Origin of the sequence: Nonomuraea montanisoli (assembly GCF_013363975.1) — a bacterium.
GTDB lineage: Bacteria > Actinomycetota > Actinomycetes > Streptosporangiales > Streptosporangiaceae > Nonomuraea > Nonomuraea montanisoli.
This window is the reverse complement of record NZ_JABWGN010000021.1, coordinates 1-113,662: the sequence shown is the minus strand read 5'-3', so window position 1 is coordinate 113,662 and position 113,662 is coordinate 1. Positions and strand designations below refer to the sequence as shown.

Annotated in this window: 103 protein-coding genes (1 of these 103 cut by a window edge); 54 read left to right on the top strand and 49 right to left on the bottom strand. The window is 73.3% G+C overall.

The window, feature by feature from the left end; all coding sequences use genetic code 11:
• Positions 1-1,179, top strand: partial view of a sensor histidine kinase gene (locus tag HTZ77_RS40110; protein ID WP_175595003.1) — the 3' portion only. Its footprint begins 159 nt before the window's first position; only the last 1,179 of its 1,338 coding nucleotides appear in the window; the start codon falls outside the window, past its left edge; its stop codon occupies positions 1,177-1,179.
• Positions 1,180-1,183: 4 nt separating this feature from the next.
• Here the strand turns inward: HTZ77_RS40110 and HTZ77_RS40105 are convergent, their stop codons facing one another.
• Positions 1,184-2,083, bottom strand: coding sequence for a TAXI family TRAP transporter solute-binding subunit (locus HTZ77_RS40105; RefSeq protein ID WP_175595051.1), 900 nt, complete (start codon positions 2,081-2,083; stop codon positions 1,184-1,186).
• A gap of 41 nt (positions 2,084-2,124) precedes the next feature.
• Here HTZ77_RS40105 and HTZ77_RS40100 point away from each other — a divergent pair, with 41 nt between their 5' ends.
• Positions 2,125-2,850 carry a Mut7-C RNAse domain-containing protein gene (locus tag HTZ77_RS40100; protein ID WP_407940643.1) on the top strand — a complete coding sequence of 242 codons (726 nt, stop codon included), beginning with the start codon at positions 2,125-2,127 and terminating at the stop codon, positions 2,848-2,850.
• Between the two features lie 59 nt (positions 2,851-2,909).
• Entirely contained in the window at positions 2,910-3,446 is a 537-nt protein-coding gene (locus HTZ77_RS40095; protein WP_175595001.1) for a hypothetical protein, read from the top strand.
• Positions 3,447-3,523: 77 nt separating this feature from the next.
• On the opposite strand, the gene era is transcribed toward HTZ77_RS40095, so the two are convergent.
• The 8 genes from era to HTZ77_RS40055 all read right to left on the bottom strand — a co-directional run bounded on the left by era (position 3,524) and on the right by HTZ77_RS40055 (position 9,540).
• Positions 3,524-4,450: a GTPase Era gene (era, locus tag HTZ77_RS40090; protein ID WP_175595000.1), complete on the bottom strand. Its 927-nt coding sequence runs from the start codon at positions 4,448-4,450 to the stop codon at positions 3,524-3,526.
• Positions 4,432-4,926 carry an NUDIX domain-containing protein gene (locus tag HTZ77_RS40085; RefSeq protein ID WP_175594999.1) on the bottom strand — a complete coding sequence of 165 codons (495 nt, stop codon included), beginning with the start codon at positions 4,924-4,926 and terminating at the stop codon, positions 4,432-4,434. Before HTZ77_RS40085 ends, era begins: the two co-directional genes overlap by 19 nt.
• Before the next feature lies 1 nt (position 4,927).
• Positions 4,928-5,248, bottom strand: coding sequence for a cytidine deaminase (locus tag HTZ77_RS40080; RefSeq protein WP_328809053.1), 321 nt, complete (start codon positions 5,246-5,248; stop codon positions 4,928-4,930).
• Between the two features lie 10 nt (positions 5,249-5,258).
• Complete coding sequence (locus HTZ77_RS40075) at positions 5,259-5,927, bottom strand: hypothetical protein (RefSeq protein WP_175594998.1); 669 nt, start codon at positions 5,925-5,927, stop codon at positions 5,259-5,261.
• 354 nt (positions 5,928-6,281) lie between these two features.
• Complete coding sequence (locus HTZ77_RS40070; RefSeq protein ID WP_175594997.1) at positions 6,282-7,580, bottom strand: hemolysin family protein; 1,299 nt, start codon at positions 7,578-7,580, stop codon at positions 6,282-6,284.
• Positions 7,577-8,053 carry an rRNA maturation RNase YbeY gene (gene ybeY, locus HTZ77_RS40065; RefSeq protein ID WP_175594996.1) on the bottom strand — a complete coding sequence of 159 codons (477 nt, stop codon included), beginning with the start codon at positions 8,051-8,053 and terminating at the stop codon, positions 7,577-7,579. Before ybeY ends, HTZ77_RS40070 begins: the two co-directional genes overlap by 4 nt.
• Positions 8,050-9,090: a PhoH family protein gene (locus HTZ77_RS40060; RefSeq protein ID WP_175594995.1), complete on the bottom strand. Its 1,041-nt coding sequence runs from the start codon at positions 9,088-9,090 to the stop codon at positions 8,050-8,052. The genes ybeY and HTZ77_RS40060 overlap by 4 nt, the downstream gene beginning before the upstream one ends.
• Positions 9,091-9,195: 105 nt before the next feature.
• Positions 9,196-9,540: a histidine triad nucleotide-binding protein gene (locus tag HTZ77_RS40055; RefSeq protein WP_175594994.1), complete on the bottom strand. Its 345-nt coding sequence runs from the start codon at positions 9,538-9,540 to the stop codon at positions 9,196-9,198.
• A 324-nt stretch (positions 9,541-9,864) separates the two neighbouring features.
• Between HTZ77_RS40055 and HTZ77_RS40050 the strand changes: the two genes are divergently transcribed.
• Both HTZ77_RS40050 and HTZ77_RS40045 read left to right on the top strand, forming a co-directional pair.
• Positions 9,865-10,344, top strand: coding sequence for a SigE family RNA polymerase sigma factor (locus HTZ77_RS40050; RefSeq protein ID WP_175595049.1), 480 nt, complete (start codon positions 9,865-9,867; stop codon positions 10,342-10,344).
• Complete coding sequence (locus tag HTZ77_RS40045) at positions 10,341-10,982, top strand: hypothetical protein (RefSeq protein WP_175594993.1); 642 nt, start codon at positions 10,341-10,343, stop codon at positions 10,980-10,982. The genes HTZ77_RS40050 and HTZ77_RS40045 overlap by 4 nt, the downstream gene beginning before the upstream one ends.
• Before the next feature lie 54 nt (positions 10,983-11,036).
• On the opposite strand, the gene HTZ77_RS40040 is transcribed toward HTZ77_RS40045, so the two are convergent.
• The 3 genes from HTZ77_RS40040 to hrcA all read right to left on the bottom strand — a co-directional run bounded on the left by HTZ77_RS40040 (position 11,037) and on the right by hrcA (position 14,030).
• The gene (locus HTZ77_RS40040; protein ID WP_175594992.1) at positions 11,037-11,762 is read right to left on the bottom strand and encodes a 16S rRNA (uracil(1498)-N(3))-methyltransferase; all 726 of its coding nucleotides are present in this window, start codon (positions 11,760-11,762) and stop codon (positions 11,037-11,039) included.
• A 103-nt stretch (positions 11,763-11,865) separates the two neighbouring features.
• The gene (gene dnaJ / locus HTZ77_RS40035; RefSeq protein ID WP_175594991.1) at positions 11,866-13,005 is read right to left on the bottom strand and encodes a molecular chaperone DnaJ; all 1,140 of its coding nucleotides are present in this window, start codon (positions 13,003-13,005) and stop codon (positions 11,866-11,868) included.
• An 11-nt stretch (positions 13,006-13,016) separates the two neighbouring features.
• Entirely contained in the window at positions 13,017-14,030 is a 1,014-nt protein-coding gene (gene hrcA / locus HTZ77_RS40030; protein WP_175594990.1) for a heat-inducible transcriptional repressor HrcA, read from the bottom strand.
• 152 nt (positions 14,031-14,182) lie between these two features.
• On the opposite strand from hrcA, the gene HTZ77_RS47035 reads away from it, so the two are divergent.
• The 3 genes from HTZ77_RS47035 to HTZ77_RS40015 are packed head-to-tail and all read left to right on the top strand — an operon-like array spanning position 14,183 to position 16,935.
• Complete coding sequence (locus tag HTZ77_RS47035) at positions 14,183-15,301, top strand: hypothetical protein (RefSeq protein WP_235995866.1); 1,119 nt, start codon at positions 14,183-14,185, stop codon at positions 15,299-15,301.
• Positions 15,302-15,319: 18 nt separating this feature from the next.
• Positions 15,320-16,126, top strand: a complete 807-nt coding sequence (locus HTZ77_RS40020) for a DUF3097 domain-containing protein (protein ID WP_175594989.1) — start codon at positions 15,320-15,322, stop codon at positions 16,124-16,126.
• Positions 16,123-16,935: a DUF4870 domain-containing protein gene (locus tag HTZ77_RS40015; protein ID WP_175594988.1), complete on the top strand. Its 813-nt coding sequence runs from the start codon at positions 16,123-16,125 to the stop codon at positions 16,933-16,935. Before HTZ77_RS40020 ends, HTZ77_RS40015 begins: the two co-directional genes overlap by 4 nt.
• Here HTZ77_RS40015 and hemW read toward each other — a convergent pair.
• The 4 genes from hemW to HTZ77_RS39995 all read right to left on the bottom strand — a co-directional run bounded on the left by hemW (position 16,928) and on the right by HTZ77_RS39995 (position 21,009).
• Positions 16,928-18,148: a radical SAM family heme chaperone HemW gene (gene hemW, locus HTZ77_RS40010; RefSeq protein ID WP_175594987.1), complete on the bottom strand. Its 1,221-nt coding sequence runs from the start codon at positions 18,146-18,148 to the stop codon at positions 16,928-16,930. The genes HTZ77_RS40015 and hemW overlap by 8 nt on opposite strands.
• 172 nt (positions 18,149-18,320) lie before the next feature.
• Complete coding sequence (locus HTZ77_RS40005) at positions 18,321-18,926, bottom strand: MOSC domain-containing protein (RefSeq protein WP_328809052.1); 606 nt, start codon at positions 18,924-18,926, stop codon at positions 18,321-18,323.
• Between the two features lie 146 nt (positions 18,927-19,072).
• Entirely contained in the window at positions 19,073-19,525 is a 453-nt protein-coding gene (locus HTZ77_RS40000; RefSeq protein WP_175594985.1) for a hemerythrin domain-containing protein, read from the bottom strand.
• A gap of 110 nt (positions 19,526-19,635) precedes the next feature.
• Positions 19,636-21,009, bottom strand: a complete 1,374-nt coding sequence (locus tag HTZ77_RS39995; protein ID WP_175594984.1) for an MFS transporter — start codon at positions 21,007-21,009, stop codon at positions 19,636-19,638.
• 22 nt (positions 21,010-21,031) lie between these two features.
• Between HTZ77_RS39995 and HTZ77_RS39990 the strand changes: the two genes are divergently transcribed.
• Positions 21,032-21,682: a TetR/AcrR family transcriptional regulator gene (locus HTZ77_RS39990; protein WP_175594983.1), complete on the top strand. Its 651-nt coding sequence runs from the start codon at positions 21,032-21,034 to the stop codon at positions 21,680-21,682.
• A 105-nt stretch (positions 21,683-21,787) separates the two neighbouring features.
• Here the strand turns inward: HTZ77_RS39990 and HTZ77_RS39985 are convergent, their stop codons facing one another.
• The gene (locus HTZ77_RS39985) at positions 21,788-22,114 is read right to left on the bottom strand and encodes a hypothetical protein (protein WP_175594982.1); all 327 of its coding nucleotides are present in this window, start codon (positions 22,112-22,114) and stop codon (positions 21,788-21,790) included.
• 123 nt (positions 22,115-22,237) lie between these two features.
• Between HTZ77_RS39985 and ccmA the strand changes: the two genes are divergently transcribed.
• Together ccmA and HTZ77_RS39975 are read left to right on the top strand one after the other, a co-directional pair.
• Positions 22,238-22,864, top strand: a complete 627-nt coding sequence (gene ccmA, locus HTZ77_RS39980; protein ID WP_175594981.1) for a heme ABC exporter ATP-binding protein CcmA — start codon at positions 22,238-22,240, stop codon at positions 22,862-22,864.
• A 55-nt stretch (positions 22,865-22,919) separates the two neighbouring features.
• Positions 22,920-24,662: a DUF6297 family protein gene (locus tag HTZ77_RS39975; RefSeq protein ID WP_175594980.1), complete on the top strand. Its 1,743-nt coding sequence runs from the start codon at positions 22,920-22,922 to the stop codon at positions 24,660-24,662.
• Between the two features lie 135 nt (positions 24,663-24,797).
• Here the strand turns inward: HTZ77_RS39975 and lepA are convergent, their stop codons facing one another.
• Positions 24,798-26,627 (bottom strand): translation elongation factor 4, encoded by a 1,830-nt coding sequence (lepA, locus tag HTZ77_RS39970; protein ID WP_175594979.1) that lies wholly within the window; start codon positions 26,625-26,627, stop codon positions 24,798-24,800.
• Between the two features lie 55 nt (positions 26,628-26,682).
• On the opposite strand from lepA, the gene HTZ77_RS39965 reads away from it, so the two are divergent.
• The 6 genes from HTZ77_RS39965 to HTZ77_RS39940 all read left to right on the top strand — a co-directional run bounded on the left by HTZ77_RS39965 (position 26,683) and on the right by HTZ77_RS39940 (position 35,755).
• Positions 26,683-27,693, top strand: coding sequence for a glycoside hydrolase family 18 protein (locus HTZ77_RS39965; protein WP_175594978.1), 1,011 nt, complete (start codon positions 26,683-26,685; stop codon positions 27,691-27,693).
• 108 nt (positions 27,694-27,801) lie between these two features.
• The gene (rpsT, locus tag HTZ77_RS39960; protein WP_175594977.1) at positions 27,802-28,071 is read left to right on the top strand and encodes a 30S ribosomal protein S20; all 270 of its coding nucleotides are present in this window, start codon (positions 27,802-27,804) and stop codon (positions 28,069-28,071) included.
• Positions 28,072-28,292: 221 nt separating this feature from the next.
• Positions 28,293-31,379: an ABC transporter permease gene (locus HTZ77_RS48550; protein WP_175594976.1), complete on the top strand. Its 3,087-nt coding sequence runs from the start codon at positions 28,293-28,295 to the stop codon at positions 31,377-31,379.
• Positions 31,380-31,419: 40 nt separating this feature from the next.
• A complete protein-coding gene (locus tag HTZ77_RS39950) occupies positions 31,420-34,032 on the top strand; it encodes an FtsX-like permease family protein (RefSeq protein ID WP_175594975.1) in 2,613 nt (870 codons plus the stop codon).
• A gap of 111 nt (positions 34,033-34,143) precedes the next feature.
• Positions 34,144-35,067, top strand: coding sequence for an ABC transporter ATP-binding protein (locus HTZ77_RS39945; RefSeq protein WP_175594974.1), 924 nt, complete (start codon positions 34,144-34,146; stop codon positions 35,065-35,067).
• Complete coding sequence (locus tag HTZ77_RS39940; RefSeq protein WP_328809051.1) at positions 35,057-35,755, top strand: ABC transporter ATP-binding protein; 699 nt, start codon at positions 35,057-35,059, stop codon at positions 35,753-35,755. The genes HTZ77_RS39945 and HTZ77_RS39940 overlap by 11 nt, the downstream gene beginning before the upstream one ends.
• Here the strand turns inward: HTZ77_RS39940 and HTZ77_RS39935 are convergent.
• Positions 35,685-37,052 carry an MFS transporter gene (locus tag HTZ77_RS39935; protein WP_175594973.1) on the bottom strand — a complete coding sequence of 456 codons (1,368 nt, stop codon included), beginning with the start codon at positions 37,050-37,052 and terminating at the stop codon, positions 35,685-35,687. The genes HTZ77_RS39940 and HTZ77_RS39935 overlap by 71 nt on opposite strands.
• A gap of 139 nt (positions 37,053-37,191) precedes the next feature.
• Here HTZ77_RS39935 and HTZ77_RS39930 point away from each other — a divergent pair, with 139 nt between their 5' ends.
• Positions 37,192-37,677 (top strand): MarR family winged helix-turn-helix transcriptional regulator, encoded by a 486-nt coding sequence (locus HTZ77_RS39930; RefSeq protein WP_205304547.1) that lies wholly within the window; start codon positions 37,192-37,194, stop codon positions 37,675-37,677.
• 370 nt (positions 37,678-38,047) lie between these two features.
• Positions 38,048-38,242 (top strand): hypothetical protein, encoded by a 195-nt coding sequence (locus tag HTZ77_RS39925; protein ID WP_175594971.1) that lies wholly within the window; start codon positions 38,048-38,050, stop codon positions 38,240-38,242.
• Positions 38,243-38,286: 44 nt separating this feature from the next.
• On the opposite strand, the gene holA is transcribed toward HTZ77_RS39925, so the two are convergent.
• Positions 38,287-39,270: a DNA polymerase III subunit delta gene (gene holA / locus HTZ77_RS39920; RefSeq protein WP_235995864.1), complete on the bottom strand. Its 984-nt coding sequence runs from the start codon at positions 39,268-39,270 to the stop codon at positions 38,287-38,289.
• A gap of 501 nt (positions 39,271-39,771) precedes the next feature.
• Positions 39,772-42,195 carry a ComEC/Rec2 family competence protein gene (locus tag HTZ77_RS39915; RefSeq protein ID WP_328809050.1) on the bottom strand — a complete coding sequence of 808 codons (2,424 nt, stop codon included), beginning with the start codon at positions 42,193-42,195 and terminating at the stop codon, positions 39,772-39,774.
• 66 nt (positions 42,196-42,261) lie between these two features.
• Between HTZ77_RS39915 and HTZ77_RS47025 the strand changes: the two genes are divergently transcribed.
• Positions 42,262-42,696: a hypothetical protein gene (locus HTZ77_RS47025; RefSeq protein WP_235995862.1), complete on the top strand. Its 435-nt coding sequence runs from the start codon at positions 42,262-42,264 to the stop codon at positions 42,694-42,696.
• Between the two features lie 313 nt (positions 42,697-43,009).
• Here HTZ77_RS47025 and HTZ77_RS47860 read toward each other — a convergent pair whose 3' ends face one another.
• Complete coding sequence (locus HTZ77_RS47860; RefSeq protein WP_328809049.1) at positions 43,010-43,468, bottom strand: ComEA family DNA-binding protein; 459 nt, start codon at positions 43,466-43,468, stop codon at positions 43,010-43,012.
• Positions 43,469-43,622: 154 nt separating this feature from the next.
• Between HTZ77_RS47860 and HTZ77_RS39905 the strand changes: the two genes are divergently transcribed.
• Positions 43,623-43,763: a hypothetical protein gene (locus HTZ77_RS39905; RefSeq protein ID WP_175594968.1), complete on the top strand. Its 141-nt coding sequence runs from the start codon at positions 43,623-43,625 to the stop codon at positions 43,761-43,763.
• 621 nt (positions 43,764-44,384) lie between these two features.
• On the opposite strand, the gene HTZ77_RS39900 is transcribed toward HTZ77_RS39905, so the two are convergent.
• From HTZ77_RS39900 to HTZ77_RS39885, 4 genes are all read right to left on the bottom strand, one after another.
• Entirely contained in the window at positions 44,385-45,200 is an 816-nt protein-coding gene (locus tag HTZ77_RS39900) for a DegV family protein (RefSeq protein ID WP_175594967.1), read from the bottom strand.
• A 110-nt stretch (positions 45,201-45,310) separates the two neighbouring features.
• Positions 45,311-46,519, bottom strand: coding sequence for an imidazolonepropionase (hutI, locus tag HTZ77_RS39895; RefSeq protein WP_175594966.1), 1,209 nt, complete (start codon positions 46,517-46,519; stop codon positions 45,311-45,313).
• Positions 46,520-46,923: 404 nt separating this feature from the next.
• Positions 46,924-48,348 (bottom strand): GTPase HflX, encoded by a 1,425-nt coding sequence (hflX, locus tag HTZ77_RS39890; protein WP_407940642.1) that lies wholly within the window; start codon positions 48,346-48,348, stop codon positions 46,924-46,926.
• A gap of 93 nt (positions 48,349-48,441) precedes the next feature.
• Positions 48,442-49,140: a DUF4097 family beta strand repeat-containing protein gene (locus tag HTZ77_RS39885; protein WP_175594964.1), complete on the bottom strand. Its 699-nt coding sequence runs from the start codon at positions 49,138-49,140 to the stop codon at positions 48,442-48,444.
• 156 nt (positions 49,141-49,296) lie between these two features.
• On the opposite strand from HTZ77_RS39885, the gene aceB reads away from it, so the two are divergent.
• The 8 genes from aceB (at position 49,297) to HTZ77_RS39845 (ending at position 59,038) form a co-directional block, all read left to right on the top strand.
• Positions 49,297-50,874 carry a malate synthase A gene (gene aceB / locus HTZ77_RS39880; RefSeq protein WP_175594963.1) on the top strand — a complete coding sequence of 526 codons (1,578 nt, stop codon included), beginning with the start codon at positions 49,297-49,299 and terminating at the stop codon, positions 50,872-50,874.
• Between the two features lie 10 nt (positions 50,875-50,884).
• The gene (locus tag HTZ77_RS39875) at positions 50,885-52,345 is read left to right on the top strand and encodes an FAD-linked oxidase C-terminal domain-containing protein (RefSeq protein ID WP_235995858.1); all 1,461 of its coding nucleotides are present in this window, start codon (positions 50,885-50,887) and stop codon (positions 52,343-52,345) included.
• Positions 52,345-53,520 carry an FAD-binding oxidoreductase gene (locus tag HTZ77_RS39870; RefSeq protein ID WP_175594962.1) on the top strand — a complete coding sequence of 392 codons (1,176 nt, stop codon included), beginning with the start codon at positions 52,345-52,347 and terminating at the stop codon, positions 53,518-53,520. The genes HTZ77_RS39875 and HTZ77_RS39870 overlap by 1 nt, the downstream gene beginning before the upstream one ends.
• 1 nt (position 53,521) lies before the next feature.
• Positions 53,522-54,724: a (Fe-S)-binding protein gene (locus HTZ77_RS39865; RefSeq protein WP_175594961.1), complete on the top strand. Its 1,203-nt coding sequence runs from the start codon at positions 53,522-53,524 to the stop codon at positions 54,722-54,724.
• A 43-nt stretch (positions 54,725-54,767) separates the two neighbouring features.
• Positions 54,768-55,520, top strand: a complete 753-nt coding sequence (locus HTZ77_RS39860) for an IclR family transcriptional regulator (RefSeq protein ID WP_175594960.1) — start codon at positions 54,768-54,770, stop codon at positions 55,518-55,520.
• A gap of 50 nt (positions 55,521-55,570) precedes the next feature.
• Positions 55,571-55,783: a DUF2277 domain-containing protein gene (locus HTZ77_RS39855; protein WP_175594959.1), complete on the top strand. Its 213-nt coding sequence runs from the start codon at positions 55,571-55,573 to the stop codon at positions 55,781-55,783.
• Positions 55,784-55,884: 101 nt separating this feature from the next.
• The gene (locus tag HTZ77_RS39850) at positions 55,885-57,810 is read left to right on the top strand and encodes a zinc metalloprotease (protein WP_175594958.1); all 1,926 of its coding nucleotides are present in this window, start codon (positions 55,885-55,887) and stop codon (positions 57,808-57,810) included.
• Between the two features lie 202 nt (positions 57,811-58,012).
• Positions 58,013-59,038: a M23 family metallopeptidase gene (locus HTZ77_RS39845; RefSeq protein ID WP_175594957.1), complete on the top strand. Its 1,026-nt coding sequence runs from the start codon at positions 58,013-58,015 to the stop codon at positions 59,036-59,038.
• Between the two features lie 153 nt (positions 59,039-59,191).
• On the opposite strand, the gene HTZ77_RS39840 is transcribed toward HTZ77_RS39845, so the two are convergent.
• Positions 59,192-59,659 carry a septum formation initiator gene (locus tag HTZ77_RS39840; RefSeq protein ID WP_175594956.1) on the bottom strand — a complete coding sequence of 156 codons (468 nt, stop codon included), beginning with the start codon at positions 59,657-59,659 and terminating at the stop codon, positions 59,192-59,194.
• 92 nt (positions 59,660-59,751) lie between these two features.
• On the opposite strand from HTZ77_RS39840, the gene HTZ77_RS39835 reads away from it, so the two are divergent.
• The 4 genes from HTZ77_RS39835 (at position 59,752) to HTZ77_RS39820 (ending at position 62,473) form a co-directional block, all read left to right on the top strand.
• Entirely contained in the window at positions 59,752-60,429 is a 678-nt protein-coding gene (locus HTZ77_RS39835) for a response regulator transcription factor (RefSeq protein ID WP_175594955.1), read from the top strand.
• Complete coding sequence (locus HTZ77_RS39830) at positions 60,426-61,664, top strand: sensor histidine kinase (RefSeq protein ID WP_175594954.1); 1,239 nt, start codon at positions 60,426-60,428, stop codon at positions 61,662-61,664. Before HTZ77_RS39835 ends, HTZ77_RS39830 begins: the two co-directional genes overlap by 4 nt.
• 69 nt (positions 61,665-61,733) lie before the next feature.
• Positions 61,734-61,979, top strand: coding sequence for a hypothetical protein (locus tag HTZ77_RS39825; RefSeq protein WP_175594953.1), 246 nt, complete (start codon positions 61,734-61,736; stop codon positions 61,977-61,979).
• Between the two features lie 113 nt (positions 61,980-62,092).
• A complete protein-coding gene (locus HTZ77_RS39820) occupies positions 62,093-62,473 on the top strand; it encodes a PepSY domain-containing protein (protein ID WP_175594952.1) in 381 nt (126 codons plus the stop codon).
• Positions 62,474-62,595: 122 nt separating this feature from the next.
• On the opposite strand, the gene HTZ77_RS39815 is transcribed toward HTZ77_RS39820, so the two are convergent.
• From HTZ77_RS39815 to HTZ77_RS39780, 8 genes are all read right to left on the bottom strand, one after another.
• Positions 62,596-63,282 carry an HNH endonuclease family protein gene (locus HTZ77_RS39815; RefSeq protein WP_328809048.1) on the bottom strand — a complete coding sequence of 229 codons (687 nt, stop codon included), beginning with the start codon at positions 63,280-63,282 and terminating at the stop codon, positions 62,596-62,598.
• 969 nt (positions 63,283-64,251) lie between these two features.
• On the bottom strand, positions 64,252-64,614 hold the full coding sequence (locus HTZ77_RS39810; protein WP_175594951.1) for a hypothetical protein: 363 nt from the start codon (positions 64,612-64,614) through the stop codon (positions 64,252-64,254).
• A gap of 334 nt (positions 64,615-64,948) precedes the next feature.
• Complete coding sequence (locus HTZ77_RS39805) at positions 64,949-65,311, bottom strand: phosphomannose isomerase type II C-terminal cupin domain (protein ID WP_175594950.1); 363 nt, start codon at positions 65,309-65,311, stop codon at positions 64,949-64,951.
• Positions 65,312-65,758: 447 nt separating this feature from the next.
• On the bottom strand, positions 65,759-68,035 hold the full coding sequence (locus HTZ77_RS39800) for a tetratricopeptide repeat protein (RefSeq protein ID WP_175594949.1): 2,277 nt from the start codon (positions 68,033-68,035) through the stop codon (positions 65,759-65,761).
• A 19-nt stretch (positions 68,036-68,054) separates the two neighbouring features.
• On the bottom strand, positions 68,055-68,810 hold the full coding sequence (locus HTZ77_RS39795) for an SCO6745 family protein (protein ID WP_235995857.1): 756 nt from the start codon (positions 68,808-68,810) through the stop codon (positions 68,055-68,057).
• Between the two features lie 52 nt (positions 68,811-68,862).
• Entirely contained in the window at positions 68,863-69,675 is an 813-nt protein-coding gene (gene dapF / locus HTZ77_RS39790; RefSeq protein ID WP_175594948.1) for a diaminopimelate epimerase, read from the bottom strand.
• 47 nt (positions 69,676-69,722) lie between these two features.
• Complete coding sequence (locus HTZ77_RS39785) at positions 69,723-70,394, bottom strand: response regulator (protein WP_175594947.1); 672 nt, start codon at positions 70,392-70,394, stop codon at positions 69,723-69,725.
• Between the two features lie 47 nt (positions 70,395-70,441).
• Entirely contained in the window at positions 70,442-71,632 is a 1,191-nt protein-coding gene (locus tag HTZ77_RS39780; protein WP_175594946.1) for a sensor histidine kinase, read from the bottom strand.
• Positions 71,633-71,927: 295 nt separating this feature from the next.
• Between HTZ77_RS39780 and HTZ77_RS39775 the strand changes: the two genes are divergently transcribed.
• From HTZ77_RS39775 to HTZ77_RS39760, 4 genes are all read left to right on the top strand, one after another.
• Positions 71,928-72,353: a hypothetical protein gene (locus HTZ77_RS39775; RefSeq protein ID WP_175594945.1), complete on the top strand. Its 426-nt coding sequence runs from the start codon at positions 71,928-71,930 to the stop codon at positions 72,351-72,353.
• Between the two features lie 104 nt (positions 72,354-72,457).
• Entirely contained in the window at positions 72,458-73,153 is a 696-nt protein-coding gene (locus tag HTZ77_RS39770; protein WP_175594944.1) for an ATP-binding cassette domain-containing protein, read from the top strand.
• A gap of 3 nt (positions 73,154-73,156) precedes the next feature.
• Positions 73,157-74,413 (top strand): DUF7224 domain-containing protein, encoded by a 1,257-nt coding sequence (locus tag HTZ77_RS39765; RefSeq protein WP_175594943.1) that lies wholly within the window; start codon positions 73,157-73,159, stop codon positions 74,411-74,413.
• Entirely contained in the window at positions 74,410-75,006 is a 597-nt protein-coding gene (locus HTZ77_RS39760) for a hypothetical protein (RefSeq protein ID WP_175594942.1), read from the top strand. The genes HTZ77_RS39765 and HTZ77_RS39760 overlap by 4 nt, the downstream gene beginning before the upstream one ends.
• Here HTZ77_RS39760 and miaA read toward each other — a convergent pair.
• Positions 74,972-75,880 carry a tRNA (adenosine(37)-N6)-dimethylallyltransferase MiaA gene (gene miaA, locus HTZ77_RS39755; RefSeq protein WP_175594941.1) on the bottom strand — a complete coding sequence of 303 codons (909 nt, stop codon included), beginning with the start codon at positions 75,878-75,880 and terminating at the stop codon, positions 74,972-74,974. The genes HTZ77_RS39760 and miaA overlap by 35 nt on opposite strands.
• 88 nt (positions 75,881-75,968) lie before the next feature.
• On the opposite strand from miaA, the gene HTZ77_RS39750 reads away from it, so the two are divergent.
• Positions 75,969-76,361 (top strand): hypothetical protein, encoded by a 393-nt coding sequence (locus tag HTZ77_RS39750; protein ID WP_175594940.1) that lies wholly within the window; start codon positions 75,969-75,971, stop codon positions 76,359-76,361.
• Between the two features lie 53 nt (positions 76,362-76,414).
• Here HTZ77_RS39750 and HTZ77_RS39745 read toward each other — a convergent pair whose 3' ends face one another.
• Positions 76,415-76,936 (bottom strand): methylated-DNA--[protein]-cysteine S-methyltransferase, encoded by a 522-nt coding sequence (locus tag HTZ77_RS39745; RefSeq protein ID WP_175594939.1) that lies wholly within the window; start codon positions 76,934-76,936, stop codon positions 76,415-76,417.
• A gap of 221 nt (positions 76,937-77,157) precedes the next feature.
• Between HTZ77_RS39745 and HTZ77_RS39740 the strand changes: the two genes are divergently transcribed.
• Complete coding sequence (locus tag HTZ77_RS39740; RefSeq protein ID WP_175595042.1) at positions 77,158-78,072, top strand: ribonuclease Z; 915 nt, start codon at positions 77,158-77,160, stop codon at positions 78,070-78,072.
• Positions 78,073-78,084: 12 nt separating this feature from the next.
• Here HTZ77_RS39740 and HTZ77_RS39735 read toward each other — a convergent pair whose 3' ends face one another.
• Both HTZ77_RS39735 and HTZ77_RS39730 read right to left on the bottom strand, forming a co-directional pair.
• Positions 78,085-78,438 (bottom strand): hypothetical protein, encoded by a 354-nt coding sequence (locus HTZ77_RS39735; RefSeq protein WP_175594938.1) that lies wholly within the window; start codon positions 78,436-78,438, stop codon positions 78,085-78,087.
• Positions 78,439-78,484: 46 nt separating this feature from the next.
• Positions 78,485-79,165, bottom strand: coding sequence for a class III extradiol ring-cleavage dioxygenase family protein (locus tag HTZ77_RS39730; RefSeq protein ID WP_175594937.1), 681 nt, complete (start codon positions 79,163-79,165; stop codon positions 78,485-78,487).
• Positions 79,166-79,358: 193 nt separating this feature from the next.
• Between HTZ77_RS39730 and HTZ77_RS39725 the strand changes: the two genes are divergently transcribed.
• A complete protein-coding gene (locus tag HTZ77_RS39725; protein WP_175594936.1) occupies positions 79,359-79,772 on the top strand; it encodes a VOC family protein in 414 nt (137 codons plus the stop codon).
• Here the strand turns inward: HTZ77_RS39725 and HTZ77_RS39720 are convergent.
• Positions 79,760-80,629, bottom strand: coding sequence for an isocitrate lyase/PEP mutase family protein (locus HTZ77_RS39720; protein WP_175594935.1), 870 nt, complete (start codon positions 80,627-80,629; stop codon positions 79,760-79,762). The genes HTZ77_RS39725 and HTZ77_RS39720 overlap by 13 nt on opposite strands.
• A 77-nt stretch (positions 80,630-80,706) precedes the next feature.
• A complete protein-coding gene (locus tag HTZ77_RS39715) occupies positions 80,707-81,357 on the bottom strand; it encodes a hypothetical protein (protein WP_175594934.1) in 651 nt (216 codons plus the stop codon).
• Positions 81,358-81,565: 208 nt separating this feature from the next.
• Here HTZ77_RS39715 and HTZ77_RS39710 point away from each other — a divergent pair, with 208 nt between their 5' ends.
• Positions 81,566-82,273, top strand: coding sequence for a hypothetical protein (locus tag HTZ77_RS39710; RefSeq protein ID WP_175594933.1), 708 nt, complete (start codon positions 81,566-81,568; stop codon positions 82,271-82,273).
• A gap of 19 nt (positions 82,274-82,292) precedes the next feature.
• Here the strand turns inward: HTZ77_RS39710 and miaB are convergent, their stop codons facing one another.
• Positions 82,293-83,789, bottom strand: a complete 1,497-nt coding sequence (miaB, locus tag HTZ77_RS39705; protein ID WP_175594932.1) for a tRNA (N6-isopentenyl adenosine(37)-C2)-methylthiotransferase MiaB — start codon at positions 83,787-83,789, stop codon at positions 82,293-82,295.
• Between the two features lie 136 nt (positions 83,790-83,925).
• Here miaB and HTZ77_RS39700 point away from each other — a divergent pair, with 136 nt between their 5' ends.
• From HTZ77_RS39700 to HTZ77_RS39680, 5 genes are all read left to right on the top strand, one after another.
• A complete protein-coding gene (locus tag HTZ77_RS39700) occupies positions 83,926-84,681 on the top strand; it encodes an amino acid ABC transporter ATP-binding protein (protein WP_281387389.1) in 756 nt (251 codons plus the stop codon).
• A 17-nt stretch (positions 84,682-84,698) separates the two neighbouring features.
• Positions 84,699-85,562, top strand: coding sequence for a glutamate ABC transporter substrate-binding protein (locus HTZ77_RS39695; protein ID WP_175594931.1), 864 nt, complete (start codon positions 84,699-84,701; stop codon positions 85,560-85,562).
• Between the two features lie 58 nt (positions 85,563-85,620).
• Entirely contained in the window at positions 85,621-86,289 is a 669-nt protein-coding gene (locus HTZ77_RS39690; protein ID WP_175594930.1) for an amino acid ABC transporter permease, read from the top strand.
• Entirely contained in the window at positions 86,286-87,191 is a 906-nt protein-coding gene (locus HTZ77_RS39685) for an amino acid ABC transporter permease (protein ID WP_175594929.1), read from the top strand. Before HTZ77_RS39690 ends, HTZ77_RS39685 begins: the two co-directional genes overlap by 4 nt.
• A 118-nt stretch (positions 87,192-87,309) precedes the next feature.
• Positions 87,310-89,136 carry a S9 family peptidase gene (locus HTZ77_RS39680; RefSeq protein WP_175594928.1) on the top strand — a complete coding sequence of 609 codons (1,827 nt, stop codon included), beginning with the start codon at positions 87,310-87,312 and terminating at the stop codon, positions 89,134-89,136.
• 6 nt (positions 89,137-89,142) lie between these two features.
• Here HTZ77_RS39680 and HTZ77_RS39675 read toward each other — a convergent pair whose 3' ends face one another.
• A complete protein-coding gene (locus tag HTZ77_RS39675) occupies positions 89,143-89,943 on the bottom strand; it encodes an SDR family oxidoreductase (protein WP_235995855.1) in 801 nt (266 codons plus the stop codon).
• A gap of 151 nt (positions 89,944-90,094) precedes the next feature.
• Between HTZ77_RS39675 and HTZ77_RS39670 the strand changes: the two genes are divergently transcribed.
• The 3 genes from HTZ77_RS39670 to HTZ77_RS39660 are packed head-to-tail and all read left to right on the top strand — an operon-like array spanning position 90,095 to position 93,347.
• The gene (locus HTZ77_RS39670; RefSeq protein ID WP_175594926.1) at positions 90,095-91,006 is read left to right on the top strand and encodes an ATP-binding cassette domain-containing protein; all 912 of its coding nucleotides are present in this window, start codon (positions 90,095-90,097) and stop codon (positions 91,004-91,006) included.
• The gene (locus HTZ77_RS39665) at positions 91,003-91,764 is read left to right on the top strand and encodes an ABC transporter permease (protein WP_175594925.1); all 762 of its coding nucleotides are present in this window, start codon (positions 91,003-91,005) and stop codon (positions 91,762-91,764) included. The genes HTZ77_RS39670 and HTZ77_RS39665 overlap by 4 nt, the downstream gene beginning before the upstream one ends.
• Complete coding sequence (locus tag HTZ77_RS39660; protein ID WP_175594924.1) at positions 91,761-93,347, top strand: CocE/NonD family hydrolase; 1,587 nt, start codon at positions 91,761-91,763, stop codon at positions 93,345-93,347. Before HTZ77_RS39665 ends, HTZ77_RS39660 begins: the two co-directional genes overlap by 4 nt.
• Here the strand turns inward: HTZ77_RS39660 and HTZ77_RS39655 are convergent.
• The 3 genes from HTZ77_RS39655 to HTZ77_RS39645 all read right to left on the bottom strand — a co-directional run bounded on the left by HTZ77_RS39655 (position 93,320) and on the right by HTZ77_RS39645 (position 103,659).
• Positions 93,320-96,367: a BTAD domain-containing putative transcriptional regulator gene (locus tag HTZ77_RS39655; protein ID WP_175594923.1), complete on the bottom strand. Its 3,048-nt coding sequence runs from the start codon at positions 96,365-96,367 to the stop codon at positions 93,320-93,322. The two genes, HTZ77_RS39660 and HTZ77_RS39655, sit on opposite strands and share 28 nt — an antisense overlap.
• A gap of 60 nt (positions 96,368-96,427) precedes the next feature.
• Positions 96,428-98,044, bottom strand: a complete 1,617-nt coding sequence (gene rny, locus HTZ77_RS39650) for a ribonuclease Y (RefSeq protein ID WP_175594922.1) — start codon at positions 98,042-98,044, stop codon at positions 96,428-96,430.
• 743 nt (positions 98,045-98,787) lie between these two features.
• Positions 98,788-103,659, bottom strand: a complete 4,872-nt coding sequence (locus tag HTZ77_RS39645; protein ID WP_328809047.1) for an Lhr family helicase — start codon at positions 103,657-103,659, stop codon at positions 98,788-98,790.
• Positions 103,660-103,747: 88 nt separating this feature from the next.
• Here HTZ77_RS39645 and HTZ77_RS39640 point away from each other — a divergent pair, with 88 nt between their 5' ends.
• Positions 103,748-104,236 carry a VOC family protein gene (locus HTZ77_RS39640; protein WP_328809046.1) on the top strand — a complete coding sequence of 163 codons (489 nt, stop codon included), beginning with the start codon at positions 103,748-103,750 and terminating at the stop codon, positions 104,234-104,236.
• Positions 104,237-104,352: 116 nt separating this feature from the next.
• On the opposite strand, the gene HTZ77_RS39635 is transcribed toward HTZ77_RS39640, so the two are convergent.
• Positions 104,353-104,547, bottom strand: a complete 195-nt coding sequence (locus HTZ77_RS39635; RefSeq protein WP_175594921.1) for a hypothetical protein — start codon at positions 104,545-104,547, stop codon at positions 104,353-104,355.
• A 40-nt stretch (positions 104,548-104,587) separates the two neighbouring features.
• On the opposite strand from HTZ77_RS39635, the gene HTZ77_RS39630 reads away from it, so the two are divergent.
• Positions 104,588-104,785, top strand: coding sequence for a DUF3046 domain-containing protein (locus HTZ77_RS39630; protein ID WP_407940641.1), 198 nt, complete (start codon positions 104,588-104,590; stop codon positions 104,783-104,785).
• Positions 104,786-104,819: 34 nt separating this feature from the next.
• Here HTZ77_RS39630 and HTZ77_RS39625 read toward each other — a convergent pair whose 3' ends face one another.
• The gene (locus tag HTZ77_RS39625) at positions 104,820-105,104 is read right to left on the bottom strand and encodes a hypothetical protein (RefSeq protein WP_175594920.1); all 285 of its coding nucleotides are present in this window, start codon (positions 105,102-105,104) and stop codon (positions 104,820-104,822) included.
• Positions 105,105-105,459: 355 nt separating this feature from the next.
• Between HTZ77_RS39625 and recA the strand changes: the two genes are divergently transcribed.
• Both recA and recX read left to right on the top strand, forming a co-directional pair.
• Complete coding sequence (gene recA / locus HTZ77_RS39620; protein ID WP_175594919.1) at positions 105,460-106,557, top strand: recombinase RecA; 1,098 nt, start codon at positions 105,460-105,462, stop codon at positions 106,555-106,557.
• Between the two features lie 2,569 nt (positions 106,558-109,126).
• Complete coding sequence (gene recX, locus HTZ77_RS39615) at positions 109,127-109,666, top strand: recombination regulator RecX (RefSeq protein ID WP_235995853.1); 540 nt, start codon at positions 109,127-109,129, stop codon at positions 109,664-109,666.
• Positions 109,667-109,888: 222 nt separating this feature from the next.
• Here recX and HTZ77_RS39610 read toward each other — a convergent pair whose 3' ends face one another.
• Positions 109,889-110,974 (bottom strand): carboxylate-amine ligase, encoded by a 1,086-nt coding sequence (locus HTZ77_RS39610; protein ID WP_175594918.1) that lies wholly within the window; start codon positions 110,972-110,974, stop codon positions 109,889-109,891.
• Positions 110,975-111,457: 483 nt separating this feature from the next.
• Here HTZ77_RS39610 and HTZ77_RS39605 point away from each other — a divergent pair, with 483 nt between their 5' ends.
• Positions 111,458-113,539, top strand: coding sequence for a N,N-dimethylformamidase beta subunit family domain-containing protein (locus HTZ77_RS39605; RefSeq protein ID WP_175594917.1), 2,082 nt, complete (start codon positions 111,458-111,460; stop codon positions 113,537-113,539).
• Positions 113,540-113,662 lie beyond the last annotated feature (123 nt).

Genomic DNA, 113,662 nt, shown 5'->3' with positions numbered 1-113,662 from the left:
GCGGCCCGCGAGGGCGACCACACGAGCCTGACCTCCGAGGTGGTCCGCTACGCCGAGCTGTACGGCGCGGCCGTGCGGGTGCGCGACCGGGGCGGTCGCGTGCTCGTCACGGCCGGCCGGTTCGAGGCCGACGACACCGAGCCCACCCGGCTCGCGCTGTCCGGCCGCACCACCGAGGACCTGCCCACGGTCGATCCGTTCGGCCCGGCCAGCGTGCTGCTGGCCGAGCCGGCGGGCCGCGACGCCCAGCTCTCGGGCGCGGTGCTGCTCCAGGCCCGCACCGACCAGGCCCGGCTGGACGTCGGGATGGTGTGGGGCGCGCTGGCGCTCGGGTCCCTGATCGCGCTGGCCTACGGCGTGCTGGCGGCGCGGCGGCTGGCGCGCTGGATCCTGCGTCCGGTCACGGAGCTGGACCGCACGACGCGGGCCATCGCCGAGGGCCATCTGGACGCCCGCGCCCACCCGGGTGTCGGCCCCACGGAGCTGCGGCGGCTGGAGGAGCGGTTCAACGCGATGGCCGACGCCCTGTCGGGGGCGATGGAGCGGCAACGGGCCTTCGTCGCCGACGCCTCCCACGAGCTGCGCACGCCGCTGACCGTGCTCGGGCTGCGGCTGGAGAACCTGGAGCCGCACCTGCGTGACGAGGGCTCGGCCGAGTTCGAGGAGGCCATGGCCGAGCTGGACCGGCTGGCCGTGCTGGTCGAGGACCTGCTGGCGCTGGCCCGGGTGGAGGCGGGCGCGATCGCCGACGACAAGGAGGTCGAGCTGCGGCCCCGGCTCGGGGTGTGGCGCGAGGTGTACGCGGCCAAGGACATCACCCTCGACATGGACGTGCCGGAGATGTCGGTCGTGCCGGAGGCGGCGGCCAGGATCGCCGACATCGCCCTGGACAACGCCCAGAAGTTCGTGCCGCCGGGCGGCAAGGTGACGGTCACGCTGCACGACGGGGTGCTGCGCGTCGCCGACGACGGGCCGGGGCTCGCCGAGGAGGAGCGGGCCGACGCGCTCGGCCGTTTCTGGCGCTCGGTCAGCCACGCCAACGTGCCGGGCAGCGGGCTCGGGCTGGCGATCGCCGCCGAGCTGGCCAAGGCGTGCGGGGCGACGCTGTCGCTGCTGTCCGCCGACCCCCACGGCCTGGTGGTGGAGCTGCGCCTGCCCGAGCAGTACGGGAGCGACTGAGGTCTCAGCCGTAGACGGAGCGGTAGTAGCGGGCCGCGCCCGGGTGGAGCGGGACGATGCCGGTCCCGATGGCGTACCTCTTGTCCAGCCGGCCGCCGGGCGCCGAGGGGGCCTGGAGCCGGTCGCGGGCGCGGAAGAGCGTCTCCGTGATGGTGTAGGCGGCGTCCTCGGGCAGGTCGCGGCGGCACATCAGGTAGCTGGGGGTGCCGACGGTCGGCACGGGCAGCGATCCCGCGTACACGCCGGCCGGGACGTCCGCCGGCTCGTAGACCGGCCCGTACGTGCGGCGCAGCACCGGCACCAGCGACTCCAGCGGGACGAGCCTGATGCCCTCGGTCGCGGCGAGCGCCGGGGTCGGGACGCCGCCCGACCAGAAGAACGCGTCGACGTCCCCCTCGCGCAGCGCCAGGATGGAGGCGTCCAGCCCGAGCCGGAGCGTCCCCGCGCTCGGCAGGCCCGCGGCCGACAGCACCCGCGCGGCCGTCACCGCGGTGCCCGACCCCTCGGCGCCGATGGACACCACCCGCCCGGCCAGGTCCTTCGGCTCGAAGACCGCCGAGTCGTGGCGGACGACCAGGTGAACGTAGTTCATGTACATCCGGGCCAGCGCCGCGACGGGCTGGTGGCGTACCCGCACCGCGTCGTCGGCGCTGTCGGCCAGCGAGAAGCCGACGTCGGCGCGGCCGTCGGCGAGCATCTGGAGGTTCTGCACGCTGGCCGCCGTCTTGATCACCTGCACCGCGACGCCGTCGCGCCGCAGCTCGACCGCGAACCGGTCGCCCAGCACCTCGTACGGACCGCCCGCGAGCCCGGTGGCCAGCCGGATCGCGTGCTCCTCGTCCTCGGCCGGCGCGCAGCCGGTGGCCGCGAGCGCGGTGAGCGCGAGGAAGGCGCGGCGGGACATCGGCACGATCTCACGCTATCGAATCACGCAGAATGAGAGATATGACCCAACGGGACGCACTTCTCCGGATCGCTCCGGAGCTGAGGATGTTCCTGCCCGTGAGCCGCCGCCAGGAGTGGCAGCGGGTGGCTCCGGACGGCAGCTCCACCCTCGGGCACCACGTCGAGTCGGCCGGCATCCCCCTGACCGAGGTCGGCCCCATGACCGTCGACGGCCGCGGAGTCGGCCCCTCCCACCAGCTCGCCGCCGGCGACGTCGTGGAGGTCGGCCCGGTGCCGCGCCCCCAGCAGCTCCCCCGCGAGCCGCGGTTCCTGCTGGACGTCCACCTCGGCACGCTGGCGCGGCGGCTGCGGCTGCTCGGCATCGACGCGGCCTACCACAACGACATGGACGACCCGGCGCTCGTCGTCCAGGCCAACGAGGAACGGCGGGTGCTGCTCACCCAGGACCGCGGCCTGCTGCGCCGCCGCGCCCTGTGGCTGGGCGCGTACGTGCGCGGCTCGCGGCCCCAGGACCAGCTCCGCGACCTCATGGAGCGCTTCGCGCCGCCCCTGCGTCCGTGGACGCGCTGCACCGCCTGCAACGGCGAGCTGACCCCCGCCGACAAGGAGACGGTCGCCGCGCGCCTGGAGGCGGGGACGCGGCGCAGCTACGACGCGTACGGGCAGTGCCGGGCATGCGGCCAGGTGTACTGGCACGGCGCCCACAGCGGCCACCTGGAGGAGATCGTCCGCACGGCCCGCGCGTGGGCGGGCAGCCTCTCCTGACCCCGAGCGCTCAGCACGGCGCCCTGGCCGGGACGGCGTCGCCGTCCTATGGTGGCCGTGTGGCCGATCCCCTTCAGCCGGGCCGGACGGGCCCCCATCGGACGGGCCCTCATCGGACGGGCCCCCATCAGCCAGGCACCGTCAGACGCGGCAGGCGCGGGTACGCGCTGGCCGCCAGCGTTGCCGCGGCGCTGCTCGTGGTCTGCGCCGTCCTGCCGTGGGCGGGCATCGAGGCCAGGAGCGACGTCATCGGCGGCGGTCTCACCAGCGACGTCCGGGGCGTCGACGCCGGGCTCGGCGTCTCGACCCTCGTCGCGGGGCTGGCGGCGCTGGCGCTCGGGGTGGCGGGGCTGCTGGGCCGCCGCCCGTGGGTGGCCGCGCTCGCGGCACTGCCGGGAGCGTTCGCGACCGTGCTGCTGGTGATGTTCGCGGCCGACCCGGGCGGCGTGACCGGCCGGGTCTCGCTCGACCTGGGCGGGATGCTGTCGGTGGGGCCGGTCATCAGGTACGGGTGGTTCGCGGCGCTGGCCAGCTCGCTGGCGCTGGTCCTCTTCGCCGTGCTGACCGCCGCGCGCCGCTCCTCCGCGACCGACTGACGGCGGCGCGAGGCACGCCGGCTGGTCGTGAAGGCCCGAGGCTCGCCGGCCGGTCGTGAATGCCCGAGGCTCGACGATCAGTCGTAGAAGCCGAGCCGGCGCAGCTGCTTGGGGTCGCGCTGCCAGTCCTTGGCGACGCTGATGCGCAGGTCGAGGTAGACGCGGGTGCCGAGCAGCGCCTCGATCTGCTGGCGGGCCCGCGTGCCCACGTCGCGCAGCCGCTCGCCCTTGTGGCCGATGACGATGGCCTTCTGCGACGGCCGTTCGACGAACATGTGGGCGTAGATGTCGAGCAGGTCGTCGCGGCCCTCGCGTGGCAGCATCTCGTCGACCACCACGGCGATCGAGTGCGGCAGCTCGTCGCGGACGCCCTCCAGCGCCGCCTCCCTGATCAGCTCGCCCACCAGCACCTGCTCGGGCTCGTCGGTGAGCTGCCCGCCCTCGTAGAGCGGCGGGGACTCGGGCAGGTGCTCGATCAGCACGTCGCCCAGCACGTCGAGCTGGTCGCCGCGCTCGGCCGAGACCGGCACGATCGCGGCGAACTCCGCGACCTGCGACACCGCCAGGAGCTGCTCGGCGATCTGCTCCTTGGTGGCCAGGTCGCACTTGGTGACCACGGCGACCACCGGGGTGCGCTTGACGGCGGCGAGCTTGTCGGCGATGAACCGGTCGCCCTTGCCGATCGGCTCGTTGGCCGGCACGCAGAACCCGATGACGTCGACCTCGGTCAGCGTGGACAGCACCAGGCTGTCGAGCCGCTCGCCGAGCAGGGTGCGCGGCCGGTGCAGGCCGGGTGTGTCGACGATGACGATCTGCGCGTCGGGCCGGTGGACGATGCCGCGGATGACCCGGCGGGTGGTCTGCGGCTTGGAGGAGGTGATCGCGACCTTCGTGCCCACCAGGGCGTTCATCAACGTGGACTTGCCGACGTTGGGCCTTCCCACGAAGCAGGCGAATCCGGCGCGATGGTTGTCTGGCGAGGTCACTAGTGCATTGTCGCCCATCGGCGGGTCTGCCCGCGCCACCAGGCGAACACCTCGGGCAGCACGCGGGGCGACCACGGCGTCATCCGCAGCCCCGCCAGCTCCTCCTCGGTGACCCACCGGTAGTCGGTGATCTCGTCGCCGTCGGGCTGCGGGACGCCCGACGCCAGCGTGCAGCCGAACACGGCGATCATGTACTGGCACTGATGCCCGTTGGGATAGACGGCACGGAACTCGGGGCCGCCGTACACGCCGATCACGCCGCGTACCTCGACCTCGACCGCCAGCTCCTCGCGCAGCTCCCTGACCACGGCGTCCTCGGGCCGCTCGTCCGGGTCGAGCCCGCCGCCGGGCGCGGCCCACAGCCCGACGTCGCCGTGGCGGGCCACCAGCAGCCGCCCCGACTCGTCGAACACGCACCCGCACACCGACGGCAGCAGCAGCAGCTCGGATCCGACCTTCGCGCGCAGCCCGGCGAGGTACGGCGACATCGGCATGTCAGCCCCGCAGGGCGCCGTCGGGACCGGCCACGAGCAGCGCCTTGACGCCCAGCTCGCGCGCGACCTCCTCGTCGGCGGGGCTCGGGCCGTCGCCGGCGGTGACGAGCGCGACGGCCTCCAGGGACTGAGCGCCGCTGGAGACGGCCATCGCGACGGCCACCTGCACGGCCGACAGCCGCAGGGAGGAGAGCGCGACGTCGGTCGCGGAGTAGGTGCGGCCGGTCTCGTCGCGCACGGCGGCGCCCTCGGCGGAGCCGTTGCGCGCACGGGCGGCGCGGGCCAGCGTGATGATCTTGCTGTCTTCGGGATCGAGAGTCACGGGCACCAGACTAGGCGCTGGCCATCTTCAGGACGGCGCCGACCAGCCGTTCGGTGCTCGCCCGCTCCACACGGGCCATGCCGGTGTGCACGATCGAGACGAGCGTGTCGCCCGAGCGGGCGAGCACCACGTCCATCGTGTACGGGTATCCGCGCAGCTTCCCGCGCAGCCGGGCGCTCACGGCCTGCTCGCCGGACGCCTCGACCGGCAGCGAGCGCAGCCGGAGCCGCGTGCCGCCGGGCGCCCGGACGGTCTGGCACTGGGCCAGCGAGCCGGCGAGCGCGTCGAGGTGGCTGCCGGCCTCGGAGCCCGAGTAGCGGGCCAGGCCCACGGCGACCTGCTCGCCCAGCTCGTCCCCCTGGTAGCTGACCGCCGCCTGCCCGGTGAGCGCCCGCAGGGGCGCCCGGCCGCCCGCGGGCTCCAGGACGGCGCGGCAGTCACGGTCGGCCACCTTGAACGGCATCCGCCACGCCGCGCCGGGCCGGGGCGAGAACCCGTCGGGCAGCGCCTCCGGCCGTTCGAGCAGCGCGTGCAGCCTGACCGACGCCCGGGCGCTGGAACCCGAGGTGGTGTACGTGGCGGCGTTCCCGCCGCCTCTCCGCGCCTCGCAGGCCGCCAGGCATCCGGCCAGGAGCGCGGCGGCCGTGGTGAGCCCGATGATCCGCAGTCCGCGTCGCATGATTACCTCCGCTCGCGGATCTCCCCGGGGGTCGAACAGGACAACCCACCACAGTCACCAATAAAGGCCCAAACGCTGAAAGGGTGCCCTCGTCCGGCTTTACGGACGAGAGCACCCTTACGCCAAGCAACGCCGCGATCGTGATGATCGAGACGTTGCCGCCCCCCGGGAGCGTCCTCCGGCCGCGAACCCCACCCGGCGTTCGGACGCTTCCCTCGTTCGACGCCCTCCGCACTGGGCGTCGAGACAAGACTGGGGCACCCGGCTTGCAGATGACTTGTAGAACACTTGCCACAACTGCCAACAAATGCCGCATTGCTGCAATCACCTGCGGCGTCGGCGGTGGGGCGGGGGTCAGTCCTGCTGTTCGGCGGAGGCCGGGACGGTCTCGTCCTCCGGCCGCGTGATCCGGCGGACCACGACCGTGCTGATGCGGTTGCGGCGGCCCGCCAGGCTCTCGGCCGTGAGCTGGAGCCCGGCGACGTCCGCCTGCGAGCCGGCGATCGGCACCCGGCCGAGCGCGTGGGCCAGCAGCCCGCCGACCGTCTCCACGTCGTCGACCTCGATCTCCGTGTCGAACAGCTCGCCCAGCTCGTCCACCGGCATGCGGGCGGTGACCCGCAGCCCCCCGTCGGGCATGGGCTCGACCCGGGGCGCCTCCTGGTCGTACTCGTCGGCGATCTCCCCGACGATCTCCTCCAGGACGTCCTCGATCGTCACCAGCCCGGCCGTGCCGCCGTACTCGTCGATGACGATCGCGAGGTGGGTCTGCCGCGCCTGCATCTCGCGCAGGAGCTGGTCGATCGGCTTGCTCTCGGGCACGTACGTGGCCGGCCGCATGATCGAGTCGACCCGCTCGCCGCCGCCGTCCTGACCCGACTCGTGCACCCGGCGGATGATGTCCTTGAGGTAGGCGATGCCGACGACGTCGTCCTCGTTCTCCCCGACGACGGGGATGCGGGAGAAGCCGCTGCGCAACGCCAGCGACAGGGCCTGGCTGAGCGTCTTGCCGCGCTCGATGAAGACCATGTCGGTACGGGGCACCATGACCTCGCGCACCAGCGTGTCGCCCAGCTCGAACACCGAGTGGATCATCTCGCGCTCGTCCGGCTCGATGACCCGGCGCTCCTCGGCCAGGTCGACCAGGTCGCGCAGCTCGGCCTCGGAGGTGAACGGGCCCTCGCGGAACCCCTTGCCGGGGGTCAGCGCGTTGCCCAGCAGGATGAGCAGCTTGGGCAGCGGGCCGAAGATCCGGGTCAGCCCGTAGACGATCGGCGCCCCGGCCAGCGCGATGGGCTCGGCGTGCTGGCGGCCCAGGGTGCGCGGCGAGACGCCGACGATCACGTAGCTGACCACGATCATCACGGCGGCGGCCGTCACGTACGCCCACCCCTGGTCGCCCAGCCGGTCGATGCTCAGCAGGGTGACGATCACCGTGGCGACCAGCTCGCAGCTCAGCCTGAGCAGCAGGAGCAGGTTGAGGTAGCGCGGCGGGTCGGTGACGATGGCCTGCAGCCGCACGGCGCCGCGCCTGCCCTCGCGGACGAACTCCTCCGCCCGCACCCGTGAGATGCGGGTCAGAGCCGTCTCCGCGCTGGCGATCAGGCCACCGATCACCACGAGCGCGATGGCCAGGGGCAACCAGGCGTTCACCGCGGGTCGCGCTCCTCCTGCCAAGCCTCCAGCAGCCGCGCCTGCAGGCCGAACATCTCCTTGTGCTCCTCAGGCTCGGCGTGGTCGTAGCCGAGCAGGTGCAGGATGCCGTGCGTGCACAGCAGCTCCAGCTCGTCACGGGTGGAGTGGCCGGCCTCCTCGGCCTGCCGGGCCGCGACCTGCGGGCAGAGCACCACGTCGCCGAGCAGCGCCGGGTCGGCGGGCGCGTCGCCGTCGCCCCGCGCCCCGCCGCCGGGGCGCAGCTCGTCCATGGGGAAGGCGAGGACGTCCGTGGGACCGGGCTCGCCCATCCACTTCTCGTGCAGCTCGGCCATGGCGTTCTCGTCGACCACCATGATGGACATCTCGGCGAGCGGGTTGACGCCCATCTCGCCGAGCACGTGGGCGGCGAGGCGGACGATGTTCTCCTCGTCGACCTCGACGCCCGACTCGTTGTTGATCTCGATGCTCATCGCCGCTTACCCCGGTGCTGGATCGGCTTGGCGGGCCCGGCCGCCTCCTGAAGGGCGTCGTAGCGCCCGTAGGCGTCGACGATCTCGCTGACCAGCTTGTGGCGCACCACGTCGGAGCTGGTCAGGCGGGCGAAGTGGATGTCGTCGATGCCGTCGAGGATCTCCTGCACGACGCGCAGCCCGCTGGTGGTGCCCGCCGGCAGGTCCACCTGGGTCACGTCGCCGGTCACCACGATCTTGGAGTTGAAGCCGAGCCTGGTCAGGAACATCTTCATCTGCTCGGCCGAGGAGTTCTGGGCCTCGTCGAGGATGATGAAGGCGTCGTTGAGGGTGCGGCCCCGCATGTACGCCAGCGGCGCGACCTCGATCGTGCCCGCCGCCATCAGCTTGGGGATGGAGTCGGGGTCGACCATGTCGTGCAGCGCGTCGTACAGCGGCCGGAGGTAGGGGTCGATCTTCTCGTACAGCGTGCCCGGCAGGAAGCCGAGCCGCTCGCCCGCCTCGACGGCGGGACGGGTGAGGATGATCCGGTTGATCCGCTTCTCCTGGAGCGCCCGCACGGCCTTGGCCATGGCGAGATAGGTCTTGCCGGTGCCGGCCGGACCGATCCCGAACACGACCGTGTGGTTGTCGATCGCGTCGACGTAGCGCTTCTGGTTGACGGTCTTGGGCCGGATCGTCCGGCCGCGCGAGGAGAGGATGTCGAGGGAGAGCACCTCGGCCGGCCGGTCGGAGGTCATGCGCAGCATGGCGATGCTCCGCTCGACCGCGTCGGGCGTGAGCTCGCCGCCGCTCCTGAGCACTTCGACGAGCTCTTCGAACAGCCGCACCACGGCCCCGCTCTCGTCGGGGCTGCCGGTGACGGTGATCTCGTTTCCTCGGACGTGGATGTCGGCCCGGAAGGCGCTCTCGATGACACGCAGCAGCTCGTCACGGGAGCCCAGGAGGCTGACCATCGGGTATTCGTCCGGAATCAGCACCTTGGCCTGTGTGCGCGTCGGAGGTGCGGTCCGGCGGGTTTCGTGTAGTTCGGACATGGGCAGGCCAGCGGCCTGATGCCTCCCGGTCTGTTCGTGTGTGCTTCTTCGCCCATGGTAGCCGGGCCCACGCGAACCGTTCTCGCTAATATCGGCCGGGCGCCGTCAGCCGGGGGGCCAGGTCAGGTCGCGGCCACCGAGCACGTGCGCGTGGACGTGGAAGACCGTCTGGCCCGCGCCGGGACCGGTGTTGAAGACCACGCGGTAGCCGGTGCCGGCCACGCCGTCCTGGACGGCCACGGCGTGGGCGGCCTTGAGGACGTCGTCGGCCAGCCCGTCGTCGGCCGCGGCCAGCGCCGCCGCGTCGGCGTGGTGCTCCTTGGGGATGACCAGGACGTGGGTCGGGGCCTGCGGGTTGATGTCGCGGAACGCGAGCGCCCGGTCGGTCTCCAGGACGACCTCGGCCGGGATCTCCTTGGCCACGATCTTGCAGAAGAGGCAGTCGGTCACCCGCCCACCCTATCGAGGCGCCCCGCTCCCCTCGGGGCGACAGGGCCGCCTGGAACGTTCCCGACATCCAGGAACCCGTTGTGAATCGGTGACCGAGCGCGCCGTGCAAGGGAAGATCCTCGCGGTTAGGGTGGGTGTGCGAGACTTCAAGCACAACTGGACACATCAGGGTCGGGCACGGCCACCTGGCGAGGACACGACTGGGTAATGCCCTTCAAGGAACGTAAACCCTCTCGGAAGGCCGCGCGTCCTCATGAGGTGACCACCGAGACCCTTCTGGCCGACAGGTCGTTAGGGGCGGTGCCGGTCGGGTGGGACGCCGACATGGCCGTGACGGCGCTGTACAGCGCGCACTTCCGGTCATTGGTGCGTCTCGCTGTGTTGCTGGTACGCGACATGGCGACCGCCGAGGAGGTCGTGCAGGACGCGTTCGTCGCCATCCACGGCGCCTGGCGCAGGCTGCGCGACCCCGACAAGGCACTCGCCTACCTGCGTCAATCCGTCGTCAACCGTTCCCGATCGGTGCTGCGTCATCGCGCGGTCGTCGAGAAGTATGCTCCCAAAGGTCTGCCCGACGCCCCGAGCGCCGAGAACGGCGCGATCGGCGAGCTCGAACGCTCGGCCGTGATCGAGGCGCTGCGGGCCCTGCCGGCACGTCAGAGAGAGGCGCTCGTCCTTCGCTACTACGGTGACCTGTCCGAGGCTGAGATCGCCCACGCCATGGGCATCAGCAAGGGAGCGGTCAAGAGCCACACCGCACGTGGCATGGCCGCTTTGCGTTCCGTCCTGGAGAAGATGTCATGACCCAGCCCCCCGACGAGTACGGCGACGTGCTGCGCCGTGTGCTGCGCGCGGAGGCGGACACGGTCGTGCCCTCGCCGGACGGACTGGAGGTCATCCGCGCCCGCATCGAGCGGCGCGGCGTCCGCAACCTGTTCTGGTGGCGCGCCGGCGCCGCGGCCGCCAGCGCCGTGCTGGTGGCCGGCACGATCGTCATGGTGATCCCCGACCTGCGCCAGCAGGTGCTGCGCGAGACCGTGCAGGACGTGCGCAGCACTTCCACGCCGCCCTCCGGTTCCTCCACCACCCGCGCCGTGTCGCCCGAGCCGCCGCAGCGCAGCGAGCCGCGCGAGGTCGTGGTGGTGCCCGACCCCACGACCCGGCCGCCCCGGCACGTCCCCGAGACCGCGCGGTCCACCAGCAAGCCGGCGCGTCCCAGCCCGTCCCCCACCCCGTGCGCCTCGACGGCCGACGCGCGGGCCGACGACTGCCCCAGTGTGACGCCGTCCCCGACGCCCACCCCGTCCGCCACGGCGACGGACGCGACGCCGACGGTCGTCCCGTGCCCGGCCGACGACTGCCCGCCCGACGACCCGCAGCCGACGCAGCCGACCCAGGCCGTCACCACGATCCTGAACACCGAGCCGATCGCCCCGCAGTAGACGCGTCAGGCGTCCCCGGGCGTCAGAGGCGTCAGGCGTCCTCGGCTGTGGGGATCACCAGCGGCCGGTGCGGGCCATGAGCACCGAGGCCGCCGCGATCCCGGCCGTCGAGGTGCGCAGCACCGTCGGCCCGAGCAGCACCGGCACGGCGCCGGCTGCCCTGAACCGGGCCACCTCCTCGTCCGCGATCCCGCCCTCCGGGCCCACGACCATGACGATGTCGCCGTCGGCCGGGACCTCCAGGCGCGACAGCGGCTCGGCGGCCTCCTCGTGGAGCACCAGGGCCAGGGCCGCGTCGTGCAGCAGCTTCTCCACCTGGGCCGTGGACGCCGGCTCGGTCACCTCGGGCAGGTGGAAGCGGCGGGCCTGCTTGCCCGCCTCGCGGGCCGTGGAGCGCCAGCGGGCCAGCGCCTTGACCGCCCGGTCGCCCTTCCACTGGGTGATGCTGCGGGAGGCGGACCACGGGACGATCACGTCCACGCCCGCCTCGGTCATCATCTCGACGGCCAGCTCGCCCCGGTCGCCCTTCGGCAGGCCCTGCACGGCCACGATCCGGGGGCGGGGGGCCGGCACGTCGTACCGTCGGACGACGTCGAGCCGCAGGGAGTCCTTCAGCGCCTCGCGCACGACGCACTCGGCGACCGCGCCGGAGCCGTCGGTCAGGTCCACCCGCTCACCGGCGCGCAGCCGGCGCACGGCGGCGGCATGGCGCCCCTCGGGGCCGTCGAGCAGCAGCTCGGAGCCGTCCAGGCGGTCGGCCAGGAAGACGGGAACGCTCACGCCCGCCCGCCCGCGCCGGACTCACCGAAGCGGCGGCGCAGCCCGTCCGGGCCGGGCTCACCGGAGCGGCCACGTAGCCCGTCCCGCCCGGCCTGCGTCCGGGTCATCGGCCGTTGAAGGCGTCGCGCAGCCGCGAGAAGAACCCCTGCTGCCCCGGCGCGAACTTGCCGGGAGGCCGCTCCTCGCCGCGCAGCTTGGCCAGCTCGCGCAACAGCTCCTCCTGCGCCGGGTCGAGCCGCGACGGCGTCTCGACGTTGACGTGGATCAGCAGGTCGCCGCGGCCGCTCTCGTTGAGCCGCTGCACGCCCCGGCCGAACATCGTGATGACCTGCCCCGACTGGGTGCCCGGCCGCACGTCGATCTCCTCGGCGCCGTCGAGCGTCTCCACGCTGAGCACGGTGCCGAGCGCCGCGGCCGTCATCGGGATCTGCATCGTGCAGTGCAGGTCGTCGCCGCGCCGCTCGAAGATCTCGTGCGGGCGCTCGACGATCTCCAGGAACAGGTCGCCGGGCGGGCCGCCGCCGGGGCCGACCTCGCCCTCGCCGGCGAGCTGGATGTGGGTGCCGTCCTCGACGCCCGCCGGGATGCGCACCTTGATCGTACGGCGGGTGCGCACGCGGCCGTCGCCGGAGCACTCCTGGCAGGGGTGGCGGATGATCGACCCGAAGCCGCCGCACTGGGGACACGGCCGGGACGTCATGACCTGGCCCAGGAACGACCGGGTGACCTGGGAGATCTCGCCGCGGCCGTTGCACATGTCGCAGGTGTCGGGGTGGGTGCCGGGAGCGGCGCCGGCGCCGTGGCAGACCTCGCACAGCACGGCCGTGTCGACGACCAGCTCCCTCGTGGTGCCGAACGCGGTCTCGCGCAGGTCGAGCTCGACGCGGATGGTCGCGTTGCGGCCCCTGCGGGCGCGCGAACGGGGGCCGCGGGCGCCGCCGGCCGAACCGAAGAACGCGTCCATGATGTCGCTGAACGGGAAGCCCGCGCCGAAGCCGCCGGCTCCCGCGCCCGCCGCGGCGCCGCCGAACGGGTCGGCGCCCAGGTCGTACATCTGGCGCTTGTTCGTGTCGGACAGCACCTCGTAGGCCTGCGTGATCTCCTTGAACCGCTCCTGGGTCTCAGGGTCGGGGTTCACGTCAGGGTGGAGCTCACGGGCCAGCCTGCGGTAGGCCTTCTTGATCTCGTCCTGACTGGCGTCACGGCGCACCCCGAGGGTGGCGTAGTAGTCGCTGTTTGCCACTTATCGACCTCTTATGATGCAGCCAGGATCTGGCTGACGTAGCGTGCTACCGCGCGTACGGCGCCCATCGTCACGGGGTAGTCCATCCTCGTGGGACCCAGCACGCCGAGGCGTGCCAGTTGGTTGTCGCCAGAACCGTATCCGGTGGCGACGATGGACGTGCCGTGCAGATAGGGGTTTTCGGAGCCGATGCGCACGGTGAGCGCGGACGGGGTGTCGCCGGACGTCTCGCCGAGCAACCGCATGAGCACGACCTGCTCTTCCAGGGCCTCCAGCACGGCGCGCAGACCGGTGGTGAAGTCGGCGCCGGCGAGGTTGGCCGCCCCGGCGAAGACGATCTTCTCGTCGTGCCGTTCGACCAGGGTCTCGAGCAGCACCGACAGGATCGTGGCCACGGCCGGCCGGTCCTCGGCGGGCAGCCGCTCGGGAAGGTCGGCGACCAGGTCGGGCACGGCGCTCAGGCCGCACCCGTCGAGACAGGCGTTGAGCACCGCCCGCAGGTGCGCGATGCGGGTCTCCTCCACGACCTCGGGCAGCTCGACGACCCGCTGCTCGACGCGGCCGGTGTTGGTGATGAGGACCAGCATGACCCGCCGGTCCGTCAGCGGCACCAGCTCGACGTGGCGCACGGTCGAGCGGGTCAGCGTCGGGTACTGCACGACCGCCACCTGCCGGGTGAGCTGCGCGAGCAGCCGCACGGTGCGGGTGACCACGTCGTCGAGGTCGACCGCGCCCGCCAGGAACGTCTCGATCGCCCGCCGCTCCGCCCCCGACAGCGGCTTGACCTGGGACAGCCGGTCGACGAACAACCGGTAGCCCTTGTCGGTCGGCACGCGGCCGGCGCTGGTGTGCGGCTGGGTGATGTAGCCATCCTCCTCCAGCGCGGCCATGTCGTTGCGGACCGTGGCGGGGGAGACCTTGAGATTGTGGCGCTCTGCCAGCGCCTTGGAGCCCACCGGTTCGTTGGTGGACACGTAGTCTTCGACAATGGCGCGGAGCACCGCCAGCTTACGATCGTCGAGCACGTGCTCACCTCCTGCCTCTGCCTCGCGGGAACGACCGTCTAGCACTCTGTGTTCCCGAGTGCCAAGTGTACGGCTCTCACCCACAAGGTGCGATAACACCTGACCATCATGCTGCTGGCGCGGGCCCGCGGTCAGGGATCACACTGGCCGACATGACCGACGATTCCCCGTCCCAGCCGCCGGAGTCCGAGCCGTCCGGCCCGGCGCCCGGATCCGGCCCGCACCCCGGTCAGTCCAGCCCACCCCCGTACGGCCCACCGCCGGGCGGCCAGGCCCCGTACCCGCCGTACGGGCGGCAGCCGTACGGGACGGGCCCCCACGGCGCGCCGCCGCAGCAGGCCCCGTACCCGCCTCCGCCCCACGGCGGGCCGCCGGGTGAGCAGCGAGCCTACCCGCCGCCGCCCTACGGGCCGGGACCTTCGACGGGCGAGCACGCCCCCTTCCCGCAGGCACCTCCTCCCCCGCAGGGTCCGTACGGCCCGCCGTCGGGTCCCCAGGGTCCTTACGGCCCGCCGTCGGGTCCCCAAGGTCCTTACGGCCCGCCGTCCGGTGCGCAGGGGCCGTACTACGGGCCTCCGTCGGAGCCGCAGGGTCCGTACGCCGGGTCGGGCCCCCAGGGCCCGTACGGCGGCGGGCCGGGCGGGCAGGGGGCGTACGGCGGGCAGCCTTTCGGCGCGGCCGGCCCGTACGGCGGCGGCCCGTTGTCCACGCCGTGGGTGAGCCCCAAGCTGCTGCGTCCCCCGCTGTGGTGGGTGTGGGCGGCCTGGGGGGTCGCGCTGGTGTGCGTGGTGGCCGGGGTGCTGCTGTTCGCCAACGGCGTGACGGACACGGTGAACGGCGCGCTGCCGACGAAGACGTTCGCGGCGGGCGAGATCGTCTCGGTGACCGTGGACCCCGCCGACGACCCGGTCGTGTACCTGGCCAGCGCCACCCCCGTCGAGTACACCTGCTCGGTCACCGGCGGCGACGGCAGGGGCCTGCTGGCCAGGATGCCCGGCAGCATGACGGTCACCCAGGGCTCGACCCGGTGGCAGGCCATCCTGGCCCTGAACGTGTCCAAGGCCGGCGGCTACGTGCTCAAGTGCGGCACCCCGCAGTCGGCGGGCGCGCGCTTCGCGGTGGGGCCGTCCGTGGGCGCCGGCGGGCTGGCGGGCGGCGTGGCGGCGCTGTTCCTGCTGCCCGGCGCCGGAATCCTGCTGGCGCTCGTCGTGACGGTCGTCGTCCTGGTACGGCGCAGCTCTCACCGCAAGCGCCTCGCCGCGGGCGGGTGATTTGCTACGGTCCCCGGTGTGTACGACGGTGATGTTCTCGCGGGAAACTGGCGGCGTCCGGGCAAGGGCACGATCCCGAAGGTGCCCGCCGAACTCGACCTCGTCGTGGAGGACGCCGAGAGCGGCTTCTGCGGCGCGGTCGTGGCCTGTGACAAGGAGGCCGTCACGCTGGAGGACCGCTTCGGCAAGCGACGGCTGTTCCCGCTGGCGCCCGCCGCGTTCCTGCTGGAGGGGAAGGTCGTGACACTGGTGCGGCCGGCCGTGGAGCCGCGTGGGCCGAGGCGCAGCGCGTCCGGGTCGATCGCGGTGGAGGGGCTGCGCGCCAAGGTCGCCAAGGAGAGCCGCATCTACGTCGAGGGCGTCCACGACGCCGCCCTCGTCGAGAAGATCTGGGGCCACGACCTGCGCGTGGAAGGCGTGGTGGTCGAGTACCTGGAGGGCGTGGACGACCTGCCCGCGATCGTCGCCGAGTTCGGCCCCGGCCCGGGACGCCGGCTGGGGGTGCTGGTCGACCACCTGGTGCCCGGCTCCAAGGAGAGCCGCATCGCCGCCCAGGTGACCTCGCCGGACGTGCTCGTGGTGGGACACCCGTTCGTGGACGTCTGGCAGGCGGTCAAGCCGTCCGTGCTGCGCATCCCCGCCTGGCCGGAGGTGCCGCGCGGGGTGCCGTGGAAGGAGGGCGTGATCGCCGCCCTGGGCTGGCGGGTGGAGCCGGCCGAGGCGTGGCGGCGCATCCTCGGATCCGTCTCCTCGTTCGCGGACCTGGAGCCCGAATTGCTCGGCCGGGTGGAAGAACTGATCGACTTTGTCACGGAGGCACGATGAGTCAGGACCCGCCGCACCACCAGCCCGACGACGACGCCACCCGGCGCGTCCCCCGCCCGGATCCCGAGCCCGGTCCGGCGTACGGGTCGGGCCCGCAGCCCGGTCCGGCATACGGGTCGGGCCCGCAGCCCGGTCCGGCATACGGGTCGGGCCCGCAGCCGGGGCCGCCGTACGGGTCGGGACCCGGCTACGGCGCCGGGCCCCAGTCCGGCGGCCAGGGCTACGGCGCGGGGCCGCAGTCCGGCGGCCAGAGCTACGGTTACGGCCAGCAGCCGCCCCCGCCACCCGGCTACCAGCCACCCGGACACCAACAGCCCGGACACCAACAGCCCGGTCACCAGCAATCCGGTTACCAGCAGCCCGGCTACGGCCACCAGCAGCCGAGCGCGCCCGGCTACCCGGGCAACCCGGGATACCAGCAGCCCGGTCCCGGATACTCGAACCCGTACCAGCGCCCGCCGCACCGGCCCGGCGTGTACGGCCCCCGTCCCGGCACGGACGACACCACGATGGCGATGCTCTCCCACCTGCTGGGACTGCTGGTCTCCTGGGTCGGCCCGCTGATCATCTACCTGATGAAGAAGGACGAGGCCCCCTACGTCCGGGACCAGGCGGCCGAGGCCCTGAACTTCCAGATCACGATGTTCATCGGCTACGTGGTCGCCGGCATCCTGTCGATCTTCCTGATCGGGCTGTTCCTGTTCCCGATCGTGTGGGTCGTGTCGCTGGTCTTCCACATCCAGGCGGCCCTGGCCACGAACCGGGGCGAGAACTACCGCTACCCGCTCTCCGTCCGCCTGATCAGCTGACCATGTCGCGGACCAGCGCGTCCGCGAGCAGCCGGCCCTTCAGGGTGAGCACCATGAGACCGGCCTTGAACTCCTCGGGCCGCAGCAGCCCGCCCGCGAGCGCGGCGGCGACGGCCGTCCGCGCGCGGGGGGCGACGTCGGCGAGCGGGTAGCCGGACACCAGCCGGAGCTCCAGCATGAGGCGTTCGGTCTCGCGGTCCTCCGTGGAGAGCACCTCGCGCGCGTGCGCGGGCGAGGTGCCGGCGGCCAGGCGCTGGGCGTAGGCGGCCGGGTGCTTGACGTTCCACCAGCGGGCGCCGCCCACGTGGCTGTGGGCGCCGGGGCCGGCGGCCCACCAGTCGCCGCCGGTCCAGTACAGCAGGTTGTGCCGGCAGCGGGCGGCCTCGGACGTGGCCCAGTTCGACACCTCGTACCAGTGGAACCCGGCCTCGCCGAGCATCGCGTCGGCGATCTGGTAGCGGTCGGCGGCCACGTCGTCGTCGGGCATGGGCAGCTCGCCGCGCCGGATGCGGGCCGCCAGGCGGGTGCCGTCCTCGACGATGAGGGAGTACGCGGAGACGTGGTCGGGCTCGGCCTCGATGGCGGCGGCGAGCGAGGCCCGCCAGTCGTCGTCGGACTCGCCGGGCGTGCTGTAGATGAGGTCGAGGTTGACGTGCTCGAACCCGGCCTTGCGCGCCTCCTGGACGGCCTGGGCGGCCCGGCCGGGGGTGTGGTGGCGGTCGAGGACCTTGAGCACGTGCTCGCGGGCGCTCTGCATGCCGAAGCTGACGCGGGTGAAGCCGCCCTCGCGCAGGCTCTCCAGGTAGGCCGGGTCGACGGACTCGGGGTTGGCCTCGGTGGTGACCTCCGCCCCCGGCGCGAGGCCGAACTCCGCGTCGATGGCCGCGAGGATCCGGGTGAGGTCGGCCGGAGGGAGCAGCGTGGGCGTGCCGCCGCCGAAGAACACGGTCTGGACCGGGAGGTCGGCGTCGCCGAGCACGCGCCGCGCCAGCCGCACCTCCTGCAGGACCGTGTCGGCGTAGTCGCGCTGTGAGGCGCCGGGGCCCAGCTCGGCGGCGGTGTAGGTGTTGAAGTCGCAGTAGCCGCAGCGCGTCACGCAGAACGGCACGTGGACGTAGAAGCCGAACGGGCGTCCGCCGAGGCCGCGCAGCGCGGTCTCGGGCAGCTCGCCCGAGGCGGGCGCGGCATCGCCGTCGGGCAGGGTGGATGGCACGCTTCCAGTCTGCCCGCCCCCGGCGACTGCCCAGACCGCCGCCGGTCCCGGACCGGACCACCGCCGGCCCCGCCGCCCCCAGGCGCCGCCCGCCGCCCGCCACACCGCCTCAGCCTCAGCCTCAGCCTCAGCCTCAGCCTCAGGCCGACGCAGCGCCGCGCCGTTGTCAGGGTCAGGTCAGGGAGCCGCCCAGCACCCGGGCGGCCACGTCGTCCCAGAACGCGGCGCGCTCGGGGACGGCGAGCACGCGCCGCATCAGCTCCTTGTCGCCGTGGAACGCCCGGAACGCCTCGGCGACCGTCACCCCGTCGCGGGGCCTGTGGATGACGCCCACCCCGTCGCCGACGCCGAGGTCGCCCGTCTCCACCACCTTCAGGTACGCGCCCGGCCGCCCGGCCTCCGTGAACCGGCGCACCCATCCGGGCTCGTCCACCCAGTTGCGGAACACGACGCACGGCACCCGAGGGCCGCTGATCTCCAGCGTGACCGACCCGATGCGCCAGCGCTCGCCGAGCATGGCGCCGTTGACGTCGAGTCCCTCCGTCGTCAGGTTCTCGCCGAACCGGCCGTCACGGAGCCGGCGCCCCAGCTCGCCCTCCCACCAGTCGTAGTCCTCGCGGGCGTACGCGTAGACGGCGTGGCCCTCGCCGCCGTGGTTGACCAGGTCGCCCCGTCCGTCTCCGACGAGCCCCTCGGGACGCGCCTCGACCCGGTGGAGCACCGGTGACTTGTCGATCGCCGTGCGGCCGGTCTTGCCCGCCCAGGCCGCATCCACCACTTTCCCGACATTTAGTGAGATGACCCGCATGGCGCTGACGCTAACCGAGCGACCAGACGACGGCGATCCCTTTTCCGCCGGGAAGTACCGGGAAGTGCCGGGAAGTGCTGTCGTGGCCGGGCCGCGGAGAGGGGCCGGAGGCGAGGTCAGAGGTTTTCCGGCATGTCGGTCATCGCATTGAGAAGCGGGACGAGCTGCTCCTCCTCGTAGTCGAGGTGCGCCTCCAGCTCACGGGCGAGCCGCTCCAGCTCCTCCCCCACCTCGTCCGCGCCGCCTCCCTGAGCTTCGAGGGCGCCGACCAGGGTCCGGATGCGGGCCAGGAGCCGGGCCACCACCTGGTGCTCGTCCCGGAGGCGGTCGAGGACGGCGGCGAGTTCGGGGTGCAGGCCGTCCAGGTGCGGGAAGAGCACGTCGTCCTCGCCGCCGTGATGGGCGTGCAGGGCCTCGCAGAACGTCAGGCAGTGCTCGCGCAGCGCGGGCGCCCGCATCGACCCGCTCCGCAGCTCCGCGAGGTCGCGGCGGAACGTGTCGTGCAGCTTCACCAGCTCGTCACCCCAGGCGATCGCGCGCCCGTGAACCAGGTCCCCGGCACCGCTCACGCCGTCTCGCTCCTCGCGAAGCGCGTCCCCAAGACCACTCACGCCGACTCCCTCGCCACCACTCACGTCATCTCCCTTGCCACCTGTCACGTCGCGTTCCTTGTCACCGCTCACGCCGCCTCGCTTGCCGCCGCTCGTGCGGTCTCTCCCGCCACGCGGGCCGGGGTGCGGGCGAGCGCACCCTGCGCGAAGGCGAACACCGCCGAGACCAGGGCCGCGATCGCCGAGGCGGCGAAGCTCCACCCCGCCCCGGCGCCGGACAGCACCGCCGCCGTCACCGCGCCGGCCACGCTGCTGCCGACCACCCGGACCAGCGCGTTCACGCCTCCCGCCGCGGCCGTCTTGGCCGGTTCGACGTGCTCGACGGCCAACGTGCCGAGCGCCGCGTACCCGAGGCCGATGCCGAGTCCGAGAACGGTCGCCGCCCCGTACAGGGCCGCCGACGACCCGTGCGAGACGCTCAGCCAGAGCGCCGCGACGGCCACGACCGACGAGCCCACGCCGACCAGCGACGAGGCGCTGAAGCGGCGCATCAGACGGCCCGCGAGCAGCGAGACGGCCAGCATCAGCAGCGCCGTCGGCAGCAGGTACAGGCCGACCTGGAGCACCGAGGCGCCGAGCCGGGCCTGGGCCACGGACGACAGCGTGGTGATGACGCCGAACAGCGAGAACCCGAGCAGCAGCGACGCCACGGTCGCCCCGACGGTCCCCCGGTGCAGGAGCATGGGGAGCTCGATGAGCGGCGCCGCGGCGCGCCGGGCCGACAGCGCCCAGGCCGCGCACAGCACGACGCTCGCCGCCAGCAGCCCCAGGGTCGCCGCCGACGTCCAACCCCAGACCGTCCCCTTGCTGACGGCGAGCAGCAGGCAGACCAGCCAGGCGGCCATCAGCGCCGCGCCGACGAAGTCGGGCCGCGCGCCCGGCGCGGGACGGACGGGCTCGCGCACGAACACGGCGACCAGCCCCGTTCCGGCGGCGGCGAGTCCTGCCAGGATCCAGAACAGCGCCTGGTAGCCGCCTCCGACCAGCCCGGCGAGGATCATGCCGCCTCCGCTGCCGACGCCCATCATGGCGCTCAGCACGCCGATCGCCGTGGGCAGCCGGTCACGCGGCACCTCCTGCCGGGCGATCCCCATGGCGAGGGGCAGCAGCGGCGCGGCGAAGCCCTGGAGCACGCGGCCGACGACGATCCCGGCCAGCGTGGTCGCCAGGGCGGCGACGACCGACCCGGCGACGAGCAGGCCGAGGGACACCATGGCCACGCGCCGCCTGCCGTACAGGTCGCCGAGGCGGGCCAGGAGCGGGATGGAGATCGCCCCGGAGAGCAGCGAGGCGGTCAGGGTCCAGGAGGCGGAGGTCAGCGACGTCTGAAGCTCGCGTTGCAGCGCGGGCAGCATCGGCACCACGGCCGTCATCTGCAGGGTGCCGACGGCCGCGCCGAAGGCGAGGACGCACACGGCCACCCACGGGGACTTTCTATACATGTATAGAAAGTAACATGGCAGGATGCCGGCACGCACGGGGCGGCCCCCCAAGATCTCGAAGACGGACATCCTCACCGCGGCCCACCGCGTGATCGACGACGAGGGCACGCAGGCCCTGACCATGCGCCGGCTGGCCCGCGAGGTCGGCACGACGCCGATGGCGCTCTACCACCACGTGCGCGACAAGGACGAACTGCTCCTGCTGCTGCTCGACGACTACGCCGCCGGAGTGCCGAGGCCCGAGCCGCCGGCCGGGGCGGGGCCGGGCGAGCGGGTGGTGTCCGCCGCCGTGGCCATGCGTGAGGCGCTGACCGGGGTGCCGTGGATCGTGGAGGTGCTCAGGGCCGACGACCTGATGTCGGCCCGCGCCCTGTGGTACCCGGAGGAGATCATCGACGCGGCCGTCCAGGCGGGGCTGACGCCGGAGGAGGCCGTGGACGCGTACCGGATCATCTGGCACTACACGGCGGGGGAGATCACCGCGCGCTCGGCCGCCGCGCGCCGCCGCGAGGATGACAGGCCGACGCATCGGGGGCGGGTGTTCGAGAACCTGGACGCGACCCGGCTCCCCCGCCTGGCCGCGCTCGGGGCGCGCTGGGAGGAGCTGACGTCCCGCGACACGTACGACAAGGGGGTCCGAGCGCTGGTCCGCGGCCTGCTCCCCCACCCCTGACCCGGCCGCTCAGAGCCTCGCCCCACGGCCCGTTCCCCCACTCCCGACCTGGCCGTCGCGAGCACCAGCCCTCGGGCCGCCGGTCTCCGGCAAGCGGGCAGAGCGTCAGCCGCGGGCGCCGGCGCGGTCACGGGTCGCCGGGGCCGCGAAGTTGAGCTGGGACTCGACGTCGAAGCCCGCGAGCTGTAACAGCTTCTCCAGCGCGGCCTGCCGCGTCTCCTCCACGGTCGCGCCCCGCTCGCCGAAGCAGTCGGCCGCCACGTCCAGCACGGCCATGACCACCGCCGCGTCCGGATACGGCACGTCGATCACGATGGCGCCGTCCCGGGCCCGGTCGGCGGGCACCAGGTGCAGCCGCAGCAACCGGCGCATCTCCTCGGCCATGGCGACCCCCAGCACGGCGGCGCGCTCGAACTTCTCAGCAGCAAGCATGGAACTCTCCAGTCGCACAGGTGTTCGGGAACACCAAAGCTAGCCTGCGCCACCGACAGAATCCGGGTTTCCGCCCCCACCCCGGCACGCGCACGGCAAAGATCTTCCGATTAGGCTCGAACGGTGTACGAGAAGTCTGTCGTCGCCGACGACCTCCACGTCGCCCTCGGCGGCGACCCCGTGCTCCAAGGGTTCTCGCTGAGCGCCTTCCCCGGCGAGATCGTCGCCGTCGTGGGCCCGAACGGCTCGGGCAAGTCCACGCTCCTCCGCTGCCTGGCGGGGCTGCAGCCGGTCGAACGGGGACGGGTCACCGTGTTCGGGGCCGCGCCCGCCGACGACGCCGCGTTCTGGCGGGACGTGGCGCTGCTGACCGACGAGCCCGCCTGGTACCCGGGCCTGACCAGCCGTGAACACCTGGAGCTCGTCGAGGCCGTCCACGGGACGCCCCGGATGACCGCCGAGACGGCTCTCGGACTCTTCGAGCTGGCCGGGCGCGCCGACGCGCCACCGCAGAACCTCTCCACGGGGCAGCGCCAGCGCCTCTCCCTCGCCGCCGCCTTCCTGCGCCCCAGCCGGCTCCTCCTTCTCGACGAGCCCGAACGCGGCCTGGACGCCTCCTTCCGCGTACGGCTCGCGGAGCTGATCGACGCGTACGCGGCGGAGGGCGGCACGGTGGTCATGGCCACGCACGACCCCGCCCTGGCGGACCGCGCACGCCAGGTCTCCCCCGCCGGCCAGGCGACGACCTGACGCGCCGGCTCGCCCACTCCCCCGCATGAAGCTCCCCCGCCTGAAGGACGACCGCGTGACCCCTTCCCCCTCCCCCAGCCCGGCCACCGTGCGGCAGTTCCTGCGGCAGCGGCGTGGCTCCGCCGGCGCCGTGGACCGGTACGTCTCCGGGTTCGGCCTGGCCCTGGTCGCCGCGATCGCCGGGCAGCCGGTGTCCTCCCTGATCGCGAGCATGGCCGGGCAGACGACACCGGCGCGCATGAGCGCGGGACTGGCGCTGGTCGTGCTGGCCTTCGCCGGGTTCGTCGCCGCCGCGCGGGCCGCGGGGCCCGTCGCGCTGTCCGCCCCCGACGCGTCCTGGCTGCTGCTGTCGCCGCTGGAGCGGCGCGGGGTCCTGGGCCGGACGGCCCGCCTGCTCGTGGTGACCGCCGTGGTGGCGGGCGCGCTGCTCGGGCTCGGCCTGCTCGCGGCGCTGGGCGCTCCTGACGGGCTCCTCTGGCGGCTGGCCGGGGCGCTGGTGCTCGGTGTGTCCGTGACGGTGGGCGCCATGGCCCTGGCGGTGCTGGAGCAGGCGTCGAGAGTCTGGGACGGCTGGCTGGGGATCGCGCTGACGGCGCTGGTGACGCTGGCCGTGGTGCTGAGCACGGCGGCCGTCGCCGCCCAGACGGCCCGCCCGGCGCTGACCGGCACCGGCCTGACCACAGGAACCGGGTTGCTGGCCGGGAGTGGGCCGGCGTCGGGGAGTGAGTGGGCCGCCGGGACCGTCGCCGGCGCCGCGGGGGTCCTCCCGGCGGTTCTCCACGGGGTTCTGGGAGCCGTGGGCGCCGTGGCCGCCGCTCCTCCGGCGGTGGTCGCGGTCGCCGCCGTCTCGGCCGCCCTGGCCGCCGCCCTCCTCGTACGGCAGGCATGGGCGGCCCTGGAACGCATGCCGGTCCGGACCGTGCTGGCCGCCTCCACCCGGACGGCGCACGTCACCCGCACGGCCACGCTGCTGGACCCGGGGGCGCTGACCTGGATCGCCGAGGACAACCACTGGCGGGCCAGAAGGCTCCGGTCGAGAAGGTGGCCGTCGCTGCCCGCGCCGGCGGCGCTGGCCTGGCACGACTGGCGCCGCCTGGCCCGCCGTCCGGGCCGCCTGGCCGCGATGGCGGCCTCCGCCGCGCTCCCCGCCGTCCTGGCCCAGGCCCTGGGCATCACGGCGACCGGAGCGGACCTGCCGCCGGGTATGCCCGGGCCCGCCACGATCGCGCCTGCCGCGGCCGTGGCGACCCCGTCCCTGACCGCCGTGGCCGTGACCGCAGGGGCCGTGCTGGCCGGAGCCCTGGCCGTGGCGGCGGCCGTCGCGGCGGGTGCGCGGCGCGACGCCGACAACCCCGCCCTGAGCAGGCTCGCCGCCGTCGGCCTGAGGCCGGCGCTGGCCGCCCGCGCGGTGCTGCCCGCGCTGCTCACCGCCTCCTGGACGGCCGCCGCGCTGACCGGTCTGTCCCTGGTGGGCGCGCTGCCGGGCGGGGCGTGGTGGGCGTTCGGGCCGGCGATCGCGCCGGCCGTGGCGGCGGGATCGCTGCGGATGGCGCGGCGGCGGCCGATCGACCACTCCATGCCGATCATCGACACCCCGGGCGGCGCCATCCCCACGGGGCCGCTGTTCTGGGCGCTGACCGGCGCCGACGTCGCCCTGGTGGGCTGCCTGCCGGCGCTCGTCGCGCTCCTGACGCCACCGGACGACCTGGCCGGGCCGCTCGCCCTCCAGGCCGTCACGGGCGCGGCGGCACTCGCGGCCTACCTGTTGCGCGCCCGGAAGCCCACGGCCGCCGGATGAGCCGGCACCGGCCGCCAAAGCCATGAGCACCCCACGAAGCATGAGCGCCCGGCGAAGGTGGAGCCGCACATCCCGCCCGCGCCCTCGCCTGGGCCCGGGCAGCGATCGGCAAGCGGCCGGGGACCGCGGAGGCGGCTAGCGCTTGGACTTGTCGGCGCTGGAGTCGGTGGACAGGGCGGCGACGAACGCCTCCTGCGGCACCTCCACCCGGCCGACCATCTTCATGCGCTTCTTGCCTTCCTTCTGCTTCTCCAGCAGCTTGCGCTTACGGGAGATGTCACCGCCGTAACACTTGGCGAGGACGTCCTTGCGGATGGCGCGGATGTTCTCGCGGGCGATGACGCGGGCGCCGATGGCCGCCTGGATGGGCACCTCGAACTGCTGCCTCGGGATCAGCTCGCGCAGCTTCTTGGCCATGTCGACCCCGTAGGCGTACGCCTTGTCCTTGTGCACGATCGCGCTGAAGGCGTCGACCGCCTCGCCCTGCAGCAGGATGTCGACCTTGACCAGGTCGGCCTCGGCCTCGCCGGCGGGCTCGTAGTCGAGGGAGGCGTAACCGCGGGTGCGGGACTTGAGCTGGTCGAAGAAGTCGAAGATGATCTCGCCGAGCGGCAGCGTGTAGCGGATCTCGACGCGGTCCTCCGACAGGTAGTCCATGCCCTGGAGCTGCCCGCGCCGCCCCTGGCAGATCTCCATGATCGCGCCGATGAACTCGGCCGGGGCCAGGATCGTGGACTTGGTGACCGGCTCGAAGACCTGCGCGATCTTGCCGCCGGTCGGGAACTCCGACGGGTTGGTGACCGTGAGCTCGGAGCCGTCCTCCATGACCACACGGTAGACGACGTTGGGCGCGGTCGAGATCAGCGACAGGCCGAACTCGCGCTCCAGCCGTTCGCGGACGATCTCCATGTGCAGCAGGCCGAGGAAGCCGACGCGGAAGCCGAAGCCGAGCGCGGCCGACGTCTCGGGCTCGTAGACCAGCGCGGCGTCGTTGAGCTGCAGCTTGTCGAGGGCTTCGCGCAGCTCGGGGTACTCGTCGCCGTCGATCGGATAGAGGCCGGAGAACACCATGGGCTTGGGGTGCTCGTAGCCGGCCAGCATCTCGGCGGCGGGCTTGGTGGCGGAGGTGACGGTGTCACCGACGCGCGACTGGCGGACGTCCTTCACGCCGGTGATGAGGTAGCCCACCTCGCCGACGCCGAGGCCGAGCTCGGACGGCTTGGGCTCGGGCGAGATGACGCCGATCTCCAGCGTCTCGTGGGTGGCGCTGGTGGACATCATGAGGATGCGCTCGCGCTTGCTCAGATGCCCGTCGATCACCCGGACGTACGTGACGACGCCGCGGTAGGTGTCGTACACCGAGTCGAAGATCAGCGCGCGGGCCGCGGCGTCGGCCTTGCCCACCGGCGCGGGCACGGAGGCGACCACGTGGTCGAGCAGCTCGCGCACGCCCACGCCGGTCTTGCCGGACACCCGCAGCACGTCGGACGGATCGCAGCCGATGAGGCCGGCGAGCTCCTCGGCGAACTTCTCGGGCTGCGCGGCGGGCAGGTCGATCTTGTTGAGCACCGGGATGATGTGCAGGTCGGCGTTCATGGCCAGGTAGAGGTTGGCCAGGGTCTGCGCCTCGATGCCCTGCGCGGCGTCGACCAGCAGGATCGCGCCCTCGCACGCCTGGAGCGAGCGCGAGACCTCGTAGGTGAAGTCGACGTGGCCCGGCGTGTCGATCATGTTGAGCACGTGGCCGTCCCACGGCAGCCGCACGGCCTGCGACTTGATGGTGATGCCGCGTTCGCGTTCGATGTCCATCCGGTCGAGGTACTGGGCGCGCATGGACCGGTCGTCGACCACGCCGGTGATCTGCAGCATCCGGTCGGCAAGGGTCGACTTGCCATGGTCGATGTGCGCGATGATGCAGAAGTTGCGGATCAACGCGGGGTCGGTCTGGCCAGGCTGAGTGCGCACCGAAGTCCGTTTCGACAGGGTTGAGGTCAAGCGTCTTTCATGGTGACATGCCCGGGTGATCCCCCGAACCGTCATCCGCCGCGGCCTGCGCCTGCTCGCGCTTGCCTTGGTCGTCGTGGTCGCGCTGGTCGGCCTCCTGGCCGCCGCGTTCCGCATCCAGTTTACCGGCGACCCGGCAGGCTGGGCGAAGAGCACGGGCAACGACGCCCTCTGGCTCGGCCACATGTGGGTGGACGGCCGCCGCACCCGGGCCGACGTGGAGCATCTCGCGGAGCGGCTGCGGGGCACGGGCATCAGGGATCTGTACGTCCATTCGGGGCCGTTCGAGGCTGATGGCCGCCTTGATCCCGCCAAGTACCCCGCCGCCGGAAATTTCGTGAAGTGGGTGCACGAGGCGCTCCCCGGGGTCCGCGTCTCCGCCTGGCTCGGCCAGAAGGTGGACGGCGTCCTCGACCTGGACGACGCCCGGTCCCGGGCCAACGTCCTGGACGGCGTCCGCGCGGTCGTCGCGGCCGGGTTCGACGGCGTCCACTACAACTTCGAGCCCATCGGCAGCGGCGACGAGGAGTTCCTCGACCTGCTGGCGCGCACCCGCCCCCTGACGAGGCTGCTGTCCACCTCGACCCCGCAGATCGAGCCGTACCCGCTCATGCGCCCGGCGGCCCGGGTCGCCCTCTCCCACGACAAGTACTGGTCGCAGGACTACTTCCGGCAGGTGGCTGAGCGCGTCGACCAGGTGGCGGTCATGACGTACGACACGGGCATGCCGACGCGGCCGCTCTACGGCGGCCACGTCGTGCGCCAGGCGAAACTGGCCCTCCGCCTGGTCCCCGAGGACCGGCTGCTGCTCGTCGGCGCCCCCGCGTACCACGACCACGGCATCTCCTGGAGCGACGACGCGGAGAGCGTGGCCGACGCGGCGCGCGCCGCGAGGCTGGCCCTGTCGGAGCACGGCCGGCGCGAGCGCTTCGGCCTCGCGCTGTACGTGGACTTCGCGGCCACGGAGGAGGACTGGAAGGAGTACGCTTCGCAGTGGCTCATCGACAGAGCCCACCCAGGTCGTTGATTTGAGCAGCCACCTGGGTTATTGGTAATCTGTTCAACTGCGTGTGGCGCGCCCTCTCTCGAGCCCGCGCGCCCCATCCATCACCCAGACTTTCACCGAGGCTTCTTCGTGGCGAACATCAAGTCCCAGATCAAGCGCAACAAGCAGAACGAGAAGGCTCGCCTGCGCAACAAGGCGGTCAAGTCGTCCCTGAAGACGGCCGTTCGCAAGTTCCGTGAGGCCGCCGAGCAGGGCGACGTCGAGCAGGCCGCGGCGCTGCAGCGCGACGCCGCCCGCCAGCTCGACAAGGCCGTCAGCAAGGGCGTCATCCACAAGAACCAGGCCGCCAACCGCAAGTCGGCGATCGCCAAGCAGGCCGCCGCCCTGGCCGCCAAGTAAGACGGTTCTTCCGAGCGCCGCACTTCCTCGTGGAGTGCGGCGTTTGTGTTCCCGCGCGCGCTATCGCCCGGTGACGGCGATGTCCAGCGGCACTGTGTCACAGTTTCGATATCACATCGGTATCGCCGGGCCGTATCGGCTCCGTCACCGTTGACAAGATCCCTTGCCCCGCCTTCCGCCATTCCCCAGAGTTCTCTGAGAAACCGGCGGAAGGGGGCACGGTGCGGGGGCCGTGGGTGCTCAGGCGCGCGCTCAGCGAGCCGTTGCTGCTGCTGGCGGCGTTCGGATCGATCCTCCTGGCGACGACCACGCTGGTGTCGCTCACCATGTACGCCACCTCCACGGCCGAGGCGGGCGTGCGGCGGGCGATGGAGACCGCGTCGCTGCGGCAGGTGGCCGCGACCGTCTCCACCCCCGTGACGGCCGAGACGTTCCCCCGGCTCGACGCGGCCGTGCGCGCGCGGATCGGCGCCGCCTACGCCGGGGCGCCGGTCACGATCACGACGGCCTTCCGCTCCGACTCGTACGTGCTGCCCGGCCAGGAGCGCCGCGAGCGGCCCGGACTGCTCAGATTCGGCTCCTACGACTCCCTGGACCGGCACGCCAGGCTGGTGACGGGCTCCTGGCCGCGTCCCGCCCCCGCCGGGAGCTCCGTGGTCGAGGCCGCCGTGTCCCTCTCGGCGGCGTCGGCCGCCGGCTGGGAGGCCGGGCAGGAGTTCGCGACCGAGGGACGCCTCGACCACCGGACGGTGCGGGTGCGCGTCACCGGCGTCTTCCAGCTCGACGACCCGTTCGGCGACCGCTGGGCCGGCGAGCAGCTCCTCAGCCGGGGCGTGGAGAGCGGCGACTTCACCACCTACGGCCCGCTCATGGTCCCGCGCGAGACCTTCGTCCCCCGCTTCGCCACCAACGTGAACGCCACCTGGACCGCGGTCCCCGACCTGCGCGGCATCACGCCCGAAGCGCTGCGGCCGTTCGCCGCGCGCGTGGCGGGGCTGCGCCAGGCCCTCCAGGACGGCGGCTGCGGCTCCTGCACCGCCAACAGCCGCCTGCCGGAGCTGCTGACCCAGCTCGGCACGGCCGCGCTGGTCGCCCGGTCCACCATGCTCATCCCGGTGCTCCAGCTTCTGCTGCTCGCCGCGTACGCGCTCATGCTCACCGCGCGGCTGCTGGCCGACCACCGCCGGATGGAGGTCGCGCTGCTGCGCTCGCGCGGCGCGGGGACGCCCCGCCTGGCCGCGCTCGCGGCCGGCGAGGCGCTGCTGGTGGCGCTGCCGTGCGCGCTGGTCGCGCCGTTCCTGGCGCCGCCGCTGCTGTCGCTGGTCGGCTCGCTGCCGTGGATCGCCGCCTCGGGCGTGCGGCTGGCGCCGCGGGCCGACCTGGGCACCTTCCTCGTGTCCACCGGCGTGGCGCTGGCCTCGGCGGTGCTGCTCGTGCTGCCCGCGCTGGCCGGCGCCCGCCGTACGTACGTGGAGGAGCAGGCGGCCCGCGGGCGCGGCGGGCGCGGCCTGGTCGAGCGGGCGGGGGCCGACGTCGCGCTGCTCGTGGTGGCGGCGCTGGCCATCTGGCAGCTACGCCGGTACGGCGCGCCCGTCACCGCCACGGCCACCGGCGAGCTGGGCATCGACCCGCTGATCGTCTCCGGGCCCGCGCTGGCGCTGCTCACCGGCGGCATGCTGGGGCTGCGGCTGGTGCCGCGGATCTCCCGGTTCGCCGAGCGGCTGACCGCCCGCCGCCCCTCGCTCGCGCCGGCGCTCGGCGCCTGGCAGGTGAGCCGGCGCCCGCTGCGGTACTCCGGGCCCGCGCTGCTGCTGACCATGGCCGTCGCGATCGGCGTCATGTCGATGGCCACGGCGGCCACCTGGCGCACCTCCCAGCAGGACCAGGCGGACCACCGGGCGGGCGCCGACCTGCGGCTGTCCGGGCCGCCCGACGGGCCGGAGCTGGGGGCGCTCGGGCGCGGGACGGCGTTCGCCGCCCTGCCGGGCGTCACGGCGATCTCCCCCGCGTTCCGGGGGCAGGCGGAGTTCGGCGGCGGCGACGCGGTCCTGCTCGGGCTCGACGCCGCCCGGCTGACCGAGCTGTTCCGGCTGCGCCCCGACCTGTCCGACCGCGGCACGGGCGAGCTGTCGCGCGCCCTGCGTCCGGCCGGGCCGGGCTCCGCCGGGCTGGAGATCCCCGGCACGCCGGCCGCGCTCGCCGTCGAGGCCCGCTCCGACGCCGCGGCGCCGCTGCGGCTGACGGTCTCCGACGCGCTCGGCGTGTGGCGGGAGCTCCCGCTCGGCGCCCTGAAGGCCGGCGCCAACCGGCTGGAGGCGTCCCTGGACGGGCTGGCCGGCCGTGGCGGAAAGATCGCCTACCCGCTGCGGGTCCGCGGCGTGACCGTCGGGCCGGTCGCGGACGGCACGGCCGAGGTGACGCTGACCGGCCTGGTCGCCGGCGGCCGTCCGGTCGCCCTGCCGGGAGCCGGGACCCTGGAGGTCACGGCGGCGCGGCCGGTCGTCTTCACCCCGGGCCGGGCGCCGGCCCAGGAGCCGCTGCGCGTCGTCCTCACCGCCGGGCTCGCCGAGTCGCTGAAGCTGCGGACCGGGCAGATCGGGCGCGTCACGCTGGACCGCGACGTGGTCGAGGTGGAGGTGGCGGGGATCGTCGAGCGGATGCCCACGACGGCCGGTGACCAGCAGGCCGTCCTCGCCGACTGGGGCGCGCTCCAGGCCCGCGCGCTGGCGGCGGGAGAGCAGCCGAGGCCCGCGACCGAATGGTGGCTGGCCGTGCGCGACGGCGACACCGGGGCCGCCCGCGCCGCCCTCGGCCGCCATCCCCAGTGGGACGTGACCGCGGTGGACCGGCGCGAGGTGACCGCCACGCTGCGCGACGACCCCCTCGCCGGCGGCCTGCAGGGCGCGCTGATCCTCGGCTTCGTCGCGGCGCTGGTGTTCGCGGTGCTCGGGTTCCTCGTCAACGCCACGGTCGCGGCCCGGGAACGGTCGGCGGAGTTCGCGGTCCTGCGGGCCCTCGGGGTCAGCTCACGGCAGATGCTCGGGCTGCTGGTGGTCGAGCAGGCGTTCGTGGTCGGGCTGTCGCTGGTCGCGGGCACCGCGCTCGCCGCCGTCATGGGCGTGCTGGTCGTGCCGCACGTCGTGCTGACCGGGCAGGCGTCGGCGGTCACGCCGGACGTGGTGCTCGACGTCCCCTGGGCCGCGACCGCCGGCATGCTGGCGGTCGTGACGGCCCTGCTGTTCGTCATCGTCGCCGGGCTCGCACGCAGCGTGCGCGGGCGCGGCGCCAGCCTCGGGGAGCTCCAGTGAAGCCCTTGGTGCCGGCGCGCGTCCATCCTGGGAGGGCGCTGTGAGGTCGTTGGTCCCGGCGCGCGTCCACCTCGGTCCGGTGGTGCTGCTCGCCGTCCTCACGCTGAGCGCGTGCCTGCTCGTCGGCGGGCTGCCGCGCGCCCTGCAGGCGTCCTTCGACGACGCGCTGCACGCGGCGCTGCGCGGCGCTCCGGCGCTCCAGACCGATCTGCTGGCGCAGGTGGAGCCGCCCGGCGCGCCGAACAGCCTGCGCGACCCCGCCCAGTTCGCCGCCGCCGACGCGCGGCTGCGCGCGCTCCTTCCCCCGGCGCTGCGGCCGCTCGTGCTGCCCGCCGGTCAGGGCACCAGCCACATGAGCGCCGTGACGTACGACACGCCGGTCCACGGCTCCAGCGGACGGAGCTACCTCAACGTCGGCTGGCTGTCCGACGCCGACCGGCGGGTGCGCTGGACCGAGGGCCGCCCGCCCGGCGCCCCGGGCTCCATGACGTACGAGCGGGAGAGCATCCCCGTGTTCGAGGCCGGCGTCTCCGAGGACACCCGCGACAAGATGGGGCTGAAGGTCGGCAGCACGCAGATCCTCGGCGAGAGCGACTACGCGGCCGTCAAGATCGTCGGCGTGTACGCGGCGGTGGACCCGGCCGACCGTTACTGGAGCCTCCACAGCGACGTCGTCCGGGTGACCGAGACGCACCCGCCCGGCTCGCTGGAGGTGGAACGGCACGCGACCGCCCTGATCTCGGCCGCGAGCCTGACCCGGCTCGACGGCGACGACCGCAACCTCGTCTACACCTGGACGCTCGGGCTCGACCCGGGCGCGCCCACCTCGCTCGGCACCGCCGACGTCGAGGCCGCCATCACCGACTACGAGCGCGCCGTGACCGTCGAGCCGGCCACCGCCGCCGGCCGCTACCAGCTCAACACCCGGCTGCCCGAGCTGCTCGGCAGGTTCCTCGCCGCCCAGAACACCGCGCGGACCGTGACGATCCTGGTCCTCGGCGGGCTGCTCGCCGTGGCCGCCGGCGTGATCGTGCTGGCCGTACGGCTGCTGTCGGAGCGCGCGGACACCGCGCTGGCGCTCGCCCGGGCGCGCGGCGCGTCGCTGGGGCGCCTGGCGGCCGCCGGGGCCGGACCGGTGGCGCTGGCCGCCGTGCCGGCCGCCCTGGCCGGGTACGCCCTGTCCTGGCTGGTGCCCGGCCCGCCCACGCCCCTCGTCCACGCCGGACCGGCGCTGGTGCTGGCCGTGGCGCTCGGGTACGCGGCCGGGCGGCCGGTCGTCGCCCATCGCGCGCCGCTGAGCGAGCGCCGCGACGACGTGGCCGCCGCCCGGCCGCCGCTGCGCCGGATCACGATGGAGGCGCTGGTCGTGGTGCTCGCGCTGGCCGGTGCGTACCTGCTGCGCTCCCGCAGCCTCGCGGGCGAGGCCGGCGACGACCCGTTCCTGCTGGTCGTGCCGGTGGCGCTGACCGTGGCCGCGGCGCTGATCACGATCCGCTGCTACCCGTACCCCCTCCGCCTCCTCGTACGGCTGGCCTCGCGCGGCAAGGCGGCCGTGCCGTTCCTCGGCCTGACCCGGGCGGCCCGCGCGCGGCCGGCCAGCGTGCTGCCGGTGCTCATCCTGCTGCCGGCGCTGGCCGTGTCGGTGTTCGCCTCGGTGATCTCCAGCGGCGTGGACACGGCGCAGCGGCAGGCCGCCTGGCAGGCCGTAGGCGCGCCGATCAAGGTGACGTCCCGGGTGGAGCTGCCCGCCGGCGTGGTGGAACGGGTCAGAGCGGTGCCCGGCGTGGAGCTGGTGGTGCCCGCGCAGACCGGCCAGGTGCAGCTCGGCTACACCGGCGAGCGGGCCGAGGCCATCGCGGTGGACGTGGCGGCCTGGCGGCGCGTGCTGGAGGACTCGCCGGTCGGCCTGCCCGCGCTCCCCGCCTCCGGGCTGCCCGCGCTGGTGTCGCCGGAGCTGCACGGGCGCGGCACGATGGAGATCGGCTGGCACGCCCGGACGAAGATCACCGAGGCCGGCGTGGTCACGGCCGTGCCCGGGTTCTTCACGCGCGGCAAGTTCCTCGTGACGCCGCTGCGGGTCAACGCGCGGCCGTCGGTGAACACGCTGCTCGTCAAGGGCGACGCCGACCCGGCGGCGGTGGCCCGGGCCGTCGGGCAGCCGCTCGCGGTCGTGACCTCCCAGGCCGCCGAGCTGGCCGCGATCCGTGACGCGCCGCTCACCGGCACCGTGCGGACCGTCCTCGGGATCACCACCGTGGCGCTGGCCGCGTACGCGCTGGTCGCCGTGGTCGTCATGCTGGTGATCGGGGCGGCGGACCGGACGCGGGCGCTGGCCTTCCTGCGTCCGCTCGGGCTGTCGGAGCGGCAGGCGCGCGGGCTGACCACCCTGGAGATCCTGCCTCTGGTGCTCGTCACCGCCCTGGTCGGCCTCGGGCTGGGGCTCGCCCTCCCGGCGGCGCTCGGGCCCGGCATCGACCTGTCGTCGTACGCGGGCGGGGTGGCCGTACAGGGGTACGCCCCGGACCTGGCCGTGCCGCTGCTGCTGGCAGCGGGGCTCGCGGTGGCCGCCGGGCTCGGCGCGTACGTCCACACGGCGGCCGGGCGCGGGCGCGGCTCCGGCGCGACGGCCCTGCGGACGGGCGACCTCACATGACCGGCCACGCCCGCCTCCCCGGCCAGGCTTCCCTTTCCGAGCAAGCCTTCATGTCCGCTCCCCACCCCGTCATGTCCGCTCCCCACCCCGTCGCGAGCAGGTGATCCCGCCATGAACCCCACCCTGTCCGAGCTGGAGGCCCAGGCCGGCGCGCCGAGGGCCGCCTTCGGCGGCGACGCCCACATCGTGTGCGACAACCTCGTGCGCATCTACAAGACCGAGGGCGTCGAGGTGGTCGCCCTCCAGGGCCTGGACCTGCTCATCGACGAGGGCGAGCTCGTCGCTGTCGTCGGCGCGTCCGGCTCCGGCAAGTCCACCCTGCTCAACGTGCTGTCCGGCCTGGACGTGCCCACCGCGGGCGTGGCCAGGGTGGCGGGCATGGACCTGCTGTCGATGACGGCCAAGGACCGGCTGCGCTACCGGCGGGAGGTCGTCGGGTTCATCTGGCAGCAGACGACGCGCAACCTCCTCCCGTACCTGACCGCGCGTGAGAACGCCGAGCTGCCGGTACGGCTGGCCGGCCGCCGCGGCAAGGGCCGGGCGATGGAGCTGCTGGACCTGCTCGGCGTCGCCGACCGGGCCGGGCGCAGGCCCGGCGAGCTGTCCGGCGGCGAGCAGCAGCGCGTGGCCATCGCCGTCGCGCTGGCCAACTCCCCGCGGCTCATCCTGGCCGACGAACCCACCGGCGAGCTGGACAGCGACACCTCCGAGGAGGTGTTCGACGCCCTGCGCAAGGCCAACCGGGAGCTGGGCGTGACCGTGGTCATCGTGACCCACGACCCGCTCGTGGCCGAGCAGGTGGACCGGACGATCGGCATCCGCGACGGCCGTACCAGCAGCGAGACGCTGCGCCGGGAAGGTGCGGAGGGGCAGGTCGTCGCCGAGGAGTACGCCGTGCTCGACCGGGTCGGGCGGCTGCAGCTCCCGCGCGACTTCATGAACGCCCTGAACATGGAGCGACGGGTACGCCTGGAGCTCGAATCCGACCATATCGGCGTATGGCCGGCCAGAGAGGAGCCCTCGGGTGAGCAGTGAGCCCTTGGTCGTGGTCGAGGGGCTGCGCAAGGTCTACCGGACCGGGCCGAAGGAGGTCGTGGCGCTGCGGGAGGTGACGTTCGAGGCGTCCCCCGGCGAGCTGATCGCGATCCGCGGGCGGTCCGGGTCGGGCAAGACCACGCTGCTCAACCAGATCGGCGGCCTCGACCGGCCCGACGACGGCCGGGTGGTCGTCGCCGGGCAGGAGGTCACGGCGATGGCCGAGGACGACCTGGTGGGGCTGCGCCGGGACGTGGTCGGGTTCGTGTTCCAGTCGTTCGGGCTGGTGCCGGTGCTGTCGGCGGCGGAGAACATCGGCGTTCCGATGCGGCTCAACCGCATGCCGGCGGGCGAGCGGGAGGAGCGGGTGCGGATGCTGCTCGCCCTCGTGGGGCTGGACAAACACGGCAACCAGCGGCCGTACGAGCTGTCGGGCGGGCAGCGGCAGCGCGTGGCCATCGCCCGGGCGCTGGCCAACCGGCCGCGGCTGCTGGTGGCCGACGAGCCGACCGCGCAGCTCGACTCGCAGACCGGGCGGCAGATCATGGAGCTGCTGCGGGCACTGGTGCGCGGCGAGGGCGTGACGGCGCTGGTCGCCACCCACGACCTCGGCCTCATCACGCTCGCCGACCGGGTGCTGGAGATCGCCGACGGGGTGCTGCGCGAGGTGGTTCCCCAGGAGTCCTGACGATCGCCGCGAGGTTCGCCGCGGCGACCAGCGCCCCGGCCGCCAGCAACAGGCCGGTCTCGCCGGTCAGTCCGGCCAGCGGCACCGCCACGGCCAGCCCGAACGGCCGGGCCGCGAACGAGATGAGCTGGTCCAGGGACCGTACCCGGCCGAGCGCGCCCTCCGGGATCTCCTGTGCCACGACGGTCTCCCACAGCGGGCTCAGCACACCGAGGCCGCACATGGCCGCGAAGTAGGCGCCCGCGATGACCCAGACGGGCGCCGGGACGGCCAGGGTCGCCAGCGGCAGCGCGTACAGGGCGGCGGCGACCTGCACCGCGACGATCGGCCGGCGGATCGGCAGGCGCGGCGCCACCAGCACGCCCAGGACCAGGCCCGCCGTGCCGGCCTGGGCGACCAGGACCCACGCGCCCTCGCCGCCGAGCCTGGCGACGGCGGTCAGCGGGCCGAGGGTGAGGAAGAGGCCGGCGGTGAAGTGCCAGACGCCGTGGCCGAGGACGCTCCGCAGGAACCAGGGCCGCACCCTGACCTCCCGCCACCCCTCGGCCAACTCCCGCCCGAACCGCTTCTCCGCGTTCCGGCGGTCGTCGTTTTCCGCGTTCCGGCGGTCGTCGCTCTCCTCGTCCCGGCGATTGTCGTTGTCCGCGTTCCGACGGTTGTCGTTGTCCGCGTTCCGACGGTTGTCGTTGTCCGCGTTCCGACGGTTGTCGTTGTCCGCGTTCCGGCGGCTCTCGGGCGCGACGTCCCTGGAGGTGCGGATGCCGCCCAGGGTGAGAGCCGAGCCCGCGAACAGCAGCCCCGTCAGCGCGGCGGCCCAGCCCGGTCCCACGGCCAGCGCCATGCCACCGGCCACCGCGGGGGCGGCCACGCCCGACACGCTCGTCACGACGCCGATGCGCGCGTTCACGCGGAGCCGGCCGGGCCCCGGAACCACGGCCGCCACCAGGCGCGGCACGGCCGGCATGCCGAACGCGATGGCCACACCGGACACCGCCGACAGCACGGCCAGCACGGCCAGGCGCCCGGACCCGGCGATCAGCTCGGCGCCGATCCCGACCTGGGCCAGGCAGCGTACGAGATCGGCCAGCAGGATGACCCGCTCGGGACGCAGCCGGTCGGCCAGCACCCCGCCGACGGGGAGGAACACGAGCAGCGGGACCAGCTCGCAGGCCAGCACAACTCCCAGGGCGCTGGACTCGTGTCCGTGGGTGCGGAGGACGGCGAGGGTGAGGGTCGTAGGGATGAGCGCGGTGGCCAGGGCGGACAGCCCACGCCCCGCGAGCAGACGACGTGTCATGGCCCGGGAGCATATTTCGCCAGCAAATGTTTCGTCAACGAACATTACGGCGACTGAGACATAATGCTCTGTCGGACCTTTCGCCAGCGAACGCTTCGCCGGCGAACGCTTGCGCCCCGGTGGAAGTATGCTCGGGCGCGTGGAGGACTCGGTCGATCGACACCTGGCGCGCTGGCGCGGCAAGGCGCCCTACGAGGAGCGGGTGGAGGGCGTCGTCACGCGGATGCAGTTCCTGGTCAAGCACCTCAAGCAGTTCAAGGAGGCGGCGCTGGCCGAGGTGGGGATGCAGGACTTCGAGTTCGAGACGCTGCACCGGCTGGCGGCGGCCGGAGGGTCGGCCACGCCGTCGAAGCTCGCGGCCGAGATGCTGCTGTCACCGGCGGGCATGACGGGCCGCCTCGACACGCTGGAGCAGTCGGGCCTGGTGCGCCGCGTCCGCGGGGCGGACGACCGCCGCCGGGTGGACGTGGAGCTCACCCTCAAGGGGCGCGAGCTGTGGACGCGGGCGATGGCCATCCGGGGACGGGTGGAGTCGGAGTTGGTGTCGGTGCTGGACGAGGGCGAGCAGCAGACCTTGGACGCCCTCCTCAAACGCCTCCTGGTGGAGGCGGAATCCCGCCGTTGACCGTCTCCGGCCCGCCATGCTCTGGCGTGGGCTGACGCCGCGTGAGGATGTGGCGCCCCGAGACCACGTGTGCGGGAGATCCTGGCGCCCCTGGCTCAGCCCTCACGAGCACGAACCACCAAGAGCCGAGCCCGTGAGCCCTGACGGTCCTGGACCATGCTCCGCGAGCCCCAGCCCTACGCCACTGATGACTCCGAGCCGACCCAGGTCATGCTCCCCCAGCACCAGGTGAGCGACCTGAGATCCCGGCAGCGCCAAGCCATCACTCTCGGCTCCTGCCGCCCCGGGTCATGCTCCCCGAGTACCGAGTGAGTGACCTGAGATCCCAGCCGCGCCAAGCCATCACTCTCAGCTCCTGCGGTCTTGGATCGTGCTCCGCGAACCCCAGCCCTGCGCCACTGATGACTCCGAGCCGACCCAGGTCATGCTCCCCCAGCACCAGGTGAGCGACCCGAGGTCCCAGCCGCGCCAGGGCATCACTCTCAGCTTCTGGCGGCCCTCGCGGCTCAACTCGTGGCAGCCCGTGCGGCGCGACTTCCAGCGGCCTTCCCGGCTCAACTCGTGACAGCCCGTGCGGCGCGACTTCCGGCGGCCCTCCCGGCTCGACTTCTAGCGGCCTGTGCGGCTCGCCACGATGATCTGAACCGCGTGTTCCAGCGCGTACGCCGGGTCGGCACCGCCGCCCTTCACTTGTTCGTCGGCGTCGGCCACCGCCTGGATGGCCCGCGACAACCCCTGCGGCCCCCACCCGTTGAGCTGCCGTTTGACCCGATCGATCTTCCAGGGAGGCATGCCGAGCTGGCTCGCCAGCTGACCGCCCCGCAGGTTGCGCGGAGCGCCGGCGACCTTGGCGATCGACCTCAACCCGCCCGCCAGTGCGCTGACCAGCAGCACGGGCGCGACCCCGGTGCCGAGCGCCCAGCGCAACTGCTCCAGGGCCTCGGCCAGCCGTCCCTCCACCGCGGAGTCCGCCACGTTGAACCCCGTGACCTCCGCCCGGCCCTTGTGATAGCGAGCCACAGCGGCGACGCTGACCGTCTTCTCCTCGGTGTCGAAGATGAGCTGGTTGCACGCGGCGGCCAGCTCCCGCAGGTCGTTGCCCACGGCGTCGAGCAATGCCTGGGCGGCGTCGGAGGCGATCGAGCGTCCCGCCCGCTTGAACTCGCTCTTGATGAAGTCGAGCCGCTCCCCCGCCTTGGTCGGCTTGGCCACGGTGACGACGTGCGCCTTGGCCTTCTTGAGCCCGTCGACCAGCGCCTTGCCCTTCGCACCGCCCGGATGCGCCAGCACGAGCACGGTGTCGCCCGACGGATGGGAGGCGTAGGCGACGACCTCGGCGGCGACCTCCTTGACCAGGTCCTGAGCGGATCTGATCACCACCACCGACCGGTCGCCGAACAGCGACGGCGAGGTGAGCTGGACCAGTTCACCGGTCCCCACCTTGGACCCCACGAGGTCATGCACCTCGGCTCCCGGGTCGGCGGCCCGCGCCGCCGCCACGACGGCGCCGACGGCCCGCTCGGCCAGCAACTCCTCATCGCCGACGACCAGGGTCACCAGTGCTGGATCGCTTCCCGCCATGTCGAGCAGCATCCCACGCTCCACCGACAACCGGGTACTCGGCGACGCCGCCCGGGCGGGCCCGCGATGGAGAACCGGCGGTGGGGCGCCTCCCCCCTGGGATTCGGACGGCGTTCCAGGTCAACTCGTACGACCCCCAGACCGATGACTCGCACCGCCCGCAGGCCGATGACTCATACGGCCCTCGCGCCTCGTGAACCCCCCAGACCGATGACTCGTGCAACCCCCCAGACGGATGACTCGCACCGCCCGCAGGCCGATGACTCATACAGCCCCCCAGACTGATGACTCGTACACCCCTCCAGACCGATGAGTCGTACGGCCCCACGCCGATGGCTCGTACGACCCCAGGCCGATGACTCGTACGGCCCTCCAGATCGATGCAAGGTGCCTCGCCCAGGCCATCCGCGAAGCTGGGACACCAGTGAGAGCCACGGCACCCACGCCCGGCACGAGGCGAAGATGCGGGCGCAGGGGAGAGATGCCGGCGCGGGGCATGGAGCCTGATGGCAGTCACCGGCAGAGGCAGGGAGCGCCCGCCCTCCTGCCGGCCCTCCGACCTCCGTGAACCGCCGGCGAGTCTCCGAACCACCAGCGCGTCATTGCCGGCTGCGAAGACGCACCAGCCGCAAGGGCGAGACCGCCAAGACCCAGGACACCACCGGCCAGGCGAGCCCAGACCACTACCCGGCGGGCAAGGCTCAGGCCATCACCGACCGACAAAACCCGACCACCACCCCACAGGCAGACCCAGACCACACCAACCGACAAGACCCGACCACCACCCCAGAGCCTGCCCGGGCATCCAGGAGGAGGCCGGGCATCCTCCTGGCGGCCCCGGGACACGATGGCCAGGCGTCCCTCCCGTTCCACCACTGCGAGATCTCCCGACCGATCCGTCCGGTAGACCCGGGCGCCCAGGCGCTGCAGCATCGACAGCGTGGGTTGCGCCGGATGGCCGTAGTCGTTGCCCGCGCCCACGCTGATCAGGGCGGCTCGGGCGCCCACTGCGGCGAAGAAGGCGGGGTCCTGTCGGGGTGAGCCGTGGTGCGGAACCTTGAGGATGTCGGCCTGGGAGAGCAGGCCACCGCGCAGCAGGTCGTCCTGGGCCTCGGTCTCGATGTCGCCGCTCAACAGCGCCGAGCCGGTCCGCCAGCGTACGTGGAGGACGACACTGGAGTTGTTGGCGGCGCTGCCCTCGCCCTGACCGGTGGGCGCGGCGTGGGTGGGCTCGGGGGCCAGGACGGTCAGCTCGGACGGGCCCAGCCGCCAGCGGGCGCCCGGCGGCGCCGTCCACTGCGGGATGCGGCGCCGGGCGAGGTCCGCCGCCAGCCGGGACGCCTGGTGTTCGAGGGTGCGCTGCGGGCTGACGACGACGGCCCCCACGCGCCTGCCCCTGAGGACGCCGGACAGTCCGTCGATGTGGTCGGCGTGCGGGTGGGTGAGGATGACCAGCGGGACGTCGCTGACGCCGAGGCGGCGCAGGCAGCGGTCCATGACAACGGGATCAGGACCGGTGTCCACCACGATGCCCCGTCCCGGACCCGCCGCGAGGACCAGGCCGTCCCCCTGGCCGACGTCGCACACCACCATCAGCCACGCCTTCGGCGGCCAGGGAGCGACGAGCGGTCGTACGATCAGCAGCACGACCAGCGCACCCGCCGCCACCGCCAGGGTCACGGCCCTCCAGGAGCGGCGCCTGACCAACAGCGTCACGACGACAGCCGCCAGGGCGAGCAGCCCGAGACCCGTGACGCCACCGGGCCAGGGCAGAGTCGCGAGCGGAAGTCCCACCGCCCAGCAGGCCACCGTGATGATCCAGCCCACCGCGTAGCCGGCGGGGACGACGATCAGCCGCGCCGCCGTCGGCCAGAACGGCGCCACCAGCGCGGCGGCGAACCCGAGCAGCGTCGCGGGCGCCACCGCGGGGCCGGCGAGCAGGTTGGCCGGGATCGCGGCCAGGGACACCTGACCGGCCATGAGCACGAGCACCGGTGTCACGGCGACCTGCGCGGCGATGGGCACGGCGACGGCCTCGGCCGCCCACCCGGGCAGCCTCGTCCTCAGCTTCAGCCGGTCGCGCCACCGGGGCGCCAGAAGGAGGATGCCGGCCGTCGCGCAGACGGACAGGGCGAAGCCGTACGAGACCGCCAGGTCGGGCGAGAAGAGGAGCAGCAGGAGCACGGCCGCCGAGAGCGCGGCGATCCCGTCCTTGGGCCGGCCGGTGGCGAGGGCGATGGCGGCGACCAGGCCCATGAGGAGGGCTCTCAGCACGCTCGGCGAGGGCCGGGCGACCACGGCGAAGCCGATCATGGCCACGGCGGCGAGACCCGCCCTGAGGGTGAGCGGGAGTCCGACCAGGCGGGAGAGAGCGAGCGCCGCACCCGCCACGATGCTCAGGTTCGTGCCGCTCACGGCATTGAGGTGGTTCAGGCCGGAGTCCTTGAGGTCCGCACTGACTTGGGGGTCCATGCGGGAGACGTCGCCCACGACGAGGCCGGGCAGGAGGCCGCGTTGATCAGCGGGGAGGACGTCGGCCGCTGTGCGCAGACCTTCTCTCAGCGTGCCGGCGACCGCTTGGACGCGGCTCGGGTGTGTGAGGACGCTGGGGGTTCCGCGGACGAACAGGACGGCGGCGGTCAGTTCGCCCGGGGTGGGCGCGGCGAGACGCGCGGTCACCTGGACGCGCTGGCTGGGGAGGAGCGGGCGCCATGCGGGGCCGTGGGCGAGGACGAGGACGGGGAGGCTCACGGCTTCGCGGCGGTGGGGTGTCCGGTAGGCGTCGAGGGTGGCGTGGACGACGACCTGCTCCTGGCCGAACCGTCCAGGCTTGATCTTGGGGTCGTCGGTGAGGGTGATGTCGGCGGTGATCGTGGCTCCTTGGCGGGCGAGCACGGCGATGGGGCCGGTGGTGACGGCGTGAACCCGTACGGCCACGGACGCGGAGGCGGCGGCCGTGCAGGCCAGGGTGGCGATGATCAGGTTGCGCCAGGGGCGTGGGCGGTGGCCGTGCTTGTGGGGGCGCTCACGTCGGCGATGGATGCTGCCGCGATCGTCTTCGCTTGGGTGGTGTGGATCGTCGTGGCGGTGCCGCTCGTCGTGCCGGTGCCCGTCGTCATGGCGGTGCCCGTCGTCATGGCGGTGCCCGTCGTCATGGCGGTGCCCGTCGTCATGGCGGTGCCCGTCGTCATGGCGGTGCCCGTCGTCATGGCGGTGCCCGTCGCCAGGAGGGGCCCAGTCGTCGTGGTGGTGGCTTACGTGGCGACGGGTGCCTGCGTGGGGGTGGTCGCGTGCGTAGGAGAGATCGTCCGCGCGAAGGGCGGTGGTGTGCATGCGCGGGCGATCGTCTGTATGAGCCGTGTGGCGTGCACCACCTGGACGTTCGCCTGGGTGCGGTTCGGCTCTCTGGGAGAGGTGGTGGCGGTGGCGGGTGATTGATGCCGTGACGAGGGCTCCGAGTGCGGCGAGCGCTGACACGGTGAGGCCGGCGGCGGGAGCACTGTGAAGGAGCACCAGGGTTGCGGCCCAGGTGGCGAGGGCAGGGCATGTGAGGATCCAGACGTGGGCTCCGACGTTCGCTTGTGCTGTGTCCTCGGCCGGTGTCGTGACTGGATGCGAGCCGGTGGTGCGATCGCCGGGCCCGTCGGGAGCGGCCTTGGGCGGGCGATCGGGGGACCCGCCGCGGAGGGGAGCAGGGGCGGAATCGCGTGGCATGGCGAACGTCGGCCTGGGGGTGGAGTGGCGGGACATGTCAGATGCGGACCTTGTTCTTGATTTCCTCGTACTTCTTGGCGCCGATGCCCGGGACCTCCTGGAGTTGGGTCACGCTGGTGAAGCCGCCATGGGTGGTGCGGAACTCGGCGATGCGTGCCGCCAGGACCTCGCCTACGCCGGGCAGCTGCTCCAGTTGGTCAGGCGTGGCGGTGTTGAGGTCGAGGACCGTGGTGGCGGGGTCCGGCAGGGGCGGGGGCTGGGTGTTGCCGAGGCCGGGGGCGCCGATGGTGATCTGTTCGCCGTCGACGAGGCGTCTGGCGAGATTGACCGAGGCCGCTGCGGCGGGCTGACGCACTCCCCCGGCGGCTTTCACCGCGTCGGCCACGCGGGCGCCCATGGGGAGGGTGTACATGCCGGGCTTGCGTACCTTGCCGGTGATGTGGACGGTGACCTCACCCGTGGGGGTCGGCGAGAGAGGCGACGCCGGGCGGGACACCCGCTCTTGCGGTGCGGGGGATGCGACGGGGAGCGGCTCCGGGACTGGTTCTGAACGCCAGAGGAAGAGGCCTGCGGCCACGGCCGCCAGGACGGCCAGGAGAAGGAGCACGCGCAAGCCAGGGCGGCCTGGGTCGAGGGCTGGGGCCTTGGCGGTGACGGCTGCGCGGAACGCCTCGAAGGACGGGGGCAAGGTCGGGGACGGGGAGAAGGTCGGGGTGGCGGGGGTGTCCAGGAAGTCGGGGGCGTGGGCGCTCGGCGTGGGGCCGACGTGGGCGTCGGCCGCCGTGGAGTAGTCGTCTTCGGAGTGGGCGGCCCAGGAGATGGCGGTCGGAGAGCGCGAGTCTGGGGCGTGCGTGTCGCGGGGGGTGGCGGCATACCTCGTGGCATGGCGGAGGCGGCGGTGTGGTCTGGCGGGGTCCCCCGCGCTGACGGCGTCAAGGGTGACACTGGGGTGGAGGGGGTGGGCGTCGGCCTGCGTCAGGTGGGCAGCAGGGCGGTCGGCGTCGCCTGGGGCGTTGTCCTGGGGATGAACGTCAGCGCTGTGGGTGGTCTGCGTGTACGGGTGTCGGCGTTCGCCGGTGCGGGCTGACGGCGCGATCGGGGCAATCAGAAGCGGGTGAGCTTGCTTGAGCCGATCCGAAAGGGGCTCCTGGAGGGCGGCCGCGACGGACGGCTCCGCCGACGCGCTGGGGAGAGCCGGAGTGTCCTGGAGGGCGGATATGGGGCGGGGACGGCTGCGGGCAGGAGCCGTGAGGGAGCGCAGCCGCGCCTCGGCCACGGTCCGCTCGTTGGTCAGGTCCTGGGAACGCACGCCCCAGAACGTACGGCCGCGCCCGGCCTGCGGAATCGGGCGAACGGCGTTCTGGGGATAAGGGTTCGGGCGTCGTGCGTCGCTGTGGAGAACCGCCCAGGGACTACGGGCGGTCTTCCGGGCACACCGTCAGGCCGAGCATGCCGGGTCCCACGTGCACCCCGATCACCGCCCCCACCTCCACGAGCCGTAAGTCGGTCACCCCGGGCAGTCTCTTCGGCAGGCGCTCCGCCAGGGCCCTGGCCCGGTCCCACGCCGCCAGGTGCTGGACCGCCACCCGCGCCGGGCCCTGGCCGGCCGCCGCGACCGCCAGGTCCTCCAGGCGGGCGATGGCCCGCGTGGCCGTGCGGACCTTCTCCAGCAGCACCACCCGCCCGTCCACGAAGTGCAGCAGCGGCTTGATGGCGAGCGCCGAGCCGAACAGCGACGCCGCCGTGCCGACGCGGCCACCGCGGCGCAGCGACTCCAGCGTGTCGGCGTAGAAGAACGTCCGGGTACGGGCCGCGCACCCCAGCGCCGCCCGGACCACGCCCTCCAGTTCCTCCCCGCGGGCGGCGGCCTCGGCGGCGGCCAGCACCGGGAAGCCGAGTCCCATGGCGATGGAGCCGCTGTCGATCACCTCCACCGGCAACGGCGCCTCCTTGGCGGCGATCCGGGCCGACTCCGCCGTGCCGGACAGCTCCCCCGACAGGTGGATCGACACGATCTGCGTGGCCCCCGCGGCGGCCAGGGCCGCGTAGCAGGAGGCGAAGCGGGCGGGCGCGGGGCGCGAGGTGGTGGCCGCGTGCAGGTCTCCCGTGAACTCCCCCTCGTCGCACGACGTGCCGCCCGACACCACCTGTACGGGTATGACCGAGACGCCCGGCGTCGGGGGCAGGTAGGCGGTGGAGTCCGTGACGACGGCGACCGAGGGCGGCATATCAGGAGAGTAGCCAGTTGGGGGTATTTCAACCCTGTCCGTCAGGGGCCGATCAGCCGCTCGGCCTCACCGCACGCCCCCGCCGCTCAACGCCGCCGGGGAGAACGGCGTCACTGGACCGGGATGCCGCCTCGCCACACCCGGCGCGGCTTGAGGCCGAAGGACCAAGCGAAGGCGCCCTCGTGGTCGGCGTCCCACTGGACGATGTCGGCGAGCCGGCCCGGGGCGAGGACGCCGCGGTCGGGCGCGCCGAGCACCGTGGCGCCGCCCAGCGTGGCCGCGCGCAGGGCGTCGTTGACGCTCATCCCGAACGCCGACACCGCGAGCGCGATGACCAGCGACATCGAGGTGATGCCGCAGTAGCCGGGGTTGTGGTCGCTGCCGAGCGCGATCTGCACGCCGTGCTTGATCATCTGACGCACCGGCGGGAGCTTGCCCCGCTGGAGCGCCGTGGCGGGGCTGACCACGGCCGGCACGCCGTACCGGGACATGATCGCGATGTCCTCGTCGGACATGTGGTGGAGGCCGTCGGCGGAGGCGCAGCCCAGTTCGGCGGCGAGCTGCACGGCGCCGCGCCGGCTGAACAGGCCGGCGTGGATGCGCGGCAGCAGGCCGACGTTGCGGCCCGAGGCGAGCACCCAGCGGGACTCCTCGGTGGTGAAGTGGCCCTCGTCGCAGTAGACGTCGACGCTGTCGGCGCCCGCAGCCGCGGCGTCGGCGCACCAGGCGCCCACGGCCTCGACGTACTCGCGCTGGCGGCCGAAGTACTCGGGCGGCACGACGTGCCCGGCGAGGAACGTGACGTGCACCCGCGGCATCATCGGCTCCTTCTCCAGCTCGCGCAGGAGCCGCACGTCGGCGAGCTCGCCGTCGCGGGTGAGGTGGTAGCCGGTCTTGGCCTCGACGGTCGTGGTGCCGCTGAGCAGCCAGCCGCGCAGGCGCTCACGCACGCCGTTGCACAGGGTCCACGGGTCGGTGCCGCGGGTCACGGTGACGGTGGAGCCCACGCCGCCGCCCGCGGCGGTGATGGCGGAGGAGGTGGAGCCGCTGGTGCGGATCGCCAGCTCGGCGTAGCGGTTGCCGGCGTAGACGGGATGCGTGTGCGCGTCGATGAGGCCGGGTGTGACCAGGGCGCCGCCGAGGTTCTCGACGTGGTCGACGTCGACGATGTCGTCGACGACTCCGGGGACGCTCTGCGGGAGGTCGGGAGCCCGTCCGACCCAGGCGATCCGGTCGTTGTGCACGAGAATGGCCGCGTTGCTGAGGACCTCGTTGCCGGTCCACAGGCGGCCGATGTTGGTCAGCAGCCGAACGGTCACCGCATCACCACCCCGCACGAGCGCGTCACCCAGCGCACGGCACGCGCGGCGCCCACTGAGTCGGCTCCGGGTAGGGACGACATGGGGGAGTCTCCTGATCTCATCCGCTCGGCTGTGCGGTGACCGTATCGCCAGACTCATGATCCGGCGATTTCAGTTCAGTTACGTTATTTCACAGGCTGGCTCGGTGTACAGGGTTATTCGGAAGAAAGCCCAATCATCCCAGCTGTCACCGTGCCCCGATCGTTCCCTGAGACCCCCGCAGGCACCAAGAATCGTCATCTGAAACCCGCGACGTTGTTGTGGTAAGGCTCGGCATATCCTAGCAATCCGAGGGTTCCACGGCCACTGTCGCTTTTGGGCAGCTCTGCGAACTATTTCGACAGAGCTGCCCAACCATCCCATCAAGAAGAGATGCGTTCCACCGGCTTGCCCACCCGCTCCAATTCCTGGAACAGGCCGCCGAGCACGCGCGCGTGCAGCACGGTGCCGTCCTCGACGTGGTCCACCGAGAGCACCTCGCCCTCCTTGTGGGCCCGCGAGATCAGGTCGCCCCGCTCGTACGGGACGAGCAGCGTGACCTCGTGGTCGAGCCGGGGCAGCCGCTGCTCGATGAGCTCCATCAGCTCGGTGATCCCGGCGCCGGTGCGCGCGGAGACCACGATGCTGTCGCGCTCGCGGCGGGAGATCCGGTCGATCACCTCGGGATCGGCGGCGTCGGCCTTGTTGATCACCACGATCTCGGGCACGTCGGAGGCGCCCTCGATGTCGGCGATGACCTCGCGGACCGCCGCGAGCTGCCCCTCGGGGTCGGGGTGCGAGCCGTCGACCACGTGCAGGATCAGGTCGGCGTCGCCGACCTCCTCCAGCGTGGAGCGGAACGCCTCGACGAGCTGGTGCGGCAGGTGCCGCACGAAGCCGACGGTGTCGGCGATCGTGAACAGCCTGCCCTCCGCCGTGCGCGCCCGGCGCACGGTCGGGTCGAGCGTGGCGAACAGCGCGTCCTCCACCAGCACGCCCGCGCCGGTGACGCGGTTGAGCAGGGAGGACTTGCCCGCGTTGGTGTAGCCGGCGATCGCGACCGCCGGGACCTCGCGCTTGGCGCGCCGCTGGCGCATGGTCTCGCGCGAGGTGGACATGCCGCTGATCTGGCGGCGCAGCTTGGCCATCCGCTCGCGGATGCGGCGGCGGTCCAGCTCGATCTTCGTCTCACCGGGGCCACGGCCGCCGATGCCGACGCCGCCCGCGGCGCGGCCGCCGACCTGGCGCGACAGGTTGCCGCCCCAGCCGCGCAGGCGCGGCAGGAGGTACTGCAACTGGGCCAGCTCGACCTGGGCCTTGCCCTCACGGCTCTTGGCGTGCTGGGCGAAGATGTCGAGGATCAGCGCGGTGCGGTCGATGACCTTCACCTTGACCGTGTCCTCGAGCTGGCGGAGCTGACCGGGGGTCAGCTCGCCGTCGCAGATCACGGTGTCGGCGCCGGTCGACTCGACGATGTCGCGCAGTTCGAGCGCCTTGCCCGAGCCGATGTAGGTGGCGGGGTCGGGCTTCTTCCGGCGCTGGATGAGGCCCTCCAGGACCTCGGACCCGGCCGTCTCGGCCAGGAGCTTCAGCTCCATCAGGGAGTTCTCGGCGTCCTCCGCCGTGCCCGAGGTCCAGACGCCGACGAGGACGACCCTCTCGAGCCGGAGCTGCCGGTATTCGACCTCGGAGACGTCCTGGAGCTCGGTGGAGAGGCCGGCCACGCGGCGCAGCGCCTGGCGCTCCTCCAGATCCATCTCGCCGGTCTCGAACGGTTCGAGCGCGGAGTATTCGTGCATTCGTGTCATCTCTAATAGGGAACGTCTGGACACCGTGGTGTCTTCCCCGATGGTGACACGACATCCGCGATGTGGGCACCTGGTTATCGGGGCAACACGCGGCTAGGCGGGTGAGACGGTGATGTCGCCCGACCCGGCCTCCAGCGTGAGCTTGCGCGGCGAGGAGTCGTCGTCCTTGACGGAGATGTTCTCGTCGCCCGAGCCGGTCTTGGTGGTCACCGCGTACGAGCCGTCGGGGACGCGCAGCCCGATGTCGCCCGAGCCGGCGTCGACCTGGACGCTGTCGGGCGCCGCCACGTACTTGAGCTCGACGCCGCCCGAGCCCGCCTCGGCGATGGTGGACTTGGCGCCGAGGCCGGTGCCGTCGATGTCGCCCGAGCCGGTCGAGACCTCGGTCGTCCCGGTGAGCGAGCGCAGCGTGATGTCGCCGGAGCCGTTCTTCACGGTCACCGCGAGGCCCTTGGGGACCTCGACCTTGTAGTTGACGTCGCAGTCGCCCCAGCCCTTGATGCCGCTCCCGCAGGTGTAGGTGAGCAGCAGGGTGTCGCCCTCGACCTTGTGCTCGGTCTTCGGCTTGTTGTCCCGCCACTGGATGGTCTCGGTGACGCGCACGGCGGTCCCGTCGTACTCGGTGACCGCGACGTCGCCCGACCCGCTCTTGACCTGGAGCCGGGAGACCTTGTCGGTGACCTGGTAGTCGACGGTGTCCTGGTTGGTCGGACCGGCCAGGCTCTGCAGCCCGCAGCCCGTCAGCAGCGCCGTCGAGGCGAGCAGCCCGCCCGCGATCACGATCGTCTTCATGTCCCAGATCCTCGCGCGCGCCGGGCCTTCCGGCATCGGGGATCCCCCCTGAGCGGTCCCCGGGGTACCCCCACCTTTGACCCTGGAACGGGCTTGAAGTAGCTTCACTTCCATAACCCGGAAGCTAATTTCCACACAGCGGAAAAAGGGGGCGATATGGAGATCAACGGCCCGATCCTCGACCGGTTCGACGAGATCCTCACGCCGGAGGCACTCGGCTTCGTGGCGGCGCTCCAGAAGGAGTTCGGCCCCCGCCGCCTGGAGCTGCTCGAAGCCCGTCAGGCCAAGCAGGAGGAGCTGTCCGCCGGCGGCACCCTCGACTTCCTGCCCGGGACGAGGACCGTCAGGGAGAGCGAGTGGAGCGTCGCCCCGCCCGCGCCCGGCCTGGAGGACCGAAGGGTCGAGATCACCGGCCCGGTCGACCGCAAGATGACCATCAACGCGCTCAACTCCGGCGCCAAGGTCTGGCTGGCCGACTTCGAGGACGCCAACTCCCCGCTGTGGGCCAACTGCGTCGGCGGCCAGCTCAACCTGCGCGACGCGCTCGACCGCGCCATCGACTTCGAGTCGGGCGGCAAGACGTACGCGCTGCGGCCCGACGACGAGCTGGCCACGATCGTCGTGCGCCCGCGCGGCTGGCACCTGGACGAGAAGCACGCCAAGGTGGACGGCCGGCCCGTGTCGGCGTCGCTGTTCGACTTCGGCCTCTACTTCTTCCACTGCGCGCAGCGGCAGCTCGACAAGGGCAAGGGCCCGTACTTCTACCTGCCCAAGATGGAGTCGCACCTGGAGGCGCGGCTCTGGAACGAGGTGTTCGTCCGCGCCCAGGAGCTGCTCGGCATCCCGCACGGCACGATCCGGGCGACCGTGCTCATCGAGACGTACCCTGCCGCGTTCGAGATGGAGGAGATCCTGTACGAGCTGCGCGAGCACTCGGCGGGGCTGAACGCGGGCCGCTGGGACTACCTGTTCAGCGTCATCAAGAAGTTCCGCACCCGGGGCAGGGAGTTCCTGCTGCCCGAGCGCAACGCGGTCACGATGACGGCGCCGTTCATGCGCGCGTACACCGAGCTGCTGGTGCGCACCTGCCACAAGCGGGGCGCGCACGCGATCGGCGGCATGGCGGCGTTCATCCCGTCGCGGCGCGACCCCGAGGTCAACGCGGTGGCGCTGGAGAAGGTCCGCGCGGACAAGACCCGCGAGTCGGGTGACGGCTTCGACGGCTCCTGGGTGGCGCACCCCGACCTGGTGCCGGTCTGCCGGGAGGTGTTCGACGCGGTCCTCGGCGACCGGCCGAACCAGCTCGACCGCCGGCGCGAGGACGTCGGCGTCTCGGCCGCCAACCTGCTGTCCGTGGCCAAGACGCCCGGCGAGATCACCGAGAAGGGCCTGCGCAACAACGTGGACGTGGCGCTGCGCTACCTCGCCGCCTGGATGGGCGGGCTGGGCGCGGTGGCCATCCACAACCTCATGGAGGACGCCGCCACCGCCGAGATCTCCCGCTCGCAGATCTGGCAGTGGATCCACAACGACATCACGCTCGCCGACACCGGAGAGCGGGTGACCAAGGACCTCGTCGAGCGGATCATCGCCGAGGAGCTGGAGGCGATCGCCGCCGAGCCGGGCCACGACGAGGAGCTGTACGCTCAGGCCACGGCGCTGTTCAAGGAGGTCGCCCTGGACGACGAGTTCGCCGAGTTCCTCACGCTTCCCGCGTACGCGCGCATGCCGTAGAAGGAGCCGTATGACCCCGAGCCCGTCCCCCGCGATCGCTCCCCTGACGGCCGCCCTGCGCTCGGCCCTGCCCGGCGACTCGGTGATCACCGATCCCGTGCGGCTGCGCACGTACGAGTGCGACGGCCTGACCCATCACCGGGCCGTCCCCGGCGTGGTGGCGCTGCCGGAGACGGCCGAGCAGGTGGCGCTCGTGGTGCGGCTGTGCAACGAGCACGGCGTGCCGTTCGTGGCCCGGGGCTCCGGCACCGGGCTGTCGGGCGGCGCGCTGCCGCGCGAGGACGGCGTGCTCATCGTCACCTCGAAGATGCGCCGGATCCTGGAGATCGACCTGCCGGACCGGCGGGCCGTGGTGGAGCCGGGCGTGACGAACCTCGCCATCACCGAGGCCGTGCGCGAGCGGGGCCACTACTACGCGCCCGACCCGTCCAGCCAGCAGGTGTGCTCCATCGGCGGCAACGTGGCCGAGAACTCCGGCGGCGCCCACTGCCTGAAGTACGGCTTCACCGTCAACCACGTCGAGGCGTGCGAGATCGTCACCCCCGACGGCGACCTGGTCCGGCTCGACCGCATGGACCCGGGCTACGACCTGCTCGGCGCGTTCGTCGGCTCCGAGGGCACGCTGGGGATCGCCACCAAGGTCACGGTACGGCTGAGCCGCGCGCCGGAGGCGGTGATGACCGTGCTGGCCGCGTTCCGGAGCATCGAGGAGGGCGGCCGGGCGGTGTCGGCGATCATCGGCGCGGGCATCGTGCCCGCGGCGATCGAGATGATGGACGCGCTGGCCATCGAGGCCGCCGAGGCGGCCGTGGCCTGCTCCTACCCGGCCGGCGCCGGCGCGGTGCTGATCGTGGAGCTCGACGGCCCCGCGGCGGAGGTGGAGGCGCAGTTCGCCCGGCTGCGCGAGCTGTGCTCGGGCGCGTTCGAGATGCGGGTGGCGGCCGACGCGGCCGAGCGGGCGGCCGTGTGGAAGGGCCGCCGGTCGGCGTTCGCCGCGGTGGGGCGCATCAGCCCGGCCTACATCGTGCAGGACGGCGTGGTGCCGCGCACCTCGCTGCCGCGGGTGCTGGCCGCCATCGACCGGCTGTCGGCCGAGCACGGCATCCGGGTGGCCAACGTCTTCCACGCCGGTGACGGCAACCTGCATCCGCTGGTGCTGTTCGACGACGCCGAGCCGGGCGCCGGTGAGCGGGCCGAGGTGGTGTCGGGCGCGATCCTCGACCTGTGCGTCGAGCACGGCGGCTCGATCACCGGCGAGCACGGCGTGGGGGTGGACAAGGCCCGCTACATGCCGAAGATGTTCACCGGCGACGATCTGGACACCATGCAGCTCGTCCGGTGCGCCTTCGACCCGAGGGGGCTGTCCAACCCGGGCAAGGTGTTCCCGACGCCGCGGCTGTGCGGCGAGGTGCCGGGCGTGCGCAAGGGCGTCCACCCACTGGTCGAGTCGGGGGAGGCGGAGCAGTTCTGATGGCGCGCGAGCTGCTGGAGAAGACCGGCGTGACGCTCAGGGACGCCGCGGCCGGCGACGCGGTCGGCGGGGTGACGCCGCGCTGGGTGGCGCTGCCGGAGACGGTCGAGGAGGTCTCGGCCGTGCTGCGGGCCTGCGCCGAGGGCGACCTCGCGCTCACCCCGGCGGGCGGCGGCACGAAGCTGCACTGGGGCGCGCCGCCGGAGCGCTGCGACGTGCTGCTCGACCTGTGCTGCCTGAACGAGGTGCTGGAGCACGCGGCGGGCGACCTGGTGGTGCGCGTCCAGGCAGGGGTGACGATGGGCGCCCTCGCCGGCGTGCTCGCCGCCGAGGAGCAGGAGCTGGCGCTGGACGCGCCGCCCGAGGCCACCGTGGGCGGCACGCTCGCCACCGCCGCGTGCGGCCCGCGCGCCTTCCGGTACGGGGCGCCGCGCGACCTGCTGATCGGCGTCACCGTCGTGCTGGCCGACGGCACCGTGGCCCGCTCGGGCGGCAAGGTGGTCAAGAACGTCGCGGGCTACGACCTCGGCAAGCTGTTCACCGGCTCGTACGGCACGCTGGGCGTGATCGCCGAGGCCGCGTTCCGGCTGCACCCGCTGCCCCCCGACCGGCGCTGGCTGGTGGTGCACGACGCCGCGCCGCCCCGCGAGCTGGCCGCGCTCCTGGCGGCCTCCCAGGCCGAGCCCGGCGCGGTCGAGCTCGAACGGCCCGGCCCCGGCGCCCCGGTGACGATGGCCGCGCTGGTCGAGGGAACGGCCGCCGAGGAGCGGGCGCGGGCCCTGCGCGACGCCGTGGGAGCGGGTGAGGTGTCGCCGGAGCCGCCCGCGTGGTGGGACGCGCCGCCGTACGAGGAGGTGCTGGTGGAGGCCCGGTTCGTGCCCGGCGCGCTCGACGGGGTGCTGGAGGCCGCGGACGCGCACGCGCTGCGGCTGCGCGGCTCCCCCGTCTCCGGCCGCCTGCGCCTGTCGCCCGCGGGCCAGATCACCGAGGAGCGGCTGGCCGCCGCCGTGGCCGCGCTGCGGGAGCGGGCGCACGCCGCGGTCGTGCTGGCCGCGCCGTACGAGGGCGTGGACCGGTGGGGCCCGGTCGGCGCGCTGCCGCTGATGCGGCGGGTCAAGCAGCAGTTCGACCCCGGGCGCAGGATGTCGCCGGGACGGTTCGCGGGAGGGATCTGACATGGACCCGGAGCTGATCGACGACTGTGTCCACTGCGGGTTCTGCCTGCCCACGTGCCCGACGTACGTGCTGTGGGGCGAGGAGATGGACTCCCCGCGCGGCCGCATCCACCTGATGAAGCAGCACGTCGAGGGCACCCCGGTCACGCCCGAGATGGCGGGGCACTTCGACGCCTGCCTGGGCTGCATGGCCTGCGTCACGGCCTGCCCGTCCGGAGTGCGCTACGACCGGCTGATCGAGCTGACGCGGGCCGAGGTGGAGCGCGTCCACGAGCGGGAGCCGCGTGAGCGGGCCGTGCGCGAGCTGGTCTTCGGCCTGTTCCCCTATCCGCGCCGGCTACGGCTGTCCAGGCCGCTGACCGGCCTGACGCGGCGGCTGGCGCCGTTCCTGGAGCGGGCGCACCCGAGCCTGGGCGCGATGGCCGCGCTCACGCCCGTCGTCGAGCGGCGGCAGCGCCTGCCGCGCCTGGTGCGCGCCAGGGGGCCGCGCCGCGCCGTCGTGGGCATGCTCACGGGCTGCGTGCAACGCGAGTTCTTCCCGCAGGTGAACGCCGCCACCGCCCGGGTGCTGGCGCTGGAGGGCTGCGACGTGGTCGTCCCGCCGGGCCAGGGCTGCTGCGGCGCGCTCAGCGTCCACTCCGGGCGCGAGGAGCAGGCCAGGCGGCTGGCCCGCCGCACGGTCCGCGTGTTCGAGCGGGCCGGGGTGGACACCGTGGTGGTCAACGCGGCGGGCTGCGGCTCGTCGATGAAGGAGTACGGCGAGCTGCTCGGCGCCGAGCCCGCCTTCCGGGTGCGCGACCTGTCGGAGTTCCTGGCCGAGCTGGGACCGGCGGCGACGCGGCATCCGCTGCCGCTCGTCGCGGCCTACCACGACGCCTGCCACCTGGCCCACGCCCAGGGCGTACGGGCCCAGCCGCGCGCCCTGCTGGCCGGCATCCCGGAACTGGAGCTGCGCGAGGTGCCCGAGGCGGCCATCTGCTGCGGCTCGGCCGGCACGTACAACATCTTCCAGCCCGAGGCCGCCCGCGACCTCGGCGACCGCAAGGCCGAGGGGGTGGCCTCGACCGGCGCCGAGCTGCTGGTGTCGGCCAACCCCGGCTGCACGATGCAGATCGCCGCGGCCATGCGCCGGGCCGGTGCGGCGATCAGGGTGGCGCACACGGCCGAGGTCCTGGACGCCTCGCTGCGTGGAGTGCCGCTGTGAGCGGGAGGGTTCTGATCGGGGCGAGGGACGGGGGGACGGGCGCGTGAGCGTGCAGTCGATCGAGCGGGCGCTGGACGTGCTGGAGAGCCTGGCCGAGCACGGCGGCGCGGCCGGCCTGTCGGAGATCGCCGCCAAGACCGGCCTGCCGTACGGCACGATCCACCGGCTGCTGCGCACGCTGCTCGCCCGGGGGTACGTGCGCCAGGAGTCCGACCGGCGCTACGCGCTCGGGGCGGGGCTCATGCGGCTCGGCGGGGTGGCCGAGGGCATGGTGGGCGCGTGGGCGCGGCCGTACCTCGCGCGGATGGTGGAGCTGTCGGGCGAGACGGCCAACCTCGCCGTCATGGAGGGCGACTTCGTCGTGTACGTGGCGCAGGTGCCCTCGCCGCGGCGGCTGCGGATGTTCGCCGAGGTGGGCCGGAGGGTCCTGCCGCACAGCACGGCCGTGGGCAAGGTGCTGCTCGCGGACCGCGCCGCCGACGACGCGGTGACGCTGCTGGAGCGCACCGGCATGCCGCGCCGCACCCCCAACACGATCACCGAGGCCGGGGCCATGCTGGCCGAGCTGGGCCGGGTGCGGGCGCTCGGCTATGCCATGGACCTGGGTGAGGAGGAGCTGGGCGTGCACTGCCTGGCCGTGCCCGTGAGCGACGGCGAGCGGGTGGTGGCCGCCATGTCGGTGTCCGGGCCGGCCGAGCGGATCGACGCGGTGGACCGGGAGGAGCTGGCCGAGGGCATGCGGGGCATCGCGCGGGCGTTCGGCGCGGAGCTGGCGCCGGTGAGCGGCGAGCGTTGACGGCTCCGGCTCCCACGGTTTCTGACGGTGCCGGCCACTACGGTGGAGGCATGTGCCGAAGCATCAAGACGCTGCGCCCGCCGTACGCCGACGACGTCACCGAGGACGACGTGCGGGCGGCGGCGCTGCAGTACGTGCGCAAGATCTCCGGCTTCCGCTCGCCCGCCCCGCACAACGCGGAGGCGTTCGAGCGGGCGGTCGAGGAGATCACCCGGGCCTCGGAGGAGCTGCTGGGGGCGCTGGAGGTCCGCGGCTCGCGCTGAACCGCCCGCCATGACAGTCCCGTGACCGCGCGGGTCGTTGACAGCGGCCCCCGCCGGGAGAAGTCTCCCCGGTGTACCCCATCGGTTCCCAGGGAGCTGCCATGATCAGCGGGCTGTATCAGGGTCAGGACGGCGGATCGCGACTGGAGCTCCGGGTCGACGTGGACGGGGCCCGGCCCACCGGCCGGGTCAGCGGCGACCTGTTCTCCGTGGCGGGCTCGACCACCACGTACGCCGGCTCGTTCGTGGTCCACTCCCCCACGGTCCGGGCGGAGGGTGAGGAGGCGCGCATCGCGGGCCGGGGCGCGTTCACCTTCGACACGCCCGCCAAGGACGTCACCGTCACGCTGACGGGCGGGTCCGGCACCGCCGAGCTGGCCGGGCGCGTCTACCCGGTGACGTTCGCCTCGCCCCACTTCCGGCAGGTGCTGCTGGAGGTCGACTCCGTCGTCGGGACGGTGCCGTTCGCCTCCTATCCGACCTCGGCCCTGCCGACCCCCGCCGGGTGCCCGCCCCGCGAGCTGAGCGTGGCCGCCGCCTACGCCGAGGCCGGGATCGGGCTGACCGTGGCCGAGCCGGGCGTCATCCCGGCCGACGGCTCCGGCGCCGACCTGGCCTGGGACGACGCCGAGCTGCACCACGCGATGACGCAGCAGTTCAGCGTGTTCGCCGACGCGCCGGCCTGGCGGGTGTGGCTGCTGGTGGCCAGCCGGCACGTGGGCGGCTACCGCGGCATCATGTTCGACTACAACGACGCCCACCAGCGGCAGGGCTCGGCCGTGTTCTACGACGCGATCAAGGGCGACTCGCCGCAGGCCCAGCGGGCGCAGTTGCGCACGTACGTCCACGAGCTCGGGCACGCCTTCAACCTGCTGCACTCCTGGCAGAAGAACCTGGGCAGCCCGCCGCAGCCGCTCGGCCCCGAGGGCGGTTTCGGCGACCTGTCGTGGATGAACTACGTGCAGAACTACCGCCCCGGCGGCGAGCCGGGCTACTGGGCGGCGTTCCCGTTCCAGTTCACCGACGCCGAGCTCCTGCACCTGCGGCACGGCTTCTACCGCGACGTCGCGATGGGCGCCAACGCCTTCGGCACCGGCGCGGCCGAGATCGCGCCGTTCGAGCGGCCGGTGGAGGACCTGTCGGGCCTGCGGCTGGAGGTGCGGGCCAAGGAGTGGTTCGGCTTCGGCGAGCCGGTCGTGGTGGAGCTGAAGCTGTCGTACACCGGCGAGCCCCGCCTCACCCACAGCCATCTGCACCCCGACACCGAGTTCACGCAGATCGCCATCACCCAGCCGAGCGGCCGCACCGTCCTGTACCGGCCGATGATGCGCCACTGCGTGGACCACTCCGCCGAGGTGCGGCTCGATCCGGGCAACCCGGCCATGTACCGCAGCGCGTACGTGGGGCACGGCCGCGAGGGCCACTACTTCCAGCAGCCCGGCGAGTACCTCGTGCGCGGCCAGTACATCGCCGCCGACGGCTCGCGCATCGTCTCCGACCCGTGCCTGGTGCGGGTGCGCTACCCGGCCGGCGCCGACGACCACCGGGTGGCCGAGCTGATGCTCGGCGAGGAGCAGGGCAAGCTGTTCTCGCTGCTCGGCTCCGACTCGCCGGAGCTGCGCGCCGGCAACGAGGCGCTGGACGAGCTGATCGACCGGTACGGCGGGCACCCCCTCGCCGTGTACGCCCGGATGGTCAAGGGACTCAACGCCGAGCGGGAGTTCAAGGCCATCACGGCCGGCAAGCGGCTGCGGGTCCGGCCCCCGGACCCCAAGCAGGGCGTCGAACAGCTCTCGGCCGTGGCCCGCGAGGCCGCGTCGGACGGGCTGATCGACAACATCACGCTCAACATGGTGATGCGGCGGCTGGCCCGGGCCGAGGCCCGGCAGGGCGACCTCGGCCGGGCCAACGCCGTGATGGACCGGATGGTGACGATGTTCGAGGAGAAGGGCGTCAACCCGATCGTGCTGGGCCAGATCAGGCGGCAGGCGGAGCTGACGAAGACGGCGCTCGGCGCGGAGTCCTGAGGGGGTCGCCGGACCGGTAATCGACGATTTTCGGCGCCGTTCCCGCTGGTCAGCGGGAGAGCGGTAGATCTTGTGCGAATTTCTGGACGTTCTCTGTGCGGGTGATCCGCAATCTTGATCCCCAGCAAGCGCGTCTCGACAGAGCCAACACAGCTCGGGCGCCGCGCGGGACTCGTCCCCGGCGCCCGTGGAAGGAATTCGCATGAGATCCAAAGGGATGCTCACGGTGGGCTTCGCCCTGTTAATCGGCCTTGCATCGGGCCAGGCCGCCGCGTCGGCCAGCACGGTCTACGCGCCGACGGCGACCTCCACGCCCACCCCCAGCCCCACCGCGACGACGACGCCCCCCGCGGAGGACGAGGGCGAGGGCGGCGACCCGGCGGACGAGGTGAACGTCCCCTTCGCGTCCACCCTGGCGGCGCCGCGGTTCCAGCTTCCCTTCCCGTGCGGCCAGTCGTGGACCGGCAACTCCAGCAACAGCAGCGCCCACCGGTCCTATGAGATCGACTGGAACCGCGGCAGCACCGCGGACGCCGACCTCGGCGACACCGTCGTGGCCGCTGCGGCGGGCACCGTGGTCATCTCGGCCCACCAGGGCTCGACCAACGGCTACGGCAACCTCGTCAAGATCGACCACGGTGGCGGCTACACCTCCTTCTACGCGCACCTGAACTCGCGCGCCGTCTCCGCGGGCGCCAAGGTCTCGCAGGGCCAGAAGATCGGCACGGTCGGCAAGACCAGCAAGCCGGGCAACAACATCAGCCCGCACCTGCACTTCGAGATCCGCAAGGGCAGCAGCTACCCGTCGAACATCCAGAAGGCCGTCTTCAACGGCTCGACCTTCGGCTACCCGACCCAGACGCTGACCTCCAAGAACTGCGGCGGCGGTGGCGGCACCCCCGGCAACCCGCACACCGCGGCCTCCGTGTGCGGCAGCGGCTTCAAGGTGATCGACCAGCAGGCGCTCGGCACGGCCGGCACCGTCTACCTCACCTACAACAGCGCCAACGGCCAGAACTGCGTCGCGACGATCAAGAAGACGTCGCTCGGCATGAAGACCTCCACCGGCGCCTTCCTGGAAGTGAAGGGCAAGGCCCGCGTCAGCGACAGCGGCTCGTTCGACTACTACGCGGGCCCGGCGAAGGGCAGCGCGTCCGGCAAGTGCGTCAAGTGGGGCGGCAACGCCGGTTCGAACACCTACACCAGTCCCTTCGAGCACTGCGACTGATCCGCGACGGCCGCCCGCTCCCAGGGCGGGCGGCCGAACCGCGCACCCGCACGTGACCGCGGCCCGCCGTCTCCCTCCCACGGGACGGCGGGCCGCGGTCACTTCTGTGTCGGCAGGCTCACGGGCCGGTCTGTGTTGTCTGTGTCGGCAGGCTCACGAGCCGTTCTGTTGCGGCAGGCTCACGGGCCGGCCGCCGGAGCAGACGATCGCCACCTCGACCTCGTCGCCCTCCTCCGGCTCGAACTCGACCTTGGCGCGAAGCGCGGGACCGGGCTCGACGCCGTCCACGGAGAAGCCCTGGGCGGGGCTCCAGGAGCGCAGCCGTACCCGGTCGCCCTCGCAGGAGGCGATGACCGTGCCGCCGGCCGTCTGGAGGAGCCGGCCGCCCGCCGCCGGAGCGGCGGTTCCCGGCGAGGGGGCGGGGCCGCCGGTCGGGGCCGCGGCTGTGCCCGTGGGACGGGGGCGCGCGGTCGCGGAGGCCAGCGCGGCGCGTACGTCGTCGCGGTCGAGCACCCGCCCGGAACCGGCGGTCAGAGAGCCGCCCAGCAGGCCGAGCACCGCCACGGCGGCGCCGGTCGCGGCGGCCGCGGTGGCGGCCCACGCCACGACGTACCTCTTCACCGCCCCAGCTTCCCCCCTCCGTCGCTAAACCGCCGCTAACGCGAGGATAAGAGAGCCGGCTCACCGTCCCGCACCGTCTACGGTTTCCTCATATGGCTGACATCCTGCTCATCGAGGACGACGGGGCGATCCGGACCGCGCTCAGCCGCGGGCTGCGCGACCTGGGCCACGCCGTCTCCTCCTCCCCCACCGCGTTCGAGGGACTGCGGCTGGCCGTCGAGGACCGGCCCGACCTGGTGGTCCTCGACCTCGGGCTGCCCGACCTCGACGGCGTGGAGCTGCTGCGCATGCTGCGCGCGGTGAGCCGGGTGCCGGTGATCGTGGCGACCGCCCGCGACGGCGACGCCGAGATGGTGCCGGTGCTCGACGCGGGCGCCGACGACTACGTGGTCAAGCCGTTCAGCGCGGCGCAGCTCGACGCGCGCGTCCGGGCCGTGCTGCGGCGCGCCGGCGAGCCCGCGCCCGCCGCGCTGCGCGTCGGCGGTCTCAGCGTGGACCCGCGGGGACGCGCGGCCACGCTCGACGGCGCGCCGCTCGACCTGACGCCGCGCGAGTTCGACGTGCTGCACCACCTCGCCGCCCGGCCGGGCGAGGTGGTCACCAAGCGGCAGCTCCTGACGGAGGTGTGGCAGCTCCCGTACGGCGGCGCCGACAAGACCGTGGACGTCCACCTGTCGTGGCTGCGCAGGAAGCTCGGCGAGACCGCCTCCGAGCCCCGCTACCTGCACACGGTGCGCGGGGTCGGGGTGAAGCTGGTCGATCCGTCGTGAGGCGCTGGCTCGCGCTGCTGGTGGCGGCCACCACGTCGGTGGTGCTCATCGCGCTGCTGGTGCCGATGGCGCTGCTCATCCGCGCCGTGGCCGAGAACGGCGCGATGAGCCGCGCCACGGGCGCGGCCGCGTCGGTCGGCGTCGCCGCCGGCACCGACGACCTGCCGCTGGCGGTGGAGCGCGTGGAGCTGCCGGTCACGGTCTTCCTGCCGGACGGGCGCACCCTGGGCGCACCCGCCGCGCGCTCCGACGCGGTACGGCTGGCGGCCACGGGCCGCAGCGTGACGGCCGAGGCGCCGGGCGGCAGGGAGGTGCTGGCCGCGGCCCAGTCGCCGCAGGGCACGGTCGTGACCCGGGTGTTCGTGAGCGAGGACGAGCTGACCCGCGGGGTGCGCGAGGCGTGGGGCGCGCTGGCGGGCCTCGGCCTGGCGCTGGTGGTGCTCGGCATCGTGCTGGCCGACCGGCTCGCGCTCGCGGTGACGCGGCCGGTGGACGGGCTGGCCAGGGTCTCGCACCGGCTGGCGGGCGGCGACCTGGAGGCGCGGGCCGAGCCCGGCGGGCCGCCGGAGGTGCGTTCGGTGGCGCTCGCGCTCAACCACCTGGCCGGGCGGATCGGCGACCTGCTCACGGCCGAGCGCGAGTCGGTGGCGGACCTGTCGCACCGGCTGCGCACACCGCTGACGGCGCTGCGGCTGGACGCCGAGTCGCTGCGCGACCCCGAGGAGGCGGCCCGGCTGGGGGCGCGCGTGGACGCGCTGGAGCGGGCGGTGAACGCGGTCATCACCGGCGCGCGCCGCCGCTCGGCCGGGCGGGAGACGTGCGACGCGGCCGCGGTGGTGCGGGAGCGGGTGCGGTTCTGGTCGGTGCTGGCCGAGGACCAGGGGCGCGAGGTCGAGGTGTCCGTGCCCGGGACGGCCCTGCCGGTGGCGGTGACCGCGCAGGACCTCGTGGCGTGCGTGGACGCGCTGCTGGGCAACGTCTTCGCGCACACGCCCGAGGGCGCGGGTCTGTCCGTGCGGCTCGGGCCGCGCCCCGACGGGGCGGCGCTGGTCGTGGCCGACCGGGGGCCGGGGTTCGAGCCGGCGCTGCTCAGGCGGGGCGACAGCGGGGGCGGCTCGACGGGGCTCGGGCTCGACATCGCCCGCCGTACGGCGGAGTCGTCGGGCGGCTCCCTCGGGGTCTCGCGCGGCCCGGACGGCGGCGCGGTGGTCGAGGTGGTCCTGGGCGCCGGGTGAGGCACGGGGTGCTCGCGCGGGCACACCGGGGAGATGCGGTGCACCGTCCGGATGCGGTACACCGGGGGGATGACGCCGTACCTGGTCGGGCCGGACGGGCTCCGCGTAGAGCCGGTCGAGCTGCGCGTGGACACGGTCCACTGGCTGTTCGCGCGCATGATCGAGCCCGCGGCCCGGCCCGGCGAGATCTGGTACCGGGTCACCCGGCACGGCCACGCTCTCGGCGCGGGCTACTTCCAGCTCGACCAGCTCCAGGAGATCGTGGACCTGGCCGATCTGCGCGTCCCGGCGGACGCCGGCGAGGAGACGGCCTGACAGCTCCTCCGGGATCCAATCGCGTACGGCGCTAAAAACACCATAACCACGGCTTAGCGCCGGCTTACCGCTCACCGCGCTTACCTGAGGACATGCAGCTCACGAAGAGATTCATGATCGTCGGTACCGGTGTCGTCCTGTCCATCGCGGGCGGGAGCTACGCGCTGGCGGCGGCCGCCACCTCCGAGGACGGGGCCCGGGACCGGGCCGTGTCCGTCGCGGCCCCCTCCGCGCCCAAGGTGCTCGCCGAGCAGGCGCTCAAGATCGCGGAGAAGGAGGTGCCGGGCGGCTGGGTCGCGCACCTGTCGCTCGACCGGGACGACGACGGCAAGGACGTCTGGGACGTCGACGTCGTCAAGGGCGACACGCGGAGCGATCTGGACATCGACGCGACCACCGGCAAGGTCATGTCCAGCAAGGTCGACGACGACCACCGGGACGACAACGACGGCCGTGACGACCGCGACGACGACCACGACGACGACGGCAACTGAGGACGCTCCCGCTCCGGCGCGGGGCTCCAGCGCGGGGGCTCCGGCGGGGGCCCCGCCCCATGACGCGACGCCCTCCGGCCGACCGGCCGGAGGGCGTCGGGCGTCTCAGGCGGGAGCGGGGCTCAGCAGGAGGACAGGATGCCCTGCATGGCGTCCTTCTCCCCGCTCGTGACCCACACGCCGTACTTCGCCTTCACGTCGATCTGCCGGGCGATGTAGGCGCACCGGTACGCCTTGCGCGGCGGCAGCCAGGTGGCGGCGTCGGAGTCGCTCTTCTGGCCGTTCAGCGGGCCGTCGACCGCGAGCAGGTTGAGCGGGTCGTTCGCGAACTCCTTGCGCTTGGTGGCCGTCCACTGCTGGGCGCCCTTCTGCCAGGCGTCGGAGAGCGGCACCAGGTGGTCGATCTGCACGTCCGTGCTGGTGTCCTGGCCCCGCTTGAACTGGATGGTCTTCCCGCTGTACGGGTCGTCCAGGACGCCGCTGAGCACGATGCAGTCGTGCGTGCCGGCCTTGAACTTCTCGTCGTGCAGGTCGCGCTTCAGGATGTCGTTGCGCGTGTCGCACCCGTTGTGGTCGACATCGGCCCACGCGGGCCCGAACTTGTCCCGCTCGAAGCCCGTCCGCGGGGCCCGGCCCTTGACCTCCAGCGTGCCGAGCTTCTTCTTCGCCTCTCCGACGTCGATCTTGCCGGACTTGGACGACGAGGACGAGGTGCCGGTGTCCGCCCCCGTCCGGGCCTCCAGGCCCCCGCATCCGGCGAGCGCCACCACCGCTGCCGCTAATCCAGCCAGACCAGCCCGAACCCGCACGTCCACTCCCCCAGACTTCAGAAAGATGTAAAGCCTAGGTAGAGAAATTACCCGTAATTGCCCAAGTATCCCGCCATGGCGCTGACGAGCCATTTCACCAGGTACGCGGCGTACGAGGCGGTGCCGTGCGGCGGGCAGGGTAAAGCCGCCCGCTCGGCACCGGCGCGCGGGGCAGGAGGTGGCTGGCCGTGGCCGGGGAGCGTCCATACCCTGGGGAAGGTGGAGGACGTCGTACACGTCGGCGAGGTTCCCCAGGTCGCGCTCCTCGGTGAAGAGCGGCGCGGGCCGGACCTCTTCGACGCGATCGAACTCGCACTCGTGCGGGCCGGCTGGGGAGTCGTCCGCCACGAGCAGCTCGGCCACGGCCTCAGACACGCCTGCCGAGCCCGTCCCCCACGCCGCCCCCAGGCCACGCCCCTGACCTCACAGGATGTGCCGGTCCTGACTCTGTGGGCCGGGTTAGTCCAAGCTCCGCGAAACGAGCCGGTCCTCGCGACGCAGGGTGAACCGGTCCTGGCGCTGTCACGCGGTGAGCCGGTCCTGGCGCCGTCGTACGCTGAGCCGATCCCGGCGACGCCGGATGAGCCAGTCTTCGCGTCGTCGCGCGGCGAGCCCGTCCTCGCATCGCAGGATGAGCCGGTCCTGGCATCGTCGCGCAGTGGACCGGCCCTCGCGGCGCAGGATGAGCCACCGCGCCGCCGCCCCTCGCCCAGGCCGTCCCGGTACGGCCGGCACGCCCGGCCTCGCGTATCGGTGGGCCAGAACAAGCAGCGCCACGACTCCGCCTGGCGGGAACCACGCTCCGCACTCGTCCGCGCCACGTGCCCGCACCTCACGACCCGCCACCGCCGCGGCCGCAACCCTGTCGCCGGACGCGTAGAGCCCATCAGGCCCCCGTTCGCGGCCGACCAGCGGCCACAAGCGCCTACACCGCTTCGGGTCGAGCAGCATCCGCACCCGCCCGCACCGCTAGCCGCCGACCAGCAGGGACAGCCCCGCGCGCTGCTCGGTGGCGACCAGTTCGGCCTCGACGCCTCGCGTCCCGGCCCGGCCGTGCATGCGGTGCCGCAGCTCGGTCCGGCGCTCGGGCGCGGCGACCTCCACCCGGCCGGCCCGGTCGAAGCAGGGCCGCCCACCGCTGTTGACCCGGCCGAGGCTCAGCCCGCCGCGACAGACGTCCGTGCAGGCGACCTCGACCACCACCTTGGGCGGCCTGACCGGGAACACCAGCCCGCCACGACAGAGGTCCTTGCGGGCGACCTTGGGCAGCCCTACCGGGAAGGCCGGCCCGACGCGACAGGCGTCCGTGCGGGCGACCTCGGCCACCGTCACGGACGGCCGGGCCGGGAAGTCCGGGCCGCGGGCATGCGGGCCGTGGGCGTGGGAGCGGGAGCCTCCGGCGGCGTGGAGCGGGCCCTGCTCGACGACGGTGGCGTCGACCCGGCCGGGTTCGGCGAGTTCGCCGACCAGGGCACAACCGGCGACGCCGGCACCTGTGACGTCGAGACATGGCCGGCTTATCCCGCGCCCTCCGGGTTCTTATTACGCAGCCGGCACCGGATCCCGCGACGACCAAGGGCCGCCGGGGGACCTGCCACAGCGAGGCCCGCCGCCGCATGACCGGCCTCGCGAGACCAGTCGTCGCGAGGTCGGCCGTCGCTAGGCGTCAGGAACGTCCGTAGGCGTCCTCGAGCCGCTCGATGTCTTCCTCGTCGAAGTGGCCGAACGCGATCTCCAGGATGCGGGTGGCCGGGCCGGAGGAGCTCAGCCGGTGGGTCTGGCCGCGCCGGATCAGGATGCGCTCGCCCACCTCGGGCTCGACGCGCTGCCCGTCGACCTCGAACACGCAGCCCGGGTCGAGCGCCACCCACAGCTCGTCGCGGTGCTCGTGCCGCTGGAGGCTGAGCCGCTCCCCGGGGAGGACCTCGATGATCTTCACGGTGGACGGCTCGTTGAGCGTGAACCGCTCGAAGCCGCCCCAGGGCCGCTCGTCCCGGATGACCGCGGCCAGCCTGTCGATGTCCTGCATCGTCCCCTCCACGTGTGTCGCGCGGGCAGGCACGCCCGCGCGAGGCGTACGGCGCCGGAGCGGGCCCGGGGCGCGGCCGGGCCCTCTCCGATCCGCAGCGCAAGCTATCAGGTGATCCACCGGAGCCACCGGGCGGATCAACCCCAGCGTCACCACCTCAACCAGCGGAACGCCCCGACAGCGCCCCACCACCGCAACCGGCGGGACACCCCACAGCGCCCCCACCGGCAGCCCGCGGACCACTGCGTCCCAGCGCCTCACCCGGCTCACCCGGCGGACCAGTGCGTCCCAGCGCCTCACCGGCTCACCTGGCGGGCCGCATCACCGTGCCCCACCGGCTCAACCGGCCGACCCCATCACCGTGCCCCGCCGGCGGGACACATCACCAGCGCCCCACCGGTGCCGCCCGGCGGATCACTCCGCCGGGCACGGCGTCCGCGGCCTCGCTCAGAGGCCGTACTCCTTCACGATGCGCTCGTGCCGCTCGACCTCGACGTCGACCTCGCGCGCCAGGTCGAGCCAGGCCAGTGGGTGCGACCAGCGCTCGGTGGCGTCGTCGAGCAGGGCGTCGACCTCGACCGCCGACACGCCCGGGGGCACCGCCACCCAGCCGAAGACGCCGGGCAGCGCCTCGCCGCTGGTGGGGTGGGTGACCGTGTAGTTCTCGTCGCTGTAGACCCACATCGGCCAGCCACGCTCGGCCATGGTCTCGGTGAAGTCGGCCCAGTCGTCCTCGGCCGGCGCGGCGCCGTCGAAGAAGTAGCTGGTGTAGCCGCCGGGCCGCAGGATGCGCACCGCGCCGAACGGCGGCACGAAGTTCTGCGCCTCCTGCGGGTCCTCCGGCACCGGCTCCAGGAGCTGCGGGTCGAACACGACGAGGTCGCCCGCGTTGTAGTCCATGCCGCGCGGCTGTGGGAGGGCGAGGCGGGCGGTGGCGGGGCCGGTGCGGATGGACAGCACCTGGCGCTGGCCGCCGTCGGGCGCCGGGAGGATGACCCGGATGAGGCCCATCTCCTCCTCGATCGGCCCGGACGTCGACTTGATCGGCATGCCGATCTTGGCCGCGCCCTTGCGCACGGTGTCCCAGTCCTCGGCGGAGGTCGCCATGACGATCATGCGCCAGGTGTCCTCCTCGGTGAGCTCGTCGAGGATGTCGAGCAGCGCCCGGGCGCCCTTGGCGTTGTCGTCGAGCTGCTGCGCCGCGGCGCCGACGATGCGGCGGGCCTCGATGCCGGCTCCGGCCGCGACGGCGTGCTCGGCCGCCTCCAGCGCCTGCTGCCAGCGCTCGCGCGCCATGTGCAGGCGGGCCAGCGTGAGCTGCTGCTGGTCGTGCGGGAGGAGCGCGGCCATCTGCTCCAGCCGCTCGTCCTGGCGGGCATCGACGAGCAGGGTGGTCAGGTAGGCGATGTCGTCGGCGTCGGCGGAGGCGACGTCGCCCTCGTCCACGAGCAGCTTCCAGTAGATGTCGGCGCCCGTGGCGGGGTAGCCGAGGTAGCCGAGCGTGGTGGTGTGCCGGCGGGTGGTCTCGAGGTCCTGGCCGGACAGCGGGGACAGCCAGCCGGCCCAGCGCTCGGGGTCGGCGTTGTGACCGTCGGCGGCGTCGAAGTAGGCGACGCGCTCGGCGACCGGGCCGGGCGCGGCCGGCTCGGTGGTGGCGTCGGCGGCGGCGCGCAGCGCCGCGACGCGCTCGGCCAGGCCGGTGCTGTCGCGCAGCTCGCCCATGCCGGACTCGGCGAGGTCGGCCAGCAGCCGGGCCTGCCACACGCCCTGCCGGGCGACGGCCAGGTCGCCGGCGACCAGGGCCAGCTCGACGCGGGCGCGGTAGCCGCCCATCATGCCGAAGTAGTCGATCCACTGGCGGACCACGCGGCCGAGCTGCCAGGTGTTGGTGATCTGGGACGAGCCGGCCAGCAGGTTGACCGCGCGGGTCCACTCGACCCAGGAGCGCGGGTGCTCGCCGACGACGTCGAGGTCGGGCAGCGCGTCGACGGCCTCGGCCACCCGGCCGAGCGTGGCGAGGATGAGCGCGCGGCGCACGCCGTCGCGCTGCGGCTTGGCCACCGGGTCGTCGGCCTGGAAGTCGGCCGCGGCCTGGAGGGCGCTGAGCGCGTCCTCGGCGCGGCCGGCGGCCAGCAGCGCGCGGGCGCTCTCGGCGCCCAGCTCCCAGCTCGCCTGGCGGCCGGCGGCGCCCAGCCGCTCGACGGCGGACTCGGCGTAGGCGACGGCCTCGTCGACCCGGCCGGCGTCGGTCAGGGCCGAGACGTACTGCGTGACCAGGCCGGTGTAGACCGGGCCGGCCGGGTCGGCGGCCTCGACGGCCGGGCCGAGCTTCTCCAGGCGCAGGGCCGCGTAGCCGGGGCCGTCGGCGTTGGCCCAGGCGAGCGCGAGCGCCTCGACCGCCGCCGGGGCGGCCGGGCAGTCGCGGACGTCTTCGCGCTGGGCGAACGCGAGAAGCTGCTCCGCGTCGCCGATCGCGACCGCGCCCTGGGCGCGGTCGCCGACGCGGCCGATCAGATGCCAGTAGCGGGCGTAGAACTCCAGCCAGGGCAGCTCCAAGGTCTCCGCCTGCTGCGCGATGGCCGGGGCCATGACGTCGAGCTGCGGGTAACGGCCCTCATAGGCCTGTGCGGGAAGGTCTCCCAGCGCCATGGCGAGGCCAACGTTGCCCGCCTCGGAAAGCTGCTGCTGGGTGTCTCCGACCCAGGCCCAGATGTCCACGTCCATGGCATGCCAGTCTGCCAGGTCAATGACCCTGCCCAAAACGCAGAAGCCCGATGAGCTCGTCCGATTCATCCTGGTTAAGCACCGAAAAAACCGGTGCCATGAGGTCGTCGGTGGCGTTCTCCACGGCCTCCCTGCGGGCGACGAGCTCGGGCGTCGGCTCCGGATACGGTTCGGGCCACTGGAAGAACCTCGCCATCACCTCTCCGGTCACGTGCCCGAAGGGTGATCCGTCGTGCGGGCGGGCGAGCATCGCCTCGAGCGGGCTCATGCCCGCCGCGATCACCGCGTTGGCGTGCAGGCCGCCGCGCAGCTCGCGTACGACGTGCATGAGCTGCGCGGCCCGCGCGGGCGGGTCGTCGGGCAGCGGGACGGCCCGCCACCCGGCGAACAGCGGCGCTCCGGGCGACGGGGCGCGCGCGACGACCCGTTCGAGCAGCTCGGCGATCCGGGCGCAGCCGTCGTGACCGCCGAGCTTGCGCCGCCCCCACGCGTGGCAGGCCCCGGCGTAGAGCTCGACCGCCTCCTCGACGGGCAGCTTGCGGCCGCCGTTCCAGCTCTCCTCGACGTGGGCCGGCGGGAAGAAGACCGCGACCGAGGTGACGACGTCGGCCTCGCACTCACCGAGAACGCCGCAGCGCCCGCGGAAGTACAGCTCGCGCGGGCCGAGCCCCAGCTTCTCGCACAGCGCCTTGGCCTCACGGGAGACCATGAAGCCGCCGCCGTACTGCCCGATGGGCGCTTTCACCTGACGCGCGGTGGTGCGCGGGTCGGCCATGGGTCCACCCCTCTCGGTTCAGGAAGTGGACCCAGCATCGCTCAAGAGAACATTATTCTGCAAGCATGAGCTCGCCGGCCGCGACGATCACGGCGGGGCCGGCCAGGTAGCTGGTGTCCCCGGTGAGCGTGACGGTCAGCGTGCCGCCCACCACCTCGATGGTCCAGGAGCCGGTGGTCTCGCCGCTGAGCGCCGCCGCCGCGACGGCCGTGGCGACCGCGCCCGTGCCGCACGCGCGGGTCTCGGCCGAGCCGCGCTCGTACACGCGCATCACCGCGCGCGCCGGGCCCACCGCGTTGAACAGCTCGACGTTGACGCCGCTCGGGAAGACCCCCGGGTCGAAGCCCGGCTGGTGCGTGAGGTCGAGCTGGACCACGGGCTCCCCGATGGCGCAGGCCAGGTGGGGGTTGCCCATGTCGACGTGCAGCCCCTCGAACTCCTGGCCCGCGACCATGGCGACGCTGCGGCCGTGCACGACGGGCAGGCCCATGTCGACGGTCACGTCGCCGGAGACGTCCAGGCTGACCCGCCTGAGGCCGCCCCGGGTCGCGATCGCGAACTCGCCCGGCTGGGCGAGCCCCGCGTCGACCAGGTGGCGGGCGAAGACCCGCGTGCCGTTGCCGCACATCTCGGCCACGCTGCCGTCGGAGTTGCGGTAGTCCATGAACCACTCGGCCTCGCCCGCGAGGTCGGACACCTCCGGGCTGACCTTCGTGCGCACCACGCGGAGCACGCCGTCGGCGCCGATGCCGGCGCGCCTGTCGCAGATCGCGGCCACGAGCGAGGCGGACAGCTCCAGCTCACCGTCGGGATCGGGCAGGATGACGAAGTCGTTCTCGGTGCCGTGCCCCTTGAGAAAACGCATCGAACGATTTTATACGGACCTGCGTAAAGTCCCGTCGAAGGGGCCGTTCAGGCCGTCGCGCCGCGCGGTTTGACGAGCCCGCAGTCGTAGGCGAGGACCACGGCCTGCGCGCGGCTGCTCAGGTTGAGCTTCGTCATGAGCCGGTTGAGGTGGGTCTTGACCGTGGCCTCGCTCACGTGCAGCCGGTCCGCGATCTCCCTGTTCGACAGCGCCCGCCCGACGGCGCGCAGGACCTCGGTCTCGCGCGTGGTGAGCTGGGCGAGGTCGGGGACCTCGCGCGGGGCCGTCGCGGGGTCGCCGGCGAACGCCTCCACGAGCCGCTTGACGGCGCCGGGGACGAGCAGCACGTCACCGGCGGCCACGGTGTGGATCGCGGAGATCAGCCGCTCGGGCGGGGTGTCCTTGAGCAGGAAGCCGCCGGCACCGATGCGCAGCGCGTTGTAGACGTACTCGTCGATGTCGAAGGTCGTGAGGATCAGCACCTTCGGCGCCCGCTCGCCCCCCTCGGCCAGGATGCGCTCGGTCGCGGCCAGCCCGTTCACGCCGGGCATCCGGATGTCCATCAGCACCACGTCGGGCCGGGCCGACGCCGCCAGCGCCACGGCCTCCTCGCCGGTGGCGGCCTCTCCCACGACGTCCAGCCCGGGTGCGGCGCGGATGAGGGCGGCCAGGCCCGCCCGGATCAGGACCTGGTCATCGACCACCAGCACGGTGACCATGCGCGTCCTCACGGGTCGGGGGGCGTCCGGCCGGCGGGCGCCCGGCGTCACCCACGTTCGTCGGGCAACGGCAGCGGGAAGGTGGCCCGCACGTCGAATCCGCCCTCCGGGAGTGGGCCTGCGGTGATCGTTCCACCGTAGAGCCTGACACGTTCGGTCATGCCCATCAACCCGTGCCCCGCGGAGCCGGACGCGGGCTGGGGCGCGGCGCCGTCGTCCGTCACGCGGATGGTCAGCTCCTCCGGCCCGTACGCCAGGACGACCTCGACGCGGGCCGCCCGGGCGTGCTTGAGCACGTTGGTGAGCGACTCCTGGATGATCCGGTACGCGCACAGGTCGAGCCCCGGGGGCAGGGGCCGGGCGGCTCCCTCGACCCGCGTCTCGACCGCCGGGCCCGCCATGCGGATCCGCTCGACGAGCGGCTCCAGCCGGCCCAGGCCGGGCGTGGCGGCGTACAGGTCCGCGCCGTCGTCCCTGTCGTCGTCGTGCGGCGGGCCCTCCGTGCGCAGGATGGACAGGATGCGCCGCATCTCGGTCAGCGCCTCGTGGCTGGTGTCGGCGATGACCTCCAGGGTGGCGTGCGCGGTGGCCGGGTCCGCCAGGGCCACGTAGCGGCCCATGCCCGCCTGCACCGAGATCACCGACATGTGGTGCGCGACGACGTCGTGCAGCTCACGCGCGATGCGCACGCGCTCCTGCATGGCCGCGTGCGCCGCGGCGGTGGCCTGCTCGCGGTGGAGCTCCACCGCGAGGTCGGTGAGCTGTCTGGTGCGCAGGGCCAGCAACCGCATGCTGGTGCCGACGCACACGGCGATCGCGGCGACCACGAACGCCTGCCCGAGCGCGGACCACCACGCGATGCCGGGATGCAGCGTGCCGGCGTGCGCCCATTCCGCGGTGACCAGCACGGCGCCCGTGACGACGAGGGCGGTCGAGCGGTGCAGGGTCACCGTGTAGAGGGCCAGCAGGGGCGCCATGCTGTTGAGGCCGTAGTTGTAGCCGAGCGCGTGGTAGACCGCGGCGGCCGCCGTCGAGACGACGAGCACGGTGAACGGGGCGCGCCGCCGCAGCGCCAGGGGCAGGCCGACGACGGCCGTCAGCAGCACCGACACCGCGTCCACCGGCCGTGTCCCCCGGCCCGGCTCGTACACGGCCCACAGCCAGGTGCCGCCGAACAGCAGCAGCGCCAGGCCGGCGTCCAGCAGGAGGGCATCGACGGAGGGAAGACGCCGGAGCATCGAAACGGCACCACCGTGCATCGTTGGATGCTATTCCGGCGCCCTCGCGCCGCACATCCATCCTTCGATTGACGTGGACGTACCGCGGAAGGTGGAGTCGTGGTCGCCGCGACCGGAGTAGGCCGGACGAATGACGCCGCCCGGCGCTACCGCGCCCGATTGACGGAGAAATCCATTCGCCGGTTGACGCCGCGCCGGCCCGCCGAGAATTACGTTGTGACTCCACCGGCCCGAAACGGAATACCGATCGCCGGGAAAGCGACTCGGGATTCCACGACCGAAGAAGGAGATTCACATGGCCGTATCCATGGGACGCGTTCTCGGCAAAGGCGTCGTGGTCGCCGCCACGATCTGCGCGGTGGGCGCCGCCGGGGCCACCCTCGCCTCCGCTGAGGGGGGCTTCACGACCAAGCTGGAGAACGTCGCCGCCGGCTTCGAGTCCCGTACCTGGAAGGATCGCGACAGCGACCACTGGCGGACCGCCGTGGAGCTGTCCGGCTGCTCGTCGAACTCGCCGCAGGCCGCGCCCCGGATCGGCCTGTACCGGGAGCGCTTCGGCCCGGACAGCCACTACGGCACGAAGGGGTACGGCGGCTGCGACCGGCGGATGGTGCGCGGTGACTGGGGCGACGTCCGCTCCGGCAAATACCACTTCACCATGAAGAGCATGGGGATGGACTTCTACCGCGTCTCGGCCCGCAAGGTCCAGGTCTGGTACTAGGAATCAGAGAATCGCGGCCGGCCGGCGCCCGGAGAACGATCCGGACGGCCGGCCGCGGTTTCCCGCGACATTTTCCGGCTTTTTGAGCGGCAGGCGAGGAAGAGATGCCGATTTCCTTTGAAGGGTGCGCCTTCGGATATCGCCGGGGTACCCGCGTCTTCACCCGGCTGGACCTCGACGTCCCGGCGGGCCGCACCGCGCTGATCGGCCCCAACGGGTGCGGCAAGTCGACGCTGCTCGGCCTGGCCGCCTCGGCGCTGCGCCCGCGCGCGGGCCGGGTCTCGTACCAGGGGCTCGATCCGTTCCGGCGCGGAAACCTGGCGCGCTACCGCGCCCTGGTCGGCTGGATGCCCCAGAGGGTCAGGCCGCTGCCCGGGCTGACCGCGCGCGAGCAGGTGGGCTACGCGGGCTGGCTCATGGGCATGTCCCACGGGCTCGCCTGGCGCCGCTCCCTCGAAGCCCTGGAGGCGGTCGAGCTGGGCCCTGTGGCGGACACGAGGTGCGCGGAGCTGTCCGGGGGCCAGCTCCGCCGGGTGGGGCTCGCGCAGACGCTGGTGCACGACGCCGAGGTGGTGCTGCTGGACGAGCCCACGGCGGGGCTGGACCCGGAGCAGCGGGAGAGGTTCCGCGGGATCGTGGCGCGGATCGGCGAGCGCGGCCACCTGATCGTGTCCACCCATGAGACCGCGGACCTGGCGGAGACGTACGACTCCGTCGTCGTGCTCGACGGGGACCGGGTCCGCTACGCCGGGCCGGTCGCGGGGCTGGGGGCGGCCTCTGAGTCCACCAGAAAGGTGTGATCCGTGCCACTTCGACGCTGGGCGCGTTCCTCCGCGGCCGCGCTCGCCCTTCCGGTCCTGCTGGCCTACCTGTTCTTCGTCATGAGCCGCTCGGTGGATGCCCTGGAGGACAACTGGCTGTCCGCCACCGTGCTCGTCTCCTCGGCCGCGGTGCTCGCGGCCGGTCCGGTGTGCGCCGCGGCCGGCGCGTGGGAGGGGGCCAGGCTGGCGCGGGGCGGGGTGGACGACGCCGCCGCGGTACGGTCGCGGGCGGCGATCCTGGCCTGGTCGCTGCTGCCCGTCCTGGGGGCCGCGCTGGTGGCGCTGCTGGGCGGCCTGGCGCTGGCCGGGGTCGCGATGGCAGGGGTTGCGGGGCTTCCGGACCCGCTCGTGCTCGCGGTGGCGCTGCTGGTGATCACGGCCTGGACCCTCGCCGGGTTCGCCGCCGGCCGCCACCTGCATCCGCTGGTCGGCGTGCCCCTGCTGCTGGTGGGCACGTGGCTCTGGCTCGCCTGTCCGGCCGCGCTGGAGACCTTCTGGGTACGCCACCTCACCGGCAACAACCTCGGCTTCTGCTGCGAGACTCACACCGTCTACGACCGGCGCGCCCTGTACGCGCAGGCGGTCGTCGCCGTGTCCCTGGCCGGGGCGGCCTACCTGGCCTGGAGCCGGCGCCGGGGCGCCCGGCCGGCCTGGGCGGGGATCGCCGGGCTGCCCCTCGTGGCGGTGGCCGTGGCGTTCCCCCTGGTACGGGACATGGGGCCGGAGGCGCAGGTGCCCCGTACGAGCGGCCTGGCGTGCGGCCGGAGCGACGGCGTCGAGGTGTGCGTGTGGCGCGAACGCGAGAAGCGGCTGGGGACCGCCGCCCTGATCGCCGTGCCGGCCGCGCGGCGGCTGGCCGCCGGGACCGGGCTGCCGGCGCCACGGCGCGTCACCGAGGGACCGGCCACCGGCGGCGCCTCCTGGCGCTTCGCGATGCCGCCCGGCGCGAAGCCGGATGACGTGCTGTTCGGGCTGGCCACGGGCCTGCTGCCGGCCGAGCCGCCGGTGTGCGGGCCCGGCTGGTCCGGCGCCGACGCCCACGGTCCGCTGAGCGCCTGGCTGGCCCTGAAGGCGGGCGCCGGTCAGGACGCCGTCGAGCGCAGGACCGGGCCGCGCTCCACCGGCGCCGCCCGGCGCGCGCTCGGCCTCCCCGCCGCCGAGCAGGTCCGCTGGTTCCGGCACAACCTGGACGCGCTGCGTCGTTGCGACGTCTCCCCCTCGGAGGTGACGCTTCCGTGAGGACCTGGCTGCGGGTGCACCGCGCCGCGCAGGTGTGCGGCGCGCTCGCCCTGACGGCGGGCCTGGTGGCGGCGGTCGGGGACGTGCTCGTGCCGGTGCCCGGCCTGGCCGTCGAGGACCTGGCCGGGGTGCCTGTGGCGCTGGTCGCGCCGCTGGCGGCGAGCTCCGTGCTGGTGCGCGGCGCGCTCGCGGGCGCCGGGGGCCTGGAGGCGGCCGCCGTGCGTCCCGTGCTCGCCTACCGCACCGGCATGGTCGCCGTCGTGTGCGCGCTGTCGCTGGTCATGGCCCTCGTGGTGACGGTGCCGTACGCGGCGGCGGCGGCCCGCAACCTCGTGGGCTTCACCGGGCTGGCGGCGCTGGCCGCCCTGCCTCGCGGAAGGCGGCGCGACGCGGCGACCGCGGCGCCGGCCGCCTACCTCGTCGCCGCGATGCTCCTGGGCCGGCCCGGCGCCGGGTCGTGGTGGGACTGGCCGGTCGAACCGTCACCGCACCCGGCGACCTGGGTCGTCCCGGCCGCGTGCCTCGGATTCGGGCTGGCCGCCCCGGTCCTTGCGCGCCTCAGGCCGGGGCGCCGCCCGCGGCGACGAGGGTGAGGGCGCGGTCGAGCAGGTCGGGCGCGTCGTACGGCAGCCAGCGCACCCGCGGGTCGCGGCGGAACCACGACTCCTGCCGCCGGGCGAAGCGCTTGGTCGCCCGCACCGTCTCCTCGAACGCCTGCTCCTCCGTCCACTCCCCCTGCAGGAAACGCAGCACCTGGGCGTACCCGAGGGCGCGGCTCGCCGTGCGGCCCCGCGTGAGCCCCTGCCCGAGCAGCCCGCGCACCTCGTCCACCAGGCCGGCCGCCCACATGCGCTCCACCCGCAGCGCGATCCGCTCGTCCAGCTCCGGCCTCGGCACCTCAAGGCCGATCTGCACGCAGGGATAGACGCCGTCGTAGGACGGCATGGTCGCCGAGAACGGCCGGCCGGAGTGCTCGATGACCTCCAGCGCGCGCACGATGCGGCGGCCGTTGCTCGGCAGGATCGCCGCGGCGGCGGCCGGGTCCTCGCGGGTCAGCCGCTCGTACAGCGGCGCGGGGCCGCGCTCGGCCAGCTCCGCCTCCAGGCGGGCCCTGATCTCCGGGTCGGTGCCGGGGAACTCCAGGTCGTCGACCGCGGCCCGTACGTACAGGCCGCTGCCGCCGACCAGCACGGGCACCGCGAGCGTGTCCAGCAGCGCCCGGGCGAGCTTCTGGTACTCGGCGACGCTGGCCGTGACGGTGACGTCCCAGATGTCCAGCAGATGGTGCGGCACGCCGCGCCACTCCTCGGGGGACAGCTTGGCCGTGCCGATGTCCATGCCTCGATAGAGCTGCATGGAGTCGGCGTTGACGCATTCACCCCCCAACCTGAGGGCGATGTCCACGGCGAGATCCGACTTCCCGGCCGCCGTGGGACCCACGACGGCGATGACTGGCTGCTGGCGCACACCGATAAGTGTGTCAACTGTCGGGGTATGGGGTGACAGACGGCACCCCTCGTGGAGCCGTCCGGGGGATCACTGATCGGGGGATCAGATGTCCATTCTCGAGAAGATCAAGGACATGTTCACCGCCCACGGCAAGCACCATCACGTGCCCGGCCAGGCCGGGGAGGCCGAGCGGCCGGCCGCGGAGCACGAGGACCTGCTGGACCGCCTGCGTGACCGCGTCTCGGACGCGACCGGTTCGGAAGCGCCGACATCGGAGCCGACATCGGGCGCGCCGGGATCGGAGACCGGCGCCGGCCGTAGCGGCCAGGGCACGGGCCAGGACATGGGCGACGAGACGACCGGCGGGCTGGCCGGCGCCGCCGGGGCCATGGGCGGCGCGACCGGCGCCGCCGCCGGAGGAGCCGTGGGCGGCGCCGCCCGTGAGAGCGCGGAGCACGACGGCGACGACGGCGGCCAGACGGAGGGCACCGAGGGCTGACGCCCCACGCGAGGCCACCGCGGGCGGCGGCGGGGAGGCGCTCAGAAGAGCGCTTAGAAGAGGTCGAGCAGGGTCGGCTGCAGATAGCCCTCGTGGGTCAGCAGCCAGCGCTTGGTCTCCACGCCCTCGCCGCCGCTGAACCCGCCGAGCCCGTTGCCCGCGATCACGCGGTGGCAGGGCACCACGATCGGGATCGGGTTGGAGCCCATGATGGAGCCGATCCCGCGGGCCGGCACGGCCGATCCGCTGCGCGCGGCCAGCTCCCCGTACGTCACCGCGCTGCCGTACGGCACCCGGTGGAGCGCCTGGAGCACCACGCGGCGCGAGCCCGACGTCAGCCGCCAGTCGACCGGCGTCTCGAACGCCCGCAGCTCGCCGGCGAAGTACGCCTCCAGCTCGGCGACCACCTGGGCCGTACGATCCGGGTCGCGCACCTCGGTGATGCCCGGCCCGAGGCGCTCGCGCGCCACCACCATGCCGCCCCAGCCGAGGGCGACGAGCCCCTCCTCGGTGACGGCGGGCACCAGCGTCCCCACCGGGCTCTGCACCTCGGCGAACGCCACTGTGGTCATCATGTCCTCGCGTCAGCTCGTGCGGCGCCGCCCGCGCGGCGCCTCTCTGTCACCGTAACTCCTACGGCTGGAAAATCCTTTCGAAGAGTGAACACCGATCGGCCCGCGCGGGATGCGGGGATCATCCCGGCCTTCGAGGCGGAGCGCCGACGAAGGATAAGCGGATGAGGGCCGGCGGGGGAGGTCGTACGATCCGGGGATGGAACTCCGCCGCCGGGCCCGTCATGTCGTCGCGTGAGCTGGTGGTGCTGGGCACCTCCAGCGCCGTCCCCACCCGGCACCGCAACCACAACGGCTACTTCCTGCGCTGGGACGGCCAGGGGTTCCTGTTCGACCCCGGCGAGGGCACGCAGCGGCAGATGGCGTACGCCGGGCTGAGCGCCAACGACGTGCACTGGCTGTGCGTGACGCACTTCCACGGCGACCACTGCCTCGGCGTCCCCGGCGTCGTGCAGCGCATCGCGCGCGACAAGGTGCGTCACCCGGTGCGCGCCGTGTTCCCCGCCTCCGGCCTGACCTACTGGCAGCGCCTGCGCCACGCCGCGGCCTTCGCCGACACGGACGTCATCGGCGAGCACCCCCTCGGCGGCGACCACGCGGTCCTCGGACAGCTCTCCGCCCGCCGCCTGTCGCACCCGGTCGAGTCGTACGGCTACCGCCTCCAGGAGCCGGCCGGCCGCCGCATGCTCCCCGACCGGCTGGCCGCCCACGGCATCGGCGGCGCGGAGATCGGCGAGCTCCAGCGCACCGGGTCGGTCAGGGGCGTCACCCTCGACCAGTGCAGCGTCCCGCGGCCCGGCCAGAGCTTCGCCTTCATCATGGACACCCGCCTCTGCGATGCGGTCTTCGAGCTGGCCGACCGCACCGACCTGCTCGTCATCGAGTCCACGTTCCTGTCGTCCGAGGAGGCCCTGGCGCACGAGTACGGGCACCTCACCGCCGAGCAGGCCGGCCTCGTCGCCGCCCGCGCCGGCGCCCGCCGCCTCGTCCTGACGCACTTCTCGGAGCGCTACGGCTTCGCCGACGAGCCCGCCTTCCTGGCCCAGGCGCGCCGCCACTACGACGGCGACGTGGTGGTGGCCCGCGACCTGACGACCGTTCCCGTCCCGAGCCGTCCCCGGCACCTGACCCTGGGCTGACGGCGGGTCCGGTCAGTCCTCGCCCTGCGACCAGGCGGCCACGGGAAGCGCGAGGTAGACGCCGAAGTCGTCCAGCCCGGTCGCGCCGGCGATGCCCTCGTGCAGCAGGTCCACGCGTTCCTGACGGTTGGCGGCCCGGCTCTCGAACCACTTCGACCGCACCTCGATCACGACGTCCAGGCCGCCGCGGTCCAGCGGGCCGTACGGCCGGAACCGCAGGTCCACGTCCCCCGGCTGCAGGTCGCCGTCGTAGGGCTCCTCGGGGCACTCCACGGCCTTGGAGACCAGGTGGGGCAGCGCCGAGGCGAGCTCGCGCAGCGTGGACTCGGCGACGTGCGGGGCGTAGGTGATCTCGACGAGCGGCATCGCACCAACCTAGCGCCACGCGTACGCGGGCGCGGACGCGGCGGGATCAGCTCCAGGCGGCCACGAAGTAGCCGACGCCGTAGGGGGCGACGTCGGCCAGCAGCCGTCCCTTGAGCGCCCCCGGGCCGCCCCGGCCCGCGGCGCCCGCGAGGACCTGCAGGGCCGCGCGCCCGGCCACCCACAGCTCCTCCGCCCGCTCCGGGTCGAGCCCCGCGAGCGCCGCCGCGTCGGCGTCGGCCACCGCCCGCACGAGCGTCCGGTGGTACGCCTCGGCGTCCGGGTGGTGGTAGCCCGGCGACTTCGCGGTCAGCCGGGCGGAGCCGTCGGCCATGACCAGCAACGCCACCCGGCCGTCCCGCGCCAGCGACTCCCCCAGCGCCAGGCAGCCGGCCGGCTCCGCGTCGAACGCCACGGCCTCGAACCCGTCCACCGGCCGCTCCCCCAGCAGCCGGCGGCCGATGGTCAGCGACAGCGGCAGCACCGGCTCGCCCTCGCCGACGACCACGTCCACGCCCCACGGGCGCAGGGTGCCCGCCGCCCCGCCGCCGTACGAGCCCGCGGACTCGGCGCCCCCCACCACGACGAGCCGGTCCGGGGCGGCGGCGTCGAGCTCGGCGAGCGCGTCGCGGCAGGCCGCGCGCAGGCCGTCCAGCTCGTGGGCGGCCGCACCGGCCAGCTCGGGGACCATCAGGGGCGGATGCGGGCAGACCGCCGCGGCGACAAGCACACGGTCAGCGTATGCCCACCCGGCGCTGTCCACGAGCAACGAGGCGCCCGCCCCCGGCCGCCTCGATCGGTCACGAGGCCGGGGCGCCGGGCTCGCCGAACCGATCAGGATCGAAGAAGCGACGGCCGCCGGGCCCCCGTAGCGTGACGCTCATGTGCGACAGCACTCACTCGTGGAACGAAGGAGACATGACATGAAGGCGCACGTCAGCTCGATCCTCCTCGGCGTCCGGGACATGGAGGCGTCCAAGCGGTTCTACACCGAGGGTCTCGGCTGGAAGGTCCAGCACGATTACGGCATCTCGGTGTTCTTCGAGCCGGACGGCGGCTCGCCCGTCGGCTTCTACGGCCGCGAGGGGCTGGCCGACCAGGTGGGCACGAGCCCGGAGGGCAGCGGTTTCAGCGGGCTGGTCCTCACCTACGTGGTCCGCAGCGAGGCGCGGGTCGACGAGATCATCGCGGAGGCCGAGAAGGCCGGCGCCACGATCCTCAAGCCCGCCGGTCCCCTGCCGTGGGGCGGATACGGCGGTTCCTTCGCCGACCTGGACGGCTACGTCTGGAGCCTCGGCTACAGCGCCCAGGGGGAGGACCAGCCCTACGCGGAGTAGCCGCGCGCGTAGGGGTCGCGCCCGGCGGCGATGGCCTGGAGGAGGCGCCTGGTGTGGGCGTGGACCGCCTGATGGAGGCCGTGGCCGAAGCTGATCCGGGCCACCCCCAGCTCCGCCAGCCTGGCCGTCGAGGGGGTCCCCGGCCGGAAGAGGACGTTCACCGGCGCCCCGATCTCCACGACCAGGCGCTCGATCTCCTTCTCACCGTCCGCCCCGATCGGGTAGACGCAGTCGGCGCCCGCGTCCAGGTAGCGCCGCGCCCGCTCCACGGCCGCCGCGCGGCTGCCGTCGCCGCCGAGGTACGTGTCCACGCGGGCGTTGATCACCAGCCGGGGCCCGGCGGCGGCCCGGAGCCGGGCCAGGAACTCCGCCTGCCGCTCCGGGTCGACGAGCTCGCCGGTACGCGGGTCGGAGTCCTCCAGGTTGCATCCGACGGCTCCGGCCGCCAGCAGCCGCTCGGCCAGCTCGGCGGGGTCGAGGCCGTAGCCGCGTTCGACGTCGGCGGTGACCGGCACCGGGACGGCCCTGGCGATGCGGCCGATCGCGGCCATCATCTCGGCGGCGGGCGTCCGTTCACCGTCCTCGTACCCGAGGACCGGCGCCACCGCCGCGCTGCCCGTGGCCACCACGGGGAACCCCTCCTCCACCACGGCGCGCGCCGAGGCGGCGTCCCAGGCGTTCGGCAGGACCAGGGGGGCGCCCGGCACGTGCAGCCGCCGCAGCAAGCCGGCGGCCGCTTCCGGGGAGCCCGCCGCCGGGGAGTCCGCCGGGGGCGCCTGGCCAGTCGCCGCGGGGGGCGTCTCGCCGGTCGCCGCCGGGCCGCCGGGCTGCTCGTCTTTCCTCGTACCGCGACTCATGCCGCGACCCTAGGCGCGCGGTGCTCCTGGTCCCAGGTCCACTGGACACTTGAAGGGACGAGCCACTTCGGTACGCCTCAGCAGCCGCTCCTGGAGCACTGGCCCGCGACCTGACCGGCCGGGCCGTCGGCGGCGCCGTCGGAGGGGTCGGCCTGCTGGTCCCGCGGCGGCTTGGCGGGCGAGGCCGTGGGCTTCTTCGCCGTGCCGGTCGTGCTGTCCTTGCCCGCCGAGCCCGTGTCGGACCGCGTGGTCGTGCCCGGGTCGGAGGGGCCCTTCGCGATGCCGGAGTCGCTGCCGGTGTCGGCCGTGCCGTCGGCGGCGGGGTCGTCGGTGACGGCGTCGCCCATGGCGGCCTCCTCGTCGTCCGCCAGCCCGTCGTCCGCCTCCGGGGAGCCCTGCCGGTCGCCGCCGCCCTGCTCGACCGTCCCGCCCCGCTGGACGGTTCCGCCCTGCCGGACGTCGCCGTTCTGCTGGGCGGTCCCGTTCCGCTGGGCGGTCCCGTTCTGCTGGGCGGTCCCGTTCCGCTGGGCGGTCCCGTTCTGCTGGGCGCCCGGGATGCCGCCTCCCGCCAGGACGAACCCGACGCCGCCCGCGGCGAGCACCGCCACGAGCGCCGACGCGGCGATGAGGATGGTCTTGCGGCTCTTGGGGCTGGTACGAGCGGGCCTGGGATCATCGCCCGGTCCTGTCAGGATCTCCTGGCGATCCGGCTCGTTCGGATCTTGCATCGTGGCACAACTCCCTGCGGTCGTATCGGGAAAGCTCGCCGGCTTCCGCGGGTGATGGACCACACTAGCCGCATCAGTGGAATGCTCGCCCACCGTTCACGCGACACATCACCAATCACGGGGGAATCACGACTTGTCTCGCCTCAAGGGCATTCGCGCAGGTAGTCAGGACCGCATGGCGCCGGCGGCGAGCGTGGCCGGAGTGCTCATGATCGCTGGATTGGGCGTCGTCCTGGCGTTCGTCGGCACCCCGCGGACCGCCCAGAAAAGCACGCCGGACAATGATCGGATAAACCTGCTCACCGGTGACGCGAGCATTTCCGCGACGCCTCGCGCCCGCCGGCAGGGACGGGCGGAGTGGCCCGGGGAGTGGCCGGCCGACTGGTCGGGCACCTCGCCGGGGCCCGCGTCGGGGCCCGCTCCGGCGCCGGTGGGCGTCCCCGCCCCGCCCGGCCCGGACAGGTGGCTCGAACGCGTCAGCCCGCCGGCCCGTCAGCGCGGCGACAGGCGGCGTCCGCCCAGGCTCGGGCTGCCTCCGGTGATGTCCCCGTGGGTCACGCCACCGCTGGAGGCGGCCGCGCCGTCCGTCACGGACACGCCCCGGGAGAGCGCGATGCCGGAGGCGCCGGACGACCCGGCGCCCGCCGCGCGGGTGGCCCCGTCGCCGTCTCCCGTCCCGGTCGCGCCCCCGCACCCCCACGCGACCTCCGTACCGGACGTCGCGGACGAGAGCGTGGCGCCGCCCGAGCCCGCCGAACGCCGCCGCCAGGACCCCGAGCCCGCCGAGCGCCGCCGCCCGGAACCGGCGGACACGGGACACACCGCGACCGCCGACCGGCTTCCCGCTCCCGACCCGTGCGCGACGTTCCCCGACGTCCGCCGGGACTACTGCTACCGCCTCCTCGGCGGCCGATGATCCTCGACGCCCACCCGGCTCATGCCGGGCAGCCGCCCACGGACGCGGCGGGCGCGACGGCCGGGCGGCCGATGGACGGCATGCCCAGCATGACGCCCTTGGCGCCCTCGGCGGAGGCGCCCTGACGGGCCTCCCAGGCGTCGCCGGCCCGGGTGCGGCGCAGCCCGAGGACCGCGCCGTCGGCCACCAGGTGGTGCGGCGCCGCGTAGGTGACCGCGACGGTCACCATGTCGCCGGGCCGCGGCGTCTCCTCGCCGACGGCGAAGTGGACCAGGCGGTTGTCGGGGGCGCGGCCGGACAGCCGCCGGGTGGCGTCGTCCTTGCGGCCCTCGCCCTCGGCGACCAGCACCTCCAGCGTGCGGCCGACCTGCTTCTTGTTCTCCTCCCAGGAGATCTCCTCCTGCAGCGCGACGAGCCGCTCGTAGCGCTCCTGGACGACCTCCTTGGGGATCTGGTCGTCCATGGTCGCCGCCGGGGTGCCGGGGCGGATGGAGTACTGGAAGGTGAAGGCGTTGGCGAAGCGGCTCTGCCGGACGACGTCGAGGGTGGCCTGGAAGTCCTCCTCGGTCTCGCCGGGGAAGCCGACGATGATGTCGGTGGAGATGGCCGCGTCGGGCATGGCGGCGCGGACCCGCTCGATGATCCCGAGGTAGCGCTCGGCGCGGTAGGAGCGGCGCATGGCCTTGAGGATCCGGTCGGAGCCCGACTGGAGCGGCATGTGGAGCTGGTGCATGACGTTGGGCGTCTCGGCCATGGCGGCGATCACGTCGTCGGTGAACGCGGCCGGGTGCGGGGAGGTGAAGCGGACCCGCTCCAGCCCCCCGACGCCGCCGCAGGCGCGCAGCAGCTTGCCGAACGCCAGCCGGTCGCCGAACTCGACGCCGTAGGTGTTGACGTTCTGGCCGAGCAGCGTGACCTCCAGCACGCCCTGCCCGACCAGGGTCTCGACCTCGGCGAGGACGTCGCCGGGACGCCGGTCCTTCTCCTTGCCGCGCAGCGACGGCACGATGCAGAACGTGCACGTGTTGTTGCAGCCGACGGAGATGGCCACCCAGGCGGCGTAGGCCGACTCGCGCTTGGTGGGCAGCGTCGAGGGGAAGACCTCGAGCGACTCCTTCAGCTCCACCTGCGCCTCGCCGGCGACGCGGGCCCGCTCCAGCAGCACCGGCAGCGAGCCGATGTTGTGGGTGCCGAACACGACGTCGACCCAGGGGGCCTTGCGGATGATCTCGCCCTGGTCCTTCTGCGCCAGGCAGCCGCCCACGGCGATCTGCATGCGCGGGTTGCCGACCTTGGCGGGACGCAGATGGCCGAGGTTGCCGTAGAGGCGGTTGTCGGCGTTCTCGCGCACGGCGCACGTGTTGAAGACGACCACGTCGGCGCTCTCGCCGTCGGCCGCGCGCACGTATCCGGCGTCCTCCAGCAAACCCGAAAGCCGTTCGGAGTCGTGCACGTTCATCTGGCACCCGTACGTGCGGACCTCGTACGTGCGGGGGCTCTCCTGGGTCACAGTCATGGCGCGTTCTAGGGTAGTCCTTGCACGGGGAAGAGATACCGCTCGGGCCCAAAAGTCCAGCTCGACGGCATGATGTGATCGGATCGGTACCACCTGGTTAGTGCGCAGCGTCCTAACGCACCCTAGGTTTTGACCCATGACGGAGAACGGGGACGTGACTCCACTGGTCAAGCTGGAGCACGTCGACAAGCACTTCGGGGCGTTGCATGTCCTGAGGGACATCAACCTGACCGTCTCCCGTGGCGAGGTCCTCGTCGTGATCGGCCCTTCGGGTAGCGGCAAGTCGACGCTCTGCCGGGCGATGAACCGGCTGGAGACGATAGACAGCGGGCAGATCATCTTCGACGGGCAGCCCCTGCCGGCCGAGGGCAAGGCGCTGGCGCGCCTGCGCTCCGAGGTCGGCATGGTGTTCCAGTCGTTCAACCTCTTCGCGCACAAGACGATCCGCGAGAACGTCACCCTGGGCCCGGTCAAGGTCCGCAAGGTGGCCAAGGACGCGGCGGACAGGCGCGCGATGGAGTTGCTGGAGCGCGTCGGGATCGCGGCCCAGGCGGACAAGTACCCCGCGCAGTTGTCCGGCGGGCAACAGCAACGGGTGGCGATCGCCAGGGCGCTCGCCATGGACCCGAAGATGATCCTGTTCGACGAGCCGACCTCCGCTCTGGACCCCGAAATGGTCCAGGAGGTGCTCGACGTCATGGTCGGGCTGGCACGTGACGGGATGACGATGGTGGTCGTCACGCATGAGATGGGGTTCGCCCGCAAGGCCGCCAACCGGGTGGTGTTCATGGCCGACGGGCAGATCGTGGAGGAGAACACCCCGGACGAGTTCTTCACCAACGCGCAGACCGACCGGGCGCGTGACTTCCTGTCGAAGATTCTCACGCACTGACTATTGAGGTGGTACACATGCACATGCGTCGAACCGGAGCAGTGCTCTCTATTGCGGCCCTCCTGGGCGGTGTGGCCGCGTGCGGGGGCGGTGACGACAAGACCTACGCCAGCGCGGTGGAGAAGATCCAGGGTGGCGGAAAAGTGGTCGTCGGCACCAAATGGGACCAGCCGAGCCTGGGCCTGAAGAAGGGCGCCGAGCCCGAGGGCTTCGACGTCGACGTGGCCAAGGCCGTGGTGAAGGAACTGGCCGGCGGCAAGGACGTCTCCATCGAATGGAAGGAGTCGAAGTCCGACAACCGCGAGCCGTTCCTGGCCAACGGCACGGTTGATCTGATCTTCGCCACCTACTCCATCACGGAGGCCCGCAAGCAGAAGGTCACCTTCGGCGGTCCGTACGTCATCGCCCACCAGGACGTGATGGTGCGCAAGGACGACTCCTCGATCAACACGCCGCAGGACCTCAAGGGCAAGAAGATCTGCAAGGCCGCGGGCTCCAACTCCTACAAGCGGATCACCGACCCGCCGCCGGACGGCCAGCTCGACCTCGACGCGACGACGGTCGACGCCGCCAGCTACTCCGAGTGCGTGCAGAAGCTGAACGGCAGCAACCTCGACGCGGTCACCACCGACGACCTGATCCTGGCGGGCTTCGCCAAGCAGGCGGGCGGCAACTTCAAGGTGCTGGGCCAGGGCTTCACGGACGAGAAGTACGGCATCGGCCTGAAGAAGGGCGACACCAAGACCTGCGAGGCCGTCAACACCGCGGTGAAGAAGCTGTGGGACAACGGCACCATGAAGCAGCTCCAGGAGAAGTGGTTCGGGGGCATCCAGGGCCTGAAGCTGACCGAGACCGCGCCGCCGGCCGAGGGTTGCGCCTAGTCACGTCCGAGGCGGCGGCCGGCGACCCGGCCGCCGCCGTCTTATGCGGTGGAGCACGATGGACGAACTGATTACCTACGCCCCCGAGCTAGCTCGGGGCTTCCTGGAGAACGTCAAGCTCTCGCTTGTGGCGCTGGTCGTCTCCTTCATCCTCGGCACGATCCTGGTGGCGATGCGCGTCTCCCCGACGCCGGTGCTGCGCGCCGCCGGCACGGTGTACGTCAACGTGGTGCGCAACACCCCGCTGACGCTGGTGCTGGCCTTCTCCGCGCTGGGGCTGAGCGACCAGCTCGGCCTGGTCTTCTCGGACCAGCCGGAGACGAACTCCTTCTGGATCGTGGGTCTGGGCCTGGGGGCCTACACCGCGGCCTTCGTCTGCGAGGCGCTGCGCGCCGGCATCAACACGGTGCCCATGGGGCAGGCCGAGGCGTCCCGGGCGATCGGGCTGACCTTCTTCCAGACCCTGACCATGATCATCCTGCCGCAGGCGTTCCGGGCGGTCATCGCCCCGCTGGGCAGCGTGGTCATCGCCATGATCAAGAACTCGACGGTCGCGACCGCCGGCGGCTTCCTCGCCGACTCCGCGGCGACGATGAAGATCGTCTTCGACACGACCGGCGCCTCGATCCCGATCTTCCTCGGTGTCATCGCGGCCTTCATGGTCCTGATCCTGCCGATCGGCTACTTCACCGGGTGGCTGTCGCGGAAGCTGGCGGTGGTCCGATGAGCACGAGCGTCCTGTTCGACGCCCCCGGGCCGCGCGCCCGCGTGCGCAACCACCTCCTCACGCTCGTCAGCGTCATCCTCGTGGCCGCCGTGCTGTACGGCGTCTACCGCGGCTTCGACGCCAAGGGCCAGTGGGAAGGCAAGATCTGGGAGCCGTTCATCCAGGCCGAGACCTGGCAGGTCTACATCATCCCGGGCCTGATCGGCACGCTGAAGGCCGCGGCCGCCGCCGCGGTGCTGGCGATGCTGTTCGGGGCGGTGTTCGGCCTGGCGCGGCTGTCGGACCACGCCTGGATCCGGGTCCCGGCGGGCCTCGTGGTCGAGGTCTTCCGCGCCATCCCGCTGCTGCTGCTGATCTTCTTCATCTTCTACCTGGCGCCCAGCGTGTTGGGCGGCGGCGACTACGCCTTCTTCGCGGTCGTGCTCGGCCTGACCCTCTACAACGGGTCGGTGCTGGCCGAGATCGTGCGGGCCGGCGTGCTGTCGGTCGCCCGGGGCCAGTCGGAGGCCGGCTACGCGATCGGCATGCGCAAGAACCAGGTGATGCGGATGGTGCTGCTCCCGCAGGCCATCACGGTGATGATGCCGGCGATCGTCAGCCAGCTCGTGGTGCTGCTCAAGGACACCGCGCTCGGCTACATCATCGCGTACGTCGACCTGCTCAACACCGGCTTCAAGATCCTGCCCGCGGTGTTCTTCGGCTCGCTGATCCCGGCGGCCATCGTCATCGGGATCATCTACGTGGCGCTCAACATGTCGCTGAGCTACCTGGCGACCTGGCTGGAGCGGCGCACGCGGCGCAGCCGCAAGGTGACGGCCGGTCCCGTCGAGCCGCCCGGCGCCATGGCGGCGGTGGGCGCCGGCCAGCCGACCGGCGGCGGCGATCTGCCCATCGTGGACTGACGCCCTCCGGGGCGCGGGTTCGAGAGGGGCGGTCACCTGCCGAGGTGACCGCCCCTCGCCGTTCACCTGCTCGGGTGACCGACCTTCACCGTCGCCGATCTTCCGGCAGGATGCCCCTATGCCCTTCTGGCCCTCCCCCATCTCCACGACCGACGTCGCCCGGTCCGGGCTCCGTCCGTCCTGGCCCGTCGCCCGTGACGGGCAGGTGTGGTGGACCGAGGACCGGCCCGACGAGGGCGGGCGCACGACGATCGTGCGCCGCGCCGCCGACGGCACCCACGACGAGCTGCTGGCCGCGCCGTGGTGCGCGCGCACCCGGGTCCACGAGTACGGCGGGCGGCCCTACGCGGTGACGCCCTCCGGCGAGGTGGTCTTCTGCAACCTCGCCGACCAGCGGCTCTATCTCGGCCACGACAACCCCGTCCCGCTCACCCCGGCGGGCGACGGCTCCCGCTACGCCGACCCGCTCGTGCGCGACGGCCGGGTGTGGTGCGTGCGCGAACGCCACCACGACGCCAAGGTGACCCGCTCCATCGTCTCCCTCGCCCTCGACGCCCCGGGCGACCTCCGTGAGCACGTCACCGGCGCCGACTTCTACGCCTTCCCCGCTCTCTCCCCCGACGGGCGCCACCTGGCCTTCGTCTGCTGGGACCATCCCCTCATGCCCTGGGACGGCACGGAGCTGCGCGTCACCCGACTGTCCGACGGCGCCACGTGGACCGTCGCGGGCGGCCCGTCCGAGTCGGTCCTGGCGCCCCAGTGGAAGGACGACGGTCACCTCTACCTGGTCTCCGACCGCTCCGGCTGGTGGAACCTGCACGAGGTGCCGGTGCACGGCGGGCCCTCCCGGGCCCTGCACCCGGCCGAGGAGGAGTTCGCGGGGCCGCTGTGGCGGCTGGGCGGGGCGCCGTACACCGTGCTCGGCGACGGGCGGCTCGCGGTGCTGCACGGCCGCGGCGAGCTGCGGCTCGGCCTGCTCGACCCGCGGACGGGGGCGCTGCGCGACCTCGAAGCGCCCTGCGAGGGGTGGGACCCGGCACTGGCCGCCGACGGCGGCGCGGTGGTCGGGATCGGGTACGGTCCCACGGCGCCGCGGGCCGTCCTGCGGGTCGAGACCGCGACGGGCCGCGCCGAGACGCTGGCGCGTGACGCCGAGCGGCTGCCCGACCCGGCCTGGCTGCCGTCGCCCCGGGCGGTGGAGCTGCCCGGCCGCGAGGGCCGCCGCGTCCACGCCCACCTCTACCCGCCGACCGGCGGCGAGCCGGGCGCGCCCCCGCCGTACGTCGTCTTCGTGCACGGCGGGCCGACCGCGCACGCGGGCACCGCGCTCGACCTGGAGAAGGCCCTGCTCACCTCGCGCGGCATCGGCGTGCTCGACGTGGACTACGGCGGCTCCACCGGCTACGGCCGGGCCTACCGCGAGCTGCTGCGGGGCCGGTGGGGCGTCGTCGACGTCGAGGACGTCGTCGCGGCGGCCGAGTGGCTGGCCACCGAGGGCCTGGCCGACCCCGCGCGGGTCGCCGTGCGCGGCGGCAGCGCGGGCGGCTGGACCGTGATGGCCGCCTGCTGCCGGTCGGGCGTGTTCGCGGGCGGCGTCTCCTACTACGGCGTCAGCGCCCTGGCCCCGCTCGTCACCCACACCCACGACTTCGAGTCGCGCTACGTGGAGTGGCTGGTCGGCCCGGAGGACACCGGTCTGTACGCCGCGCGCGAGCCGCTCGCCCTGGTCGGCGGGGTGACCTGCCCCATGCTGCTCCTGCAGGGGCTCGACGACCCGATCGTGCCGCCCGAGCAGTCGGCGGCCTTCGCCGACGCCCTGGCGGAGCGCGGGGTGCCGTGCACGTATCTCGCGTTCGAGGGCGAGTCGCACGGCTTCCGCCGCGCGGAGACCCGGGCCACCGCCCTCGCCGCCGAGCTGGCCTTCTACCAGCAGATCTTCAGCTGACCAGGGTCAGCCCTTGCGCCACTCCCCCGATCCGAGCGCGCCGGCGGCCTGCGGTCCCATCAGGCCGAGCCCGCCGTCCACGAACACCGTCGACCCGGTCACGTACGACGCCGCCGGGCTCGCCAGGAACGCCACCACGGCGGCCACCTCGTGCGCGTCGCCCGGCCGGTTGATCGGGTAGCCGGGTCTGGTGCCGGTCTGCGGCGGCAGGTCGTCCTGGCCGGTCATGGGTGTGGCGATCTCGCCCGGGGCCACGGTGTTGACGGTGATCCCGTACTCCGACAGCTCCAGCGCGAGGACCCGGCTGAGCATCCGCAGGCCGCCCTTGGCCGCGCAGTACGGGCCCGCGCCCACCCGGGGGTACTCCTCGTGGACGCTGGTCACGCTCACGATGCGCCCGCCGCGGCCCGTCTGGATCATCCGCCGGGCGGCCCGCTGCGCGCACAGGAACGGCCCGTCGAGGTCCACCGCGACGACCGACCGCCAGCGCTCGTAGTCCATGTCGAGCAGCGGCTCGGAGCTGCCGGTGCCCGCGTTGTTGACCAGCACGCCGAGACCGCCCAGCTCCTCGGCGAGGTCGTCCACGATCTGCGCGGCGGCCACGGGGTCGGTCAGGTCGTGCCGGCGCACGGTGGCGGCCTTGCCCAGGTCGCGCACCTGCTTGGCGGTGTCCTCGGCTCCGTCGCTGTCGGAGTGGAAGGTGATCCCGATGTCGAACCCCTGCTCGGCCAGTGTCACCGCGGTGGCCTTGCCGATGCCGGAGTCGGCTCCCGTGATGATCGCGACCCGGTCGTACCCCTCGGTCATGACGCTCCCCTCGTCGATGTGGCGCGACATGCGCCGGCCGGCGGCTCTCCAGCCCCCCTGCCCGCGAACGGCCCACGTCTACCGGCACGCACCATCTCCCTGACAGGTCGATGCCAGGAGGATGCCAGCGGGCCCGGACACCGTGGGGGACATGACCTACGCGATCGAAGCCGAAGGGCTCGTCAAGAGATACGGCGACAAGCCCGCGCTCGACGGCGTCGACCTGAGGGCCGGGACCGGAGCCGTGCTCGGCGTCCTGGGCCCGAACGGCGCGGGCAAGACCACGGCGGTCCGCATCCTCGCCACCCTGGCCGCCCCGGACGCGGGCCGCGCCCTGGTCGGCGGGTACGACGTGACCCGCCAGGCCGGGAAGGTACGCGAGCTGATCGGCCTGACCGGCCAGTACGCCTCGGTCGACGAGAAGCTGACCGGCACCCAGAACCTGCTGCTGATGGGCCGCCTGCTCGGCCTGTCCAGGCCGGCGGCCCGGGCCAGGGCGGCGGAGCTGCTGGCCCGCTTCGGCCTGGAGGAGGCGGCCGGCCGCGCGGCGAGCGGCTATTCGGGCGGCATGCGCCGCCGCCTCGACCTGGCGGTCAGCCTGGTGAGCCGCCCGCGCGTCCTGTTCCTCGACGAGCCGACCACGGGGCTCGACCCGCACGCCCGCGGCGAGCTGTGGGACGCGGTCAGGGAGCTGACCGCCGACGGCGTGACCGTGCTGCTGACCACCCAGTACCTGGAGGAGGCCGACCAGCTCGCCGACGACCTGCTGGTCATCGACCGGGGCCGGGTCGCCGCCGCCGGGACGCCCGGCGAGCTGAAGGCGCTGGCGGGCGGGCACCGGCTCGACGTCAGGCCGCTGCGCGCCGCCGACCTGGAGAAGGCCGGGACGATCCTCGGCGCGAAGGCCGTGGACGGCGTGGTGAGCGTCCCGGTGCACGACCTGTCCGAGCCGCCCGCCGCGCTGCGGGCCCTCGACGACGCGGGCATCGTGCTCGCCGAGCACGCCCTGCGCCTGCCCTCACTGGACGACGTCTTCCTCACCCTGACCGGGGAGCACCGATGACCACCGCGATCTCCCAAGGGCTGACGCTGGCCTGGCGCAGCCTGATCCCGCTCAGGAACAGCCCCGGCCAGCTCCTGGGCATGCTGTTCCAGCCCGTCTTCATGATCGTCATCTTCGTGTACCTGTTCGGCGGCGCGGCCGGGGGCGACCGCGCGGGGGCGGTGGCGTACATGCTGCCCGGCGTGCTCGTCCAGGTGGCGCTGATGTCGACGATCACCACCGGCATGAACCTGGCCGCCGACATCGGCAACGGCGTGTTCGACAGGTTCAGGACCATGCCGATCGCCAGGTCGGCGCCCCTCGCGGGACGCGTCCTGGCGGACCTGCTCACGCTGCTGATCACGATCGTGATGTCCATGATCGTGGGGTACGCCGTCGGCTTCCGCGTCACGACGGACCCGCTCGGCGCGCTGGCGGGGCTCGGCCTGGTCCTGCTGCTGGCCATGGCGCTGAGCTGGGGCTCGGCCTGGATCGGGCTGGTGGCCAGGTCCGTCACGTCGATGCAGGGCATCTCGACGGCCGTCCTGCTGCCCCTCACGTTCGGCAGCAGCGCCTTCGTGCCCGCCACCGACATGCCCGGCTGGCTGTCCTGGTGGATGTCCGTCAACCCCGTCTCCCACCTGGCCGGCGCCCTGCGCGGGCTCCTGACCGGCGGCCCGCACGGCTCGGACGTGTGGATCACGCTCGGCTGGACCGCCGCGTTCCTTGTCCTCTTCGTCCCCCTTGCCCTTCGCGCCTACAACAGGAGAGTCCGATGATCGAGACCACCGAGACCATGACCACGCGTGACGGCGTCGAGCTCGTGGCGACGCTGTGGCGGCCCGACGTGGACGGGCGCTTCCCCGTGCTGCTGTCACGCACCCCGTACGGCAGGGCCGTCGAGGGCCCGGGATTCCACCTCGACGTCCCCCGCCTCGTGGCCGCCGGGTACGCGGTCGTCCTCCAGGACGTGCGCGGCACCGGCGCCTCGCAGGGCGAGTTCCGGTTCATCAGCGGCGAGGCGGCCGACGGCTACGACGCGGTCCGGTGGGCGGCGACCGCGCCATGGTCCGACGGAAATGTCGGGATGTACGGGGACTCGTACCTGGGCATCACCCAGTTGCTCGCGGCCCAGGAGCGGCCGGAGGGCCTGCGGGCGATCGCGCCGCACGTCTCCCCGGCCGGGCTGTACGCGTGCGTCTACCAGCCGGGCGGCGTCCCCAACCTCAACATCATCCTCACCGTCAGCGCGATGGTGCTCGCCCTGGGCGAGCTGGACCGCCGGATCTCCCTGGGCACGGCCACGCAGGAGGACAAGGACAGGTACGTGGCGGCCATCGGCCTGCCCTACCAGCTCGGCGAGCGCCTGCAGGAGCTGTCCGAGCGGCTGCCGCTCAGCGACCAGCCGCTGCTGGCGGACCTGGTGCCCTTCTACGCCGCGTGGATGAGCCACCCCGACCCGCGCGACCCGCTCTGGCGGGGCGGGGCCGTCGACCACTCCAGGATCGAGGTGCCGGCGCTGGTCAGCACCGGCTGGTACGACTACTTCCGCGACGCCTCCATCGAGCACTACGAGCGGCTGCGCGGCGAGTCCCGGCTGATCGTGGGCCCGTGGACGCACTTCTCGCACGACCGCGACATCTGCGGGCGCGACTACGGCGACCAGGCGAGCCACGAGGCCGTCGACTGGACCGGGGTGCACCTCGACTGGTTCGGCCACTGGCTGCGCGGGGCGCCGATGCGCGACCGGGCTCGCGTGAAGATCTTCGTGATGGGCGACGACGCCTGGCACGAGGAGGACGACTGGCCGATCGCGCGGGCCCGCCGCGTCCCGTACCACCTGGGCTTCGACGGGACACTGAGCACGCGGCCGGGGGCGGGCGGCGAGGCCGGGTTCGTCAGCGACCCCGGCGACCCGGTGCCGACCCTCGGCGGGGCGGTCATGACGTTCGACGCGTTCGGCCCGCTCGACCAGCGGCCCCTCGACGAGCGCGGCGACGTGCTGCGCCACCTGAGCGAGCCGCTCGGCGCGCGGGTGGAGGTGAGCGGCGAGGTCGAGCTGGTGGCGCGCGTCTCCTCCACCGCCCCGAGCACGGACGTCACGGCCAAGCTGATCGACGTCCACCCCGACGGGCGGGCCGAGCTGCTGACCGACGGCGTCGCGCGGGTGGAGGACCTGGAGCCGGGCGAGGTGCGCGAGGTCACGGTGCGGCTCGGCGCGATCGCGAACGCGTTCCGGCCGGGCCACCGCATCAGGATCGACGTGGCGGGCTCGAACTTCCCCAGGTTCGGCCGGAATCCGGAGAAGGGCACCACCACGCTGCACGGCCCGTCCTACGTCGTGCTGCCCACCATCCCGTAGACCTCGTCCCTAGACATGGCCGCGCCCTTGGCGAAGCACTCCTCGAAGTGCTCGTCACCGAGCGCGGCCCTGGCCGTCTCCAGGCCCTGCGAGGTGTCGAGCGAGGTGTCGCGCGGCTCGACCGCCGACGACGCGCCGAACAGCACGGCGGCCCGCTCCTGATCGCCCGTGGCCTGCGCGGCCAGCGCGAACCCGGCCAGCACCAGCGACAGCAGCGGCCGGTCGGGGTCGCCCTGGCCGAGCGCTCCGAGGGCCAGGCGGTGCTGCTCGATCGCGGCGTCCGGCTCGCCGGCCTGTGCCAGCGCCCGGCCGTAGCCGGTCCTGAGCCCGGCGGCGAGCTGCACCATCGGCGGGGCCTGCGCGAGCAGGTCGAGCAGGCCGCGGTAGATCTCCAGCCCGCGGTCCTGCTCGCCGCGCCGGCAGGCGTACGCGGCCTCGCCCATCCCGAGCAGGATCAGCGAGTGCGGCGTGGTCTCCGCGTCCACACCGGCCCTCGCCCTGGCCAGGTCCTCGCCCGCGCCATCGAGATCGCCGCCACGCATGCGCAGCTCCGCCAGCCTGATCAGGGTCGAGATCGCCTCGTCGGCGCCGACCCAGCGGCTGGTCATGCCCCAGACCTCGGCGATGAGGTCGTCGGTCGGCGCGCCCCTGGCGGCCCGCAGCTCGGCCAGTCCCAGGAGCGCCTCGGTCAGCCCCCAGCGGTCGCCGAGCTTCCTGAACCCGGCCACCGCCCGTTCGAGGTTCTCCTCGGTGCGGTTGCCCGGGCCGCCCCCGATCATGAGGGCGGAGCTGGACAGCCAGGGATCGTCGCTCTCGACGTACCCTTCGAGCAGGTCGACCGCCACGTCGTGGCGGCCCGCGACGGCGGCCATGACGGCCCTGCTGAGCCTGAGCATCGGGTGCAGCGGCCCCTCCCGCTCGGCCACCCCGACCAGCAGGTCCATCCGGTGCGACAGCGCCAGCATGGCGGGCCGGTCGTTGACCATTGTGCCGAGCATGGACAGGCCGTGCGCGAACATGCAGGACGTGTAGGCCGCGGCCAGCCCGGGCGGCGGCTCGTCGCCCGCCAGGTCGAGCACCTGCGCGGCCCAGGTCGTGGCCTCCCGCCGGTAGCCGCACATCCACCAGTACCAGTTGAGCGCTCCGCACAGCCGCAGCGCGGTCTCGACGTCCCGCTCGTCCACCACCCAGCGCAGGGCGGCGGCGAAGTCGTCGCGCTCGGGCACCATCCGCTCCAGCCAGGCGGTCTGCGCGGCCGTACGCAGCTCGGGCACCGCCCGCTCGGCCAGGTCCAGCAGGTACGCCGCGTGCCGCCGCCGGTACTCGCCGACCTCGCCCGCCTCGGCCAGCCGTTCGAGCGCGTAGGCACGGATGGTCTCCAGCATCGACAAGCGGCCCTCGGGCGAGACCTGGACCAGCGACTTGTCGGCGAGCGCGCCCAGCACCTCCGCCGCTCCCCCGCAGACCGCCTCGACCGCCTCCAGCGTCGCGCCGCCCGCGAACACGCCGAGCCGCCTGGCCAGCACCCGCTCCTCCGCCTCCAGCAGGTCCCAGCTCCACTCCACGACCGCTCTGAGCGTCTGCTGGCGCGGCAGCGCGGTCCTGCTGCCGCCGGTGAGCAGCTTGAACCGGTCGTCGATGCGGTCGGCGAGCTGCCGCGGCGTCATGGTGCGCAGGCGGGCCGCGGCCAGCTCGATGGCCAGCGGCATGCCGTCCAGCCTGCGGCAGAGCGCCACCACGGCGGCCACGTTCTCGGCGTCGATCGCGAACCCGGGCCGGGCCGCGCAGGCCCGGTCCAGCAGCAGCCGGACCGACGGGTACGCCTCCGCCCGCGCGGGGTCCGCGCCGACCGGCGGCGGCGCGAGCGGCGGGATGGGCGCCAGGTGCTCGCCCGGGACGTTGAGCGGCTCCCTGCTCGTGGCCAGCACCCGCAGGTCGGGGCACGCGGTGAGCAGCCGCTCGGCCAGCTCGGCGGCGGCGTCGACGAGGTGCTCGCAGTTGTCCAGCACGAGCAGCGCGGACCGGCCCGCGACGGCCTCGGCCACCTGCGCCACCGGGTCGCCTCCGCCCGCGGGCATGCGGTACGGAGGGTGGTCGTCGCGCAGCCCCAGCGCGTCGAGCATGGTGCCGGCGACCTCCTCCGGGTCGCTGACCGGGGCCAGCTCGACCATCCAGGCCGCTTCGGCGGAGCGCAGCGCCACCTCGGTGGCCAGCCTGGTCTTGCCCGCGCCACCCGGGCCGACCAGCGTGACGACCCTGGCCCGGCCGAGCAGGGCGGCGAGCTGGTCCAGCTCGGCCTCGCGGCCGATGAAGCTGGTCCTGGGGGCCCGTACGTTGCCTCTCTGCCGGGCCGGGGCCTGGGGCTCCGGGACGGGGACGTCTCCCGAGACGACCGCGAGGTGGGCGGCACGCAGCTCGGGCCCGGGATCGACGCCCAGCTCGTCGGCGAGCGTGCGGCGGGTGCGTTCGAACAGCTCCAGCGCCTCGGCCTGCCGCCCCTCGGCGGCCAGCGCCCGCATGGCCAGGGCGGCCAGCCGCTCGCGCAGCGGGTGCGCGGCGACCTCCGCGGTCAGCTCGACCGGCGCCCCGGCCGCCAGCCGCGCCTCGGCACGGGCCTCGACGGCGGCGAGGCGATCCTGCTCCAGGGCGGCGGCCGCGTTCGCCAGGAGCGGCACCGAGGTGAGGTCCGCCAGCGCCGGTCCCCGCCAGAGCTCCAGCCCCTCCCCGTTCCTGGCCGTCCTCCTGAACCGGATCGCGTCCACGTCGTCCGGATCCACGGCCAGCGCGTAACCGCCCGGCCTGCTCTCCACCACCTCGTACGGGCGCAGCGCCGCCCGCAGCCGCTTGACCAGCGTCTGGAGGGCGTTGGCCGCGTTGGCGGGGGGCTCGTCCGGCCACAGGGCGTCGATCAGCCGCTCGGCGGTGACGGTACGGCCGGCGTCCAGGGCCAGGACGGCCAGCAGCGCCCGCAACCGGACCCCGCCGACCGCGACCGGTCCCTCGTCGCCCTCGACCTCCAACGGCCCAAGGATGGATATCCGCACATGTCACATCCTGCCCTGCCGTCCAGGGCCGGGGGATCAGCGCGCGAACTCGGTGGCGCGCGACTCGCGGACGACCGTGATGCGGATCTGCCCCGGGTAGGTCAGCTCCTCCTCGACCTGCTTGGCCACGTCCCGGGCGATCACCTGCGCCTGGATGTCGTCGATGGCGTCGGGCTTGACCATGACCCGGATCTCCCGGCCGGCCTGCATGGCGAAGACCTTCTCCACGCCCTCGTACGACTGCGCGATCTCCTCCAGCCGCTCCAGCCGCTTGACGTACGCCTCCAGCGACTCGCGGCGCGCGCCGGGACGGCTGCCGCTGATCGCGTCGGCCGCCTGGGTGAGAACCGCTTCGACGGTGCGCACCTCGACCTCGTTGTGGTGCGCCTCGATGGCGTGGACCACGTCCTCCGACTCGCCGTATCGGCGGGCGATCTCCGCGCCGATCAGCGCGTGGCTGCCCTCGACCTCGTGCGTGAGGGCCTTGCCGATGTCGTGCAGCAGGGCGCAGCGCTTCATCAGCCGCTGGTCGAGCTTCAGCTCGGCGGCCATGATGCCGGCGATGTGCGCCGACTCGATGAGGTGCTTGAGGACGTTCTGCCCGTAGGAGGTGCGGTAGCGGAGCTGGCCGAGCAGCAGCGTCAGCTCCGGGTGCATGTCGGTGATGCCGAGCTCGACCAGCGCGTCCTCGCCGGCGCGGGCGCACAGGTCCTGCACCTCGGCGCGGCTGCGCTCGTGGGCCTCCTCGATGCGCTGCGGGTGGATGCGGCCGTCGAGCACCAGCTTCTCCAGGGTCAGCCTGGCGGTCTCCCGGCGTACCGGGTCGAAGCAGGACAGCAGGACGGCCTCAGGAGTGTCGTCGATGATGAGGTTGACGCCGGTCGTCGACTCGAACGCCCGGATGTTGCGGCCCTCACGGCCGATGATGCGGCCCTTCATCTCGTCGCCCGGCAGGTGGAGCACGCTCACCACGGACTCGGCCGTCTGCTCGGCCGCCACGCGCTGCACCGCCAGCGTCACGATCTTGGCGGCGCGCTTCTCGCCCTCCTTGCGGGCCTGGCCCTCGATCTCCCGGATGATCAGCGCGGCCTCGCGCTTGGCCTGGTTCTCGATCTCCCTGACCAGCTCGGCCTTGGCCTGGGCGGCGGTCAGCCCGGCCACCCGCTCCAGCAGGGCCCGCCGCTCGTCCTCGATCTGGAGCAGCTCGGCCTTCCGGTCGGCCAGGCGGGCCTCGTCCTCGCCCAGCTTGCGCTGCTGGTCGGCCTGCCGCCGGGCCTCCTCGTCCAGACGCTCCTCGCGCTCGGCCAGGCGGGACTCGCGGCGTTCGAGATCGGCGCGCAGCTCCTTGAGCGCGGACTTGAGGATCCGGCCCTCCTCCTCGACCTCGCGCCGCATCCGCGCGGCGCTCTCGGCCGCGGCCTCGGAGCGGCGCAGGATCTCCTCGGCGTCGGACTCGGCCTTGCCGCGGATCTCGCCGGCCTCCTGACGGGCCTGCTCCAGCTCCTCGTGGACGGCCTCGATCTGTTCGGCGGACGGCTTGCCGGACTGCGGCAGCAGACCCGAGGTGCGCCGGATCACGACCAGGAGCGCGGCGATCATGCCGAACGTGAGCAGGAGCACCGCCACCGACAGCACCACGACAAGCGGCCCCATGCGCTCCCCGCCCTCCTCGCGTCGTCAACACCCGTAAAAGCGGCCACAGAACGCGAGGGGTCACATGCGCGGCGCGGAACGCCCGATCGGCGTCATCACGACGCTGATATCAAGCCAAGGCGGAGGCCAGGCCCGGGGCCCGGCCGGGCGCCGGCCGCGACAGCCGGGGGTCTCGCCCGCCTCCATCAGTCAAGCTCGCTCGTCCGTACGTCACCGGTATGGCAATCCGCGCAGCGCGGAGTAACTCCTCACTGCCGTCGAGGTTATGCGTCGAACAAGTCACGAGCAAGCAAACGGGTTATCAAGCGTGTCTTACGGGATGGCTTCTCGCCATTCGCCCGGATATCGAGCGATCCTGGGAATTGGCTTCTGTACGGCCAGCCCCCTCGCCGCAGGCCGCGTCCCCTTTCCCCGCGTATCCTCACATAAACCACACCAGCCCCACTTTTCCCAGATTCTCCGGAAACCGGGGCCCAAAGGGACGGACGCGCCAAAACAGAGAAAGGCGGCACCCGCCCTCGGACGACACGGCTCCCAGACGCCCGCTCACCGAGCCGTCCGCCCGCCGGGCGTTCGCCAGGCACGCCTTCACAGCGCTCGCCGGGCGTTCGCCAGGCACGCCTTCACAGCTCGCCGGGCGTTCGCCGGGCACGCCGACTCAGCCCTCGCAGCGCGTTCGCCAGGCGCGCAGACCTCGGGGCCCGTCGTCTGGCCCCCAGACCCCCGGACCTCGGGGCCCGTCGTCAGGCCCGTAGGCGCAGACCTCGTGGCGTCGGGTGGAAGCCCGCCGCCTCGAGCGCCTCGGCCAAGGGCGACTCGGTGATGGAGGCGCCGTCGGCCCGCTCGACGGTCAGCTTCCCGAGCGCCCCGTCGCGTACGGCCAGGGCCAGCGCGTCCACCGCCGGCCGCAGCCGCTCGTCGTCCGTGAACGACAGCAGCGTCTTGCCGCCCCGCTCGACGTACAGCACGAGGAACCCGTCGACCAGCACCACCAACGCCCCGGCCTTGCGCCCGGGCTTGTGCCCGACGTCGCCGGGGTGCGCCGGCCACGGCAGGGCGGCCCCGTAGGGGTTGGCCGGGTCGGCCGCCGCGAGCACCACCGCCCGCCGCGTGCCCCCGCGCTCGCCGGGCCGGACACCACCGGCACGCCCGTGAGGCCCGTCGAGCGACAGGCCCGGCCCCGGCGGTTCGGCGGCGGGGGCGAGGGACGGGGCCATGGCCCGCATCCGGTCGACCGCTCCCGGCAGCGCGAACTGCGCACCCCCGAGGCTCTCGACGAAGTAGCCGCGCCGGCACCGGCCGCTCTCCTCGTACGCGCGCAGCACCTGGTAGACCGGCGAGAACCCGCCGGGCAGCCGTTCGGACGTCACCGCGCCGCGCGTCAGCACCCCGTGGCGTTCGAGCAGGGCCTCGGCCTGGGCCTGCGCCCGCTGGGTCGCGTCACCGGCGGGTGCGGGCAGCAGCCACCACCGCCCGCCCACGGTCGGCGGCCCGCTCCGCGTGGGCAGCACGGCGCGGCGGCGTCGCGTGGTGGCCGGGCGGTGCGCGGGACGCCCGGACCCCAGCGTCGCCCGCAGCGGCGCCAGCGTGTCGCCCGAGACGCGGCCGGACCACACGAGGTCCCACAGGGCCGTGGCGAGCGCCGTGTCGTCGAGCGAGCCGAGCCGGTCGGACAACCCGCGGAAGAACAGCGCCCCTCCGCCGCCGAGCGCCTCCAGCACGTGATCGTGGACCGGTGTCATGGTGATCTCGGCGGGTTCGGGCATCAGCAGGGGCGAGGTGTCGGCGAAGTAGAGCGACACCCACCCGTCGCCGCCCGGCAGCGATCCCTGTCCGGCCCAGATCACCTCGCCGGACGAGGTCAGCTCGTCGAGCAGCGCCGGATGGTAGCCGGGCACCCGCGACGGCAGCACCAGGGACTCCAGCGCCGAGGCGGGGACGGCCGCGCCCTGGAGCTGTTCGACGGCGTGGACCAGCGCGTCCATCGCCCGTGCGGCCCCGGCCGCCCCCGTCGCCCCCGTCGCCCCGGCCGCCCGCGTCGCCCCGCCGTAGCCCGTCGCCGTCCCGTCGCCCGCGAGCCCGGTCGCTCCCGGGCCTCCCGGCCCCGCCGCGCCCGCGGGGCCGGCCGAGCCGGTGATGCCGTGCCAGGCCGGCAGGAACAGGGCCAGCGTCTCGGGCGCGACCGGCTCGACCTCCTTGCGCAGCCGGGCGAGCGACCTGCGCCGCAGCATGCGCAGCACGCCGGCGTCGCACCACTCCTCGCCCCGGCCCCCGGGCCGGAACTCGCCGTTGACCACCCGCCCGGACGCGGCCAGGCGGTGCAGCGCGTCGCGCACCACGGCCACCCCCAGCCCGAACCGGGCCGCCGCCGTTCCCGCGTGGAACGGCCCCCGGGTGCGGGCGTGGCGCGCCACCAGGTCGGCCAGCGGGTCGGCGACCGGCTCCAGGAACGCGTGGGGCACCCCCACCGGCAGCGGCACGCCGAGCGCGTCGCGCATCCGCGCCGCGTCCTCGATGGCCGCCCACTGCTCCTCGCCCGCGACGCGCACCCGGATCGCCCGCCGCGCGCGTTCGAGCTCCTCCAGCCAGGCGGGGTCGCCGCCGCGCACGCTCACGTCGGGCGCGAGCAGCGGCCCGTGCGAGCGCAGCAGGTCGGCCAGGTCCTCGGCGTCACGCAGCGGCCGGTCGAGCCTGGCCAGCTCCCGCTCGGCGTCGGAGATCACGTCGGGGTCGAGCAGCTCGCGCAGGTCGGCCTGGCCCAGCAGCTCGGCCAGCAGCGAGGTGTCCAGCGCCAGCGCCTGCGCCCGCCGCTCGGCCAGCGGCGCGTCGCCCTCGTACATGAACGCGCCCACGTAGTGGAACAGCAGCGACGCCGCGAACGGCGACGCCTGCGACGTCTCCACCTCGACCACGCGCACCCGGCGGGCGGCGATGTCGCGCATCAGCCGGACCAGCCCCGGCACGTCGAACACGTCCTGCAGGCACTCGCGCATCGTCTCCAGCACGATCGGGAACGACGCGTACTTCGAGGCCACCCCCAGCAGGTGGGCCGCCCGCTGGCGCTGCTGCCACAGCGGGCTGCGCCGGCCGGGGGTGCGGCGCGGCAGCAGCAGCGCCCGTCCCGCGCACTCCCGGAACCGCGAGGCGAACATCGCCGACCCGCCCAGCTCCTCGGTGACGATCTGCTCGATCTCCTCCGGGTCGAACGCGGCGACGTCGGAGGGCGGCTCGGCCAGCGTGTCGGGGATGCGCAGCACGATGCCGTCGTCGGAGTGCACGGCCTGCACGTCGAGGCCGTAGCGCTCGTGCAGCCGCCGGTTGATGGCCAGCGCCCAGGGCGCGTGGACGCGGGCGCCGTACGGGGAGTGGATCACCACCCGCCAGTCGCCCAGCTCGTCGTGGAAGCGCTCGACCACGAGGGTGCGGTCGTCGGGGACGTAGCCGGTCGCCTCGCGCTGCTCGGCCAGGTAGGACCGGAGGTTGGCGGCGGCGTACTCGTCGAGCCCGGCGGCCCGCGCGCGCCCGTCCGAGCCGTCGGCGGCCTGCTCGCGCAGGAACGCGCCGATGGCCCTGCCCAGCTCGGCCGGCCGGCCCGGGGCGTCGCCGTGCCAGAACGGCAGCTTGCCCGGCTGGCCGGGAGCCGGGGAGACGAGGACGCGGTCGGCCGTGATGTCCTCGATGCGCCACGACGTCGCGCCGAGCACGAACACGTCGCCGACCCGCGACTCGTAGACCATCTCCTCGTCCAGCTCGCCGACCCGCGAGGCCTTCTCGCCGACCAGGAACACGCCGAACAGGCCGCGGTCGGGGATGGTGCCGCCGTTGGTGACGGCCAGCCGCTGGGCGCCCGGGCGTCCGCGCAGGGTGCCCGTCACCCGGTCCCACACGACGCGCGGGCGCAGCTCGGCGAACTCCTCGCTCGGGTAGCGGCCGGCCAGCATGTCGAGCGTGGCCTCCAGCGCGGTGCGCGGCAGCGTGGCGTAGGGGGCGGCACGCCTGACCACGGCCTCCAGCTCGTCGACCGTCCACTCGTCGAGGGCGGTCATCGCCACGATCTGCTGGGCGAGCACGTCGAGGGGGTTGCGGGGGTAGCGCAGCTCCTCGATCTCGCCGTTCTTCATGCGCTCGGCGACCACCGCGGTCTGGACGAGGTCGCCGCGGTACTTGGGGAAGATCACGCCCTTGGAGACGGCGCCCACCTGGTGCCCGGCCCGGCCGATGCGCTGCAGGCCGCTCGCCACGCTGGGCGGCGCCTCGACGCAGGCGACCAGGTCGACGGCGCCCATGTCGATGCCCAGCTCCAGGCTGGAGGTGGCGACCACGGCGGGCAGCCGGCCCGACTTGAGCGCCTCCTCGATCTGCGCCCGCTCCTCCTTGGAGACGGACCCGTGGTGAGCGCGGACGATCTCGGTCGTCACGCCCTTGCTCGCGCCGGCCTGGGCCATCATCTCGGCGGGCGTCCGCCGGACCGGCGCGCCGCCCGCCGGGCGCCCGCCCGCGTCCTCGTCCTCGGCCGGGGCGGTCTCCCAGATCGACAGGTCGACGGTGTCGGCGCCGTACGCGCGCTCGTAGGCCAGCTCGTTGAGCCGCGTGCACAGGCGCTCGGCCAGCCGCCGGGAGTTGGCGAACACGATCGTGGAGCTGTGGGCCCCGATGAGGTCGAACAGCCGGTCCTCCACATGCGGCCAGATGGAACGGCTCGCGGGATCGGGCGTCAGGTCGCCCCCGCCGTCGCCGTCGTCGCGGCGCGGCGCGCCCTCCATCTCCGTCATGTCCTCGACCGGGACGACGACGTCGACCTCGATGCGCTTGTCGGAGGGCGGCTGCACCACGGTCGCCGGCCGGGAGCCGCCCAGGAACGCCGCCACCTCGCTGACCGGCCGGACCGTCGCCGACAGGCCGATCCGCTGGGCGGGCCGGTCGAGCAGCGCGTCGAGCCGTTCGAGGCTGAGCGCGAGGTGGGCGCCGCGCTTGGTCGCCGCGACGGCGTGCACCTCGTCGATGATCACCGTGCGCACGTCGCGCAGCGCCTCGCGCGCCTGGCTGGTGAGCAGCAGGAACAGCGACTCGGGGGTCGTGATGAGGATGTCGGCCGGCCGGGCGGCGAACCGCCTGCGGTCCTCGGCGGGGGTGTCGCCGGACCGGATGGCCACCGAGATCTCGGGCACGGGCAGGCCGAGCCGCCGGGCCGTCTGCTTGAGCCCGGTCAGGGGGGCGCGGAGGTTGCGCTCGACGTCCACGGCCAGCGCCTTGAGCGGCGAGACGTAGAGCACCTTCGTGCCGCTTCGGGGAGGAGTGTCATCCTTGCCGCCGCGCCCGCCACGCCCGCCGCTGCGACGCCGCCCGGACGGCGAGCCCGGCTCCGCGCCCTCGGCGTGCTCGGTGCTTTCGGCGCTCTTGGCGGCCTCGGCGTGCTCGGCGTGCTCGGCGGCCAGCCGGTCGAGCGACCACAGGAACGCGGCCAGCGTCTTGCCGGAGCCCGTCGGCGCGACGACCAGCGTGTTGTCACCCCGGGCGATGGAACGCCACGCGCCCTCCTGGGCGGTCGTGGGCGCGACGAAGGCCCCGGAGAACCACTCCCTGGTCACCTGGCTGAAATGGTCGAGCGAGCTCACCTGCCCATAGTGCCTCGCCGTACCGACAGAAAACGCATTGTGGCCGCCCAGGGTGGTTGAGCGGCACGCAGGCGGACATAGAGCGACCGTGAGCATCGACAACACAGCCATGGACGCGCGCCGTGACGAGATCAGGGAGCGCCACCTCTTACCGCGCCGGCCTCCCAGCAGCGCCCGCGGCCTGCACCACTTCGCTCTGGTGTCGTCGGACGTGGAGCGGACCATCCGGTTCTACCAGGAGCTTCTGGAGTTCCCGCTCACAGAGATCTTCGAGAACCGCGACTACAAGGGCTCCAGCCACTTCTTCTTCGACGTCGGCAACGGCAACCTGCTGGCGTTCTTCGACTTCCCGGGGCTCGACCTCGGCCCGTACCAGGAAGTGCTCGGCGGACTGCACCACATCGCGATCTCCGTCGACCCGGCCACGTGGGAGCGCCTGCGCGGGAAGCTGGAGATGGCCGGCGTGCCGCACCAGATCGAGAGCGGCGCCTCCATCTACTTCCGCGACCCCGACGGCGCCCGCCTGGAGCTGCTCGCCGACCACCTCGGCGAGATGTACGGCTCACGCGTGCTCTGACCTCACGTGACGCCGCGCCGGTTCCCTCCGACCGCCGCCCCGCCCGCGGTTCCCCGAACTCGCACGGGACCCGCGTCGCCGGCCGGCCTGGCACCGGTTGGGTGACCGGGTACGGGCTATCGCCGCGACGCCCGGCGCGTCCTCGGCAGGCCCACGCGCGGTTCGCGCCTGATGCCGGCGTGCCGCTCGGACCTGTCCGCCTTCTCCTTCTGCACGGCCAACCGCTGTGCCAGCCGTAACGCGCGGCGCCTGACGCGGTTCGCCTTGATCTCGGCGGTCTTCGGGGGCGAGGGTTTGTGAGTCTTGGCCATGGGTCTGTCCTACCCATGGCGCCGGTGGTCCCATACTTGAATGATGCGGTTGACCGAGTTCTGGAGACGGATGCGCGCCCACTTCGGCGACACCTATGCCGACTCCTGGGCCCGTGACTACGTGCTGGCACCGCTGGACGGCCGCACGGTCACGCAGGCGCTGGCCGAGGGCGAGAGCGCCAAGACCGTCTGGCGGGCGGTCTGCCAGGTGGAGGACGTGCCGCCGCAGCTGCGCTGACCTGAGACCGCCGCCGCCGGGCTCCGGGTTCGTCTCAACGGGACTTCGCGTGGGGCGGCGCGTCGAGCGTCTGCCGCAACGCGCCGGCCGTGCGCGCCAGCTCGTCCACGCGCCCCTGACCTCCGGGCGCCCACAGGAAGATCCATCCTCCGCGCGAGGGCGTGGCGAAGATGATCGTCTGCCGCCCGGTCTGCGGATGCCACACCCAGAGCATCGGATCGTCGCCGCCGATCATGCGGCTCACCAGCCCCTGCTCGGGCAACAGCTCGGCAAGAGCCTCCAGATGGGCGCGCCGCTCCCCGGTGTACGTGTCTGACACGTCGCCGCCTCCAACCCTCTACCCTTGGGTCTCCCCAGCTCAAGACGGCTGACAACACGCCGGCCGCAAACCACTGCACATGCGGGCGAACCAGGACGTACCGTCGCGACACGCTCACACAGCGCCCCGACGGGACGCCGGAACATGCCCGGCCGCCACCTGCCAGACGCGCTCCGGCCCGGCGCGGAGCGTCGCGGCCCCGAAGCCGCGTGTTACCGATGTGATCGAACAGCCGTTCGGCTACCATGGAGAACGCCGGGGACCCCGCCTCCCCGACACTCCGCAGAAAATGTCGGTGGCAGGCCGTAGCTTTCACTCGACTGAATCGGACCACGACCCTTCAGGGGGAGCTCCCATGGCTATCAACGACCGCGAGAAGGCCCTCGAGACCGCCCTCGCCCAGATCGAGCGGCAGTTCGGCAAGGGCTCCGTCATGCGCCTCGGCGATGACGCCAGGGCTCCCATCGAGGTGATCCCCACCGGCTCGATCTCCCTCGACGTGGCGCTGGGCATCGGAGGTCTGCCCCGTGGCCGCATCGTCGAGATCTACGGTCCGGAGTCGTCCGGTAAGACCACGATCGCCCTGCACGCGGTGGCCAACGCGCAGCGGGCGGGCGGCATCGCGGCGTTCATCGACGCCGAGCACGCGCTCGACCCCGAGTACGCCAAGAAGCTGGGCGTCGACACCGACGCGCTGCTCGTCTCCCAGCCCGACACCGGTGAGCAGGCGCTGGAGATCGCCGACATGCTGATCCGGTCCGGCGCCGTCGACATCATCGTCATCGACTCGGTGGCCGCGCTGGTGCCCAAGGCCGAGATCGAGGGCGAGATGGGCGACAGCCACGTGGGTCTGCAGGCCCGCCTCATGTCCCAGGCGCTGCGCAAGGTCGCCGGCGCCCTCAACAGCACCGGCACCACCGCCATCTTCATCAACCAGCTGCGCGAGAAGATCGGCGTCATGTTCGGCTCGCCCGAGACCACGACCGGTGGTAAGGCGCTCAAGTTCTACGCCTCGGTCCGCATGGACATCCGCCGCATCGAGACCCTCAAGGACGGCACGGAGGCGGTCGGCAACCGCACCCGCGTCAAGGTCGTGAAGAACAAGATGGCCCCGCCCTTCCGGGTGGCCGACTTCGACATCCTCTACGGCGTGGGCATCTCCCGCGAGGGCGGCCTGATCGACATGGGCGTGGAGCACGGCTTCGTCCGCAAGTCCGGCGCCTGGTACACCTACGAGGGCGACCAGCTCGGCCAGGGCAAGGAGAACGCGCGCAACTTCCTGAAGAACCACCCCGACATGGCCAACGAGATCGAGAAGAAGATCAAGGACAAGCTGGGTGTCGGCCCGCGCCTCGACGCCCCCGCCGAGGCCGCCCCGCCGGCGCCGCCCGCCCCCGCCGCCACGGGCCGCGGCTCCAAGGCCGCCGCCGCGCCGAAGCCCGGTGACGTCTGATCGGTCATCCCCCCATGAGTGAACACCGGCCATCGGCAGCGCCATGAGCGGCGACGACCAGGCGCCCCACGATCGCGACTGGGGCGCCTGGCCAGACCTCCCGCCCTCCCCCACCGACCGCAAGGGCAGACGCGGCCGACGAGATTCGACGGCCGGCGCGGGGGCGGAGTCAGGCTCGGGGTCGAGGTCAGGCTCGGAGGCAGAGTCGGAGTCGGAGTCGAACTCGGACTCGCCATCCGATTCGTCCCGCTCCGGACTGACGCCCGGCTCCCGTTCCGGCTCGTCGGCTGCATCCCGTTCGCGCTCGTCCGGCTCGCGGTCCGGTTCGGCCGGGTCCCGTTCAGGTTCGCCGTCGGGCTACCGTTCCGGCCGCCGGTCGGGGGCCGACTGGAACCAGAGCCAGGACGGGGCGAGCGGCCGGAGGCGAGACGCCTCGTCCGGCGACGGCACGGACGCTCCGCGAGGCCAGGCGTGGGGCGAAGCACGCGACCAGGGCCGGCGCACCCAGAGCCGACGCGCTCAAGGCCGACGTACTCAAGGCCGGCGTACTCAGGAGCAGCGCGATCAGGCGGCCGATACCTCACCGTCCGTGGACGGTCGGCCGTCCGTGAACGGCCGGCCCTCGGTGAACGGCCGGCCCTCGGTGAACGGCCGGCCCTCGGTGAACGGCTGGCCCTCCGTGGCCGAGTGGCAGGAACAACGCGCCCAACGCGCAGCCTCCACCCCCCAGGACCCGCACAACCAAGATCACGAACAGCCCTCGCATGACGGGGACACGCGCCTTCACCCCCGGCCCAGCACCGCCGGCCACCCGACAGCCCCCTCAGACACATCCGACCAAGCCGAACCCACCCACGACAGAGGAGTCGAGCGGTCCCCCGCTCTCTCCTGGGATGCCCAGCCCTCTCCGGGCATCGGCAAGTCGTGGGCAGGCACCGGTTCGGAGCATGCGTGGGATCCGGAATCCCAGGCCGCTCCCCCCTCCTGGGCGGCGGAACCGTCGTGGGCAGCGGAGTCGTCGTGGGCGCCCGAGCCCCCGAAGCCTGAGTCGAAGCCGCGGCCACGCGACGCTCAATCTTCCCGTGGGGCCGAGCCGTCGTGGACGTCCGAGCCTTCGAAGCCCGCATGGGATCCGGAACCGCAGGGCGCTCAGCCCGCCCGGGGAAGCGAGCCGTCGTGGACGAACGCGCCTTCGGGGTTTTCCTGGGAGCCGGAACCGCAGAAGGCTCACCCTTTCTGGGAGAGCGCACCGCCACAGGCAACCGCCCCCTCAGTGCCTTCCTGGGAGCCAGAACCGCAGGAGACTCATCCGTTCTGGGGGCGCACGCCCTCGCAGGCAACCGCCCCCTCGAACGCCGCGCAGGGATCGGAGCCGCAGGACGCTCAACACTCTCGTGGAAGCGAACCGTCGTCGGTGACTGAACCATCGCGGCTTTCCTGGGAGCCGAACGCGCAGGACACTCACCCCTTCTGGGGAAGCACGCCCTCGCAGGCAACCGACCCCGCGCCCCTTCCATCGGGACCGGAGCCGCAGGACGCTCAGCACGCTCGTGAAAGCGCACCGATGTGGGACGACGAGCCATCCTCTACTACCGGCATGCCCCAGGAGGCCATGGCCCCCTCTGCGGGGGAACCGCCCCTCGACCCCGACCGCTCTTCCGCCTCCGAGGCGACCGCGGTCACCGACCACCCCGCGAACGGGGAATCCCCCTCGGGCAGCGAGCCCACCGCCCGCCGAGAGTCCCCTTCGGGCAGCGAACCCACTGTCCGCCGAGAGTCCCATGCGGTCGGGGAACCTGACACGAGCGGACAGCCCATGACAGGCCAGGCGTCCATCGTCGGCCGCGACTACACCACGAGCCAAGACCACACCGCCGGCCGGGAGCCCAGCACCAACGAAGAACCGACCGCAGACCGGGAGCCCACCACCAGCGAGGAGCCCACCGCGAGCGGAGAAGCCACCGCCGGCGGTGCGCTGCCCCCGGGTGCCGAGCATTCGACTGGCGGTCCGGAAGGATCTTCCACCGACCTCGGCAGCGCGGAAGGGGCGATTGCGGACCCCGGCAGCCCGGAAGAAGCCCCCACCGACTCCAGCCACCCCCACGGGTCCCCCACCGACGCCGGCGATCTGGAAGAGACACCCGCGGACTCCCCCAGCATGGAGGAACCCCCCACCCACTCCGGCCGCCCGCAGAGGCCCTTCACCACCGCCCGCAGCCTGGAAGGAACATCCGCGCACTCCCCCGACCTGGAAGAAGCCCCCAGCGACTCCAGCCACCCGCACGGGCCCCCCACCGGCTCCGACGGTATGGACGCGGTCCCCGACAGCTCGGGCGATCCGCAGGGCTCATCCGCCGACTGGACGCCCTGGTTTGCGCGGTCCGAGTCGGACAGCGGAACGGCCGGGGAGAACGCCGAAGCGCCCTCGCATGGGTGGGCCGGTGACAGCGGGGACGACGGCGCATCCGGGCCCCGCACGAAGGGACGAGGGCGCCGGTCCGGAAAGGGACGCTCACGGGACAACCGTGGAGGGCGCGGACAGCGGTCCACCGGGACGGACCGGGGATGGTTGCCGGACGGCCCCGACGAGGGCTCGCCCGCGGCAGCCGCACCACAGGCCGACCCCGAGGCGGTCGCGCGAGCCATCTGCCTGCGGTTGCTCACGATGGCGCCCAAGACGCGCGCTCAGCTCGCCGAGGCACTGCGCAAGCGTGACGTACCCGACGAAGCTGCGCAGACCGTGCTCGACCGGTTCTCCGAGCTGGGCCTGATCAACGACGAGGCGTTCGCCGAAGCCTGGGTCGACTCACGTCACCACGGTCGCGGCCTGGCCAGGCGCGCCCTGGCCGCCGAACTGCGCCACCGCGGCGTCGACTCCGAGACGGTGAACGAGGCCGTGGAGCGGCTCGACCCCGACCAGGAAGCCGAGACGGCCCGCCGCCTCGTGGACCGCAAGCTCGCCTCCACCCGCAACCTCGACTCCCAGACCCGCACCCGCCGCCTCGCCGGCATGCTGGCCCGGAAGGGCTACCCCTCCGGCCTCGCCTTCCGCGTCATCAAGGAAGCGCTGGAGCAGGAGGGCGTGGAAGTGGAGGAAGACTACCCCTAGAGGGATGGCTCCTCCCGGAGGAACAACTCCTCGCACGGACGGCACCCCACGCGAACGACTCTCCACGTGGGCGCGGCTCCCCCATGTGGACGGGGCCCGTGTGGACGACTCCCCGCGTGGATGAGGCCCCGCGTGGACGACTCCCCACGTAGATGAGGTCCCGGGAGGCGCCACCCGACACCGGGCGCCTTGCCGACAGGGGCATCGGCGGCGCGTCGCGGGTCAGGCGGTGGTGGCCCGGATCAAGTCGTCCACCACGCTGGTGAGGTCTCCGGTGGCCGCGTGCATGCGGAGTTGGCGGATGGCGCCCGAACCCCTTCGGAGCAGCCGGCCCAGGCCGTCCTGGACGAGTTCAAGGTCGCCGGACTCGGCCAGCGCGGACCGTACGTGGTTCAGGAGGCGGCAGGCCAGTACGGGCGCGGGGACGAGAGCCCCCGTACGCAGGTCCAGGCTGTCGCCGGCGAGCCCGTCGCGCGCGGCGCGCCAGTAGGCGGCCCGCAGCACCTCCGGCGGCACGGGCAGTCCCCGGTCGCCGTCGGCGACGTCGCGCAGGGCCGTCACGACGAGGGCGCGCACCAGGCCGGCCAGGGTGGCGCTGTCGCCCACGTCCAGCGGCACGTCCGTGACGCGCACCTCGACGGTCGGGAGCCGGGGCGACGGGCGCACGTCCCAGAACACCGTGCGCCGGTCCATCAGCGCCCCCGACTCCGTCAGCGCTTCCAGCGTCCGCTCGTAGGCGGCATACGAGGGGAAGTACGGCGGGGCGCCGGAGACGGGCCAGCGACCCCAGCTGATCACCCGCCAGGAGGCGTATCCCGTGTCGCGGCCCGCGAAGAACGGCGAGTTGGCGGCCAGCGCGATCAGCGTGGGCAGCCAGGGGCGAAGATGGTTGGCCACGTAGACGGCGTGCTCGTCGTCCGGCACGTCCACGTGGACGTGGAGGGCACAGATGCTGATCTCGTCCTGGAGGGCGCGGTAGAGCTCACGGCCGTGCTCGTAGCGGGCGTCGTCGCCGAGCGGGGGCCGGGCGACGTCGCCGAGGACCGGGCTGCCGCTGGCCATCACGGACAGGCCGCACGACCGCGCCGCCCCGGCCACGTCCTTGCGGGTCAGGCGCAGGTCGGTGGCCAGCGCGTCCAGATCGGACGTCGGCGCCGTGCGGGCCTCCACCTGGAAGCGGGTGATCTCCTGGTCGACGTCGAGCGTCCCGGAGGCTCTGGCCAGGACCTCGGCCGCCCGGGGAACGACCTGACGGGTGCGCGGGTCTACGACGAGATACTCTTCCTCGATCCCGATCAGCAAAGCCACGACCACCTCACAGCGCGTTCAGGGAACCACCTCCGTACCGTTCTTTTGTGGTTTGTGCCCGTTGGTGCGCCCAAGCGAACCGCATCACCGATCTCCGCCCGCGCCCCCCTCGCCGCCGTCTCTGCTTCTTCTTTCTTCTTTTACGGCCGGCCCGGGAAGGCCCACCCGCCGCACGGGGCCGGCCCCCGTCCGGGGGCACGCTCCTCCGGTTCCCCGGCTTGCCGCCGTGACGTGCGCCTTCTGGGCCGTCCACGTGGCAACCCCGGCACCACGGACGCCTCCACCAAGACACCGGGCCACAGTCCTCAGGAGTCGCGGGAAACCGCTTACTCTTGTGCGGGCCCGCCGGTCGTGGAAAACTGCCGACCAGACATAACTGTTAAGAATCCTTCCAGTAAGCGTGGCATGGCATCCCCGTCCCCCCTTTCCCGAGGGAGCTTCGAAGCGCATGGAGAACCCCCCGACCGAGACGACGCCCGTCGCATGACCGTGTGGGCCTACGCCCGGGCGACCTCGTGCGCGCAGGGCGGCACGCTGCCCTTCGTCGTCTCCGGGACCGCGCCGGTCGAGGTGGCCGACGTGGCGAGCGACCGGGTGGTGTTCACCGGGGTCGCGACGCCCGGCTGGGAGCTGGAGGTCGGCGCCGACTGGCCCAGCTCGCTCTACCGGGCGCGGTTCGGGCCCGAGGTGCCATGGCCGCAAGGGCTGCCGGGCGAGGCGCCGTGCCCGGACAACGAGGTCTTCTTCGTGGTCCGGGAGGCGGTTCCGGCCGCGCCGATCCTGGTCAGTGTGCCGTTCGCCACCTGGCAGGCGTACAACAGGGCGGGCATGCCGGGGCAGGGCCTCTACTGGACCGAGTCGCCGGTGCGCGCGGGCCGCGTGAGCTTCGACCGGCCGGGCGGCGGCCCCTGTCCGGAGCGATGGGAGTTCGGCCTGATCCGGTGGCTGCGGCCGGCCGGCTACGACGTCGCGTACTGCTCGAACCTCGACCTCGACCTCGACCTCGACTTCGGGCCGGATCTGCTGGCGCGGCGTCGCGTTCTCGTCGTGAACGGCCACGACGAGTACTGGTCGGACGGGATGCGCGACGCGGTCGAAGGGTTCGTCCGGCGCGGCGGGAACCTGGCCGTCTTCTCCGGCAACACCGCGTGGTGGCGGATCCGGCTGGAGGACGGCGGACGGACGATGGTGTGCCACCGCGACGCGCTGTGCGACCCCGTGGACGACCCCCGGCTCGCGACCGTCGAGTGGTCGTCCGCCGGCCGGCCCGAGAACGCGCTCACCGGCGTCAGCTTCCGCGCCGGGGCGGGGACATGGGGGCCGGACATGGGGCGCATGCTGGACGAGTCCTACACGGCGCGCTTCGCCGGCCACTGGGTGTTCGAGGGGACGGGGCTGAAGGACGGCGACCCGTTCGGGCAGGGGTGCCTGGGCTACGAGACCGACGCGGCCGAGATCGAGGAGATCGGCGGCGTGCCCCGGGCCACCTGCCGCGACGGGACACCCGCGTCGTTCGTCGTGCTGGCCACGGCGGACCTGCGGCACTGGAGCGCCTACGGCCAGGGCGGGGCGGCCACCATGGGGATCTTCACGAGCGACCTGGGCACCGTGTTCAACGCGGCCACGGTCAACTGGGGCAACACCCTGCACGACCCGGTCGTGGAGCGCGTCACCCGCAACGTGCTCGACCGCTTCAGCGGCGCGACGCCTGCCCCCGCGTGGGAGGTCGTCGGGCCCGCCGGGACGGACGTCCGGGCGCTGGCGGTCCGCGATCGGACGCTGTACGCGGTGGACGGGTCGGGGGCGCTGCTGCGGCGGGAGCTGTGCGGGCAGAACCTCCCGTGGGAGTCCGCCGGGGGCGGCGGGGCCGTCGGCACCGCCACCCAGGCTGCCGGGGTCGCCGGGGCTGCCCGCGCTCTCGGCGCTGCCGGGGCCGTCGACGTCAGCGCGGTCGCTGGGGACGTTGTCGCGCTGGCCGTGCCGAGGGAGGCCGCGGCGGGGTTCCCCGTGGGACTGTACGGGCTGACCGACGCCGGGCGGCTCGTCCGGTGGAACGGCGGGCACGGCGGCGACGGCAGGAACCGCGGGAACGGCGGGAACGGCGGGAACGGGGGCAACGGGGGCAACGGGGGCAACGGCGGTACACGCATGGGCAGCGGAGACAGCGAGGGCGTCTGGGTGGACCTCGGGGCCGCGCCCTCGGGGGCGACGGGGCTGGCGATCGCCGACTGCACGTTCTACGCGGCGACGGAGGGCGGCGAGCTGTGGCGGCGGCCGTTCGCTTCCCAGGGGTGGGAGCAGGCTGATGCGATCCGACCGGCCGATGGCGCCCCAGGGAACTTCCGGGTGCGCGGGCTGGCGGCCATGAACGGGCGGCTGTTCGCGGGGCTCGCCGACGGCCGGGTCCTCACCTCACTGCCCGGCGGCCCCTGGGAGGAGTACGACGTGACGCTCGTCGCGGCCGTGTTCACGGCACACGCGGGCGCGCTGCTGGCGGCCGGCCGCGCAACTCCGCTCAGCCGCCACGTTCTTCGCCGCCGTCACCAGGGCGTTCACCGCCACTAGGGCCTGTCTCGAAGTGTTGATCAACGGCGTGTCGTAGCCGGATAAGCAAAGAGGTCTCCGGTAAAGGGTTCAACGACCAAGAAGAACCTGTACCCGGAGACCTCGTGGCCACCTTAGCGGTGA

Coding starts and splice junctions, on each gene's coding strand:
- HTZ77_RS40105 (WP_175595051.1), bottom strand. CDS start 2,083: ATGTCCCGCCGCGCCTTCCTCGCGCTCACCGCGCTCGCGGCCACCGGC.
- HTZ77_RS40100 (WP_407940643.1), top strand. CDS start 2,125: ATGACCCAACGGGACGCACTTCTCCGGATCGCTCCGGAGCTGAGGATG.
- era (WP_175595000.1), bottom strand. CDS start 4,450: ATGGGCGACAATGCACTAGTGACCTCGCCAGACAACCATCGCGCCGGA.
- HTZ77_RS40085 (WP_175594999.1), bottom strand. CDS start 4,926: ATGCCGATGTCGCCGTACCTCGCCGGGCTGCGCGCGAAGGTCGGATCC.
- HTZ77_RS40075 (WP_175594998.1), bottom strand. CDS start 5,927: ATGCGACGCGGACTGCGGATCATCGGGCTCACCACGGCCGCCGCGCTC.
- ybeY (WP_175594996.1), bottom strand. CDS start 8,053: ATGAGCATCGAGATCAACAACGAGTCGGGCGTCGAGGTCGACGAGGAG.
- HTZ77_RS40060 (WP_175594995.1), bottom strand. CDS start 9,090: ATGTCCGAACTACACGAAACCCGCCGGACCGCACCTCCGACGCGCACA.
- HTZ77_RS40050 (WP_175595049.1), top strand. CDS start 9,865: ATGGCCGTGACGGCGCTGTACAGCGCGCACTTCCGGTCATTGGTGCGT.
- HTZ77_RS40045 (WP_175594993.1), top strand. CDS start 10,341: ATGACCCAGCCCCCCGACGAGTACGGCGACGTGCTGCGCCGTGTGCTG.
- HTZ77_RS47035 (WP_235995866.1), top strand. CDS start 14,183: ATGACCGACGATTCCCCGTCCCAGCCGCCGGAGTCCGAGCCGTCCGGC.
- HTZ77_RS40015 (WP_175594988.1), top strand. CDS start 16,123: ATGAGTCAGGACCCGCCGCACCACCAGCCCGACGACGACGCCACCCGG.
- HTZ77_RS39995 (WP_175594984.1), bottom strand. CDS start 21,009: ATGTATAGAAAGTCCCCGTGGGTGGCCGTGTGCGTCCTCGCCTTCGGC.
- HTZ77_RS39990 (WP_175594983.1), top strand. CDS start 21,032: ATGCCGGCACGCACGGGGCGGCCCCCCAAGATCTCGAAGACGGACATC.
- HTZ77_RS39985 (WP_175594982.1), bottom strand. CDS start 22,114: ATGCTTGCTGCTGAGAAGTTCGAGCGCGCCGCCGTGCTGGGGGTCGCC.
- HTZ77_RS39945 (WP_175594974.1), top strand. CDS start 34,144: ATGAACCCCACCCTGTCCGAGCTGGAGGCCCAGGCCGGCGCGCCGAGG.
- HTZ77_RS39935 (WP_175594973.1), bottom strand. CDS start 37,052: ATGACACGTCGTCTGCTCGCGGGGCGTGGGCTGTCCGCCCTGGCCACC.
- holA (WP_235995864.1), bottom strand. CDS start 39,270: ATGCTGCTCGACATGGCGGGAAGCGATCCAGCACTGGTGACCCTGGTC.
- HTZ77_RS39900 (WP_175594967.1), bottom strand. CDS start 45,200: ATGCCGCCCTCGGTCGCCGTCGTCACGGACTCCACCGCCTACCTGCCC.
- hflX (WP_407940642.1), bottom strand. CDS start 48,348: ATGACACGAATGCACGAATACTCCGCGCTCGAACCGTTCGAGACCGGC.
- HTZ77_RS39885 (WP_175594964.1), bottom strand. CDS start 49,140: ATGAAGACGATCGTGATCGCGGGCGGGCTGCTCGCCTCGACGGCGCTG.
- aceB (WP_175594963.1), top strand. CDS start 49,297: ATGGAGATCAACGGCCCGATCCTCGACCGGTTCGACGAGATCCTCACG.
- HTZ77_RS39875 (WP_235995858.1), top strand. CDS start 50,885: ATGACCCCGAGCCCGTCCCCCGCGATCGCTCCCCTGACGGCCGCCCTG.
- HTZ77_RS39870 (WP_175594962.1), top strand. CDS start 52,345: ATGGCGCGCGAGCTGCTGGAGAAGACCGGCGTGACGCTCAGGGACGCC.
- HTZ77_RS39865 (WP_175594961.1), top strand. CDS start 53,522: ATGGACCCGGAGCTGATCGACGACTGTGTCCACTGCGGGTTCTGCCTG.
- HTZ77_RS39855 (WP_175594959.1), top strand. CDS start 55,571: ATGTGCCGAAGCATCAAGACGCTGCGCCCGCCGTACGCCGACGACGTC.
- HTZ77_RS39850 (WP_175594958.1), top strand. CDS start 55,885: ATGATCAGCGGGCTGTATCAGGGTCAGGACGGCGGATCGCGACTGGAG.
- HTZ77_RS39845 (WP_175594957.1), top strand. CDS start 58,013: ATGAGATCCAAAGGGATGCTCACGGTGGGCTTCGCCCTGTTAATCGGC.
- HTZ77_RS39835 (WP_175594955.1), top strand. CDS start 59,752: ATGGCTGACATCCTGCTCATCGAGGACGACGGGGCGATCCGGACCGCG.
- HTZ77_RS39825 (WP_175594953.1), top strand. CDS start 61,734: ATGACGCCGTACCTGGTCGGGCCGGACGGGCTCCGCGTAGAGCCGGTC.
- HTZ77_RS39820 (WP_175594952.1), top strand. CDS start 62,093: ATGATCGTCGGTACCGGTGTCGTCCTGTCCATCGCGGGCGGGAGCTAC.
- HTZ77_RS39805 (WP_175594950.1), bottom strand. CDS start 65,311: ATGCAGGACATCGACAGGCTGGCCGCGGTCATCCGGGACGAGCGGCCC.
- HTZ77_RS39800 (WP_175594949.1), bottom strand. CDS start 68,035: ATGGACGTGGACATCTGGGCCTGGGTCGGAGACACCCAGCAGCAGCTT.
- HTZ77_RS39795 (WP_235995857.1), bottom strand. CDS start 68,810: ATGGCCGACCCGCGCACCACCGCGCGTCAGGTGAAAGCGCCCATCGGG.
- dapF (WP_175594948.1), bottom strand. CDS start 69,675: ATGCGTTTTCTCAAGGGGCACGGCACCGAGAACGACTTCGTCATCCTG.
- HTZ77_RS39785 (WP_175594947.1), bottom strand. CDS start 70,394: ATGGTCACCGTGCTGGTGGTCGATGACCAGGTCCTGATCCGGGCGGGC.
- HTZ77_RS39780 (WP_175594946.1), bottom strand. CDS start 71,632: ATGCTCCGGCGTCTTCCCTCCGTCGATGCCCTCCTGCTGGACGCCGGC.
- HTZ77_RS39775 (WP_175594945.1), top strand. CDS start 71,928: ATGGCCGTATCCATGGGACGCGTTCTCGGCAAAGGCGTCGTGGTCGCC.
- HTZ77_RS39770 (WP_175594944.1), top strand. CDS start 72,458: ATGCCGATTTCCTTTGAAGGGTGCGCCTTCGGATATCGCCGGGGTACC.
- HTZ77_RS39750 (WP_175594940.1), top strand. CDS start 75,969: ATGTCCATTCTCGAGAAGATCAAGGACATGTTCACCGCCCACGGCAAG.
- HTZ77_RS39745 (WP_175594939.1), bottom strand. CDS start 76,936: ATGATGACCACAGTGGCGTTCGCCGAGGTGCAGAGCCCGGTGGGGACG.
- HTZ77_RS39740 (WP_175595042.1), top strand. CDS start 77,158: ATGTCGTCGCGTGAGCTGGTGGTGCTGGGCACCTCCAGCGCCGTCCCC.
- HTZ77_RS39735 (WP_175594938.1), bottom strand. CDS start 78,438: ATGCCGCTCGTCGAGATCACCTACGCCCCGCACGTCGCCGAGTCCACG.
- HTZ77_RS39725 (WP_175594936.1), top strand. CDS start 79,359: ATGAAGGCGCACGTCAGCTCGATCCTCCTCGGCGTCCGGGACATGGAG.
- HTZ77_RS39720 (WP_175594935.1), bottom strand. CDS start 80,629: ATGAGTCGCGGTACGAGGAAAGACGAGCAGCCCGGCGGCCCGGCGGCG.
- HTZ77_RS39715 (WP_175594934.1), bottom strand. CDS start 81,357: ATGCAAGATCCGAACGAGCCGGATCGCCAGGAGATCCTGACAGGACCG.
- HTZ77_RS39710 (WP_175594933.1), top strand. CDS start 81,566: ATGATCGCTGGATTGGGCGTCGTCCTGGCGTTCGTCGGCACCCCGCGG.
- miaB (WP_175594932.1), bottom strand. CDS start 83,789: ATGACTGTGACCCAGGAGAGCCCCCGCACGTACGAGGTCCGCACGTAC.
- HTZ77_RS39700 (WP_281387389.1), top strand. CDS start 83,926: ATGACGGAGAACGGGGACGTGACTCCACTGGTCAAGCTGGAGCACGTC.
- HTZ77_RS39695 (WP_175594931.1), top strand. CDS start 84,699: ATGCACATGCGTCGAACCGGAGCAGTGCTCTCTATTGCGGCCCTCCTG.
- HTZ77_RS39690 (WP_175594930.1), top strand. CDS start 85,621: ATGGACGAACTGATTACCTACGCCCCCGAGCTAGCTCGGGGCTTCCTG.
- HTZ77_RS39685 (WP_175594929.1), top strand. CDS start 86,286: ATGAGCACGAGCGTCCTGTTCGACGCCCCCGGGCCGCGCGCCCGCGTG.
- HTZ77_RS39680 (WP_175594928.1), top strand. CDS start 87,310: ATGCCCTTCTGGCCCTCCCCCATCTCCACGACCGACGTCGCCCGGTCC.
- HTZ77_RS39675 (WP_235995855.1), bottom strand. CDS start 89,943: ATGACCGAGGGGTACGACCGGGTCGCGATCATCACGGGAGCCGACTCC.
- HTZ77_RS39670 (WP_175594926.1), top strand. CDS start 90,095: ATGACCTACGCGATCGAAGCCGAAGGGCTCGTCAAGAGATACGGCGAC.
- HTZ77_RS39665 (WP_175594925.1), top strand. CDS start 91,003: ATGACCACCGCGATCTCCCAAGGGCTGACGCTGGCCTGGCGCAGCCTG.
- HTZ77_RS39660 (WP_175594924.1), top strand. CDS start 91,761: ATGATCGAGACCACCGAGACCATGACCACGCGTGACGGCGTCGAGCTC.
- rny (WP_175594922.1), bottom strand. CDS start 98,044: ATGGGGCCGCTTGTCGTGGTGCTGTCGGTGGCGGTGCTCCTGCTCACG.
- HTZ77_RS39635 (WP_175594921.1), bottom strand. CDS start 104,547: ATGGCCAAGACTCACAAACCCTCGCCCCCGAAGACCGCCGAGATCAAG.
- HTZ77_RS39630 (WP_407940641.1), top strand. CDS start 104,588: ATGATGCGGTTGACCGAGTTCTGGAGACGGATGCGCGCCCACTTCGGC.
- recA (WP_175594919.1), top strand. CDS start 105,460: ATGGCTATCAACGACCGCGAGAAGGCCCTCGAGACCGCCCTCGCCCAG.
- HTZ77_RS39605 (WP_175594917.1), top strand. CDS start 111,458: ATGACCGTGTGGGCCTACGCCCGGGCGACCTCGTGCGCGCAGGGCGGC.